This is a genomic window from Planococcus beigongshangi, assembly GCF_016820495.1.
GTDB lineage: Bacteria > Bacillota > Bacilli > Bacillales_A > Planococcaceae > Planococcus > Planococcus beigongshangi.
The window spans coordinates 402,065-517,407 of the sequence record NZ_JADHDU010000002.1 but is presented as its reverse complement, the minus strand read 5'-3'; the positions used below and the strand labels follow the sequence as shown (position 1 = coordinate 517,407).

Genomic DNA, 115,343 nt, shown 5'->3' with positions numbered 1-115,343 from the left:
GTGAAGTTGCCGGCAAAATGTCTACACAAATTGGTGCACAGTTCCTGGAGAAAATCCACGGCGGCGGCGGAATCCTGCTAGGCGGCATCCCGGGCGTCTCCCGCGGGAATGTGACTGTTATCGGCGGCGGTGTAGCGGGTACCAATGCTGCGAAAGTGGCAATCGGAATGGGCGCAAATGTAACGATCCTTGATTTGAACCCGGATCGTCTTCGCCAACTGGATGATCTCTTTGGCCATCAGGTCCAGACACTCATCTCAAATCCGTTGAACATTGCCCAATCAGTCGAGAAATCCGATCTTGTCGTAGGTGCTGTATTGATTCCTGGCGCCAAAGCTCCGAAACTTGTGACTGAAGACATGATCAAGTCGATGAAACCGGGCTCGGTTGTTGTCGACATAGCGATCGACCAAGGAGGCATCTTTGAAACAAGCGACCGGATCACGACCCATGATCAGCCGACTTACATCAAACACGGTGTTGTGCACTATGCGGTAGCGAATATGCCGGGTGCAGTGCCGCGCACGTCGACGATCGGTTTGACGAATGTGACGGTGCCATATGCTGTACAGATCGCGAACAAAGGATATAAGAAAGCGATTCTTGATAATGAGGCGCTGAAAAAAGGTGTTAATACGCTGGAAGGCTACATCACTTATAAAGCGGTGGCAGATGATCAGGGAGCCGAGTACAAATCGGTCGACGAATTATTGGCATAAGCCATTCAACAGAAAAGCTGCGCCGGGCATTTTGCCTGGTGCAGCTTTTTTTTATTCAATTATTTATTATCTGCAGTTCTTTCGGATATTTCGTCAGAATTTCAACGCCGTCTTCAGTCACGGCCAAATCGTCTTCTATGCGTACACCGACTTTGCCTGGCACATAAATCCCGGGTTCAATCGTGAATACCATGCCTGCTTCCATCTTCATATCGTTCGAGCCGTGCAGTGAAGGGAATTCATGCACCGAGATGCCCAGGCCGTGCCCAAGGCGGTGAGTGAAATATTCTCCGTACCCGGCTTCCGTAATGACGTTGCGGGCGATGCCGTCGAGTTCCGCTGCTGTTACGCCTGGTTTGACGGCATTGACCGCAGCCATTTCCGCTTCCAGTACGATATTATAAACTTTCTTCTGTTCTTCGCCGGGCTCACCAAGTGCAAGGGTGCGGGTGATATCTGAACAATAGCCCCTATGTACAACGCCAAGGTCGAACAGGACCAAATCGCCTTTCTGCAATTTGCGGTCACCGGTTTTACCGTGTGGTGATGCCGCGTGGTCGCCTGTGAGTACCGTAGTATCGAATGACATATGGGTGACGCCGCGTCGTTTAAGGGAGAGTTCAATCTCCGTCATCACCTCGATTTCAGTGATGCCTTCCCTGATGGTTTTCGCTGCGACTTCGATGGCATAGTCTGCCAGGGCTGCTGCTTCGCGCAGGATCTCCAGTTCGGAGCCATCCTTGATGACGCGCATGGCATTCACTTTCTCGTCGATGCCGACAATTTTCGGCGTACCGAAAAATTCATTGATCGCGTCGTAGCGTTCCACGATCATATGCGTTTTTTCAATTGCCAGCGTTTGGATCTGCGCCATTTTTTCCTGTGCCGCATCAAAAAGTATTTCCATCGCATTTTCGGTATCTGTATGTCCGATGACCTGTCCTTTCCAACCTGCTGCTTCGGCATCCGGAATTTCCATCTGCGGACAGATCAAAAACGGTTCCGCGCCACTGAAGATCATGACACCGAGGAGCCTTTCGTGGGGATTGCTTTTGAAACCTGTGAAATAAAAGACGTTATCCGGATTCGTGATGAATGCTGCGTCCACACTGTTTTCCTTTAAATGATCCTGCAGTTTGCCGATTTTATTCATATAAGAATTCCTCCTCTATATGTGTAGCATATCAAAGATAAGGGTATATGACAGCTAGAACTTGCACGTTATAAATGGAGGGATAACATGAAGATTTCGTATCATGGACATTCAGTCGTAAAAATAATGACGGGAGGAAAGACGATCCTGATCGATCCGTTCATCAACGGCAATAGCCTGACGGACCTGAAAGTGGAGGAAGAGAAACCGGATGCGATCCTTCTGACACATGCACATAACGATCATGTGGGAGATACAGTGGAACTGGCTAAGGCGAATAATTCACAGGTGGTGGCCCCTGTCGAACTGGCCAATTACCTGGGGACTTTAGGCGTCGATGCAGCCGGCATGAATCTGGGCGGTTCGAGTGATTTCGATTTTGGCACCGTCAAATACACGAAAGCATTCCACAGCTCCTCTTATATGGCAGAGAACGGGGAAGTGATTTACGGCGGCATGCCGGCGGGAATCATCTTCAAAGCGGAAGGCAAAACCATTTACCATGCCGGCGACACGGACTTGTTCGGGGACATGGAATTGATCGGCAAGCGAAATGACATTGATGTGGCATTCCTGCCGATCGGCGATTTCTTCACCATGGGTCCGGAAGATGCAGCGTACGCAGCTGAACTGTTAAAGGCGAAAACGGTAGTCCCGATCCATTACGATACCTTCCCGCCGATCAAACAGGATCCGGAAGAATTTAAAAAGATGGTGACCGGTTCTGATGTGAAAATCCTGAAAGCCGGCGATGAATTAGCTATTTAATCCATGAACCCCCTGAAGAGGCGACCCTCTTCAGGGGGTTTCTGCATTAGGAAATATGGTACACTAAAAGCATCAGGAAAGCAGAAAGAATGGGTGACAAAATGGCGACGAAACATGAACAGATACTTGATTATATAGAAACCCTGGAAGTCGGTGAGAAGATTTCCGTGCGGCGGATTGCAAAAGAGCTCCGGGTCAGCGAAGGGACAGCATACCGCGCGATAAAGGAAGCTGAAAATCAACGGCTTGTTTCGACGATTGAACGGGTAGGCACCATCCGGATCGAACGGAAAAAGAAAGAGAACATCGAGCGCCTGACCTATGCAGAAATCGTGAACATCGTTGACGGCCAGGTGCTCGGCGGAAGATCCGGCCTGCATAAATCGCTGACCAAATTCGTCATAGGCGCTATGCAGCTGGAAGACATGATGCGCTATACAGAAGCAGGGAACCTGCTGATTGTCGGAAACCGCTTCAAAGCCCATGAATATGCGCTGAAAGCTGGGGCAGCGGTATTGGTGACCGGTGGCTTTGATGCCTCCGACGCTGTGAAAAAACTTGCCGATGAATATGAATTGCCGGTCATTTCTACCAGCTACGACACATTTACGGTAGCGACGATGATCAACCGGGCAATCTATGACCAATTGATCAAAAAAGAGATTTTATTGATAGAAGATATCTTGATCCCTTTGGAGAACACCCATTTTCTCCATTACCAGGATCCCATCAGCCGTTATCGACAACTGAATGAAGAGACGGCGCACGGCGGCTTCCCGGTGGTTGACGATGGAGGGAAAATCACCGGGATCCTCACTTCACGCGATATCATCGGCTTTTCCGATGACGACAGCGTTGAAAAAGCCATGACCAAAGATCCGATTACGGTTACTTTGCACACGAGTGTGGCTTCAGCGGGACACCGGATGATCTGGGAAGGAATCGACCTGCTTCCGGCAATCGATGATCACGGGAAACTTTGCGGTGTCATCAGCAGGCAGGACGTGCTGAAAGCCATCCAGACGGCCCAGCGCCAGCCGCAGCAAGGCGAAACGATCGACGACATCATCAAAAGCCAATTGCAGATGAAGCCGAATGAAAAGCTGTCGCTTGAATTCAAAGTGACTCCCCAAATGACGAATGCCTACGGTTCGATTTCTTACGGAGCTTATACGACAGTCCTGGCGGAAGCGGCCATCAGTGCTTTGAAAACAAAGAACCGGAAAGACAGCGTCCTCGAGAACATGTCTGTCTATTTCTTGAAACCAGTTCAACTCGATTCGGTGATCTTCATCAAACCGGTGATCCTGGATATCAGCCGGAAATCGGCAAAAGTGGACATCGAAGTTTTGTTTGAAAACGAGATTGTCGGCAAGGCTTTGCTGACGTTCCAGCTGCTGGACCGGTAATAAAAATCCCCCTCCGAATATGGAGGGGGAAATCTTATTGGTTCAAGCGCGTCTCTTCAGCTACGAATTTATGGTAATGTCTGGCCGCTTTATAATTATGGATGACCAGCGCCAGACCCAGGATGATGAAGATGCCTGAAATGATGTACGTCACTATACCGGTGAATACCATCAGCTGGTTGATCCCGAAGAACAGGATGAAACTGCCGAGGAATAAGGATGCAGTAGCTGCATACCATTTTTTTCGTATAGGCAGTGTTGCGCGGAATTGCTTTGTTTTATAATAGAAATAAAACACGGCGGATATGACGATTAAAAAGATAAAAATTAGCATAAGGACCTCCTGTATTCAAAAACTCTTCTTCATTAAGTATATTGTACTTAGAAATGAGCCTGAATGCGAACGGATTTCCTTGAAAACGGAGGAACACCCTAATGAACAGTCAAATCATCGACACAATTAACCAATTCGAAACGATCATTATCCATCGCCATGTAAGGCCTGACCCCGATGCATACGGCTCACAGCTGGGATTGAAATACATACTGCAGCATAATTTTCCGGAAAAGCGCATTCTTGCAGCAGGCGAGCATGACTTGACGATGGATTTTCTAGGTGTGCCGGACGAAGTCAAAGATGAAGACTTCGACGGGGCATTGGTGATCGTAACGGATACAGCCAATACCGAACGCGTCGATGATCAGCGCTATAGCGGCGGTGCCAAAATCATCAAGATCGACCATCACCCGAATGACGATGCCTACGGAGACATTATACTCGTGGATACAGACGCGAGTTCTTCATCGGAGATGATTTATGAATTATTCGCAGCCGGCCAGGCACAGCATGGCTGGGAACTTCCAGCATCTGCTGCGCGACAGCTGTATGCCGGCATTATCGGAGATACCGGTCGCTTCCTGTTTCCGAGCACTACCCAAAAGACGTTCAAAATTGCCGGTGAATTGATCAAAAGCGATTTTGACCGCAATGCGCTCCATAACGGCATGTACGAAATGGAACGGAAACTATTGCACCTTCAAGGTTTTATTTACCAGAACTTCAAAATGGATGAAAATGGCGCAGCCTTTGTAAAAATTACGCTGGATATTCTGAAGGAATTTGACGTGACTGCCACTGAAACATCCTTGCTGGTCAGTTCACTTGGAAACGTCAAAGGCATGAAGGCATGGGTCATCTTCATAGAAGAAGAGGATGAGATCCGCGTCCGTCTGCGTTCGAAAGGGCCTGTCATCAACGGATTGGCAAAAGAATTCAACGGCGGCGGCCATCCGATGGCTTCGGGTGCCACAGCTTATTCCTGGGCAGAAGCGGAACAGGTGATTGGCAGACTGAAGGAAATCTGTGCAGCTGCAGAATGATAAGGAGGGATTATTTTGTCAATGGTTTATCCACACATTAGCACGTCAGCAGACCTGCTGAAGAGTACGGTGCGCCTTGATGAACTATTCCCTTTTCTGAAAGAACAGGGGACAGTTGCTGTCGCCATCGTCAACTCTAAATTATATGGCATCCTCCCTTTCTGGGAAGCATGTCATTCGGCCGGCATCCATGGGGTGATCGGCTTTTCGGCTTTCATCGAATTTGAAGGCCAGCATTATCCAGTCGTGCTGTATGCCAAAAACAATAAAGGCTACGGCAACCTGTTGAAAATTTCCAGTGCGCTTGCGACACGCAAAAGGGAAGCGATACCCGAGCAATGGCTGAACGCTTATAAAGACGGTTTGATCTGTGTGATTCCGGACTCGCTGGAGTGGACGCTGACGGACCGCCGGGCAGCCTTCGATTATATTTTCACTGCTTTTGGCGGGCATACTTACGGCAGCGTGCAGCGCCCGGGAGGAAGAACATCCGGCAGTGAGCAGATTTTCCTGGAAGCCTGTGAACGCCTCGACATCCCGGTCATCGCAACACAGGACGTCCGCTACCTGAAAAAGGACAATGCCTTTGCCTATGAAGTGGCTTCCGCAATCGGGCAGGGATTGAAGTTATCGGACGATCAAAGAAAGCGCCCTGATCATGACGATGCTTATGCACCGACAGCAGAAGAAATGAAGATTTGGTTTCAGGATCATCCTGAATGGCTGATGAGGGCCAGTGACATGCTGATGAGCTGCCAAGTGAGCATCCAGACCCATCGCCAGCTGCTTCCGGTATTTCCTTTAGCGGCAGAAATCGATAAAGCGGAATACATAAGAAAGTTATGCATGGATGGACTGGAAGGCAGGCTAGGCCACAGCAAGATTACAAGGGCATATATGGAGCGTCTGGACTATGAACTGGGTGTCATCGGAACGATGGGCTATATCGATTATTTTCTGATCGTCTCGGATTTCATGAAGTATGCACGGAATGAAGGGATCATGACCGGTCCTGGACGCGGATCTTCCGCCAGCTCACTTGTTGCCTTTTCACTCCATATCACCGATGTGGATCCGCTGGCACACGGCCTCTTATTCGAGCGGTTCCTGAATCCCGAGCGGATAACATTGCCTGATATCGATATCGATTTTGCGGATCACCGAAGACAGGAAGTCGTCGATTATGTCGCCAGAAAATACGGTCAGGCAAGAACCGCCCAGATCATTACGTTCGGTACGCTGTCAGCCAAAGCTGTGGCAAGGGACACTGCGCGCGTTTTCGGTTTTGAAAATGAAGACCTGGAGGCGATTTCCAAGTTTATTCCTTCCCGGCCCGGTACGACACTCCGTTCAGCCCTAAAAGGGAATGCCGCTTTCAATGACTGGATCATCGAAAAGGAAGAACGCAAGCACTGGTTCAAAACGGCAATCCAATTGGAAGGATTGCCGCGGCATGCTTCAACACATGCAGCCGGTGTCATTTTAAGTCCGACTTCTTTGGTTGACTATGTTCCGATTGAAGAAGGCAATGAAGGGATTTACCTGACGCAATGGCCGATGGGGGATCTTGAAGCGATCGGTTTGCTAAAAATGGATTTCCTGGGTCTGCGCAATTTGACGATATTGGAACAGATTCGCCGTTTGCTCGCAAAAGGGACCGGTAAAACGATCGATTACCGGAAACTGCCGCTGGACGATGCCAAAACGTATAAATTACTGGCTGCCGGTGACAGTTCCGGCGTCTTTCAATTGGAATCGGACGGCATGAGAGGGGCTCTGAGACAGATACAGCCTACGGGATTCGGTGACATCGTCGCGGTCAACGCATTGTTCAGACCCGGTCCGATGGAATTCATCCCGTTATATGCCAAAAGAAAACATAAAAAAGAAGCCGTCCATTATGTGCATCCGATTCTTGAACCGATTCTTAAGGAAACATATGGCGTAATCGTCTATCAGGAACAGATTATGCAGATCGCCGCTCAAATGGCCGGTTTTACGCTGGGGCAGGCTGATATCCTAAGGCGCGCAGTCAGCAAAAAGAACCGGGTGATATTGGATCAGGAACGAACGCATTTCGTTCAAGGGGCGAGAAGGAAGAATTTTACGGAGCGTGAAGCGACAGAGGTCTATGATCTGATCGTCCGTTTTGCCGATTATGGTTTTCCGAAAAGCCATGCGGTGGCCTATAGCATGATTTCCTACCAGCTCGCCTACATGAAAGCTAATTACCCTGTTTATTTTTATGCTGCGATGCTCAGCAATTCCGCCGGCAACACTGAAAAGACAAAACAGCTGCTGCAGGAAATAAAAGAAAAGAATATCGCCATTTTGCCTCCATCTGTGCAGCAAAGCGGCCATTCATTTTCAATAGAAGAAGGTAAATTGCGGATTGGCCTCAATGCGGTAAAAGGCGTACCTGGTACTGCGATCAAGGCTTTATTGGAGACCCGCACCCAACATGGGCCGTTCACCAGCCTGTTCAATATTGCGGAACGGATTTCGGCGATCCATTTTACAAGAAAAGCATTTGAACCCTTGATCAAAGCGGGTGCCCTGGATGGTTTCGGGTATGACCGCGGAGTGCTGCTCGCTTCACTCGACAGCGCAGTCAAGCATGCGGAACTTGTGAAACCGGACGACGAACCCGGATTGTTCGATGATATGGGCGCAAGCTTCATGAAGCCGAAATATACAAAAGCATCTCCGATCCCTGAAAATCTGAAATTGGATTTTGAAATGGAAGTACTCGGTTTCTATCTTTCCACCCATCCGGTTGAACGGGAGAAAGAACAGCGCCAGAAGAAATTTGACGCTGTAAAATCGTTGAAGTTTAAACGGGATAAGGAACGGGTGTCCTTGCTTGGCATGGTCGAAGAGATCAAAAGGATCCGGACGAAAAAAGGGGATGCCATGGCTTTCGTCACCCTGCAGGACGATACAGGCCCTGCATCACTTACGCTTTTTCCGGAAGAATATGCCAAATATAATGCGCTGCTGAACGAACACGCGATCATCGAAGTGCAGGGAACCATCGAAAACCGGAATAACCGCACCTCGGTTATTTGTAAAACTATTAACTTGTGATAGGCGATATAGAAAACCGATATTGCACAAAACAGCTTCGAAGATCCGGCCGACGCCTGCGAGGCCGGATCTTTGCGACGAAGTGCGCAGCACTGGTGGAGCACGGTTCTTGAAGCTGTGCTTTTTCAAAGAGATTAGTCTCGCTGTTTTGCTCCATATCTCAGTTTGCTTTCTATAAAGGAACATGTGTTTAAGTTCTTTTAGAGTGAGATTCTATTTTCCTTTTTGTAGCGCACTAGAATGAAGAGGAAGGCGGCGACTCCTGCGGGAAAAAGAGCGTGTCCTGAGACCCCTCAGGGAGCGCAGCGACTGAGGAAGCTTAGGCCGCTCCCCGCGGAAAGCGTCCGCCTAAAGCGCAATGATTAGCGAAATTGATATAATCTCAGCAATACAAAACTGCTTTTCCAACCGGAAAAGCAGTTTTTGCTTTACGTGGGCAGAATTTTTTTGTATTGTTAGAACATAAGTGGTCAGACCACTTTCAAAAAAATGGGAACAGAGGTCAGTTATGAATCAACCAAAACGATATTTGGACATAGTCCTGGACATACGAAAAATGATCAACCAGGAGAATATCAGGCCTGGTGACAGGATTCCTTCCGAACGGGAACTGGCTGAACGTTTGAAAGTCGGCCGGTCGACAATCAGGGAAGCCCTTCGCAGTCTAGAATTGCTTGGATTGATAGAAACCCGGCGCGGAGAAGGCACATTTCTGTCAGATCATCGTAACCATCAATTGGTGGAAGTGCTGTCGACATTCATCCTCCAGGATAATCAGTCACAGGAGGATGTCCAGGAGACACGCAAGATTCATGAGCTTTCCGCGATCCGCTCGATTTGCCAAAATGATGCCACCAGCCAACTGTCCGTGTGGGACAGTTTTTCCAAGTGTCTCACTGACGAAGAAGGATTTCTCCGTTCAGACTTCATCCGGGAGCTGATGGTGTTATCCGGCAACCGTTTATCCCTTAAAATCTGGATTCTGCTGGAACAATACAGCGGGCACCCCTATAAAGGAAGAATTTCTTCAGATGAAACGATGATGATCAAAAATATACTGGCTGCAATCAGGCAGCAGGACGCTGACAAAGCCGCTGCCGCTTTAACTGGCTGGATTGATTGGCTGCAAAAGGAGAATGAGGAAAATGACCATAATTCGTGATATATTCAAACGCAACAGAGAACGGAATGACCCGACGATCCCTTCAAAGGAAGCGAAAGATGTACCTGAAGGCCTGATGTGCAAATGCCCGGAATGCAAAACCATCGTCTTGACCAAAGAAATGGCCAAGCTCCAGAAAGTCTGTCCGAAATGTGACCATCACTGCAAAATGACTGCACATGAGCGCGTCGACAGTTTAATGGATGAAGGTTCATTCGAATCGATCGATGATCATTTGAAAAGTTCAAATCCGCTCGGCTTCCCGGGATATACCGAAAAAGTCGAAGCTGACAGTGAAAAGACAGGTCTGAATGAAGCTGTATTGACAGGCAAAGGAACAATCAATGGGCAGGCTGTTGTAGCCGCCATCATGGATTCGCATTTCAGGATGGGATCGATGGGTTCTGTAGTCGGTGAGAAGATCACCCGTGCTGTAGAAAAAGCGACAGCCGAAAAACTGCCGTTCATCATCTTCACTGCGAGTGGAGGGGCGCGTATGCAGGAAGGTGTCTTATCCTTGATGCAAATGGCTAAGACAAGTGTGGCATTGAAGCGCCACAGCAATGAAGGGCTATTATTCATCTCGATCCTGACTCATCCTACGACCGGAGGAGTTTCGGCAAGTTTTGCGTCGGTCGGGGATATCAATATCGCGGAGCCGAAAGCGCTGATCGGTTTTGCAGGACGCCGTGTCATCGAGCAGACTGTGCGCGAAAAATTGCCGGAAGATTTCCAGACTGCAGAATTTCTATTGGCACATGGACAGCTGGATGCGGTAGTGCATCGCCATAAGATGCGCGACACCTTATCAACATTGATCAAGCTGCATACGAAAGGAGCTGTCGCACGTGGCTAAAAAAGTGCAGAAGACGATGCCGTTCGAAGAACCGCTGATTCAGCTCCGCAAGAAAATCGGAGAGTTAAGAGAATACACGGAGAACGCAGAAGTGGATTTGAGTGCTGAGATTTCCAGCCTGGAATCACGGCTTGAAAAACTGGAAACTGATATTTATGAAGACATGAAACCCTGGGATCGTGTGCAGGTGGCGCGCCATCCAAACCGTCCGACGACGCTGGATTATATTCCTCTTCTATTCGAGGATTTCATCGAATTGCATGGCGACCGGCTCTACGGCGATGATGAAGCCATTGTCGGCGGCATCGCCATGTTCAACGGACAGCCTGTGACCGTGATCGGACATCAGCGCGGCAAGGATACGAAAGAAAATGTGCGGCGCAATTTCGGCATGCCGCATCCTGAAGGCTACCGAAAATCATTGCGTCTTATGAAACAGGCGGAAAAATTCAATCGTCCGATCATCTGCCTGATCGATACGAAAGGTGCCTATCCGGGGAAAGCGGCAGAAGAGCGCGGACAAAGCGAAGCGATTGCCCGTAATCTGGTGGAGATGGCCGGCCTGGAAGTTCCCGTTATTTCAATCGTCATCGGTGAAGGCGGAAGCGGCGGAGCCTTGGCTCTTGGAGTCGGCAACCATATCCTGATGCTGGAGAACTCGACATTTTCGGTGATCTCTCCGGAAGGGGCAGCTTCCATCCTTTGGAAAGATGCTGCACTGGCCCAAACGGCTGCTGAAGCGATGAAAATCACTGCGCCGGATCTATTGGAAATGGGCATCATCGAGCGCATCATTCCGGAAATCCGCGGCGGAGCTCATCACGATCCAGTAAAGCAGGCTGAATTCCTGTCTTCTGCAATCTCACAGTCGCTGGATGAATTGAATCCGATGAGTGGGGAATCATTGATCGATCAGCGATATGATAAATTCAAGGGCATTGGCGTATTTACAGAATAGAACCGCTTCGGCGGTTTTTTCTGTTTGCTGAATAAATTGCAGTGAAGAGTCCCCGAATCAGGGGAAGCGAACTGACAGCAAAGCCGTTATCGTGGTAAAGTGATTAAAGTATCAGTAAGGCAGGAGGCAGGATTTATGAAGCGAATTGGAGTCTTGACAAGTGGCGGTGACTCGCCTGGCATGAACGCGGCAGTTCGGGCGGTCGTGCGGAAAGCGATCTTTCAGGGAGTAGAAGTTTACGGCATCTATTACGGATACCAAGGTTTATTGGCAGGGAATATCGAAAAGCTTGAAGCCGGTGATGTGGGTGACATTATTCAGCGGGGCGGCACTAAATTGTATTCAGCCAGATGCGCTGAGTTCAAAACGGAGGAAGGCCAGGAAAAAGCCATTAAACAATTAAAAGAGCATGGCATCGAAGGTCTGGTTGTAATTGGCGGAGATGGCTCCTATCAGGGAGCGATGGCGCTGACGAAAAAAGGATTCCCTTGTGTGGGTGTGCCGGGGACGATCGACAATGATATTCCGGGTACGGATTATACGATCGGCTTTGATACGGCATTGAACACAATTATAGAAGCGATCGATAAAATCCGTGATACTGCAACAAGCCATGAGCGGACGTTCATCATCGAAGTGATGGGCCGTGATGCAGGCGACCTCGCCTTATGGGCAGGACTCGCCGGCGGTGCAGAAACCATCCTGATCCCGGAAGTGGATTTTGATATGGAAGATATGATCGACCGTTTGCAAAAAGGGAAAAAGCGCGGTAAGAAGCATAGTATCATCATCGTAGCCGAAGGTGTCATGAGCGCCAATGAACTTGCTGGAAAAATCGAAGGCAAAATCGATCTGGAAACGAGAGTATCAGTGCTCGGCCACATCCAACGAGGCGGGACGCCGACTGGCCGCGACCGGGTGCTCGGAAGTTTGTTCGGCGCACGTGCCGTGGAAGTCCTTCTGGATGGACCAGGCGGGCGGGCTATTGGCATGAGAAATCATCAAGTGGTAGACTATGATATGACAAAAGCATTTACGGACGAACATATCACCGATATGAGTTTGTACTCTTTATCAAAAGAATTATCAATTTAAAAGTTAAATGGAGTGAGTCAATTGAGAAAAACCAAGATCGTTTGTACCATAGGACCGGCGAGTGAATCACCGGAATTACTTGAATCCCTTATTGAAGCGGGCATGAATGTGGCACGCCTGAATTTTTCGCACGGCAACCATGAGGAACATGCCTTACGCATCAAGCGTATCCGGGAAGCTTCTGAAAAAACCGGCAAAATAGTAGGAATCCTTTTGGATACAAAAGGCCCTGAAATCAGAACACACCAAATGGAAAATGATGCAATTGAATTGGTTACAAACCAAAAGATTGCCATTTCAATGACAGAAGTGCTGGGTACAGCCGAAAAATTCTCAATTACTTACGAACAGCTGATTGAAGATGTCCAGGAAGGTTCAATCATTCTTCTGGATGACGGCTTGATTGAATTGCGTGTGGAATCTCTTGATAAAGAAAATGGCCTGATCCATACAGTTGTTGAAAACGCCGGCACGCTGAAAAGCAAAAAAGGCGTCAACGTCCCTGGTGTATCTGTTCAATTGCCGGGCATCACTGAAAAGGATGCTGCTGATATCCTGTTCGGAATCAGCCAAGGTGTTGACTTTGTTGCGGCTTCTTTCGTCAGAAGATCGTCGGATGTTATGGAAATCCGTGAACTTCTCGAAAAGAATGGCGGCTCACATATCCAGATCATCCCTAAAATCGAAAATCAGGAAGGCGTCGATAACATTGATGAAATCATCACAGTATCGGACGGCCTGATGGTCGCGCGGGGAGATCTGGGTGTGGAAATTCCGGCAGAAGAAGTTCCGCTTGTTCAAAAATCCCTTATCGAGAAATGCAACAGCGCAGGAAAACCGGTCATTACGGCGACACAAATGCTGGATTCGATGCAGCGTAATCCGCGTCCGACACGTGCTGAAGCAAGTGACGTGGCAAATGCGATTTTTGACGGTACAGATGCGATCATGCTGTCAGGTGAAACGGCTGCAGGGATCTATCCTGTCGAGTCAGTCGAAACGATGCACCGTATAGCCTTAACGACGGAATCTGCCCTGAATTATAAACAGATTGTTTCCCATAGAAGAAAAGATAAAGAGGCCAATATGACTGAAGCGATCGGACAGGCAGTCGTTTATACGGCTATTAACCTGAAAGTGAAAGCGATCATCGCCCCGACTGAAAGCGGCACAACTGCTAAGATGATTTCTAAATACCGTCCGGAGTCCCCGGTCATTGCAGTGACTTCATCTGAATATGCAGCGAAAAAATTGACGCTTGTATGGGGAGTTCAGCCGATTGTCGGCGCGCCGGTTCATTCAACGGATGAAGTATTTGCAACAGCAGTGGAAGAAAGCTTGAAACATGAGTATGTCGACCACGGTGATTTGGTTGTCATTACTGCCGGGGTTCCTGTCGGCAAGGCAGGCACGACGAACCTGATGAAAGTCCATGTCATCGGTGATATCGCTGCCAAAGGGCAAGGGATCGGCAAGATGGTCGCTTACGGAGAATCGCTTGTCGTTAAGACTGCTGCGGAAGCGAACGCTGTCGATACCGAAGGCAAAATCATCGTAACGATCGGATCGGACCGCGAAATGATGCCGGCTATCGAAAAATGCGCCGGACTGATCACGGAAGAAGGCGGACTGACAAGCCATGCGGCTGTTGTCGGATTGAGCCTCGGAATTCCGGTGATCGTCGGTGTCGAAAACGCCACAAGCCTTATCAAGAATAATGAAGACGTAACAATCGATGCAGAAACAGGCGTCGTTTATCATGGCCATGCAAGTGTTCTCTAAGATCCAAGCAGGGGGTGACGTATCCATATGAAATGGCTGATTTTAATCTTGATCGCGGTGCCGGCTCTGGAACTTGCTTTGCTGATCTGGGCTGCCAATAATATCGGCGTCCTCCTAACAGTGGGGATGATCATAGCTACCGGTGTGCTCGGCGCTTTCCTTGCCAAAAAACAGGGAATGAGGGCGATCGGCGATATCCAGAAAGCAATGGCGAATTTTGAGCCGCCGGGTGAAAATCTGCTGAATGCCGCATTTGTCCTGGTGGGCGGCGTTTTGCTGCTGACGCCAGGTTTTATCTCCGATGCAGTCGGTTTCAGCATGTTGTTTACACCGACGCAAAAGATTTACAAGCCACTTGTCCATCGATTTATACACAAAAAAATGAAAAATACTCGGGTAATTGTTAGTTAACCCGAGTATTTTTATTGATTTTTACAGTTAAGTTACAAAAAACAAGCGTTTTCATTCACAAACCCGTCATTATTGATTATAATGGACAGGGTAAGAAACTTATCAGAGTTTCATAAATGCAGATGAGACATCATTCTGCCTTTTTTTGTGGGATGATGAATTATACTGAAAGAAGGAGCGAATTTAATGACATCGTCAAAAGGTTTAGAAGGTGTAGTAGCTACACAATCCGCCATCAGTTCTATTATTGATGACACGCTTACATACGTTGGCTACAATATCGATGATCTGGCGGACAACGCCAGCTTTGAAGAAGTGATTTACCTATTGTGGCATCAACGTTTGCCGAAAGCTGACGAACTTGCTGAATTGAAACAGCAATTGGCAGAAAACATGTCAGTTCCTCAAGCTGTTTTGGAGCACTTCAAAACATATGACATCAAAAACGTCCATCCGATGGCTGCTCTACGCACAGCAGTTTCCATGCTTGGCCTGTTCGATGAAGAAGCTGAAGAGATGAACCCTGAAGCAAACTATCGCAAAGCGATCCGCCTGCAGGCTAAAATTTCGACTTTGGTAACGGCATTTGCTCGCGTTCGCAACGGTCAAGAACCGGTTGAACCGAAAAAAGATTTGAGCTTTGCTGCTAACTTCCTTTATATGCTGTCTGGTGAAATGCCTGCAGATATCGAAGAAGAAGCATTCAACAAAGCATTGGTCCTTCACGCTGACCACGAATTGAACGCATCAACATTCACTGCACGTGTTGCTGTTGCAACTCTTTCTGATGTTTATTCAGGTATTACTGCTGCGATCGGTGCCCTTAAAGGTCCATTGCACGGTGGAGCCAATGAACAGGTTATGAAGATGCTGACAGAAATCGGTTCAGTGGATAATGTAGAGAGCGTCATCACTGAAAAACTTGCAAACAAAGAAAAAATCATGGGCTTCGGCCACCGTGTATACCGTCAAGGAGATCCTCGTGCGAAGCACTTGCGCGAAATGTCACAGAAATTGACGAAGATCCGCGGCGAAGAAAAATGGTATGAAATGTCGATCAAGATCGATGAAATCGTAACTGGACAGAAAAACCTTCCACCGAACGTGGATTTCTATTCTGCTTCCGTTTACCATTCGCTCAACATCGAACATGACCTGTTCACTCCGATTTTTGCAGTTTCCCGTACTTCCGGCTGGTTGGCTCACATCCTTGAGCAGTATTCAAACAACCGCCTGATCCGTCCGCGTGCTGAATACATCGGACCTGGAATGCAGACTTATGTTCCAGTGAATGAGCGTTAATTAAGAAAAGCGGGACCTATTATATAGAAGCAAAAAAACATAAAGTCGATAGGGCTCACTTCACGTGCAGCCCTATGACTTTGACTACAGGAGGAAATTTAACATGGCTAACGGCGAAAAAATTTCAGTAGAAAACGGCGTATTGAACGTTCCTAACAATGCAGTAATCCCTTTCATCATCGGTGATGGAACTGGACCGGATATCTGGAATGCGGCTTCACGCGTTCTTGAACAAGCGGTAACAAAAGCTTATAACGGCGAAAAATCAATCGTATGGAAAGAAGTTCTTGCTGGTCAAAAAGCATTTGACGAAACTGGCGAATGGCTTCCGGAAGAAACGCTTGAAGTGATCCGTGAGTACTTGATCGCGATCAAAGGACCTCTTACTACACCGATCGGCGGCGGTATCCGTTCACTTAACGTGGCACTTCGCCAGGAATTGGATCTTTACACTTGTCTGCGTCCTGTACGTTATTTCGAAGGTGTACCTTCACCTGTTAAACGCCCTGAAGATACAGACATGGTCATCTTCCGTGAAAACACTGAAGATATCTACGCTGGTATCGAGTACTCAAACGGTTCTGACGAAGTCAAAAAATTGATTTCATTCCTTACTGAAGAAATGGGCGTTAAAAACATCCGTTTCCCTGAATCATCAGGTATCGGGATCAAACCTATTTCTGAAGAAGGAACTAAACGTCTGGTTCGCGCTTCGATCAACTATGCAATCACTGAAGGCCGCAAATCTTTGACACTTGTCCACAAAGGGAACATCATGAAGTTCACTGAAGGAGCTTTCAAAAACTGGGGCTACGAAGTTGCTGAGCAGGAGTTCGGCGATAAAGTCTTCACATGGAACCAGTATGATGCGATCAAAGATGAGCAAGGCACTGAAGCTGCTGACAAAGCGCAAAAAGAAGCTCTTGATTCAGGGAAAATCCTTGTCAAAGATTCAATCGCTGACATCTTCCTTCAGCAGATCCTTACACGTCCAAGCGAGTTCGATGTTGTTGCAACAATGAACTTGAACGGCGACTATATCTCTGATGCACTTGCTGCTCAAGTAGGTGGAATCGGTATCGCTCCTGGAGCGAACATCAACTACGATACTGGACATGCGATCTTCGAAGCGACTCACGGTACAGCTCCGAAATATGCTGGCCTTGATAAAGTGAACCCTTCATCAGTCATCCTTTCAGGCGTCTTGATGCTTGAGCACCTTGGCTGGAACGAAGCGGCGAAATTGATCACGAACTCTATGGAGAAAACAATCGCTTCTAAAGTTGTAACTTACGACTTTGCCCGTCTGATGGACGGCGCTACAGAAGTGAAATGCTCTGAGTTTGCTGACGAATTAATCAAAAATATGTAATTCTAAACAGAGAGGGGATTTTCCCCTCTCTTTTTTTATTTTGCCATTCATCCGGTGCGCCATTGTTTGGGATCGGACCATTAAGGAAATTGTAAACTTGTAAAGGTTCTTTCTATATAGAAGTACAATTATTCAAAAAGGAGAGATTCCATGCTATTCAAACGCAAAAAGATTTCAGTGATCGGTTCCGGTTTTACAGGGGCGACGGCCGCCTTTTTATTGGCGGAAAAAGAATTGGGGGATGTCGTACTGGTCGATATTCCGCAAATGGAAGATCCGGCAAAAGGGAAAGCGCTCGACATGGCGGAAGCTGGACCTGTGCTGGGCTATGATGCGCGCATAACCGGGACAGCGGATTATTCCGATACAAAAGACTCGGATCTCATCATCATTACTGCAGGCATCGCGCGGAAACCTGGGATGAGCAGGGACGACCTCGTTCAGACCAATCAGAAGATCATGAAATCCGTTACGGCAGAAATCGTGGAATATTCACCGGATTCGACGATCCTTGTTTTGACAAATCCGGTTGATGCGATGACTTATACGGTCTATAAAGCATCCGGATTCCCGAAAGAACGGGTTATCGGTCAATCGGGTGTATTGGATTCGGCGCGGTTCCGCACGTTCATTGCCCAGGAATTGAATATCTCTGTAAAAGACATCAGCGGATTCGTCCTCGGCGGGCATGGGGACGACATGGTGCCGCTTGTCCGTTATTCCTATGCTGGCGGAATTCCGCTGAACACGCTGATATCCAAGGAGCGGCTGGAGGAAATTGTGGAACGCACACGTAAAGGGGGAGCCGAAATCGTCAATCTTCTCGGGAACGGGTCCGCATATTATGCCCCGGCGGCTTCGCTTGTGGAGATGGCCGAAGCGGTCATCAAAGATCAGCGGCGCATCCTGCCGGCAATCGCCTATCTTGAAGGCGAATACGGGATGAACGGTATCTATCTGGGTGTCCCGACAATTCTGGGAGCTGGCGGCATCGAAAAAATCATTGAAATTGAATTGAATGAAGAAGAGAAGGCGCTGCTCGACCAGTCAGCCGCATCCGTAAAAGCTGTCATGAAAGTTTTGACTTGATAAAAGATCACAGCCGGACAGTGTGGCTGTCCGGCATACATATTCAGCGGCTTTGCTTTTCATTGCTTAATTGATATGATTGAATCATTAAGACCACAGGGGGGAAATTGATGCTACTCGGAAAGAAACGTAAATTGGGGCGGAAGATCGAGGATATGGCCGTCGGGGAAAAACTGAAGCTGACAGAAAATATCGAGGATAAAGATCTTCTTTTGTATCTAGGCTTGACGAATGACGGCAATCCTTTGTATATTCAACATGATTTCGCTTCACAGACCAAATTCGAAAAACCTGTTGTGCCGACAGCGATGCTGACGGGGATCATTACATCAGCAGTATCAAAATATCTGCCTGGCCCGGGTTCCTATATTACTGAACAGCATCTGAAATTCAAAAAACCCGTTTATCATTACGCGACAATCGAATTTCTTCTCGAAGTCACCGACATCAATCTGTCATCCAATGAAGTGACTGTCCGTGTAGAAGCGGCAGATGAATCGGGTGACCTGGTGCTTGAAGGCGAATTGGTCGCCAATCCGCCGCAAGTGCTGAACAGGCTTACCACGGAAGCAATGGATAATTTCTGATTGGTTTGAAATGGGGGTTTCAAACTGAATGTGGAGGCTGTTAAATGCAGAAGAAAATACTAATCATAGAAGATGAACAATCCATCGCAACTTTATTGTCCTATAATCTGACGCAAGCCGGATATGAAACGGTCATTGCCAATGACGGCAAGGAAGGCTACGAGCTCGCACTCAGCGAAAAGCCGTCCCTTATCGTACTTGATCTCATGCTGCCTTCAATGGACGGGGTGGAGATCTGCAAAGAATTGCGCATACAAAAAGTCAGCACGCCAATCATCATGCTGACAGCCAAAGACGACGAGTTCGACAAAGTACTGGGCCTGGAGCTCGGAGCGGATGACTACATGACGAAACCGTTCAGTCCGCGGGAAGTAGTAGCCCGGATCAAAGCCGTTCTCAGAAGGTCGGAAGGGACGCGGGTGAACAAGGACGACCCGGCATCATCCGAGATCAAATCGGGTGAATTGAAAGTCTATCCAGATCGTTATGAAGCCTTCATGCGGGATGAACAACTGGAATTCACACCGAAAGAATTCGAACTGCTTGTCTATTTGATGGAAAATAAAAATCGAGTGCTGACACGCGACCAATTATTGAGTGCCGTGTGGAAATACGATTTTGCAGGGGACACGAGGATTGTGGATGTCCATATCAGCCATTTACGGGAAAAAATTGAAGAAAACAGCCGAAAACCTGTTTTCATTAAAACAATCCGTGGGCTGGGATATAAATTCGAGGAGCCCAAAGCGGTATGAGACCATTCCGGCAGCGGCTGCTGAGCAATTTTTTTATTTGGCTGGCAACTCTCCTGGTCGGACTGTATATCATTGTGACGCAATTATTCCCCCTTTATCAGAGTTCAGCTGATCTGGTTGAATTTTGGGTGATGACGGCGATCGCTTTTTTGGTGGTATTCTTCATTGCAGCGGCAATCGGTTACCGGATCATCAAAGTCCACCTCGCGCCGATCGATAACATAACCGAAACGGCGCAGGAACTCGTGAAAGGCAATTACCGGGCCCGGGCGTATGAAGAATCTGCAGAAGGTTCAGTGCCGCTCAGTTCAACGATCAATGTCCTGGCGCGCAGCCTTCAGGAAGTGACTGCTGTCCGTGAGATGGAAGAAGAACGCTTGAAAACACTGATCGAAACAATGGGCAGCGGCTTGATCATGATAGACCGGCAAGGCAAGATTTCTTTATCCAATAAATATTTTCAGGATGAATTTGAATTGAGGAGCGAAGAACTGATCGGCAAGTTTTACGGTTTGCTGCCGATTCCGGATACTTTGGCCAGTTTCATCGAGAAGGTTTTCATGACGGAGACGCCTGCGAGGGAACAACTGCATTATCAGGTGGGCATCAATTCCCGTTCACTGGAAGTTTACGGTGCGCCTGTCATCGGGAAGCATGATGCCTGGCTTGGAATCGTCATCGTCCTTCATGATATTACGGAGCTGAAACGCCTCGAGCAGATCAGAAAAGATTTCGTCGCAAACGTGTCGCATGAACTGCGGACCCCTGTGACATCCTTGAAAGGATTTTCCGAGACGCTGATCGATGGAGCGTATAAAGATGAATCCACCTTACTTTCTTTTCTTGAAATCATCCTGACGGAAACCAACCGCTTGGAGAGGCTGATCGAAGAGCTTCTGGAATTATCGAGGGTTGAACAAAGCGGATTCGAAGTGGATGCGCAGCCTTCGGACATGAAGGCGGTAATAGAATATGCGATCGAATTGGTCCAGCCGGGCATCGAGGAAAAGAACATGCAGCTGCAAACATTTTTGGAGCCCTTGACGGTAAAAGGTGACGCCAATCGTCTTGTTCAGATCCTGATGAACCTGCTGAGCAATGCCATCGCCTATTCAGCTGCAGAAAAAACGATCACGATCTCCCTTTATCAGAAAAAGAATTATGCAGTCATTGATGTGGCGGATGAAGGCATCGGCATCGGACCCAATGAGTTGAATCGCCTTTTCGAGCGTTTTTACCGTGTCGACAAGGCACGCAGCCGAAATTCAGGCGGGACGGGGCTTGGCCTTTCGATCGTGAAGCATCTGGTGGAAGCACATCACGGCAAAATCGAAGTGAAGAGCACTCCGGGAGCCGGCAGCGTCTTCACCATCTATCTGCCGCTCGCTGATTAATTTTCAATGGATTTCAAAAATTTACATCAGTTTAATACTGGCTTTACATAAGGGTGGTATCTTTTAATGGAACCCCCTTTCAACACCCAAGAAAAAGGACCCTCCACGAGGTCCTTTTTCTTTTTTAGTGAAACCATTTATGTAATCAACCGTATAAATATTATACATAAGATAGGGGGAAAGAATATGTCAACCAAAAAAGTGCTGTCCATCATCGGACTGTCGGTAGCGGGGATTCTGGTGCTCATCGCTGTGTTCACATCCTGGTATACCGTAGATGAATCGGAACAGGCCGTAATCGTGACATTCGGTGTGGCGAATGAAACCGTTGCTGAATCAGGGCTTCATTTCAAATTGCCTTGGCCGATCCAGCGAGCTGAAAAATTATCGAAAGAGACATACAGTCTGCAATTCGGATATAACCAGGATGAATCAGGGGAAATCGTTTCTTTCGATAAGGAAACGAAAATGATCACCGGGGATGAATACATTGTCCTGACGGATCTGGTCGTCCAGTGGAAGATCACGGATCCGAAAAAATATCTATTCAATGCAGAAGATCCTAAAGGCATCCTGCACGATGCGACTTCAGCCTCGATTCGGTCCATCATCGGAAGCTCGCTGATCGATGATGCCCTGACTTCCGGTAAAGCGGAAATCGAAGCAGATACACGCGATCTGCTCGCCTCATTGATCGAGAAATACGATATCGGCATTACTGTCCTCGCGGTGAAATTGCAGGACGTGGAACTGCCGAACGAAGAAGTCCGCGCGGCATTCACTAATGTTACGGATGCGCGGGAAACGATGAATACGAAGATCAACGAAGCACGGAAATATGAAAATCAGAAACGTAATGAAGCATTGGGTGAAAAAGCGGCGATCAATTCCCGTGCAGAAGGCCAGAAAGTGGCGAGGGTGGAACAGGCTCTCGGGGATGTTGCCGTGTTTGATGAATTATATGCCGAATACCAAGGAAACCCTGAGATTACCAGGCAGCGTCTGATTCTGGAAACATTGGAGAAAGTCCTGCCGAATGCGAAATTGTATATTATGAATGACGATGGCGGCACACTGAAATACCTGCCGCTGGGTGACAGCCAGACTTTACTTCCGCCGGCTGCAGAACCTGAGACGGGAGGCGACAATGATGGAAACGAATAAACCGCAAAACGAAACGAGTAAATTTGGTGATTACAAACCTGCTAAACCGAAAAAGCAGCCGAAAGATCCGGTGAATTTCAAGAAGTACTGGAAACTGGTGATCGGATTGACTTCAGTCTTTGTCCTCTTCATCATCCTTTTGGCAAACGTCTATATCGTAAAAGAAAGTGAATACCGCATTGTGCGCCAGTTCGGGGAAGTCGTCGCAATCAAAGATCAACCGGGGCTGCACATGAAAATCCCCTTCATCCAGAGTGTGACTACACTGCCGAAGTATCAAATGATTTATGAAGTCTCGGAAGCGGAAATCAATACGCGCGATAAAAAACGGATCATCATTGATAATTATGCCGTATGGCACGTGGTGGATCCGCGTGATCTGATCACGAATGCGGGAACGATCATCAATGCCGAGTCAAGAATGGAAGAATTTGTATATTCTGTCATCCGGACTGAACTTGGCCAATTGAATTATGAAGAAATCATCAATGATGAAAATACATCCAGAGGCAGTCTGAGTGAGAATGTCACTGCCAAAGTCAATGAGCTGCTTGAGAAAGATGAGTACGGAATCCGCGTAAGCGACGTTCGGATGAAACGGACAGATCTGCCGGAAGAAAACGAACAATCGGTTTACGTCCGGATGATTTCCGAGCGGGATTCGACAGCTCAGGATTATTTATCGCAAGGAGATGCCAAAAAGCGTGAAATCGAAGCGCAGGCTGACCGGGAAGCCCAGGAAGTGATTGCGACAGCCCAGAAAGAAGCCTCATTGATCCAGGCGGAAGGTGAAGCCGAAGCTGCGAAGATCTATAATGATTCATTCTCGAAAGATCCGGATTTCTATCAATTGTATCGGTCGCTCCAATCCTATTCGAAAACGATCGGTGAAGACACCGTCATCATCCTCCCATCTGATTCACCATATGCCAGCGTTTTGTCAGGCATAATGGAATAACAGCAACTGCCGTCATTTCTCTTCTATTTACCCTCGTGGTAAAATAAAGGGAATGACGGTCTTTTATTGAAAGGGGTAATTTTGTGGCTAAGAAAATACTATTACTGGACGGCAATAGCTTGGCGTATCGCGCGTTTTTTGCACTGCCTTTATTGACGAATGAAAACGGTATCCATACGAACGCCGTATACGGGTTCACGATGATGCTCCAGCGGATATTGGAGGAAGAGAAGCCGACGCATATCATGGTGGCATTCGATGCGGGAAAAACGACGTTTCGCCATGAAACGTTCAGCGAATATAAAGGCGGACGCCAAAAAACGCCGCCGGAATTATCCGAGCAGTTTCCCTATCTGCGCAAGCTGATCGACGCTTATCGCATCAAACAATATGAATTGCCGAATTATGAGGCGGATGACATCATCGGCACGCTGAGCCTTGAAGCGGAACAGCAGGGGGACGAAGTCATCGTCATTTCAGGAGATAAGGATATGACGCAATTGGCTTCGCCGTCGACGACCGTCTATATCACCCGGAAAGGAATCACCGATATCGAAAAATACACGGTCGATCATATCAAAGAGAAGTACGGGCTGACACCGCTGCAGATCATTGATATGAAAGGGCTGATGGGCGATGCTTCCGATAATATCCCAGGCGTTCCGGGTGTCGGGGAAAAAACGGCGCTCAAACTTCTGGCAGCACACGGGTCTGTCGAAGGCGTGTACGAAGCCATAGACCAGCAAAAAGGCAAAATGAAAGAAAAACTGGTGGCCAATGAAGATCTGGCCTATATCAGCAAGAAACTTGCCACGATCGAAAGGCAGGCTCCGATTGAAGTGAAGATCGACGACCTGGGCTATGAGGGTCCGGACCAGGATGAACTTGTGCAGATCTGGACCGAACTCGCCTTTAAGTCGCTATTGGCGAAAATGGATTATACAGCAGAAGAAACCGTTAAGGAAGAATTGAAATTTACGGTAGTGACAGAAGTGGATTCGCCGATGCTGAAAGATGAAATGGCCGTCCACCTGGAAATGTATGATGAACATTACCACACGTGCGATCTGCTCGGTGTTGCATTGGCAGATGCGGATGAAACATTTGTCATCCCGATGGAAGTGGCGAAAGGATCGGAAGCATTCAAGGCATGGCTCGCAGATCCTGCGAAGAAGAAATTCATGTCGGATTCAAAGGCTTCCACTGCCGCTTTCCTCCGGAGTGAAATCGAACTCGATGGCGTCGATTTCGATTTGATGCTCGGGGCATATATCGTCAATCCGTCCCTTACTTATACGGACATGTCCAATATCGTACTGGAATACGGCTATACCGATGTCTCGACGAACGAACAGGTTTACGGAAAAGGCGCGAAAAAGCGGGTGCCTGAAGATGACGTGCTGAACGAGCATAATGCCAGAAAAGCGCTCGCCATCTGGAATGTCCGCGGAACCATCATCAAGAAGCTGGAAGACAATCAACAATTCGACCTCTACGATAAACTCGAACTGCCGCTTGCTACAGTGCTTGGTAAAATGGAATCGCTCGGCGTCAAAGTCGACCGGGATCAATTGAGTGCCATGGGAGAAGAGTTATCAGCCAAACTTGAAAAGATCGAAGGCGAAATCCACAGTCTCGCAGGACAGGAATTCAATATCAATTCACCCAAGCAATTGGGTGTGATCCTTTTCGAGAAACTGGGTTTGCCGGCTTTGAAGAAAACGAAGACGGGCTATTCCACGGCAGCGGATGTCCTTGAGAAGTTGGAAGGGCAGCACGAAATCATTGCACATATTCTTCTTTATCGTCAGCTGGGCAAATTATTGTCCACTTATATAGAAGGTTTATTGAAGGAAATTCACGGCGACGGCAAGATCCATACCCGTTTCCAGCAGGCTCTGACGACGACTGGACGCCTGAGCTCGACCAATCCGAACCTGCAGAACATACCGGTTCGCCTGGAAGAAGGCCGGAAAATCAGAAAAGCTTTCATTCCTTCCCAACCGGGCTGGGTCATGGTGGCAGCGGATTATTCACAGATCGAATTGCGCGTGCTTGCGCATATGTCGAATGATGAACGGCTTGTCCAGGCGTTCAAGGACGATCAGGATATCCATACAGCAACGGCAGCCGACGTCTTCCATGTCTCACTTGAAAACGTGACGGGCGATATGCGGCGTGCTGCGAAAGCGGTCAACTTCGGTATCGTCTATGGTATCAGTGATTATGGCTTGTCCCAAAGTTTGAATATCCCTCGGAAGGAAGCGGCTGAATTTATCGACCGTTATCTGAAAAGCTTCCCAGGTGTGCAGCAGTACATGACTGACATCGTGTCGTCCGCCAAAAAAGACGGTTTTGTTACGACGTTGATGAATCGTCGCCGTTACCTGCCGGATATCACCAGTTCGAATTTCAACCTGCGGAGTTTCGCGGAGCGCACCGCGATGAATACCCCGATACAGGGAAGTGCTGCAGACATCATCAAAAAAGCGATGATCGATATGGACGAAGCACTTGAACGTGAAGGATTGCAGGCGAATATGCTGCTTCAGGTTCATGATGAATTGATCTTTGAAGCACCGAAAGAAGAACTCGCCCGCTTGATGGAGCTGGTGCCTAAAGTGATGGAGTCGGCAATGCCGTTGAATGTTCCCTTGAAAGTGGATATCGCTTCAGGCGATACCTGGTATGAAACCAAATAAATGATGGGAGGCCGTTAATATGCCTGAGCTTCCAGAAGTGGAAGGCGTGGTCCGGCAGATTCGGCCGGTCGCCATCGGCAAAAGAGTCGAAAAGGTATTTGTTTCCGATACGATCCGGGTTTCCAAAACCGCCGGCAAGGAAGCCATATTGAAACGGATCGGCGCCGACAGTTTTATCGAAAAAGTGACAGGTGCCCAAATCGTCGGCGTGGAGCGGCGAAGTAAATATATCTATTTTAGCTTGCGGAAAGAAGAACCGTTTCTGCTCGTCAATCATCTCGGGATGTCAGGTGCCTGGTTTTACACGGACAGCCTGCTGTCGATTCCTGAAGAGAAATTCCGGAAGCATGTCCACGTCGTACTGACATTGAATGACGGCAATGTGCTGGCATATTCGGATATACGCCGTTTCGGTGAAATGCGGGTGCTCGGGGAAGAAGGCGAGTATCCGCCGCTTTTACTGATGGCGCCTGAACCTTTTGAAGAACTCGCGCTGCAGCATTTCCTGGACATGTCTGAAAGCACCAAATACCGCAATAAACCGATCAAAGAAGTGATCATGGACGGCCAGGTGATTTCCGGGGCGGGGAATATTTATGCGACGGAAGCGCTGTTCCGGATGAAAATCCATCCGAACAGGATGGCCCACAGGATCAGCAGAAAACGGAAAGTGGAATTATTCCAGGCAATTGTTGCGATTCTACTGGAAAGCATCGAAGCGGGAGGCAGCACGATTTCCGATTACCGCAATATAAACGGTGAGTCGGGCGGCATGCAGAACCGGTTCGCCATTTACGGAAAAAAACAATGCATGGCCTGCGGCAGAGCGACAAAATCCCTGAAAATCGGGGGACGCACGTCTGTTTATTGCCCGTCATGCCAAAAATGAGGGCTGAATATGATCATTGGACTGACTGGAAGCATCGCAAGCGGCAAAAGCACCGTTTCGAAAATGCTTGAACAAAAAGGCTATCCGATTGTGGATGCAGATATAGTAGCCCGGCAAGTCGTTGAACCGGGGACGGACACCTTGAAAGAAATTGAAAAATTATTCGGCTCCGAAGTGATCAAAGCGGATGGCTCCATGGACCGGGAAAAAGTAGCTGCACTTATTTTTACGGATCCGGCACAGCGTAAAAGATTGAATGACATCATCCACCCGGCCATCCGGACGGAGATGCTGCGCCAGAAGAATGAATTTATCAAAGCCGGCCATAAAACGGTCATCATGGATATCCCTTTGCTTTTCGAAAGCAAGCTGCAGCATTTCGTCGACAAAATCCTGGTCGTCAGTGTGACGGAAGAAAATCAGCTGGCGAGGCTGATGGAAAGAAACGGGCTGAATGAAAAGGATGCCCGGTCCCGGATCGCCTCCCAGCTGCCGATGTTCGTCAAAGAAGAGGGAGCGGATGCGGTCATTTATAACAACGGTTCAGTCGATGAAGCTGCCCGCCAGCTGGACAAAATTTTGAAGCTATGGAAAGTAAGTTCATAATATAGCGATATATTGAAATTAAAGAAATCATATTTATATACCGCTTCGGCGCTTTGGACCAGGTTCCCACAATAAGCCGAGAAGAGCACTCGTCTTATTGCTCCACCCAGTCCTGAGCCGCGCCTTTGCTCAGGTCGGAAGTGAAGCAGTAAAGATTCTCTTTAGTCTCAGCATAGCGTTGGGCAACCACTTGGACGTAGGACCAAGTTAGCATCAGGAAATCATCTCAGTAATATTAGTTTTTTTATAATAAAGAGTATGACAGTGAAGATTTCTAAATGATTAAGCTCAATACAGGCGACCGGGAAAGCAGAGCTGTTTTGCGGAATATTGATAATGAGAGGTTCATTATTTTAATATATATGGATTAATTTCTTTCTGAGGTTCTCGAATAAGGATAATGTGTTATACTATATAACGAAATAAAAATATAAGTATAACTTAATTAATGGAGGACTTTTAAATGACAGTTTCTATTGCGATTAATGGATTTGGCCGTATTGGCCGCATGGTGTTCAGACAGGCAATCTTAATGGACGACGTAACGATTTCAGCAGTTAATGCCAGTTATCCTGCTGAAACTCTGGCTCATTTGATAAAGTATGACACAAATCACGGCACCTTCGACGGAGAAGTAAAGGCTGAAGAAGGCGCTTTAATTGTAAATGGAAAACGGGTACAACTGGTGAGCGAACGCGATCCGCTGAAACTTCCCTGGAAAGAGATGGGGATCGATATCGTCATCGAAGCTACAGGGAAATTCAATTCACGTGATAAAGCGGCACTTCACCTTGAAGCCGGCGCTAAAAAAGTTATCCTTACGGCACCTGGTAAAAACGAAGACATCATGATCGTCATGGGTGTCAACGAAGATAAATTGGATATTGCGAAGCACGATGTCATTTCCAATGCCAGCTGTACAACAAACTGCCTTGCGCCTGTTGCAAAAGTCCTTCATGATTCGTTCGGAATCGACAATGGTCTGATGACAACTGTACACGCTTACACGAATGACCAGAAAAACCTGGACAATCCGCATAAGGATCTTCGCCGTGCACGCGCATGTGCACAGTCGATCATTCCGACATCTACCGGAGCTGCGAAAGCATTGTCGAAAGTATTGCCTGATCTGGAAGGCAAACTGCACGGCATGGCATTGCGCGTTCCGACGCCGAACGTTTCACTTGTCGACCTGGTAGTCGATCTCAACAAAGATGTAACAATCGAAGAAGTCAATGAAGCATTCAAAAACGCAGCGAACGGCCCGATGAATGGCATCTTGAACTTCACGACAGAACCGCTTGTTTCCATCGATTTCAATACGACGACCGATTCTGCAATCATCGATGGTCTATCGACGATGGTCATGGGCAAACGTAAAGTCAAAGTCCTTGCATGGTATGACAACGAATGGGGTTATTCAGCCCGCGTCATCGATTTGACTAAGCGCGTAGCTTCCGCAATGAATGCATTTTGACAATAATGCCGCTTTTCCGGTGTAATCCGGAAAGCGGCATTAAATTTGCCGTAAAAAACTATAAAGAAAATGATATTTTTATTAGTTTAAAATATTGCTTTTCTATTCGATACAATCTATACTATGAAACGTAGCTGAAAAAAAAGGCTATTTTCTTCCGCCTGATTCCAAAGCTCAATGAGGAGTCTCTATAGGAAGAAATCTTTATTCACATGACTGCTTAAAGGGTTAGGACCTCTTTGGACTAACTTTCCCCCGTGGTAGTCAACTTTGAAAATTTTGAGCACGAAACAAAATGATATCAAAGGGGGAAACGAACCATGGAAACAATGGGACGTCACGTAATTGCAGAACTTTGGCAGTGTGATTTTGACAAATTAAACGATATGGATTATATCGAACAAACTTTTGTTGATGCAGCACTCAAATCAGGAGCGGAAATCCGCGAGGTCGCTTTTCACAAATTTGCACCACAGGGTGTAAGCGGCGTAGTGATCATTTCTGAATCGCATTTGACTATCCACAGCTTTCCTGAACACGGCTACGCAAGTGTAGATGTTTACACATGCGGCGATCTTGATCCGACGATTGCAGCGAATTATATCGCTGAAGCGCTTGGCTCACAAACGAGCGAAGTCACGGAATTGCCACGTGGAATGGGTCCGGTCGGTGCTGGACAAACCAAAGTTACAGTAACTGCATAATCCATTTAAAACCGCAAACATCAAGCAGGGGATCCGATCCCCTGCTTTTTTATATGTCTTTACGTAATAATGAAAGATATTTTTTAGAAACAGATATTCCGCAAAACAGCTTCGCTTTCCAAAACCCGTGCTCCTGCATCGCTGCGCTGCTTCGTCGCAAAGACTTGCCCTCGCAAGCTTCGGACAATGTCTTGGCTACCGCCCAATCCTCCTCGTCCGCTGCGCTCCCTGCGGTGTATCGGTCGTGTCGCTAAGCCACAGGAGTCTCGCTGTTTTGCTCCATATCTTCGGGAAGTTCATAAGATGAAACAGCGGAAACTAGGAAAAGTATGGACCGGCTTCTGCATCGCTGCGCAGATTTGGCGCATTTCTTACTCGGACAATCGTCCGAGTTGATTTTAATACTATGCCAGCTCTTAAAGCAATATTTCTTGCTTTATTGAGTCTTGAAGCCGACGCAAGCGAAGGAGTACCACAGGACGGAGCGGAGCAATAAGACGAGTGTTCTTCTCGGCTTATTGCGGGAGCTTAGTCCAGAGCGACGAAGCGTTATATATAAGATAGCCAATGCTCTTTTGTTCAGATTCCAAAATCAAATATTATAAACGCTGAAATTTTGTTATACTTAACGTAATAGAAAGAGAATTTGGGGAGATGTCGAAATGAAATGTCCGGCTTGCCAGCATAATGGGACGCGTGTCGTGGACTCGCGGCCAGTAGATGAATTGAAATCCATCAGGAGAAGAAGGGAATGCGAAGAATGCGGCTACCGCTTCACCACTTTTGAGAAAGTGGAGGAGATGCCGCTGATCGTCGTGAAAAAAGATGGCTCCCGAGAAGAGTTCAGCCGTGAAAAAGTCCTGCGCGGATTGATCCGTGCCTGCGAAAAACGGCCGGTGCCACTGGAAATGCTTGAAGAACTGGTGTTCACCATCGAAAAAGACCTGCGCAGAATCGGCAACGCCGAAGTGAAGTCCGAACAGGTGGGTGAAATGGTCATGGACCGCCTCGCTTCGATCGATGAAGTGGCTTACGTCCGTTTTGCATCCGTTTACCGCCAGTTTAAAGACATAAACGTATTTATTGACGAGCTGAAGGATTTATTGAATAAGAATCCGGATGACAAGAAATCCGAGTAAGGCGGTGAAGTATGACTGCATTCTATAAGGAATTACAGCCGGCCGATGCCTTTAAGATCCGCCTGCCGTATCCATTTTCCGATTATGACCGCCAATTGCTGACCCTGCTTTATCAGCCGATGGTCGGCTCTGAAGCCATATCGCTTTACCTGACGCTTTGGGCCGAAGGGGGCGCGGTGCGGGCGGAGACGCCGCATTATTCCCTGATGAATACGCTCGGCATGCCGATTTCAAAAATCTTTGAATCACGCCTTCAGCTTGAAGCGATCGGATTATTGAAGACGTTCAAAAAAGGGAACGAGACCCGCACATTCCTGTATGAATTATGCCCGCCGCTCGACCCGCGTGATTTTTTCAGCGATCCCCTGCTGTCGATGTTTTTATTCAGTAAGATTGGCGACATCGCTTATCGCCGTGTGCGGGACCGTTTTATCATACCGGCGGAAGAGATGGATGGATTTGAGGAAATTTCCCGCACGTTCACGGATATTTTCAAGCCGGTCCACGCTAAAGCCGGTTATCCGAATGATTCCCAGAATCTGCAGCAGCGCAGCCGAAAAGGCTATAAAGCGGAATATGATTTCGATTTCAGCCTGCTCCATCAGGGACTGTCCGAACAGCTTGTCCCGAAGCGCGTGCTGACTGCACCGATCAAGGAATGCATCTGCACGCTGGCTTTCCTGTATGGCTGGGGGCCGCTTGAAATGCAAAAAGTGATCTTGCTGGCGATTGACGATGATTATCGCCTTACTATAGAAGGAATAAAAAAAGCGGCATCCGATTATTACAAGATGACCGTTTCTACAACCGCTCCTAAACTGGAGCCGGTCCTGGTGAAAGCACCTGAACAGAGCGGTGAGCCGAAGACCCGGCAGGATGAATTGATCCTGTACCTGGAATCAGCAGCGCCCATCGAGGTGCTGAGAGACATCGCAGGGGGCAAGGAACCTTTGCCTGCGGATGTCCAGCTTGCCAATAACCTGGTGTTGCAACACGGTATGGAGCCTCCTGTCGTGAACGTCCTGCTTCAGTATGTGCTGCTCCGGACGGACATGAAGCTGACCAAAAGCTATGTGGAAAAAATTGCATCGCATTGGATCCGCAAAAATGTGACGACTGTCTCTGAAGCGATGGAACTTGCGCGGACGGAACATGCCCAGTATGTGAAGTGGAAAGCGGAAGGTTCTCCGGCATCCGCTTCAAGATCTTCTGTACGTTCAGGCGGAAAGCCGGTCCGTGAAGAAAAACTGCCGGAATGGTTCTATACGAAAGATCAGCCACAACCTGCGGCACCTCAGAAAAACGAAAGCCTGGAAATCGAAAAGCAGAAAATCCTGGCTGAACTTGCTTTGGAAATAAGGAAGGGTGATTAAATGGAACCGATTCGGGAAACTTTAAAACGGGTGGTCAATGCACCGGCTTTTTCAGAGCGTTATGATGATATGCGCAAGGAAGTGCTTGAGAATCCCGGCGTCCAGAAATTTCTGGAAGAACATTCTGACGAAGTCGATAAAAGTGTAGTCGACCGCGGCATGCATAAGCTGTATGAATATATCGACCAGTCCCATGACTGTAATAAATGCCCCAGCCTGGAAGGATGCATCAACCACCTGAAAGGCTTCGAGCCGAATCTGGTGCTGGAGCGCAATACGATCGGCATCGCATATACACCTTGTAAATCTAAAAATGCCTATGACAATAAACGCCGCGCAAGCTCCCTTATCCACAGCATGTATATGCCGAAGGAAGTCATGCAGGCGACTTTGGACGGCTTTGAAGCGGACGACAGCCGCATGGAAGCGTTCCGGGCTGTCGGAGCGTTTATGAAACAAGCTACCGGCCCTGATAATATGCCGGAAAAAGGCTTCTATTTCTACGGGAAGTTCGGTGTCGGGAAATCCTATTTATTGAGTGCGGTGGCCAATGCCCTGGCTGAGCGTAATGTCAAATCCGTCCTTGTATTCGTGCCGGAATTCATGCGTGAAATGAAACAGGCGATCGGCGACCAGACGCTGCAGGAAAAAGTGGATTACGTGAAAAAGGCGCCTGTATTGATGTTGGATGATATCGGAGCGGAGGCCATGTCGAGCTGGACGCGCGATGAAGTGCTCGGCACCATCCTCCATTACCGGATGGCTGAAAAGCTGCCGACTTTCCTGACGTCGAATTTCAGTTATTCGGAACTGGAACATCACCTCACGTATTCGCAGCGAGGCGAAAAGGAAGATCTGAAAGCGGCCCGTGTGATGGAGCGGATCCGCGCCTTGACGGTGCCGGTGAAGCTGGATGGCCACAACCGCCGCAATTAAACTGGAAGGCTATTGCATTTTGAATGTTTTCAGTTTATAGTGAAATGAATCGATATAGATTTTAAATGCAACGACGAGGACAATAGTGGATGGTACGACTTCCAGAGAGAGAAGCCTAGGCTGAAAGCTTCTTAAGAAACGGCCATCCGCTTACCGCCTCCGAGCAGCAGCTGTGAACTTTTTAGTAGCAGCTGCCGGCAACCGGCCCGTTAGCCGATGCAGAGCTTCGTTCCGGCCAGTTTACTGGTCGGGGCTGAAGAAGGGTGGAACCACGAGCTTAAGCTTCGTCCCTTTGGGATGGGGCTTTTTTGCGTTGAAAAGCGGAAAGAGCCGTTCTGCTTCGACAGGCATAAGACGATTTGGCGAAGCGGCATGTTTTCAGCCGCACAGCCGAAGTGGCTTATGTCCCGAGAAGCAGGCTCTTGGAGCTGGATCTAAAAAAGAGCGCCAGTTCAGACCCTGTGAAACTGGTAAACTAGTAAAACATCAAAAGGAGAGGTCACTATGTCAAACATGATCAATTTGAAATTCCCGGACGGGGCAGTAAAGGAATTCGAGCAGGGCACAACTACTGAAGACGTGGCACAGTCCATCAGCCCGGGTCTTCGCAAAAAAGCGTTAGCAGGAAAAATCGGCGATCAGCTCGTCGACTTGAAAGCGCCGTTGAAACAGGACGGCGACATCGCCATCATTACTGCAGAATCGGACGAAGCGTTGGAAATCCTTCGCCACAGTACTGCGCATTTATTGGCACAGGCGGTTAAACGCCTCTATCCGGATGCAAAACTCGGCGTCGGCCCGGTCATTGAAAATGGTTTCTACTATGACATCGATACGGAGTCGGCAATCACTTCCGAGGACCTTCCGAAAATCGAGAAGGAAATGAAGAAGATCATCGGCGAGAATCTTGAAATCGTTCGTGTCGATGTGTCCCGTGCAGAAGCTCAGGAACGTTTCGCAGCGATCGAAGATCCGTATAAACTGGAACTTCTTGAAGCGATTCCGGAAGATGAGCAGGTGTCGATTTATGAACAGGGCGAATTCTTCGACCTGTGCCGCGGCATCCATGTACCAGCGACAGGCAAATTGAAGGAATTCAAATTGCTCAGCGTGGCGGGAGCCTACTGGAGAGGCGACAGCGACAATAAAATGCTGCAGCGCATCTACGGTACTGCGTTCTTCAAGAAAGAAGACCTGAAAGCGCATCTTGAAATGCTGGAAGAAGCGAAAGAGCGCGACCACCGTAAAATAGGTAAAGAATTAAATCTGTTCATGAACTCGCAGAAAGTCGGACAGGGATTGCCGATGTGGCTTCCGAAAGGCGCGACGATCCGCCGCATCATCGAGCGTTATATCGTAGATAAGGAAGAACGCCTAGGCTACGACCACGTTTATACTCCGGTTCTCGGCAGTGTCGACCTTTACAAGACAAGCGGCCACTGGGACCATTACCAGGACGATATGTTCCCGGTCATGAGCATGGACAACGAAGATCTTGTGCTTCGTCCGATGAACTGCCCGCACCATATGATGATTTTCAAGCAAGGCATCCATTCCTATCGCCAGATGCCGGTCCGCATTGCGGAACTTGGCACAATGCACCGCTATGAAATGTCAGGCGCTCTCTCCGGTCTGCAACGTGTACGCGGCATGACTTTGAATGATGCACATTTATTTGTTCGTCCGGATCAGATCAAGGAAGAATTTATCCGCGTTGTGAATCTGGTAATCGAAGTTTATAAGGATTTCAATATCAACGATTATTCATTCCGCGTGTCATACCGCGACCCTGCGGATAAAGAGAAATACTTTGATGACGACGCCATGTGGGAGCGTGCACAATCCATGCTGAAAGAAGCGATGGACGATATGGGCTTGGATTATGTGGAAGCTGAAGGTGAAGCGGCATTCTATGGTCCGAAACTTGATGTCCAGGTGAAAACTGCACTTGGCAAAGAAGAAACGCTTTCCACTGTTCAGCTTGATTTTCTTCTGCCTGAGCGTTTCGAACTGTCGTATATCGGAGAAGACGGCAAACAGCACCGCCCGGTTGTCATCCACCGAGGAGTCGTGTCGACAATGGAACGTTTTGTCGCATTCCTGATCGAAGAATACAAAGGCGCATTCCCGACTTGGCTGGCACCGGTTCAGGTCGAAATCATCCCGGTATCGCTTGATGTCCACAGTGACTATGCCAATGAATTACAGGAAAAACTGCAGAATCATAAATTGCGTGTAGATATCGACGGCCGCGATGAAAAGCTCGGCTATAAGATCCGTGAAGCGCAAATGCAGAAAGTCCCTTATATGCTTGTACTCGGCGACAAGGAGATGGAAGACGGCTCGGTCAACGTCCGTAAATACGGGGAACAGAAATCCGAAAGCATGCCGTTCGAAGACTTCCTGGCGATGATTCAAGGGGAACTTCGATAAAATGAAGCAGGAAAACTATGTATAACGCTTCGGCGCTATGGACAGTGCAAAGATTATGCTCCACCGCTGCGCTCGTCGCAAAGGAGGCGCCGCAAGTTCATGGCGCACCTTGGCTCCCGCAATAAGCCGAGAAAACCACTCGTCTTATTGCTCCGCTCGGCCTTCGCCTGCTCCTGAGCTGCGTCTTCGCTTTGAGGTCCACCTCTGGAAAGAAAGTAATTCAGATTAATAATTGAAATGCCGCTCCGTCGCTTAGGACCACCTTCCCACAATAAGCCGAGAAGGGCACTCGTCTTATTGCTCCAGCTGGTCCAGAGTCGCTCCACCGCTGGGGATGACTTCTGTAGAGAACGTGAAGGACCAGTTGCCTACTCAAATTTTAATGTCATCTTGAGCACCAACTCGGACGATGATTCGTCCGAGTTCGCATTTAGAAACCACTTCAAAATGAGAAGAGTTTCACAGATATGGAGCAAAACAGCGAAGACTCCCAAGGGATTAGAAACGGAGTTGGTTTTCCAACTCCGTTTCGAGCGAAGTGTTGAGATCCACTCGGGCGAAGTGGAACAAGACCGAGTTAGCTCAGCGCGAGCCCCCAGGAAGTTATTTTGTGAAATATCGGTTACTTTAGTTTATTACTTCGACTTATATAGAGAAGTTGGTTGACACCTTCACCTGTGCGTGATATTATAGTTAAGGTTATAGAATACTTATATGTGCAAGCAGGAGCACCCGCTTCTCACCTGATCGACCATTTGTTGGCAGGTAGACACGATTTGACTTTTTCACGCTGCGGCGTGCTGTCATAAATTGCGGGTGGGCCGAACGAGGCCCATCCGCTTTTTCTTTGGATCGGAACCTGTATGCCGACATGGTCGGTTACGCATTTTAAGCTATTCGCAACACTATCCGGAGGTGGATTATTATTAGCAAAGACATTAATGTAAACGAAGGCATTCGTGCACGGGAATTGCGGGTTATTGATCAGAACGGTGAACAGCTCGGCATAAAAACGCGCAACGAAGCGCTAGAAATTGCAGGCCGTGTCAACTTGGATCTGGTTCTTGTGGCTCCTCAAGCTAAGCCGCCGGTTGCCCGCATCATGGACCATGGTAAATTCAAGTTTGAACAGCAGAAGAAGGAACGTGAGATTCGCAAGAATCAAAAAGTCATCGTAGTGAAAGAGGTTCGTTTGAGCCCTGGAATCGATGATCATGATTTTGAAACGAAACTTCGCAACGCGATCAAGTTCCTTGAAAAAGGCGACAAAGTCAAAGCTTCAATCCGTTTTAAAGGCCGTGCGATTACGCACAAGGAAATCGGACAGCGCGTACTTGAACGCTTCGCAGAAGCATGCAAAGACGTGGCGACGGTTGAACAGCGCCCTAAAATGGACGGACGCAGCATGTTCTTGATGCTTGCTCCAGTCAACGAAAAAGAATAACAGTATATTTGTTTAGGAGGAACTCGAAATGCCGAAAATGAAAAGCCATAGCGGTGCGTCAAAACGTTTCAAGAAAACTGGAACTGGTAAAGTCAGACGCTTCAGCTCACACACTAGCCACTTATTTGCAAACAAATCGACTAAGCAAAAACGCAAGCTCCGTAAAGGGAAACTTGTATCATCAGGCGATTTGAAACGCATTAAATCACTTATCTATAACATGAAGTAAGAAAAGCGCCAGCGAGAGACAGCAGCGATGCAGGAGCAGCCTTTATTTCCCGAAAGGGCCGGGCAGCTGGAGCCTCGACAATAGCAATACCGAACAAAAAATCGAATTTTTTTATATTCAAGCAGGAGGTAATGTATTATGCCACGCGTAAAAGGTGGAACAGTGACGCGCCAGCGTCGTAAAAAGGTCATTAAATTAGCAAAAGGTTATTATGGTGCAAAGCACATCCTTTTCAAAGTAGCAAACCAACAGGTGATGAAGTCAGGTAACTATGCTTACCGTGACCGTCGCAACAAAAAACGTGACTTCCGCAGACTGTGGATCACTCGTATCAACGCAGCAGCTCGTTTGAACGACATCTCTTACAGCCGTCTAATGAACGGTTTGAAAGTTGCCGGCATCGACATCAACCGCAAAATGCTTGCAGAAATCGCTGTATCTGATGCAGTAGCTTTCACAGCACTTGCTGACCAAGCTAAAAAAGCGTTAAACAAATAAGATAAGACAAAAAAGACTGGCGACCATTCGCCAGTCTTTTTTTATGGAGGAGATTAAAGATGTTTTTAGTGGTTTCAGCCTATATCATGATCCTGTCCGTCATGGCGCTCGCAATGATGAAAATGGACAAACGCCAGGCACAGCAGCGCGGCCGGAGGATACCGGAGAAAAATCTATGGCGTGTAGCCATATTCGGCGGAGCCATCGGAGCCTATATCGGCATGATGGCATTCCGGCACAAGACAAAACATACCAATTTCCGCATCGGCTTCCTGATGCTGGCCATTCTCCAGGCGGCGCTCCTTGTCTGGGTTTACAGGGAAACAGGTTTGCGCTAATTGATCGCCTAACGCTTCATTAACTGTTCGATCGGATTTTTCCAGTTGATGTCAGCATTCGGATAGTTCATCCCGATTTCCTTCTCGAGAAAAAGGAAGTCCTCTTTGGTGAAGCCCTGCAGGCTGTCGGGATTTTCCGCCCAAACGAATATGGAGACGACTTCGAATGCGTCGTCTGTGGTCCCAAGATATTTTTCCCCTTCAAAAACGACGCCGCGCAATGTGATGAAAAAGTTTTTCCGGACATTCTGTACATCATCATAGAAATAATAGGATTTGCTTTCAACTGCAGCATCAAATTTCCGTTTCGGATCGAATACATAGCGAAGTAAGCGGTAAAACAGATAAATGATCAGTGCAATTACAAGGAAACGGATAATGATGGCCATGCTTAAATACCCCCTATGGAAAGTGGTCGTCATGTATAATACGGACATGAAGATATATGGTTTCAAGATTTATTGAAATAAAGGAGGATTTCCATGAATTTAACGGAGTTATTCAAAATGCAGAAAGAACTGGATCATTTCATCCAAACAAATAATGGGGTGGAAGGTGATCTGTTCGAGAAAAAAGGATTGGCGCTGATCGTGGAACTGGCAGAGCTTGCGAATGAAACGCGGGCATTCAAATTCTGGAGCTCAAAAGGGCCGTCGGAACGGGAGATCCTTCTGGAAGAATATGTCGACTCGATTCATTTTCTGTTGTCACTCGGGATCGAAAAGGATTTGGATAGTTTGGAAGAGTGGCCGGAACCTGCAATCGGCAATGATCTGACCGCTTTATTCCTTAAGACGGGCAAAGCCATCCATGAATTTATGGACCGCGCATCCGCATCAAACTATCTGGAAATCTGGAGCTGCTATGGTGCGATTGCACAAGTGCTCGGCTTCAGCTACGACGAGGTGCTCGAAGCCTATCTGGCAAAGAATCAAAAAAATTATGACCGACAGAAAAATGGCTATTAATTTTCGGAAAGAATATTTTGAAAATGGGCGACTGTTCATTTATAATGGAAAAGTGAGACTATTTAGGAGGTCGAAATAAATGGTAAAATTGGATGAAACGCTACAGATGTTAAAAGACTTGACCGATGCAAACGGAATTCCCGGCAATGAACGCCAATCGCGCGAGGTCATGAAGAAATACATAGAGCCTTTTGCAGATTCAGTGGAAACGGACGGACTGGGCAGCCTGATCGCGAAAAAAGAAGGGTTGGCTGACGGACCGAAAATCATGGTTGCAGGCCACTTGGATGAAGTCGGATTCATGATTTCCCAGATCGACGACAAAGGATTCCTGAAATTCCAACCGGTCGGCGGCTGGTGGAACCAGGTCATGCTGGCACAGCGCGTAACGATCACAACTCGCTCAGGCAAAGAGATCACAGGGGTCATCGGTTCCAAACCGCCGCATATCCTGTCACCTGAAGCACGGAAAAAACCGGTTGAAATCAAAGATATGTTCATCGATATTGGCGCATCTTCACGCGACGAAGTGAAAGAATGGGGCATTACACCGGGCGATATGGTAACGCCTTACTTCGAATTCCAGGCTATGACGAATGAAAAATTCCTATTGGCAAAAGCTTGGGATAACCGTATCGGCTGTGCAATCGCAATCGATGTATTGAAAGGCCTCCAAGGCCAGGATCACCCGAACATCGTGTACGGCGTCGGAACGGTCCAGGAAGAAGTCGGACTTCGCGGCGCGAAAACAGCGACAGCGAAAATCCAGCCGGACATCGGATTTGCAGTGGACGTGGGCATCGCCGGCGACACTCCGGGAATCACGGCCCAGGAATCCAACTCTAAAATGGGCGACGGACCACAGATTCTGTTATTCGACGCATCGATGGTTTCCCACCGTGGCTTGCGCGAACTAGTCCTTGATACAGCGGACGAAGCGGGCATCCCGTACCAGTTCGAAACGATTGCAGGCGGCGGAACGGACGCCGGCTCGATCCACTTGACGGCAAACGGCGTCCCGGCACTCGCGATCGGCGTAGCAACCCGCTACATCCACTCGCACGCAGGCATCCTGCACCGCGACGACTACGAGAACGCAGTCAAACTCATCATCGAAGTCATCAAGAAACTCGACAAAGACACAGTAGCCCGCATTACATTCGAATAAAACATGGAGACCCTCTCGCTGCGGCGAGGGGGTTTTGTTTTGTGTCGGGTTTTGTGCGGCGAGTGCTTATAGAATCCGCTGAGTGATCATAGAATCGTTGTNTGGAGACCCTCTCGCTGCGGCGAGGGGGTTTTGTTTTGTGTCGGGTTTTGTGCGGCGAGTGCTTATAGAATCCGCTGAGTGATCATAGAATCGTTGTGAGTGATCATAGAACTGTTTGAATGATCATAGAACTGTTTGAATGATCATAGAACCGTTTGAGTGATCATAGAATCCTGCGAGTGATCATAGAATCCTGCGAGTGATCATAGTATCCTGCAAGTGATCATAGAATCCGCTGAATGATCATAGAATCGTTTGAGTGATCATAGAACGCCAAAAAGTGCTCATAGAAAATAAATCAAGCCTCCCTAGTCGCTTTTCGCCTGCGAAAAGCATCCATTACAGGTTTTTTGAATTTGAGAGGATCAATTGAAATGGAGAAAAGAGCGGAAAGTAGACTTAAACATAGTATTATCATCAAAAAACCTGATTCCCAATCAAAAGGCACCGCACAAATTGTCCAAAAATATATATAGGATAAATAAATCAACTATTCTGACAATCGAATGCTATAATCCATTTAAACAGAAAGGGGAGAACCGAAATTCTAACTAAAGTGGATATGTTACAAAGAACCATTCGGCGCATGAAGGTGAATACGGCGGAACGGGATTTATTGGAGAGGGAATTATTCCTTGTAGAAGCCGGGATCCGGGGAGAGCGGCGGCTTCAAAAAAAGTTTATCGAATTTTATTCGTCTGAACCCTTTGAAATTCTTTGGAATACAAGCCTTACTCTCGGGAACTGGCCAGTCCAGATCGACGGATTGCTCCTGACGTCAAAAGTTGCCGTTATTCTTGAGTCGAAAAACATCAGCGGTGAGCTGCACTTTGAAAATAAGACAGATGAGTTTTTCCGTTATGATGCAAATGGCGTGAAAACAATCATGGACAATCCGGCAGTTCAAGTCGAAAAACATATACGCTTTATAAGAATGTGGTTCGCTGAAAATAAGATTCGCCTCCCCGTAGATGGCTTGCTCGTCTTTACAGCTTTGAAAGCTGAACTTTGTTCGCTGCCGAAAAATATACGCACCTGCCGACATCACCATATGGTCGAACTACTTTTTAAAACCATCGAAGAGTATCCATCCAGCCCCCAACAAAATAGGCATGTCCTAAAAAAATATATGAAAATTCTTGAAAAACAACTGACCCCTTATACTCAAAAGCCGATTGCCGTACAATATTCCCTGGATCCGCGCCTGTTTGAGCAAGGAATTTATTGCGACGCCTGCCAAACTTTTAATGTTTCCCGCCAGCGACGCCGCTGGCAATGCGATGCTTGTGGAAAAACTTCTGTAAATGCTGGCGAAGAAGCGGTGTTGGACTACTTCGCCATATTCGGTTTTCAGGCAAACAATGAAAAACTCAGGAAGTTCCTGAACGTGGATGACCGGCATTTAGTGAAGCGGCTGCTGTCGCAAGAAATTTTGACGAAAGACGGCAGCAGGAGACACAGCAAATACTCAATGAATAAAACGGGAAATTTGAGTGAATGATCATAGAACTGTTTGAGTGATCATAGAATCATTTGAATGCTCATAGAATCCGCTGAGTGATCATAGAATCCCCTGAGTGATCATAGAATCCCCTGAGTGATCATAGAATCCCCTGAGTGATCATAGAATCCCCTGAGTGATCATAGAACGCCGAAAAGTGCTCATAGAAAATGAAACTCGCCGCCCGTCCCGCTTTTCGCCCGAGAAAAGCATCCATTCAGCGGTTTCGAACTTTGAAAAAGCCGCCGAACTCAATAGATCAAGCAAGAAGAGGCTAAAAAACTCGGATCTAACCTCAAAACGAGTGAATAACGTCCAAAATCCAAACCCAAAGGCACGCGCAAACCTCGCGCGTGCCTTTTTAACTTGCCCGGACCGCTTCCAGCGATCCCAAAAAGAATAAGTTAATAATACTTTACTTAATGTTAAGTTTAATGTACATTATGTTATAAGAAGCGAACATCTTTACGGAAAGGGTGAAGCTAATGCTGAAGAATCGGGTGAAGGAAATGCGCGCGCGGCACAGCTTTACGCAAAGTGATTTGGGCAAGCGGGTCGATGTCACACGGCAGACTATTGCATTTATTGAAAAAGGGGAATTTTCACCGTCAATCACACTGGCGTTGAAGCTGGCGAAGGCGCTGAAGATTGAAGTCAACGAATTATTCTGGCTGGAAGGGGAGAAGGAAGATGAAAAATGATTTCCGAGCGAGCTATCCGTTGTGGATGATGGCGTTTATCGTGGTGTTGGGCATATTAGCGTTCGGCTTGAATTCACCGATTGCTGAATTTGTAAATACGGAAACTGAAACGAGCCTTACGATCCGATTGGAAGCACTGGAAGGTTTTATTGTCTTTCTTTCCATCATCCTTTACTTTGGGTTAATGGCCGTTTATCTTATGAGACTCAAAAAACATAACAAAGAAAATCCGACGCAAAAGATTTCGCCACTTGCTATCCGGCCTCCTGAATATCTCGAACAGGATGAAGGCATGACGTTCATCACCCGGAAAGCGGTTCAGAAAGTTTACAGCTTCATCACGCTGGCATTGCCGACGCTGGCTGTTCTGGCCATTGTGCTGCCGGTGCCCAGGCTTATGATCATTTACGGCATTCTCGCAATCGCTTTTATCCAATACCTGATTTATTATCTGGAAATCCGCAAACACTTCAAGGGGGCAGAAGAATGATCTATGAGTATTTCCTCGTTTTTCTCGGCGCGGCGATTCCGTGGCTTGAAATTGCGCTCGTTATCCCGCTCGGCATCGTCTGGGGCCTGTCGCCGTTTTGGGTGATGGTGCTGGCATTCGTCGGCAATATGGTGACCGTGCTCGCGCTGATCGTCGGTTTTGACCGTTTCAAGGACTGGTACAATAAACGGCAGGAAGCGAAAGGCAATACGCAGAATAAAAAAAGCGAGCGCGCCAAACGCATCTGGAATAAATATGGCTTGCCGGGACTTGCTCTGCTTGGACCGATCCTGATCGGCACGCACATCGCAGCATTCATCGGCATGACGCTGGGCTCCACGAAAAAGAACACGACCATTTGGCTGACCATTTCCATTGCCGTCTGGACACTGGCGTTCGGCGTCTTGACGGCACTGGGCTTTGATTTCTTCACAAGTGAGCTGTAGAAGGGGTCCGATATGCTATACTGAAGCTATTCTGATTTAAAGGCGTGAAGAAAATGAAACGAATCGAATCTCTGCAAAACTCATTGGTGAAACATTGGAAGAAACTCACCACCACACGGAAAGAACGCGATAAATTCGCGGAATTCCTCGTCGAAGGATTCCATTTGACGGAAGAATCCTTGAAAAAGAAAGATCTGGTGAAATCGTTGATCGTCCGTGAAGGCGTCGACATTCCGGCAGATTGGGACGTTGAAGGTGTGCCGCTCTATTCGGTGACGGCTGCCGTGGCGAAAGAAATTTCGGAGACGGAACATTCGCAGGGGATTTTCGCCCACTGTGCCCAACCGGAATTTACGGCGGACGAACAGGCGGAATGGTCGCGTCTCCTGTTGATCGATGCAGTCCAGGATCCCGGCAATATTGGCACGATGATCCGCACCGCTTCGGCTGCCGGCATCGATGCCGTCGTTCTCGGCCGTGGCTGCGCAGATCCGTTCAATCCAAAAACGGTCCGCTCGGCGCAAGGGTCGCATTTTCAGATTCCTGTCGTCCGCGGTGAACTGCCGGATTGGCTGGAACAGCTGAAAAGCGAAGGCATCCCAGTGTTCGGCACATCGCTGCAGCGAGCGATTCCTGTCCATGAAGCGGAAACGCACGACCGTTTCGGGCTCATCGTCGGCAATGAAGGAAGCGGCGTGTCACCGGAGCTTCTGCAACAGACGGACCAGAATTTGGTCGTGCCGCTTTATGGCGACGCTGAATCGCTGAACGTTGCCGTTGCGACCGGGATTTTATTGTATAGCCTGGTTCCGAAAGTATCCGGTTGATAAAGCTCCCGAACTTTCGTATAATTGATTAGAATTCAAATAATAAAAGCATTGACCGGGAAAAGTACGGAATCCATCTGCATCCCAAGGAAGTTCGCGCCATGACTGAAAGCGCGGATATGCAGAAGTTTCGGAAGTTCACCCCGCGAGCTGCCGCCGGGACCAGCATTTGCTGTAAAGGTGGGCCGGTGAAGAGCCGTTACGTAAATGAGTGATTGCCTCCGGGCATTAACTAGGGTGGTACCGCGAATAATGCCTCGTCCCTTTTCTGGGACGGGGCTTTTTACTGTTTATTAGGAGGAGAAAAAATGGAAACTCAATTGAATGAACTGAAATCACAGGCACTTGAACAGATTGCCGCTGCTACGAACGTCAAAGAATTGAACGCTGTCCGTGTCGCTTATCTCGGGAAAAAAGGGCCGATCACGGATCTCTTGAAAGGCATGGGCAAATTGCCGGCCGAGGAACGTCCGAAAATGGGCGCGCTGGTCAACGTCGTGCGCGAAGAAGTCACGACGCGTCTGGAAGAACGCATGGCGATCCTGGAAGAACAGGCCATCAATGAAAAACTGCAGAGTGAAACGATCGATATCACATTGCCGGGGCGTCCTGTAAAAACCGGGAACGCACATCCGCTGACACGTGTCATTGAAGAAATAGAAGATCTTTTCATTTCCATGGGCTATGAAGTGGAAGAAGGTCCGGAAGTGGAAAAGGATTATTATAATTTCGAAGCCTTGAACTTGCCGAAAGGCCATCCGGCGCGCGATATGCAGGATACGTTCTATATCTCGGAAGAAATTTTGCTGCGCACGCACACTTCACCGGTGCAGGCGCGGACGATGGAAGCGAAAGGCGGAGAGCCGATCAAAATCATCTGCCCTGGGAAAGTTTACCGCCGCGATAACGATGACGCGACGCATTCCCACCAGTTCACGCAGATCGAAGGATTGGTCATCGGAGAAGATATCCGCATGAGCGACCTGAAAGGGACGTTATCGGTATTCGCCAAGAAGATGTTCGGCGACGACCGCGAAATCCGCCTGCGCCCGAGTTTCTTCCCGTTCACTGAGCCATCGGTCGAAATGGATATTTCATGCTTCAAATGCGGCGGCGATGGCTGCAACGTCTGCAAGAAAACCGGCTGGATCGAAATTCTTGGAGCGGGTATGGTGCATCCGAACGTGCTTGAAATGGCAGGCTACGATTCGAAGCGCCTGACTGGTTTTGCATTCGGAATGGGGCCGGAACGCATTGCGATGCTGAAATACGGAATCGAAGACATCCGTCATTTCTACACGAACGACGTCCGCTTTTTATCCCAATTCGAACGCACGGAAGTTTAAGGAGGAAATCACATGTTAGTATCGATAAAATGGTTGAAGGATTATGTAAATACACAGGATTTGGCACCTGCTGAACTCGGCGAGAAAATTACGCGTGCCGGCATTGAAGTGGACGCGGTGATCGATCGTTCGGAAGGCCTTTCGAATATCGTCGTCGGTTACGTGGAATCATGCGAAAAACATCCGGAAGCGGATAAACTGTCGATCTGCCAGGTCAACGTCGGTGAATCGGTCGACCAGATCATCTGCGGCGCGCCGAATATTGCAGCTGGCCAAAAAGTCATTGTGGCCCGTCCCGGCGCAAGGCTGCCAGGCGGCATGAAAATCAAGAAAGCGAAACTCCGCGGCGAAGTGTCGAACGGCATGATCTGTTCCCTGCAGGAGCTTGGCATTGAAGGGAAACTTGTCCCGAAAGCGTATGCGGAAGGCATTTATGTCCTGCCTGAAAACGCCGAAATCGGATCGGATGTCATCACTAATTTCGATCTGGATGATACCGTCCTGGAACTGGATCTCACGCCAAACCGTGCAGATGCGATGAGCATGCTCGGCGTCGCTTATGAAGTGGCTGCGATTCTGGAAGAAGAAGTCCAGCTCCCTGAAATCACATACACTGAAGCGGAAGATGAAGCATCATCCATGCTGACTTTGAACGTTGATTCGCCGGAAGCCAATCCGTTATACGCAGCGAAAGTTATCCGCAACATCGAGGTGAAGGAATCACCGATGTGGCTCCAGCAGCGTCTGATGGCAGCGGGTGTCCGTCCGCATAATAACGTGGTGGATATTACGAATTATGTGCTGATGGAATACGGCCAGCCGCTTCATGCGTTCGACTATGATCTGCTCGAAACAGGAAATATTACGGTTCGCCATGCCAAAACGGACGAAATGATTACAACCCTTGATGGCAATGAACGCAAGCTTTCCTTGAACAATCTGGTGATCACAAATGGTGAGAAACCCGTTGCTCTTGCTGGTGTCATGGGTGGGGAGAATTCGGAAGTCAGCGAAAATACAACAACAGTCGTCATCGAATCCGCTTATTTCCAGTCAGCTTCTATCCGCTCAACATCCAAAGAACACGGCTTGCGCAGTGACGCGAGCTCACGCTACGAAAAAGGCGTTGATCCGAACCGGGTCATCCCGGCTGCAGAACGCGCTGCTCAATTGCTTGCGGAACTTGCAGGCGGGGAAGTGCTGAAAGGCACGGTTCTCTTCGATGAATTGAAACGCGAAGAAAAAGTGGTTACCGTATCACCGGATTTCATCAACAGCCGTCTCGGCATGAAAATCCGCTTCGAAGACATGCTGGATATTTTGAACCGTCTTCAATTCAAAACAGAAGCGATCAACAACCAATTGATCATTTCTGTGCCGACCCGCCGCCAGGACATCCAGATTGAAGAAGACGTCGTTGAGGAAATTGCACGTCTCTACGGCTACGACGAAATTCCGTCGACTCTGCCGGAAACTGCAACGACTCCAGGCGGCTTGTCCCCTTATCAATTAAAACGCCGTGTGGTGCGCCATTACCTGGAAGGCGTTGGTTTATTGCAGGCCACAACCTACTCACTGACCGCTGAGAAATCGGCAACGCATTTTGCGCTGAAACCGACAGAATTGACGAAGCTCCTGATGCCGATGAGCGAAGAGCGCAGCACGCTGCGCCAGAGCCTGCTTCCGCATTTATTGGAATCCGTAACTTATAACACGGCGCGCCGTATGGATTCTGTCGCATTGTATGAAACAGGATCCGTGTTTCTGAAAGGGCAGGATGAACTATTGAATGAAGAAGAGCATCTGGCAATTGCCATGACTGGCCTATGGGTCGACAATAGCTGGCAGGGCGAGAAAAAAGCTGTTGATTTCTTTGTTCTGAAAGGAATCATCGAAGGGCTTGCGTCGAAATTGGGCGTGGAAATTGAATTCGAACGCGGGGAAATGGATGGTCTGCATCCAGGCAGAACCGCTTATCTGATGCTTGACGGTCGCCGCATCGGTGTCATCGGCCAATTGCATCCGACTGAGCAGAAAGCACGAGATCTGAAAACGACCATCGTCATGGAACTCAGCCTGGCTGAATTGTTCGCGGAAGCGACAGACGCACTGCTCTACACACAAGTGCCGCGTTATCCATCAATCACGCGCGATGTGGCATTGGTACTGTCTAAGATCGTCGAAGCCGGATCGATCGAAAAACTGATCCGTTCGGCCGGCGGTAAACTCTTAAAAGATGTCCGCGTATTCGACTTGTACGAAGGCGACAACCTCGAAGCCGGCAAGAAGTCAGTGGCATTCTCACTGACATATTTCGATCCGGAGAAAACACTGACAGACGAAGAAGTGACTGCTGTGCATGAGAATGTAGTGGCTGCGCTTGTTGAATCGGGTGCGGAGTTGCGGAGTTAATATTATATTTGGTTTAGGAAAGCGGAGTCCAATGTGAATTGGGCTCTTTTTTATATTTCACTAGATTACATAATAAAAATATCTTAATTATTGAAGAGTGATTTAAGTCATATATCAGCAAGAAATTTAAAATTAATTATTTGTGAACACTATAAATTAACTAGTAATCTAAATTGCCTGTGGTAAAATTAATCTAAAATAGCCGTAATTATGTAAAAATGTGCTAAATAAGCATTCGAAGCCGGGAAGGAAGTTCTAAATTGAAAATCCCAAATTTTAAATTAAAAAAGGATGAAAGAGGCTTGTCATTATTAGAAGTTGTCGCTTCTATCGTTATACTGACTTTATTATTGACTTCCTTTTTAGGCCTGCTTTTATCTGCCACAAAGTCAACTAAACAAGCTAGAGAAGTTATTGATTATACATTTATAGCGCAAAGGACTATGGAGTCAATTTATCAGAATTCGAAAAAATATAATCTTGAAGATTTAGATAAGATGATGTTAGAAGAACCATTTACTCTTGCCACAAAAGATGCAGAAAAAAAATTTACATTAAATGATATAGATGCTAACAATGAAAGTTACACCATTAAAGTTACTTTTATTGATTATGAACCACCAGAAAAAGATGTGTTTGAAAGTTTGTCTTCGACTCTCAATAGAGTATTAATAGAGGTTATTCCAGAAGGAAAGACCAAACCATATGCAAAAATAGAAAATCTCATAGAATGGGGAGGTTCATAACTTGTATAAACAAAAAGGTATGACCCTCCTAGAGGTATTAGCAGCTCTAGTTTTAGTTTCAATTGTCATGACATTACTTATAGGAATCATTATTAACTCCCAGAATAATTTTAATCGTCAGGAAGCAACTAACCTCAATACCGTGGATATTACGTTGCTCTTAAACAAAATAACTTCAGAAATAAGAAAAAATCCGGATGCAGTTTTAGCTACTACTCATGAACTGAAAATAGCTACAGAGACTGCATCACCAATAATATACACTTTTGATAAAGAAAATAATATTTTGTTGCGTAATGGACTAACTATAGCAAGTGAGTTATCTGATTTTAAAATAGATCCTGAAGAACTTGAAGATGATATATTAAATTTGGCAATTACAGATTCAAAATTAAAAGTTTGGGAGATTAAGGTTGTTCTAAGGAGGGGTACAGAGTGAGATTGAAAGAGACTATTAGAAACCAAAATGGATATGCTTTATTAATTACTTTATTAACATTAATGCTTCTCACAGTTCTTGGTTTAAGTCTTATGGCGATGGCAATGAATACTTCTAAAATTACTAAAAGTGAAAGAGATAGTCAGTCTTCCTATTATATTGCTGAAGCCGGCCTTGTAGAAAAAAGAGCACAGATAAATGAAATTGCTAGACAAGTGTACAGTACTCTTAGAGGTGACTATATTTCGATGGATCCTTTGCTTAAGAAAAATTTTGAGTTCGAAAAAGAGTTTAATTCAAGAGTACAAAAAAGCGTTCTAGATGCTCTGGATCTGGAAGAAGACCGAACTTATTCAGAGCAATATGCAGCATCGCCTACGTCAACCGTTACTGTAGTAAATCCAGATGCAGCACAACCATTAAAATACTTAATAACATCAGTTGGCAGAGTTCCATCAAATAATGGAAGCATTAAAGAAAAGACGGTTTCACAAACTGTAGAAGTAAAAGTTCCTGCTGCCACTTCGACAGAGAAGATTGAGATTCCAGGGGAGAATACAGTTCATAAGTTTAATGCATGTTATGCGATTAAAACTAGTCAAGATATTGTTATAAACAATGGAACAATTAAAGGAGATATCTATACTGACAAAAACTTTATTGTTCCATCTGGTAATCCCATCCTGGAAGGTAATATAATCGCAAAAGGAAATGCAACCTTGTCTGGAGGAAAACCAGAAAAAGATATTATCAGCTATAATGATACGACTATAGATGCTTGGATAAATATAGGAGGAAATATAGTTGCTCGAAATAATATTATTATAAAGAAAGGTCCTCATAATCTAAGCAAAAACGGAAAATTCATTTATGGTAGAAATATTGCTTTTGAGAAAGGACATAATGCACAGAATAATAAACAAGAGAAAATCGAAAAAAGAAATGACATGGATTTATTCTTAGCAAACTATTCCGCAACTGGAGGAAATAGATGTATTGAAAATATACCTGCTTTGCCTAACGAAAGTTTGTCGTTCCCTACCAGTAGATTACCTCTTCCAGATAATCAAACTATAGTTTATACGAAACCAAAAGAAACACATGAGCATATATATGAAGTTTTAAAAAATGGAATATTGAATATTGACAACTGGATTGTCAGGGACTCCAATTACAAATTAATTTTGAATGAAGATGTTTATTTTAAAGAAATTAACATTGATTTAAATGAATATCCTTTAAAAATCGATTTGCAAAATCAAAATCGAAAAATTTATGTTGATAAATTTAATAATGTGCAAGGGCATATTGAACTGATAAATCCCGGTTCACTTGAAATCATAGTAAAAGATTCTTTTTATTCAAAAGGAAAATTGAACATTGGTGATAAAGCCCAAACGTCTAATTTTACAGTTCGTTATGCTGGATCTGAAGGAATTCATCTTACAGGTGAATCGGGGATTAATGGCTCATTCTATATTAAAAATGCTCCATATTTAAATATAGATCATATCAGTCAATCAGGAATCAAAGGAGATTTAGTTATCTTTGGAGAAACTGCAGTTAAATTCGGGGGCGGAGCTTCAGTGACAGAAAATTTAATTTTAGCTCCTAATTCCTCAATTACTTTAGAGAAGGGAGCTGCAATCCATGGTAACGTCATCTCCAAAACATTTGCTATCGATGGTAATGGTTCAGTTACCCCTCCAAAGCAAAATTCTGGAGAATGGCAAATTCCAGGTTCTGCACCAGAAATAATTGAAGTACCTTCTTACGATGAAGAAACCACTTTCTTAATTACAGATCCTTTAATACAAAAATAGAATGAAGAATTTATTATTTAGCAGAGATTGGATGGCAGAAATTCCATCCAATCTCTGCTTTTAAATTTGATTATTTACTTTCTATTTTGTCTCGAAGCCAAACTTCTAGCCTTCCCCATATTTGCAAAATGCCTCTTAGTAACCCTCCCCAAATACTCCTCCCCATACTTCAAAATTATCCTCGCCGCCACCTCATCCACAATCTTCCCGGCACCTTTCGGCAGCGTCATTCCGACTTCCGCGCTCATTCTGTCCATTTCCTCGAGAAAGGCAACCCGTGCAATAATCGAAGCGCAGGCAACAGAAACATGCAGACCTTCCGCTTTCGTCGAGAACAGGACATTCTCGCGGATTATCTCTTTTTCATCTTTAATGTGCTTATAATAGATGCCGCGTTCGGCAAATTGGTCGATCAGGATAGCATCCGGTTTTACCGGATCCATTTTCCGCAGCACATGCTTCAGCGCCTGGTTATGGAGCAGCGCTTTTATTTTCCCCTGCGACCAGCCCTGTGCCTGGACTTTATTGTATTTTTCATTTTTCAAAGTGAGGACGCTATGTTCGAAAGCCGAGCGGAGATCCGGCGCAATCGTACGCATATAATCGTCGTTCAGCAGTTTCGAATCTTTGACGCCGAGTTCGTGGGCGAGCGTCACTCCATCGGCAGGCACGTAACAGGCGGCGACAGTAATTGGGCCGAAAAAGTCGCCGGTGCCGGTTTCGTCCGATCCCAACACAGATAGTTTCGCAAAATTATCCGGCAGGGTGTCGCCTTTAGCGCCGGAGACTTTTGCAGCAGCCGAAGCTTCTCCCCATTTTCCGGCTTCCCGTTCAGCGCCGGCACCTTGGAACATGACTTTTCCGGAATTGTAAACGGTGATGACGGTGTCCGTCAGTTTCGCGGTGAAGCGGACATATTGCGCTTTCGCGGGTGTTTTTTTATTGCCATAATGGCTGATGATCTGGAGGAGGCTTTCCTCTGGTAGTTTCAATACGACGTTCGACATGGAAAGGCTCCTTTCAAATGATTCACAAGCGGCTTGTGTTCATGGTATGATTATGTATAGTAATAAATCCGTGCTGGAAGCAAACTTTCGGCGCTATTATGCCCTGGCATAAACGATTGGGGGATGGAACATTGTCGGATCAGCAAAGAATTCGCACATCAGTTGAGATCTACGGCCATACATATAAGATGGTAGGCACTGAAACCTCTGGCCACATGCGTTTGGTGGCGTCTGCAGTGGACGAGAAGATGCGTGAGATTCATGCGATGAATCCATCTCTCGACAGTTCCCGTCTGGCGGTTTTGACTGCTGTGAATGCGGTACATGATAATCTTAAACTGAAAGAACGTATAGAACAATTGGAAATTGAATTGAATAAACTGAAGGGCTGAAGTTGATGCTAGATATAATCTTATTCGTATTACTTATTGCCGGCATCATTGTCGGCGCGAAACGGGGCCTGGTGGTCCAATTATTACATATGGTCGGCTTCATCGTCGCGCTTGTCGTGGCTTACCGCTATTATAAACCGTTATCCGAATACTTTGTCCTTTGGATCCCGTATCCGGCCGTGACGGATGAGTCGAGGTTCACGATGGCGATCGGCCAATTGGATCTCGATCAGACCTTCTACCAGCTATTCGCTTTCGCACTTATTTTCTTTGCGGTCAAATTTGGATTGCAGCTTCTTGCATCCATGTTCGACTTCCTGAAATACTTGCCGGTACTCGGATTCCTCAGTAAAATCCTGGGAGCGGTACTCGGATTCATCGAAATATACGTATTGCTATTCTTCTTCCTCTACGTGTTCGCCTTGTTGCCGGTCGATTTTATCCAAACCCATCTCGAAAACTCGGGCATTGCCAAGTCGATCCTCGAGAACACACCCTATTTCTCTGAGAAAGTGAAAGAATGGTGGTATATTTATATGTAAGCCCAAACTTCTCCTTTGCGGGAGAAGTTTTTTTGGAGTTATGAATTACATTTAAATTAAAGCTTAATAACCGATATTCCACAAAACAGTTTCGCTTTCCAGCGGGCTCCCGCCCAATCCTCCTCGTCGCCGCAAAAACCGATGCTCCACCAGCGCTCTGCGCTTCGTCGCAAAGGTTTGGCCGAATGAAGTTCGACCAAACCTTCCCTGCGGTGTATCGGTCGTGTCGCTAAGCAGCCGGAGTCTTCACTGTTTTGCTCCATATCTAAGAAATCCTTCTCGTGCTGAAGTGGTTTCCAGAAACAAACTCGGACCTTCGTCCGAGTGGGTGCTCAATGCTACGCTGAGACTGTAGGAGTCTTTGCTCCTCCACTTCAACTCCAGGAATGGACCTAAGCGAAGGCGCGGCTCAGGACTGGGTGGAGCAATAAGACGAGTGTTCTGCTCGGCTTATTGTGGGAACCTGGTCCATAGCGCCGAAGCGAAATCTAAATTCGTCTCTTTAATTTATATAGTATGGAAGTTCTAATAAAGTATGAAGCACAAAATTATCTGCAGCGAAATGATTAGTAAGAGTAAGTGATTTTTAATATTAGGAGGTCTCCCGATGAATAAAAAAGTCATCATCAGAACACTTGAAAAGATTGCTTTATATATGGAATTGAAAGGCGAAAACCCGTTTAAAGTGTCGGCTTTCAGAAAAGCGGCACAGGCACTTGAACTGGATCAGCGCTCGCTTTCCGAGATAGAAGATGTGACGAAGCTGAAAGGCATCGGCAAAGGCACGGGAGATGTCATCACTGAATTGCTGGAAAACGGCAAGTCTAGCGTGCTCGAAGAATTGCAGGAAGAAGTGCCGAAAGGGCTCCTGCCATTGATGAAATTGCCTGGCCTCGGCGGCAAGAAAATCGCCAAATTATATAAAGAGCTCGGCATCGATTCCGCTGAAGCTTTAAAACAGGCGTGCATCGATCACACCATCCAGAAACTGCCAGGCTTCGGCCCCAAATCCGAAGACAAGATTCTGAAAGAGTTAATGGAATTCGATTCGAAGCCTGGCCGTCATCCAATCTGGAAAACGGAAGAAGCCGTGGCTGCCATCAATGACATTCTGGGGAATATCAAAGAAGTCAGCGAGTTTTCGGTGGCTGGCAGTTACCGCCGCACGAAAGAAACGAGCAAGGACCTGGATTTCATCGTGGCGACCGGTGAGCCTGCGAGAGTAAAAGAGCAATTGCTGGCGGCGCTGCCGATCCAGGATACGATTGCGTCAGGCGATACGAAAGTTTCGGTGACCGTCGATTTCCAGGATCCGATCGATATCGATTTCCGTCTTGTGGCACCGGAGGAATTCATCACTGCGCTGCATCATTTCACCGGATCGAAAGACCATAATGTGAAGATGCGCCAACTGGCAAAATCCCAGAACAAGAAAATCAGCGAATACGGCGTCGAGCAGGAAGATGGTTCGATCCGGACATTCCAATCAGAAGAAGAATTTTTTGCTCATTTCGGCCTGCCGTTCATTCCGCCATCCGTCCGCGAAGACGGCCGGGAAACGGACCGCACAGAGGAATTGCCGGAACTTGTGTCGATCGAATACATCAAAGGCGATCTTCACATGCACACGACCTGGTCGGACGGAGCGCATTCCCTGTCTGAAATGATCGATGCCTGCCGCGCCCGCAATTACGAGTATATGGTGATCACGGACCATTCCCATTACCTCAAAGTGGCGAATGGTTTGACGCCTGAGCGTTTATTGGAACAGAATGGTGAGATCCGTGAATTGAATAGACAATATGACGATATCGAAGTGTTTTCCGGCACCGAAATGGATATCCTGCCGGATGGTTCACTCGATTTCGATGATGAATTATTGGAGAAGCTCGATTTCGTTATCGCGAGCATCCACTCCAGTTTCCAGCAGCCCCAGGAGCAGATCATGGAACGGCTCCTGACGGCAATGAAAAATCCGCATGTGCATATGATTGCGCATCCGACCGGCCGCATCGTCGGCCAGCGGAGCGGCTACGATCCGGATGTTGAACAGCTGTTGGACTGGGCAGCCGAATACGGGAAAATCGTCGAACTGAATGCAAGTCCGTACCGGCTAGACCTGGCCGTCGAGTTTCTTGAAATGGCTCAGGAAAAAGGGGTGCCCGTCGCCATCAACACCGATGCCCATGCCATCGAAGGACTGGAAGTGATGGAAATCGGTGTCCGCCATGCGCAAAAAGCGTGGCTGAAACGGGACAACGTGGTCAATACATGGCCGCTCGAGAAGTTGAAAGCATACCTGAAGAAATAGGAGGTGTCGCATTTGATCGCTGAACGCGCATTGAAGACACTTGAATTTTATAAAATCCGCGATGAAGTGTCACGTTACTGCACTTCATCACTCGGAAAAAATCATATCGATAAATTGGTTCCTTCCATTGAAATAACGGAAGTTGAACAATTGCTTGCTGAAATGGATGAAGCGGCGCAAGTCCTGCGTGTTAAGAATAATGTCCCGATGGGCGGCATTTTCGATGTCCGGATGCATGCACGCCGTGCGCAGATCGGGGGAGCGCTGAGCCCGGTGGAATTGATGGAAGTCGCTTCCACGATCCGCGCCAGCCGCATCCTTCGCCAATTCTTTGAAGCGATCCGTGAAGAAGGCGACATCCAGATACCGCTGCTCCTTGAAAAAAAAGAATCGATGCCGATCCTGACCCAGCTTGAACACGACATCAATGCCTGCATCGATGACAACGGAGGCGTCCTGGATTCTGCAAGTCCGGCGCTCCGCACCATCCGCCAGCAGCTCCGCTCTCAGGAGAGCCGTGTCCGCGAACGGCTGGAAAGCCTGGTGCGCGGGAAGAATGCATCGAAAATGCTGTCGGATTCGATTGTCACGATCCGCAATGACCGGTTCGTCATTCCCGTCAAACAGGAATACCGCAGCCATTACGGCGGCATCGTCCATGATCAGTCATCTTCCGGTCAGACTTTATTCATCGAACCGGATGCTGTCGTACAGGCCAACAACGAAGTGCGCCGGCTGAAGATGAAAGAAAAAGAGGAGATCGACCGGATCCTTCAAATGCTGTCGGCACAGGTGCAGGAAGTCGCACATGATATTTTTGTCATGGTCGAAGTGCTCGGTGAAGTCGATATGATCTTTGCCAAAGCAAAATACGGCTCTGCCAATAGATGCTCGAAACCCCAGATGAACACAGAAGGTTACATCAATCTGAAAAAAGCGCGCCACCCTTTGATTCCGAAGGATGAAGTGGTGGCGAATGACATCGAATTCGGCCGCGACATTACGGCGATCGTCATTACGGGACCGAATACGGGAGGCAAGACAGTGACGCTGAAAACGGTCGGCCTCTGCACCCTGATGGCGCAGGCAGGTCTGCCCGTTCCGGCACTGGACGGTTCGGAACTTGCTGTTTTCGATCAGATTTTTGCCGATATCGGCGATGAGCAGTCGATTGAACAAAGCCTGAGTACGTTTTCTTCCCATATGGTCAATATTGTCGATATCCTGACGAAATTCGATGAAAACTCGCTGGTCATTTTCGATGAGCTGGGTGCAGGAACGGATCCGCAGGAAGGTGCGGCCCTTGCGATTTCATTATTGGATGAAGTTCACGGACGGGGAGCGCGCGTCATTGCGACGACCCATTATCCGGAACTGAAGGCATATGGCTATAACCGGCCGGGAGTGGCGAATGCCAGCGTCGAATTCAACGTTGAAACGCTGAGCCCCACCTATAAGCTGCTGATCGGGGTGCCGGGACGGAGCAACGCGTTCGAGATTTCGAAACGCCTCGGCCTTCCGGAACACATCATCACGCACGCGCAGAGTTTCACAGGCACGGACAGCCGCCAGGTCGATTCCATGATTGCGTCTCTCGAGAAGAGCCGCCGGGAATCGGAACGGGATGCAGAGCGTTCGAACGAAGTGCTGAAAGAATCGGAAAGACTGAAAGAGCAATTGGCTGCCGAATTAAAACAGTACGAGCAGAAAAAAGAGCAGCTTGAGGAGAAGGCACGCGAGAAGGCACGTAAAATTGTCGAAGGGGCACGCACAGAAGCGGAAGCGGTCATTTCCGAATTGCGCCAGATGCAGCTCAACCAGCCAGGCACGATCAAAGAGCATCAATTGATCGAAGCGAAAAAAAGGCTGGAAGGTGCCGCTCCGGAAAACCGCATACTGAAAAAAGCTGCCAAGGACAAACAGCGTGAAGTGAAACTGAAACCGAATGACGAAGTCAAAGTGATTTCGTTCGGCCAGAAAGGGACACTTGTCGAAAAAGTTTCCGATAAGGAATGGATCGTCCAGATCGGCATCCTGAAGATGAAGCTTCCGGAGAGCGATCTGTCCTATACGAAACCTGAAAAAGAAAAGGAAACTCGCACGATGGCAACCCTGAAAGACCGCGACAGCCATGTGAAACTGGAGCTCGACCTGAGAGGCGAGCGATATGAAGATGCGCTGGCCCGTGTTGAAAAATACATCGATGATGCGCTATTATCTAATTACCACCAAGTTTCCATCATTCATGGAAAAGGCACGGGAGCCCTTCGTCAGGGCGTCCAGCAATATCTGAAGAAACATCCGCGCGTGAAGAGCTATCGCTTCGGCGAGGCTGGCGAAGGCGGTTCCGGTGTTACAGTTGCTGAGTTGAAGTAGAGGTATAGGGGAGAATGAGCAATGGGAGAGAATGGTTTTTGGGCACATCCGCTAGTGGAGACGGCAGGTTACTTCAGCGTCGTCGTATTATGTTTGATCGTCTCGATGGTGATTTTCGAACTGGTCACCAAGTATAAGAACTGGGAAGAAATCAAAAAAGGGAATCTGTCGGTGGCAATGGCTACGGGCGGAAAAATCTTCGGAGTCACCAATATTTTCCGCTATTCGATCGAGCAGCATAACTCGATGGTGGAAATGGTCGGCTGGGGAATATTCGGCTTCACCCTTTTGATATTCGCTTATATCCTGTTCGAGTTCCTGACGCCGAAATTCAAGGTGGATGAAGAAATCGAGAAGGACAACCGTTCTGTCGGTTTCATCTCGCTGATTATTTCAGTCGGGTTATCATTTGTCATCGGGGCCAGTATTTCTTAGGAGTTGTAAAATTTGGAGAATCTCATCAAAATCCTGTTCGTGTGCTGTGCATTGTTCATGGTCGTAGGGATCATATTTCTGTTCATGATTTAAGGAGGACCGCCGGCGGATGCGCTGGCGGTTTTTATATTTTTTGAACTAAAGTCTAGGTAACCGATATTCCGCAGAACAGCTTCGCTTTCCATAAACCGGTGCTCCTGTCTCTGCATCGCTAACGCTAGCTTCGAGACATGGTGGGGCGTTGCATCGCTGCGCTAGCTTCGTCGCAAAGGTTTAGCCGAATGAAGTTCGGCCAAACCTTCCCTGCGGTGTATCGGTCGTGTCGCTAAGCCGCAGGAGCCTCAGCTGTCCTGCTCCATATCTTCAGAAAATACTCTGTAAATGTCGTCAGTTTATAAAAACCAGTGTGACAGACTTTGCTTACTCGGGCATTCGCCCGAGTAGATTACAGCGTGACACTTATTTTAAAGTCCATTTTATTCCTCTCCTATATAGAAGTGGATCCCAGCGACGAAGCGACCTAATTACTAAAAATATTTTATTGAATTAATTTATGCTCAAAAAATAAAGTTTGTAAGCGCTGACAATTTTCTCTATAATTAAAAATAGGAATATTCACACGATTCATAAAATACAAAGGAGGAAAAAAGAATGACAGAAAAACCCTGGTTAGCCCATTATCCGCCGGAAATCCCGCCCACACTGGACTATGAAAGCAAACCGGTGCAGGATTACCTCACGCATACGTATGAGGAATCTCCTGAAAAAACGGCCATCCACTTCATGGGCAAAGATGTCAGCTACAAAGAGTTGTACGAGTCATCGATGAAGTTCGCCAATTACCTGCAGGAGCTGGGCATCAAAAAAGGTGACCGTGTCGCAATCATGCTGCCGAACTCACCGCAGGCTGTCATCGGTTTTTATGGTATCCTGTATGCAGGCGGCATTGTCGTAATGACGAATCCGCTGTATACGGAACGGGAAATTGCTTACCAGATGAAAAACTCCGGTGCCAAAGTGATTCTCGCCATGGATATCCTCTATCCCCGAATTTCGAAAGTGATCAAGGATACGGAGCTGGAAAATGTCATCATCACCGGCATCAAGGAATATCTTCCGTTCCCGAAAAACATGATCTACCCGTTCATCCAGAAAAAACAGTATGGCATTTCGGTCAAAGTTGAACACCGCGGCACGAACCATCTGTTTTCTGAAATCATGAAAATCGCTTCAACAAACGTCAAAGAAACGGAATTCGATTTTGAAAATGATCTGGCACTCCTTCAATATACGGGAGGAACGACCGGATCTCCGAAAGGCGTTATGCTGTCGCATAAAAACCTCATTTCCAATGCGACGATGTGTGATAAATGGCTTTATAAAACGAAAAATGGGGAAGAGACCGTTCTCGGCATCATTCCTTTATTCCACGTATATGGCCTGACTACAGTATTGATCCTGTCAGTCATGCAGGGCAATAAGATGGTGCTTCTGCCGAAATTCGATCCTGAAACGGCATTGAAAACGATCAATAAGCAGAAACCGACTTTATTCCCGGGGGCACCGACGCTTTATATCGGTCTCATGAATCATCCTGACATTTCCAAATACGATCTTTCTTCCATCACTGCCTGCCTGAGCGGATCTGCGCCGCTGCCGGTGGATGTCCAGGAGAAATTCGAAAAAATCACTGGTGGCCGTCTGGTCGAAGGCTATGGTTTGACGGAAACATCTCCGGTGACCCATTCGAATCTCGTATGGGGCGAACGTACGAAAGGATCGATCGGCCTTCCATATCCGGATACGGACTGCAAAGTATTCCAGCCGGGCACTACGGATACTGTGCCGCCAGGTGAAATCGGTGAAATCGGCATTAAAGGGCCACAGGTCATGCAGGGGTATTGGAATAATCCTGAAGCCACTGCTGCAACGATCGTTGACGGCTGGCTGATGACAGGCGATCTGGGATATATGGATGAACACGGCCATTTCTTCGTAGTGGACCGGAAGAAAGATATGATCATCGCTGGTGGATTCAATATTTATCCGCGTGAAATCGAAGAGATCCTCTATGAAAATGATGCCATCCAGGAATGTGTGGTTGCCGGTATCCCTGATCCGTACCGCGGAGAAACGGTGAAGGCCTACATTGTCCTGAAAGAAGGGAAAACATTGACGGAATCGGAACTCGATGCCTATTGCCGTGAACACCTGGCAGCATTCAAAGTTCCACGCATCTATGAATTCCGGACAGAACTCCCGAAAACGGCAGTCGGCAAGATTCTCCGCCGTTCGTTGATCGATGAAGAAAAGCAAAAGATGAGTGAAGCGGTTCCTTCGTAAAAGCTTGACAGTACAGGCATTAAACTTTAATATGGAAATATGAATGAATCGCCATTCATATTTCCATATTTTTTTTGGGTGGTGAGGAATTGGTAAAAAAGGATAAACCGAAATATAAACAGATAATTGATGCGGCGGTCATCGTGATAGCGGAAAATGGCTATCATCAGGCGCAAGTTTCCAAAATTGCCAAACAGGCCGGTGTCGCAGATGGTACAATTTATTTGTATTTTAAAAACAAAGAAGACATTCTTATTTCTGTCTTTCAGGAAAAGATGGCCGTCTTTGTCAGCAAGCTGGAACAGATCCTCACGAAGAACTCTTCAGCATCTGAAAAGCTGAAGTTGATGATCGAGAGCCATTTTACATTGCTGGCAGGGGATCTTCACCTGGCCATCGTCACCCAGCTCGAACTCAGACAGTCCAATACGGACATCCGGCTGAAGATCAACAACGTGCTGCGTGAATATCTTCTGCTGCTGGACCAGATCTTGGTCACCGGTATGGAAAACGGTGAGTTCGACAAAGACATGGACATCCGTCTCGCAAGGCAGATGGTCTTTGGTACGATGGATGAAACCATCACGACCTGGGTCATGAATGAACATAAATACGATCTTGTCGAATTAGCGCCGAAAGTGCATCATTTATTGATGAAGGGTATGCGTTCTTAAAAGAGAGGGGTTTACCACAATGGAATTTATCAGTTATCGTGTAGAAGACGGAGTGGCGATCGCTGCGATCAACCGTCCACCGGCTAACGCTCTGTCACGCGGGTTAATCATGGAAGTGGACGAGTTGCTGAATGAAGTCGAGAACAATGACGAAGTCCGGGTCATCGTCCTGCACGGCGAAGGAAGATTCTTCTCAGCCGGAGCAGACATTAAGGAATTCACGCAAGTGAGTTCAGGAGAGGAATTCTCTAAACTTGCGGCAAGCGGACAAAAAGTTTTCGAGCGGGTGGAGACTTTCCACAAGCCGGTTATCGCGGCCATTCACGGCGCGGCACTTGGCGGCGGCTTGGAACTTGCCATGAGCTGCCAAATGCGTTTTGTTACGGAAAATGCTAAACTTGGATTGCCTGAACTTCAATTGGGCCTGATTCCCGGATTTGCCGGAACCCAGCGCCTGCCGAGATATGTGGGTGTAGCGAAAGCGGCTGAAATGCTGCTGACTTCAGATCCGATCAGCGGAACCGAAGCTGCGCAACTGGGCTTGGCGAACAGAGCATACACGGAAGAAGACCTTCTTCCGAAAACGCTTACAATTGCCAAGAAGATTGCGAAGAAGAGTCCGGTTTCCGTGAAAGCGGCAATCGAGATGCTTCAATACTCTAAACATGAAGGCTACCATAAAGGCGTTGAAGCGGAAGCCGCTTCATTCGGCACGGTTTTTGTATCTGAAGACGCCAAAGAGGGAATTCAGGCTTTTCTTGAGAAAAGGGAAGCACATTTCAGAGGGAAATAATACTTGGGAGGTAAACGTTAATGAATATTTATGTATTGGTTAAACGAACATTCGACACAGAAGAAAAATTAGTCATCTCAGGTGGTAAGATCCAGGAAGATGGCGCTGAATTCATCATCAACCCATACGATGAGTATGCGATTGAGGAAGCGATCAAAGTCCGTGACGAGCATGGCGGAGAAGTGACTGTCATCACTATCGGCGGAGAAGATGCTGAGAAGCAGCTGCGTACCGCGCTTGCAATGGGTGCTGATAAAGCAGTCCTTATCAATACAGAAGACGATGTAGAAGAATTGGACCAATTCACTTCAGCTTACATCCTTGCTGAATACCTGAAAGACAAAGAAGCTGACCTGATCCTTGCCGGTAACGTGGCAATCGACGGCGGCTCTGGACAAGTCGGCCCGCGTGTCGCTGATTTGCTTGATATCAACTATGTAACGACTATCACAAGCCTGACAATCGAAGGCGAAAAAGTGACGATCGTCCGCGATATCGAAGGTGACGCTGAAGAACTTGAAACTTCATTGCCATTATTGGTAACAGCGCAGCAAGGCTTGAACGAGCCTCGTTATCCTTCACTTCCAGGAATCATGAAAGCGAAGAAAAAGCCGCTTGAAGAACTTGAACTGGATGACCTTGATATCGATGAAGACGACGTTGAAGCGAAAACAGAAACGATCGAAATCTTCATGCCGCCTGCTAAAGCTGCAGGACGCGTATTGGAAGGCGACATCTCTGCACAGGTTACTGAACTTGTCGGTCTGTTGAAGAACGAAGCGAAAGTGATATAAGACCTAAAAAGCTGAATTGGCCGAAGCGAAAGCCGGCCGCAGACTTTTGAAATAGCATGGATTTCAATTTGAGCTTTACATCTACTTAGGAGGTTAACGGACTATGTCGAAAAAAGTATTGGTATTGGGCGAGACGCGTGAAGGTTCTTTGCGCAACGTCTCATTTGAAGCAATTGCCGCAGCTAAGAAAATCTCCGGCGGCGGAGAAGTCGTAAGTGTTTTACTTGGTGATTCAGTGGCAGATTTCGGCGCTGAACTTATAAACTACGGGGCTGACCGTGTCATCACGGTTGAACACCCGCATTTGAAATCATATACATCTGATGGTTACAGCCAGGCGATGATGGCAGTGATCGATCAGGAGCAGCCGCAAGCGCTGGTTTTCGGGCACACTGCTGTCGGTAAAGATCTGTCTCCAAAAATCGCTTCAAAATTACAGACGGGTTTGATCTCTGACGTAACGGATATTGAAGGCGAAGGCGACGACGCTGTTTACATCCGTCCGATTTATTCCGGCAAGGCATTTGAAAAAGTGAAGAACAAAGGCGACATCGACTTCATCACGATCCGCCCGAACAACATCGCACCGCTTGAAAAACAGGAGCGTTCAGGAGATGTCAGCTCATTGTCAGTGGACATCACGAACCTGCGCACCATCATCCAGAACGTTGTACGCAAATCGGCTGAAGGTGTCGACCTGTCGGAAGCGAAAGTTGTCATCGCAGGCGGACGCGGCGTGAAGAGTGCGGAAGGTTTCGCACCGCTTCAGGAACTGGCTGACCTTCTTGGCGGAGCAGTCGGCGCATCCCGCGGAGCATGTGACGCGGATTACGTGGATTACTCCCTTCAAATCGGCCAAACGGGTAAAGTTGTTACTCCTGACCTTTACATCGCAGCAGGCATTTCCGGCGCAATCCAGCATTTAGCAGGTATGTCCAACTCGAAAGTGATCGTTGCGATCAATAAAGATCCGGAAGCGAACATCTTTAAAGTGGCGGATTACGGTATCGTCGGCGACTTGTTCGAAGTCATCCCGATGTTGACGGAAGAATTTAAGAAAGTAATGTAATAAATGTTGAACGCCCGCCCCATACCTTGGGGCGGGCGTTTTATTTTGCCGAGAAACTGTTAACTTCTCTAGTTATTCTGCTCTAGGGGGATGCATTCTAAATACTTTCTTACTTTATAGAAAGTGAAATGAGATATGGAGCAAAAAAGTGAGACTCCTGCGACGAAGCTGTTTTGCGGAATATCGGTTTTTATTTCTTATGCCCACCGATCAATCGCGTTCTCGCAATGGCGGTGCCGGCTTCAGTGCCGGAGACAGCGCGGTAGATGGAGGCGTAGCCGTATTTGCGGCGGATCTGGTCCATCGCTGCGCCGAGTCGGCGTTTCTCCCACTTCCGTGCTTCGAACAGGCTTAATTGCATCGATGATTCCTCTTCCAGGCTGCCGATTGAGATCGAAATCCGGCGGACCGCCCTGTGCTGGAAATGCTCCCGGAAAATGTGTTGGCATACTTTATAGATCTGAAGGGTTTCGTTGGTGGCTTCTTCGAGGGAGCAGGACCGGGAAAAGCCGCCGCCATAAACGGATTTGCTGTAACCGACGCTGAGATGGATTGTGCGGCCAGCACGTCTCGCGAGCCGGGTGCGCATGGCGATATCTTCGCACATTTCCAGAATGATGGTCATGATGTCTTCCACTTCTATGTAATCGCGGTAAAGGATCTGGCCTTTGCCGTAACTGACCTGGCCTGCGACAAGAGGGGAGCCGATGTCCGACAGGTCGATGCCGTTTGCATGCTGGTAGAGCTGGTGGCCGAGGATGCCAAAACGTTCTTCCAGCACGGCGAGATCCGTGCAGGCAAGATCGCCCACGGAAAAAATGCCCATACTGTTGAGGGTCTGTTCGGTTCGGGAACCGATTCCCCACATCTTGTTGAGCGGTGTGAGCGGCCATAATTTTTGGGGGACATCATCATACGTCCATCTGGCGTAACCGGAATTCTTGGCATCCAGATCGAGTGCGAGTTTGGCCAGCAGCATATTGGGGCCGACGCCGACTGCTGACGGCAGGCCGAACTGCCGCACCAGGGCATCCTGGACATGTTTCACGAGAATATCGGTATCGCCCCATAATGAGTCGGCGTGGGTGAAGTCGATGAAGCTTTCGTCGACGCTGTAGACATGGACGGCATCTTTCGGGACGAATTCTTTGAGCAGGTCGGTGATCGCCATTGAAACTTGAAGGAAAAATTCCATTTTCGGCTGGAGCAGCCGGATGCGCGGATCGTCCGGAATTTCGAACAGCCGTGTACCGGTGCGGACGCCGAAATCTTTTTTCATCAGGGGTGATGCCGCGAGTACGACGCTGCCTTTCCGTTCCTGATTGCCGACAACGGCAATGTGCGCTTCGAGCGGATCGAGGCCTTCGCTGATAGCGGCGCAGCTGGCATAAAAACCGCGCATATCCAAACAAGCGATCGTCCGGTCCGGCAAGTTCTGTATTTCCATCTCGGCACCTCCTCAGGTTAAGAACATTTGTTCTTATTCTATACCTCGCCGCGGGGAGCGGCAATCCTCTTTAGTGCAAATAAATCATTTGCCATCAAATAATGGGAGGAATGCGTGATTTGTATCATGGAACGGGAAGTATTTTTTCCGTTTACCAGCTGCACAAACGGGTAAACCCGGAATAGGCATATAAATAGCTAGCGAAAAATGCGCATGCTATAATCGGTTTATAGTTTGGTAAAACTAAGGAGGAATTATTCATGGCAATTGTACACGGAACAGATCAGAACTTTTCACAGGAAATCTCAGAAGGATTGGTGCTGGTTGATTTTTGGGCAACTTGGTGCGGACCTTGTAAAATGATTGCTCCTGTATTGGAAGAGCTTGACGCTGAAATGAGCGATAAAGTGAAAATCGTAAAAGTGGACGTTGATGAAAACCAGGAAACTGCAAGCCAATACGGCATCATGTCGATTCCGACTCTTCTCTTGATGAAAGACGGAGAAACAGTTGATAAGGTTGTCGGCTTCAGACCGAAGGAAGCTTTGGCTGAATTGGTTAACCAACACGCATAATTCTTAACCGGGTCCTGGATGGCCCGGTTTTTTAATAGGGTGAGAAAATGGCAAATACAATGATCCAACACAAATTGGCGGTGCTCCCTGATCAGCCCGGCTGCTATCTGATGAAGGACCGGCAGGAAACGGTCATCTATGTCGGCAAGGCGAAGGTGCTGAAAAATCGGGTGCGTTCGTATTTTACAGGCAGCCACGACGCCAAAACACAGCGGCTGGTCAATGAAATCGAGGATTTCGAATACATCGTCACGACTTCTGAAAAAGAAGCGCTGATCCTGGAATTGAACCTCATCAAAAAGCATGATCCGAAATACAATATCATGCTGAAAGACGATAAATCCTATCCTTACCTCAAGATCACGGCAGAACGCCATCCAAAGCTGATCATTACGCGGCAGGTCAAAAAAGATAAAGGCAAATATTTCGGGCCATATCCGAACGGCTATTCGGCAAGTGCCACGAAAAAGCTGCTCGACCGTCTTTACCCATTGCGGAAATGCCATCAGATGCCGGACCGGGCCTGCCTTTATTATCATATGGGGCAATGCCTGGCACCTTGCATCAAGCCGGTGGAAAAAGAGACCTATACGGAAATGATCGATGAGATCACCAGATTCCTGAATGGCGGGTTCCGCGAGGTCAAAGAGGATCTCGTGGAGAAAATGTCCGAAGCCTCGGAGAACCTTGAGTTTGAACGGGCCAAAGAATACCGGGACCAGATCAGCCACATTGAAAACGTCATGGAAAAACAGAAAATGGCGATGAATGATTTCACCAACCGCGATGTTTTCGGCTATGCCGTCGACAAAGGCTGGATGTGTGTGCAGGTCTTTTTCGTGCGCCAGGGCAAACTGATCGAACGGGATGTCTCCTTATTCCCGCTCTACCGCGATCCGCAGGAAGAATTCATGACGTATCTCGGCCAGTTTTACGAGAAGTCGAATCATGTGAAACCGAATGAGATCCTATTGCCGGAGGGCGTAGATGCAGAGCTGGTGAAAGAATGGCTCGGCGTCCGCACACTTGTGCCGCAGCGCGGTAAGAAGAAAGACCTTGTCCTGCTGGCGAAGAAGAATGCTGAAATCTCCATTAAAGAGAAATTCCAGCTGCTGGAGCGCCAGGAAGAACGGACGATCGGGGCATGCCAGGAACTCGGCGAAGCAATGAACATCGAAACGCCTCTGCGTATCGAAGCGTTCGACAACTCGCATATCCAAGGCGCAGATGCGGTATCTGCGATGATTACGTTCATCGACGGCAAACCCTCGAAAAAAGATTACCGTAAGTATAAAACGCGCACGGGATCGAAGCCCGATGATTACGCAGCGATGCGGGAAGTCATCCGGCGCCGCTATTCGCGTGTGCTGAAAGACGGATTGCCGCTTCCCGATTTGATTGTCATTGACGGAGGGAAAGGCCAGATGTCATCGGCCCGTGAGATTTTGGAAGATGAACTTGGTTTATCGATCCCGATTGCAGGGCTGGCGAAAGATGCCAAACACCAGACGTCGCAATTATTATACGGCGATCCGGTCGAAGTCGTACCGTTGAAACGGACGAGCGAAGCGTTCTACCTGATGCAGCGCATCCAGGATGAAGTCCACCGGTTCGTCATCACATTCCACCGCCAATTACGAGGCAAGAATTCGATCGTCTCGGCGCTGGACGGACTGGAAGGCGTGGGCCCGAAACGCAAACAGCAGCTGCTCAAGCATTTTGGATCCGTCAAACGAATCAAAGAAGCGGACACAGCTCAATTGAAGGAAGCGGGCATGCCGCAAAAGATAGCGGAATCAATCCAGCAATATTTTGCGGAAGAGACGTTGTCATCGGATTGAGTTCGTGTTATCGTAGTACCATAATTGAATCACTTTAAAAAGTGGTGATAGAGGCGCGGACGTCAAGAGTAGCCATCCGGAGATTTGCAGAATCTGTGAAGGATGGGGAAAGGGACGGTCGCCGAAGTGTGTGAAGGCTGCAGCCGAACATGCTGGTTCTGCATTTAAGAGATGCAGGGCTGTCAGAGTCGTACTCTGGAGGGCTATCTCACATGGACGTAATATTTCGTACATGATGAAAGAGGTAGTTTGCCGGTTCACCGGCGGGCTGCCTTTTTTTGTGTCTGGTTCCGGCGTCCGGCCCCTCGGGGCTGAATGGACGCCGGCACTTTTCACAGTGAGGGCCACATTATATGTGGGAGTGAAGAATGGATGAAAACGGTAGTAATGAAATTTGGCGGTACGTCTGTAGCAACACCGGAGAAAATCATGGAAGTGGCAAAAAAGGCGATTGCTGAAAAAGAACAGGGTAAACGGGTGGTCATCGTTGTCTCGGCGATGGGCAAAACGACCGACACACTGCTCGGGCTTGCATCGGAAATTTCAGCCGAGCCGCCGAAGCGCGAGATGGATATGCTGCTCGCGACCGGCGAACAAGTGACGATTTCGCTGCTCGCAATGGCTTTCAAGCAGCTGGGGCATGAAGCTGTATCGTTCACGGGCTGGCAGGCAGGCATCGAGACGGAATCGGTGCCGCGCAACGCCCGCATCGAACAGATCCATACAGGCCGTCTCGAAGCTGTTCTGGCCAATGGCTTTTTCGCGGTCGTTGCCGGATTCCAGGGCGTCGACCGGATCGGCAACATTACAACACTTGGCCGCGGAGGATCTGATACGACAGCCGTTGCGCTGGCGGCGGCACTCAGCGCCGAGAAATGCGATATCTACACAGACGTTGACGGCGTCTATACATCAGACCCGCGCTTCGTACGGGGCGCCCGCAAGCTGGAGCAGATCTCCTATGACGAAATGCTTGAGCTCGCCAATCTGGGTGCCGGCGTGCTGCATCCCCGTGCTGTTGAATTTGCAAAGAACAATAATGTCCCGTTAACCGTCCGGTCGAGCATGTCAGACGAACCGGGAACTATCATACAAGAGGTGATAACTGTGGAAAAAAATCTGATCGTCCGGGGCGTCGCATTCGAGCCCGGAATCGCCCGTGTAACCGTTACATACAATAAACCCTTCAACGGTTCACTCGCGAACATCTTCATGACATTGGCGGGGAACCATATCGACGTCGATATCATTGTCCAAAGTATTTCGGAGGAATTCCCGCCTTCCGTTTCATTTTCAATAAAAGAGGAAAGTCTTGAAGAAGCGCGCCGCGTACTTGAAGACAATAAAGAAGCGATCGGCTTCAAATCGAGCGAGTTTGAAGTCGGGCTTTCGAAAGTTTCCATCGTCGGATCCGGCATGGTCTCGAATCCGGGTGTCGCTGCCCGCATGTTCGATATTCTGCGCACGTCCGGGACACCGGTGAAGATGGTCAGCACATCGGAGATCAAAGTCTCCGTGGTGGTGCCTGAATCGGATATGGAAAAAGCCGCAAATACGCTGCACGAGGCGTATGGCTTGGGGTAAAGGAAGGAGGGGGAGTTTCCCTTTCTTTTTTTGTGCGTGGTGGGAAGTGTGTTTGCACTCAGACTTACACCGCGTGGAAATTGATGAAATAAATAAAAACTGAATGGCAATTATGGTAGACTCGGCGATTCGATCGCCGGGTCTTTTCATATTTATTATGGAAGGAAAAAGATGAAGCTTATTATCACCCCCATCTAAGTCAAACGCGGAGCATCATTATTACTCATACCCAAAGCAAAAGACGGAACCCCTTAGTACCTGAAATCGGGCGGGGCGCACCCCGCCCACTGGGCAGTCCGCAGCCGCGGACTGCTTTCAAATCAGGGCTTGAATTTTATATCGGAAAGAAGCAGAAGTTGTCATCTTTCTCCTGTACAGTAGTGCTATAATTCAGTTAACTTAACGGAGAGGAAGCGATGGGGATCGGGGAGAAAAGCTTAAAAATGTGGGAAGGTGTTAACCTTTTGTTGGACCGCTTGCCGGAAAGGCATCCGGAACAAGACTATTTGAAAAAGGAGTTTTACCGTTACGAAGCAGGCTGGCAAGGGGAGAAGAGGCTGGTTTCGAAGATGATTGAATTTCATTGGCCCGAACCTTATGAATTATTATGGGATGTCGGACTGCAGTTCGGTAATTGGAAGGTGCAGCTCGATGGCCTGCTGGTGACTCCACGCTGTATCATCATCATCGAGTCGAAGAATATCAGCGGCAGAATCCATTTTGATGAAGTGACTTCCGAATTTTATAGATTCAACACTGAGGGGGAGAAAGGCGTGTTTGAGGATCCCTTGGTGCAGCTGTCCAAGCATGAACGGTTTTTGGAAGTATGGCTGAACAAAAAGAAAATCGGGCATCCCCCGATCACCGGAATGGTCGCATTCACATCCAGGCACTGTGAATTTATTGCCAAGCCGGCCGGCAAGCACATCTGCAAAACGTATCAGGTGATTGAGGAACTTTACAGGATTCTTGAGATGCATGAACCTTTGGCCGACTCCCCTAGGCCGATCAAAACCCGCCGTCTCATCGAATCAAATCTGTGCCCCTACGAGCGGCCGCCTTTATGTGAATATTACCGGATTGACCCGCGTGAGTTGAAGACGGGCGTGAAATGCAGCGAGTGCGGACAGATAGCGGTGGAGCGTCTTTATAAAATTTGGAGATGTAATATGTGTGGAGGCCAAAGCACAAATGCTCATGAGTTGGCTCTGCAGGAGTATTTCACTTTGGTCAGTAAAGAAATCGACAGCAGAGAATTTCGGCGTTTTACCGGTATTAAGTCGAGGCATGCAGCTTTCCGTATTCTTTCAGCTGCCAACCTGATGACGATAGGCAGCAAGAGAAACCGCAAATATCTTTCGGAAAAATAATTCATCCAATAAAAACACCTTCTTAATGAGGGTGTTTTATTTTATTGGAATGAGAGATTATTACTAAGTTGAGCACAAACGAGGTTCTCTCGCGCATAAAAAGTCGTTTCCCGCGCACAAACACCATTCTCCCGCGCACAACGATAGCTCTCCCGCGCACAAATCCGGCTCACCGCCCACAACCTCAAAAATCCCCGCAAAAAAAACCGCCCCACACCCGTGAGACGGCCAGATCGACTTCATATTCCATTCAAAAGAGTTCGCGCACGTCTGTTTTTAAGGTGATTCGGACAATTTTCTTCCGCGGCAGCACTTCTTCATATGCTTCCGTCAAGAAACCGTCGATTTTCTGCTTTTGCTCCGCCAAAAAGCCGGCCTCCAACTTGAAGCAGCGGTTTTCCACCTTTAGAGGGTGCAGAACGAAGGTCGTTTCGCCTTTTCCGGATTTTTCGAGCACCAATTTGCCGAATCCGGCTTCGGCAAAGAATCCGGCCGCCTCGTCCAATGAAAAAAGAGGGAATTTGCGGGCGAGTGATTTGCCGGCCCAATAGAGGAGGTCGCTTTCGTGTTTGCCCAGAATATCTGATAATACATAATCGCGAATAATTTCATAACCGAAATGATCGGTGATTTCAGGTTCTTTAACAGTCATCGTAAACCAACTTTCAATATGTAGAAACCCCGAAGGGAATCTTCTGAATAAAGGCAAGTTGCCTTGACGCTCCTAATTGAGCGGAGTACAATAAATATGTCATATTATTGTATCATGATGATTTATGCAGTCAATGGATGCTTTCGTAAAATATCGATTGCTCTGTTTGCTGCCTTATTAATGTTTTGAGGAGGGTAAAAGTTTTGGAAAATCGTGAATTTTTATTGCGCAGGTTGCATTCATTGCTCGGAATCATTCCTATCGGTATATTCCTTACACAGCATTTAATCGTCAACCACTTCGCAACACAAGGTGTTGAGGCATTTAACAACGCATCCCACTTCATGGCGAACCTTCCGTTCGTAATCTTCCTGGAGATTTTCGTTATTTATCTGCCGATTATGTATCATGCTTTCTACGGTGTATACATAGCTTTCACTGCAAAGAACAATCCGGGACATTACAGCTATATGCGCAATATCCTGTTTACTGCCCAGCGTTATACGGGAGTATTCCTTGTGGTCTTCATCGCATGGCACGTATTTGAAACGCGCTTCCAGGTGGCAATCGGTGCCGCTGAAGCCGATTTCAACATGATGGCCAATATTTTAGGCAACCCTTGGATGTTCGCATTCTATGTTGTCGGTGTAATCACAGCGGTATTCCACTTGGCGAACGGCCTGTGGTCATTCCTGGTTACTTGGGGAATTACTCAATCCGAGAAAGCTCAGCGTTATTCGACTTACTTCACACTTCTGGTGTTTGTAGTATTGTCTGTAATCGGTGTCCGCGCTTTATTGGCATTCGTTTAATAACGAATCGATCATTGGTTAATTAAAAGAGGAGTGAATACCAAAATGGCGAAAGGCAAACTTATAATTGTCGGTGGCGGGCTTGCCGGTTTAATGGCGGCTGTTAAAGGCGCAGAGGCTGGCGCGTCAATCGATTTATTTTCCATCGTTCCGGTTAAAAGATCCCACTCAGTGTGTGCACAGGGCGGCATCAACGGAGCGGTAAATACAAAAGGTGAAGGCGATTCACCGGATATCCACTTTGACGACACGGTATACGGCGGGGATTTCCTTGCCAACCAGCGTCCAGTCAAAGCGATGACAGATGCGGCACCAGCGATTATCCGCCTGCTTGACCGCATGGGCGTCATGTTTAACCGTACGCCTGAAGGCTTGCTCGATTTCCGCCGCTTCGGTGGAACGATGCACCACAGAACGGCATTTGCCGGTGCGACGACTGGCCAGCAATTGCTTTATGCACTTGATGAGCAGGTGCGCCGCCACGAAGTAAGCGGTCTTGTACAGAAATACGAAGGATGGGAATTCCTTGGACTTGTTCTGGATGAAAACGGCGTCAGCCGCGGAATCACTGCACAGAACATGACGACAATGGAAATCAAAGCGTTCCGCGGCGATGCTGTCATCATGGCTACCGGCGGACCTGGAATCATCTTCGGAAAATCGACGAACTCTGTGATCAACACAGGTTCAGCGGCTTCTATCGTTTATCAGCAAGGCGCTTATTATGCAAATGGTGAATTTATCCAGATTCACCCGACTGCGATTCCGGGAGACGACAAACTTCGTTTGATGTCTGAATCGGCACGCGGTGAAGGTGGACGTATCTGGACATATAAAGACGGAAAACCTTGGTATTTCCTCGAAGAAAAATATCCGGCCTACGGTAACTTGGTTCCCCGTGATATCGCGACCCGCGAAATCTTCGATGTCTGCGTTAACCAAAAGCTTGGCATCAACGGTGAAAACATGGTTTACCTGGATCTGTCACACAAAGATCCGAAAGAATTAGATATCAAACTTGGCGGAATCATCGAGATCTATGAGAAATTCACAGGCGATGACCCACGGAAAGTTCCGATGAAAATCTTCCCGGCAGTCCATTATTCAATGGGCGGATTATGGGTTGATGACCATCAGATGACTAGCATTCCAGGCGTTTTGGCTGCCGGCGAATGTGATTATTCTCAGCACGGTGCAAACCGTCTGGGCGCAAACTCGCTTCTTTCCGCAATTTACGGCGGAATGGTTGCTGGACCAAATGCGCTTGATTACATCAAAGGCCTTGAAGTGCTTGCTGAAGATATGCCGGAAGACATCTTTGATGCTGCGGTTGCTGAAGAGCAGCGCAAATGGGATGAGATCCTGTCATTGAATGGTACGGAAAACGCTTATGTCCTTCACAAGGAACTTGGTGAGTGGATGACGGATAACGTTACAGTTGTACGCTACAACGATCGTCTTCAGAAAACGGACGAGAAAATCCAGGAATTGCTTGAGCGTTTCAATAATATCAACATCACAGATACACAACTCTGGAGCAATCAAGGCGCAATGTTCACACGTCAGCTGAAAAATATGCTACATTTAGCACGAGTGATCACACTTGGAGCGTTGAACCGCAATGAGAGCCGCGGAGCTCACTACAAACCTGATTTCCCGGAACGTAACGATGAAGAATTCTTGAAAACGACTATGGCGAAATTCAATGGCTACGATGCGCCAATCTTCCATTATGAAGATGTGGATACTTCACTGATTCCGCCGCGCAAGCGTGATTATTCAGCCAAAGCATAAGTTTTGAGTCAAAGAAGGGAGATAAAATTACTATGGGTGAAGCAGCAAAAACGGTAATATTCGAAATCGAACGCCGTGATTCAACTGATAAAGAGTCCTATTTCGAGAAATTCGAATTGCCTTACCGTCCGAACATGAACGTCATTTCGGCATTGATGGAAATCCGCCGCAACCCTGTCAATATGGAAGGGAAGAAAACGACACCTGTAAACTGGGACATGAACTGCCTTGAGGAAGTTTGTGGAGCTTGTTCAATGGTCATCAATGGTAAAGCACGCCAGTCGTGTACAGCTCTTGTCGACCAATTGGAACAGCCGATCCGTTTACAGCCGATGAAAACATTCCCTGTTGTCCGCGACTTGATCGTTGACCGCAGCCGCATGTTCGATTCATTGAAAAAAGTCAAAGCTTGGGTTCCGATCGATGGAACGCATGATCTTGGCGAAGGTCCACGTATGCCTGAGCGTAAACGCCAATGGGCTTACGAACTTTCAAAATGTATGACTTGCGGTGTTTGCCTTGAGGCATGCCCGAACGTCAACGAAAAATCCGATTTCATCGGAGCTGCGCCACTTTCACAAGTTCGCTTGATGAACGCGCATCCGACTGGCGCCATGAACCGTGACGAGCGTCTGAACGCTATCATGGGCGAAGGCGGCCTTGCAAGCTGCGGTAACTCACAAAACTGTGTTGAATCTTGCCCTAAAGGTATTCCTTTGACAACTTCAATCGCAGCGTTGAACCGTGAAACGACTGTTCAAATGTTCCGCAACTTCTTCGGAAGCGACCATGCAGTCTGATCGATCAGCCAGAACCTCCACATTTGTGGAGGTTTTTTTATTGCCAGTGGAATGGGGGCAGATAATTATCAATATCATAGCTTCGAAAAATGAAAATGAGAGCCTGCCAGTGCTGTTTTTGTTATACTGATAAAATAGTATCTGAAATTTAACTGGAGGCAAGGGTATGAAAGCCAATTACATTACCGATTTTGACCAATGGAAAAAAGAATTCAACTTTTCAGCACCAGTGCAAGTGCGATTTTCAGAGACGGATATGTTCGGTCACGTCAACAATACGGTGCCGATCACGTATTTTGAATTTGCGCGCATTGAATATATGAAGGAACTCGGCCTCATGCAGAGATGGCTGAAAGGGAACGGTGATTTATTCCCGGTCATAGCCGACATGCAAGTCGATTACACACAGCAGGTCTATTTTGATGAAATGCTGGATGTCTACGTGAAAATCGCTTCCATCGGCAGGTCGTCGATCGATGTCCATTATTGGGTTGTCAACGCAAAAGGGGAGACTTGCTTTACCGGAAGAGGTGCTATGGTGCAGATTTCAAAAGCTACAGGCAAAGGCCATCCGTGGACACTGGAAGAAAAAGAGCTGTTTGAAAACAAGCAGATGATTTCCGCGGAAATTTAAGTCTCTTCTTGCTAAATAAATCAAAAACCTTCACTATATAAAATAATAGTTGTATTCAAGGAGTGGACATGGATTATGAATGAAAACACAAATGGCATCCCGCATGACCAAGAACGCGTTGCATTCATGGAAAAGGAACTGCGCTATATTTCCGGCATCATCAAGCAGAAAGGACGGGAAATCCTGAATTCCTACACCATTACGCCGCCTCAGTTCATCGCGTTGCAATGGCTTTTCGAACATGGCGACATGACGATCGGCGATCTGTCGAACAAAATGTATCTGGCATTCAGCACGACGACCGATCTGGTGGACCGCATGGAAAAGAATGAACTTGTTGTGCGCATCCGCGAAGAACAGGATCGCCGAGTCGTACGCATCAAATTATTGAAAGAAGGCGAGCGGATCATCGAAGAAGTGATCCAGAAACGCCGGGACTACCTGCAGAATGTATTGACTGAATTCAGCGAAGACGAAGTGGAGCAATTTTCATTCCTGTTGGAGAAATTGCACACGAACATGAAATAGAGGCGGAATCATGCAAGCAAATGCGCCAATCGGAGTGATCGATTCAGGTGTCGGAGGACTGACGGTGGCAAAAGAGATCATGCGTCTCCTGCCGCATGAAAAGCTGATCTACATCGGGGATAATGCCCGATGTCCATATGGACCCCGGCCCCAGGCGGAAGTAAGGAAATATACATGGCAAATGGCGCGTGCTTTAATGGGGAAGAATATCAAACTGCTCGTCATTGCATGCAACACGGCAACTGCGGCCACGCTCGACAGCCTGCAGAAGCAATTGCCGATTCCGGTGATCGGCGTCATCTTTCCGGGAGCCCGTGCAGCGATGAAGGCATCGCATGACAGCCAGATTGCGGTTCTGGGCACGGAGGGCACAGTGAAGAGCGGAGCATATGAACATGCTTTGAAGTCGTTGAAATCATCCTGCCAGATTACGCAATTGGCCTGCCCGAAATTCGTCCCTCTCGTTGAAAGTGATGAATATGAAGGGGAGTTTGCGCGGAATATGGTCAGGGAGACGCTGGCGCCTTTGAAAGCTGAAGCGTTTGATACGGTCATTCTCGGCTGTACGCATTATCCGCTGCTTCAGCGCTTCATCGAAAAGGAAGTCGGTCCGTCGGTGACTGTCCTGTCCTCTGCCGCCGAGACGGCAAAAGATGTCGAAAATCATCTGCGCTTCCAGCATATGCTGGCTGAAACCGGCCATAAGCCTGTGCATAAATTTTACACGTCAGGTTCCATGGCGATTTTCCGGTCCATCATAGAGAAATGGCTTGCGATCGAACATCCGGATGTCCGCCAAATAAAATTCCTTTAAACCTGATGGCCTGGTCATCGGGTTTTTTGTCGCCCATAAAAAAATATGGTACGCTATTCGAGTAAATATAAGGAGGATATCCATGACAAGAACAGACGAACGAAATCCGGGCGAGCTCCGTCCCATCCATATTGAAGCAGATTATTTGATTCATCCTGAAGGGTCTGTGCTGATTACGGTCGGCCAGACGAAAGTGATCTGTACCGCTACCATCGAAGAAAAGGTCCCCGGGTTCCTGAGAGGCCAGGGCAAAGGCTGGATCACCGCGGAGTATTCGATGCTGCCGCGTGCGACGGGCAGCCGTAATCGCCGAGAGGCATCGGCAGGTAAAATCGGGGGCCGTACGATGGAAATCCAGCGTCTGATCGGACGTGCGCTCCGTGCAGTGGTCGACCTGGATAAGCTGGGCGAACGTACACTGTGGCTGGACTGTGATGTAATCCAGGCGGACGGCGGCACACGTACAGCGTCAATCACCGGCGCGTATGTCGCCATGGTGATGGCCATCAGCAAATTGGAGTTGCCGGCATTCCCGGTTACCGATTTCCTGGCAGCGACAAGTGTCGGCATCACAAAAGACAACGGCGCAATTCTGGATCTGGATTATATCGAGGATTCAACAGCTGAAGTCGATATGAACCTGGTGATGACAGGCAAAGGCAATTTTGTTGAATTGCAGGGGACGGGTGAGGAATCGACGTTCACACGCGCGCAATTGAATGAATTATTGGATCTTGGAGAACAAGGAATCCAGCGTCTGATAGAAATCCAAAAAGAGGTTTTAGGTGACATGGCACTGAGAATCGGAGAAGAAACGAGGTCGGAACTATGAAAGAGATCATCATCGCCACAAAAAATAAAGGCAAAGCGAAAGATTTTGAAGCATTGCTCGAGCCGATGGGCTATAAAGTGCTAACATTGCATGACGTCGCTCCGCATATGGACGTCGAAGAAACAGGCGTAACATTCGAAGAAAACGCGATCCTGAAAGCTGTTGCGATTGCTGAAGAACTACAGGCAACCGTCATTGCAGACGACAGCGGCCTTGAAATCGATGCGCTTGGAGGCGAACCGGGCGTCTATTCTGCACGCTATTCGGGTGAACAGAAGAACGACAGCTCCAATATCGACAAAGTCCTTCAAAAAATGGTGCAGATCCCGGAAGAGGAGCGGACAGCCCGTTTCCGCTGTGTATTGGCACTGGCAGCACCTGGAGAGAAGACGCAGCTCTTCGAAGGTGTCTGTGAAGGATTGATCGCCACTGAACGCGAAGGCGATAACGGCTTTGGCTATGATCCGATTTTTTATGTGCCATCTTTGGATAAAACGATGGGGCAAATGAAACCAGAGGAAAAAGCCTCTATTTCGCATCGTGGAAATGCTATTCGTGAACTAGGGAAAGCGATGCCTGGCCTAAGCAATAACTAAGCTACAAGTGATTTTATATAAATTATAATGTTTTTTTAAAATAGCGTTGACATTTCAGAGAAACATTTCTATAATTAAAATTGTCTTTCGAAATAGAATGCATCAGCCGCTGCCAAGCAGTGAGAAAATGCATTTCATTTCAAAGCAATGTCCCAGTAGCTCAGCTGGATAGAGCAACGCCCTTCTAAGGCGTCGGTCGGGCGTTCGAATCGCTCCTGGGACGTAAAAACGCGAGAAAGCCTCCCTGCCATTTATTGGCAGGGAGGTTTTTCTTTGAGCATTTTGTGAACCCCTTGAAAAACGGAATTCTATTTCCGTGAAATCCATTCATTAATGCCCTCTATTTTGCTAAACTGTAGATGGCCTGATCGGAGAATATGCGGATTTCGGCAGGACCCATGAAATAAAAAAGGATGAACAACCGGCAATGATGAAACTTCCACTTAAGATAGCATTGGCCACCTTGGTTTTATTGATAGGATTCAGCGGCAATGCCGCTTACGATATTTGGACATATGCAGAGACGAACGAACTGGTGCATGCGGACGCTGCGATCGTCCTCGGCACCGCGGTATGGGGAGATGAACCGTCGCCTGTGTTCCGCGAACGCATCAACCATTCGATCTGGCTGTATGAAAATGATTATGTAGAAAAAATCATCTTCACTGGCGGCAAAACGAACGGCTCGGAACTCGCCGAATCGGTCGTAGCAAAAACCTACGCAATGGCCCACGGCATTCCGGAAGAAGATATCTACATAGAAGACCGCTCGCTCGTGACGATCGAAAACTTCCGCTATGTGGAAGAGCTGGCCAATATCAACGGCCTGATGAATTTCCTGGTCGTCAGTGATCCGCTCCATATGAAGCGGGCGATACAAATGGCTGAGGATACCGGCTTCGATGTATTTGCTTCGCCGACCCAGACGTCGGAATATAATTCATTGAAAACGATCGTGCCTTTTTTCTTCCGTGAAATCGGGGCATACGTCGCGTACTCGTTTTCGATCGGTGATTGATGCATTAAAAACTCTTTCTTCTGAAAGGGTTTTTTCTTTATTTTTGCATTGAAATCATTTTAGGAGTGGTATAGTAAAATAAACCGGACAAGCAGACAAGGGCAACGGCTGGCGCACTTGAGGACAGGTTTAAAAATTTTTTATTTAGGCAATGCTGTAGAGGTAAGGAGCATTGTGCGAGGGAGGTGAGTTGCATGCGTAAAAAATACAGGGATCTGAAAAGGAAAGGCAATGTGGTGGTGTTCCCGACAACGATCAGCCGGCTGCTGACCGAAGGCATGACGCTTTTGAAGCAGGAGCGGTATGAAGAGGCAAGGGACGGGCTCTACCAGGTGCTGACTTATGAACCGGAGCATCCGGCGGCGCTTGGCGCTTATTCCTATTGCCTCTATGAGCTGGGGGATTATGAGGAGGCGCTCGAAGTCTGCAGGGAGCTGTTGAATGTCGGACCGATCCATTACCTGGAAACGATGGAGCTATACATAAGCATTTTAATGCAGGTGCGTGAGTTTGAAGAAGCTGAGAGCGTGATCGAAGCGTTGATCGAGGAAAATGTGCTGCCGGCGGAACGGCTGGAACAATTTCACTTGCTGCGGGATCTGAATGAACGGATCGCTTCCAAATCAATTGAAAAGATCGATGCAGACCAATTCTCGACGGAAAAGTTCCTGAAGCTGAAACCTTATGAACAGGAACGGAAAGTGATGGAGCTTCCGCATTCCTCATTCAAAGCGCTGACAGCGAAAATGATAGCGCTTGTCGAACATCCGGATATTGATTATTTGACCAAGACATACATACTGTTCATCCTTCATCAGGAAAAGATCCACGCAAAAGCGAACATACATAAATATCACTGGAATCAGGAATTCAGCATCGCAAATCTGCCGGATCCGAAAAACAGTCCGCGGGTAAGAGGCATAAAGGAGATTTTCGCTGAGCAGCTGGTAAAAGATCCGACACGTCTCCAAATGGTCAATGAACTGTTCGAACGCCATGTCTATCTGTTCTATCCATTCCTGATGGATGATTACGATGAAAAAGAAGTGGCGGAAGCGTATCTTTCCTATCTGGAAGGATTGTTCACCGGACAAGGGAATTTAACAGGCGCCGAAGACTTGCATCAGCTGATCGTCCAGGCCGAAATGTGGTTTGAAATGCGCAATGAATAGAAATAGTTGAACCTCGTATCAGGTATGATATAATATTGAAGTTGTCTAAATTCGTATAAACGAGAGAATGACTTTGTAAAAAATGTTTGGAGGGCTTATATATGTCAGCAAAATGGGAAAAGCAAGAAGGTAACACAGGAACACTTACAGTCGAAGTTCCAGCCGAGGAAGTAAACGCAGGACTTGACAAAGCGTTCAAGAAAGTCGTTAAGGAAATCAACGTACCAGGATTCCGTAAAGGGAAAATGCCGCGTCAAATGTTCGAAAAACGTTTTGGTGTAGAATCTTTGTACCAGGATGCGATTGACTTCATCTTGCCGGATGCTTACGCAAACGCTGTAGAAGAAGCGGGGATCAACCCGGTTGACCGCCCTGAAATCGACATCGAAACAATCGAAAAAGGCCAGCCGCTTGTATTCACTGCTAAAGTGACTGTTAAACCGGAAGTTCAGCTTGGCGAATATAAAGGCCTAGAAGTGACTAAACCGGCTACTGAAGTGACTGACGAAGAAATCGAAGGCAAATTGAAAGAGAACCAAGAGCGTTTCGCTGAACTTGCTGTCAAAGAAGACGAAGCGATCGTCGAAGGCGATACAGCTGTCATCGATTTCGAAGGATTTGTAGACGGAGAAGCGTTTGAAGGCGGAGCAGGCACTGACTACTCGCTTGAAATCGGTTCTAACTCGTTCATCCCAGGCTTCGAAGAGCAATTGGTAGGCGTTAAAGCAGGCGAGGAAAAAGATGTGGAAGTGACTTTCCCTGAAGAATACCACGCTGCTGAACTTGCAGGAAAAGCTGCAACGTTCAAAGTGAAAGTTAACGAAGTGAAAGCAAAAGAACTTCCTGAATTGAACGATGACTTCGCAAAAGAAATCGATGCTGAAGTTTCAGGTCTTGACGAACTCCGCACGAAAATGAAAGAAGCAGCTGCAGCTGATAAAGCCGCTAATGCCGATGCCGTTTTACGTGACGAATTGGTTCAAAAAGCAGCTGAAAACGCAACAATCGATATTCCGCAGGCAATGATCGATTCAGAAATGGACCGCATGATGCAGGACTTCGAACAACGGTTGACTCAGCAAGGCATGAACCTTGAATTGTACTTCCAGTTCTCTGGACAGGACGAAGCGGCTCTTCGTGAGCAGATGAAAGGCGACGCAGAAACGCGCGTACGTGTTTCATTGACGTTGGAAGCAATTGCTGCAGCTGAAAACATGGAAGTGACTTCTGAAGATATCGATAAAGAGCTTGAGAAGATGGCTGGCCAGTTCAATATGGATATCGAGCAGATCAAAGCTGCACTTGGCGGCACTGAAATGCTTGAAAACGATATTCGCATGCAGAACACAGTTGAATTCCTTGTTGAAAATGCGAACATCACTACTGAAGTGGAAAACGCTGAAAGCGCAGAATAAATTATTCATAGCAAAAAAATAGGACAAGGCGCGGAGACGTGCCTTGTTTTCTCTACATAGAAGACCATTGATAACACATAAGTTTTAAAGCGCGGCATTGAAGCTAATTAGTTGCTCTACGCATTGGAATCTTGTAAGATTATGGCTTGAATAGGGGTGAATACATTGTTCAAATTTAATGACGAAAAAGACCATCTGAAATGTTCTTTCTGTGGCAAACCTCAAGAACAGGTTCGAAAACTGGTTGCAGGACCAGGTGTATATATATGTGACGAATGTATCGAGCTCTGCACGGAAATCGTGGAAGAAGAGCTGGGTACCGAAGAAGCGGTTGAGTTCAAGGAAGTTCCAAAACCGAAAGAGATCATGGATATCCTTGGGAACTATGTAATCGGCCAGGATAAAGCGAAAAAATCGCTGGCAGTAGCCGTTTACAACCATTACAAACGCGTCAATTCCCAAAGCAAGATCGACGATGTTGAACTTTCGAAATCGAATATCGTTTTGATCGGACCGACAGGAAGCGGGAAAACGCTATTGGCGCAAACACTGGCACGCATTTTGAACGTGCCGTTCGCCATAGCGGATGCGACATCCCTCACGGAAGCCGGCTATGTCGGTGAAGACGTCGAGAACATCCTGCTTAAACTGATCCAGGCTGCAGACTATGATGTTGAACGCGCTGAAAAAGGCATCATCTATATCGACGAGATCGATAAAGTGGCCCGTAAATCAGAGAACCCGTCAATCACGCGTGATGTATCGGGTGAAGGTGTTCAGCAGGCATTGCTGAAAATTCTTGAAGGCACGACTGCAAGCGTTCCACCGCAAGGCGGCCGCAAGCATCCGCATCAGGAATTCATCCAGATCGATACGACGAACGTATTGTTCATCGTGGGCGGTGCTTTTGACGGAGTAGATCAGATCATCAAACGCCGTCTGGGCAATAAAGTCATCGGTTTCGGTGCAGATCCGAACAAAGAGGAAGTCGACGAGAAATCATTGCTCAGCCAATTGATTCCGGAAGATCTGCTCAAATTCGGCCTGATTCCAGAATTCATCGGACGTTTGCCGGTCTTGGCAAGCCTCGAGCAATTGGATGAAAATGCCCTGGTGCAGATTCTGACAGAACCGAAAAACGCATTGATCAAGCAATATCAGAAAATGATGGAACTTGACGGTGTCGAATTGACGTTTGAAGACGAAGCGCTTGTGGAAATCGCGAAACTGGCGATCGAACGCAAAACAGGTGCCCGCGGTCTTCGCTCAATCATCGAGAATGTCATGCTTGATGTGATGTTCGACTTGCCTTCGCGTGAAGATATCGTGGAATGCATCATCACAAAAGAGACAATCACTGAAAAAGTTCAGCCAAAACTCATGTTGGAAGATGGCACTGAATACATTGCAGATAATAATGAGAAAACATCCGCGCGGTCTGGGCCAGTCCATTTTTTTGGTTTTTATATTCTTATATTCAGTTAATAACCGGTATTACGCAAAACAGAGTGATTCATAAACCGTGCTCCTGTTTTGCTTCATATCTAATTGAATCTTCTATAAATGAATGAACGGAAGAAGGCGGCTCCTGCAGGACTAGCTCCCTGCGGAAAGCGTCCTTCTGAAGTGAATTCATTAGACCCACTTACTTAGAAATATATTTATAGACACACACTCCCGGAGGTGGCTTACAGATGGCTAAGAAGAAAGTTACAAGACAGGTGCCTTTATTGCCGCTGCGTGGACTTCTTGTTTTCCCGACAATGGTTTTGCATATCGATGTCGGACGCGAGCGTTCAGTGGCTGCATTGGAACAGGCTTTACTTGAAGACAATATTATTTTCCTTGCGACCCAAAAGGATATCAATCTGGAACAGCCGGCGAAAGAGGATCTGCAACGCATCGGTACGCTTGCCTATGTCAAACAGATGCTGAAATTGCCGAACGGCACCATCCGTGTACTGGTTGAAGGACTTGAGCGCGGCCAGTGGAAATCGTATGAAGAGGGCGAAAAGTTCTCGATGGTGGAAGTGACTTCATTCCCCGATGAAACTGAAAAGGATGCCGAGCAGGATGCATTGATGCGTTTATTGCTTGAGCATTTTGAAAAATATTCCAAAGCATCGAAAAAGGTTACAAACGAAACATTCAAGACAGTGGAAGATATCGAAGAACCGGGACGGCTGGCTGATATGGTGGCATCGCACCTGCCTTTGAAGATGGCAGGCAAGCAAGAAATACTGGAAACTTTTGACATCAGCAAGCGTCTGGAGATGCTGATCGGCCGTCTGCATAATGAACACGAAGTCCTCGATTTGGAGAAACGCATCAATCAGCGCGTCAAAAAAGCGATGGAACAGACGCAAAAAGAATTCTATCTGCGGGAGCAGATGAAAGCGATCCAGACGGAACTTGGCGATAAAGACGGCAAAACAGGCGAAGTATCCGATTTGAAAAAACGGATCGACGCAGCCGGTATGCCGGAGTCGACGAAGAAGACCGCGTTGAAAGAGCTTGATCGCTACGAGAAATTGCCTTCTGCGGCAGCGGAAAGCGGCATTATCCGCAATTATATCGAGTGGTTAGTCACCATTCCATGGTCTGAAAAGACCGAAGACCGCCTCGATATCAAATACGCGGAAGAAGTTTTGAACCGTGATCATGATGGGCTTGAGACAGTAAAAGAACGGGTACTTGAGTACCTGGCTGTCCAGCAGATGACTCAATCACTGCGCGGACCGATCCTTTGCCTCGTCGGGCCTCCGGGCGTCGGTAAAACGTCGCTTGCAAAATCCATTGCCGAATCACTCGACCGCAAATTCGTCCGGATCTCCCTGGGCGGCGTACGTGACGAATCGGAAATCCGCGGCCACCGCCGCACATATGTCGGCGCCATGCCGGGCCGGATTATTCAGGGAATGAAACGAGCGGGTACGGTGAATCCGGTATTCCTTTTGGATGAAATCGAGAAAATGTCGAATGACTTCAGAGGAGATCCATCTGCAGCGATGCTGGAGGTATTGGACCCAGAACAGAATAATTCATTCAGCGATCATTATATAGAAGAAACTTATGATCTTTCGAACGTGCTTTTCATTGCCACAGCGAATGATCTCAGCACGATTCCAGGACCGCTGCGCGACCGGATGGAAGTCATTTCGATTGCAGGGTATACCGAAGCGGAAAAAATGGAAATCGCTAAGAATCATTTGGCGCCGAAACAAATTGCCGAACACGGTCTGACACCTGATCAGCTGCAATTTACAGATGATGCTTTCCTTGCGATTGTCCGTTACCACACGAGAGAAGCGGGCGTCCGCGGACTTGAGCGTCAGCTGGCATCGATTTGCCGTAAAGTGACGAAAGAAATCGTGTCAAAGGATAAGACGTCCGTCAAAGTGACGGAGTCGGAAGTCGAAGAATATCTGGGCAAACGCAAATTCCGTTACGGCATGGCTGAAACCGAAAATCAGGTCGGCGTTGCGACGGGCCTTGCCTACACGAGTGTGGGCGGCGACACGCTGCAGATCGAAGTGGCCCTGTCACCGGGCAAAGGAAAACTGCAATTGACCGGTAAACTTGGCGATGTCATGAAGGAATCAGCGCAGACGGCCTTGTCGTTCGTGCGTTCGAAAGCCGAGTCGCTTGGCCTGGATCCGAATTTCCACGAATCCCATGATATTCACATCCACGTTCCGGAAGGCGCTGTTCCAAAAGATGGCCCATCAGCCGGGATTACGATTGCGACTGCATTGGTATCCGCCTTGTCGAAACGTCCGATTCGCCGCGAAGTCGGCATGACGGGTGAAATCACCTTGCGTGGCCGTGTCCTGCCAATCGGCGGCGTAAAAGAAAAAACATTGAGTGCACACCGTGCAGGGCTTACGACAATCATCCTGCCGATGGAGAATGAACGCGACATCGAAGATATTCCGGATACCGTCCGTGAACAATTGACGTTCAAGTTTGTCTCCGAAGCAGACGAAGCGCTCGAAATCGCTTTAGAAGGAGAAAATAAATGAAAGTTCATAATGTAGAACTAGTAATAAGTGCCGTGCGTCCAGACCAGTATCCGGAAGACGGCCTGCCGGAATTTGCACTGGCAGGACGCTCAAATGTAGGAAAATCTTCCTTCATCAATAAAATGATCGGCCGCAAGAGCATGGCGCGCACTTCATCAAAACCGGGCAAGACGCAAACACTGAACTTCTATAAGATAGAAGAAAAGCTTTTCTATGTGGATGTTCCCGGCTATGGCTATGCCAAAGTTTCGAAAAGCGAGCGCGAAGCATGGGGCAAGATGATCGAGCGTTATATCACAGACCGTGAACCGCTGCGGGCAGTGATCCAGATTGTCGACCTGCGCCATCCGCCGAGCAATGATGATGTGGCCATGTATGATTTCATGAAGCATTATGATATCCCGTGCATCATCATCGCGACGAAAGCGGATAAGATTCCAAAAGGCAAATGGGACAAGCATAAGAAAATTGTCCGCGAAACCTTGGAAATGGATAAAAGAGATCCGTTGATCATCTTCTCATCCGAAACCGGACTCGGTTTCGACGAAGCCTGGAAAGAAATCGAAAAAAGAATGTAAGCGATGAAGCGCAGCCCAGGCTGCGCTTTTTTTGTGGAAAAGATGGCTGGTCAAGGGACCGGGCGGGGCTGACCCCGCCCACTGGGCAGTCCGCGGATGCGGACTGCTTTCAAATCTGTGGTTTTTCATTAGATGAAGATGTTTGAGTCGGCAATATCGGTTGAGCCGATCAATTTTTTGAGCCGAGTGATCATAGAACTGTTTGAATGATCATAGAATCGTGTGAGTGATCATAGAATCGTGTGAGTGATCATAGAATCGTTTGAGTGATCATAGAACCGTTTGAATGATCATAGAACCCGCGAACCCGCCCCCGCCTGTCCAAAAACTCGCTCCACGCCCCATTTCAGCCGCCAAGTTAACTGACAAATTCGAATAAGAGCTTAATCCTTGTCCCGCAATATGACCAATGCTAGAATTAGTTTATAATCATTCTAAATAAACATACTTCATTGCTTGTTCACAATTCCGGAGGCTTAGAATGCCCCGATAGTGGTATACTTATTTATATGAAATATGGAACGTGAAAGGTGTTTTGAACCCATGCATACACTAGTAGTCGGGGTGAATTACCGATCTGCACCTGTTGAGATCCGCGAGAAATTGTCATTTATCGAAAACGAACTTCCGCAGGCGATGCAGGCCTTAAACAAACAGAAAAGCGTATTGGAGAACGTCATCGTGTCTACGTGCAACCGCACGGAGATCTACGCTGTGGTCGACCAGCTCCATACTGGAAAATATTATGTGAAGCAGTTCCTGGCGGATTATTTCAATATTCCGCAGGAGGCGTTTTCGCAGTATTTATTTGTCCACGAAAAAGATGAAGCAGTCGAGCACCTTTTCCGCGTAACAGCAGGGATCGATTCGATGGTCCTTGGTGAAACGCAGATTCTTGGACAAGTGAGAGGCAGTTTCCTTGCCGGCCAGGAAATCGGGACGACAGGAACGGTCTTCAACCAATTATTCAAGCAAGCAGTTACGCTTGCGAAAAAAGCGCATACGGAAACAGCGATCGGTGAAAATGCCGTATCGGTGTCGTATGCAGCTGTGGAACTCGGTAAAAAGATCTTCGGTACATTGAAGAATAAACATGTTGTCATCCTCGGGGCCGGTAAAATGGGCGAGCTGGCGATTAAGAATCTTCAGGGCAGCGGAGCGGACCGCATCACGGTCATCAACCGGACATTCGAAAAAGCGGTCGGGCTGGCCGATAAATTCGGCGGCAGTGCAAAACCGTTGAATGAATTGCAATGTGCGCTGTTGGAAGCGGATATCCTGATTTCCTCTACAGGTGCCCAGGATTTCGTCATCGACCTTGAGTTGATGCAATTCGTGGAGAAATTGCGTAAAGGCAAGCCTTTATTCCTTGTGGATATTGCCGTGCCGCGTGATATGGATCCGCGTATCGGCGATTTGCCGAATGTGTTCCTATACGATATCGATGATATGCAGGGCATCGTCAACGCCAACCTCGCTGAGCGTGAACGCGCGGCTACGGAAATCGTGACGATGATCGACAAGGAAGCCGAACAGTTCAATGACTGGCTGACGACTCTTGGCGTAGTGCCTGTGATTTCAGCTTTGCGTGAGAAAGCGCTAGGCATCCAGGCGGAAACGATGGCGAGCATCGAGAACAAGATGCCGGACCTGACAGACCGCGAGAAGAAAATCCTGAACAAACATACGAAATCGATTATCAACCAATTATTGAAAGAGCCGATCCTTCAGGCGAAGGAAATGGGCGGCTCACCGAAATCGCGTGAGCAGCTGGAATTGTTCCAGAAGATTTTCGGTATAGAAGATGAAGTCGAAGTACAGATTGAAAAGCAGTCGCTCGCTGCCATGGCTAAATCTAAAAAAGCGGCGGAAGACAAGCAAAAGCAAAAACAGGAACAACCCGGATATTCATTCTAATCGGTTAGAGAGAGGCGTTTTCGGATCTATATGTTAAAATGTAGATACGAAGCGCCTTTAACTATGGAAATGAAGGGGAATGGGATGGCTGATATAACAATGGCAAGGCTGCACGAAGCTATGGTTATTCTATATGCTGTCAGCCTTGTTTTTTATTTTTTGGATTATATATATAAAGAGAAAAGGGCGGCTCGGATCGCGATGTCGCTGCTTGGCGTCGTATGGCTGATGCAGACGGTTTTTCTGGTGTTTTATATCATCGAGACGCAGCGTTTCCCGATTTTATCGTTGTTTGAAGGCATTTATTTCTATGCCTGGCTGCTGGTCACGTTATCACTGGTATTGAGGATTTTTTACCGTTTTGATTTTGCAGTATTCCTGCTGAATATCATTGGTTTCATCTTCATGACCATCCATACATTCGCACCGGTGCAGATCGACCGTTCGCCGGTTGGGGAGGCGCTGATCTCTGAACTGCTGTTTATCCACATCAGTTTTGCGATCCTGTCATATGCTGCATTTTCACTGTCGTTCGTTTTTTCCCTGCTCCATGTATTGCAATACCGCATGCTGAAGAAGAAGAAATGGACGAAACAATGGGGAAGCCTGCCATCACTCGGGCAGACGGAAAAAGGCATGACGATTTCGATCGGCGTCGGCATTTCGCTGCTGTTTGTGTCACTTGTGCTCGGATTCCAGTGGGCGTACATAGCGCTTGTCGATTTTTCGATTTTCGATTTGAAAATCGTCGGTTCGTTTATCCTGTTGGTCGTCTACAGCTTCGTTTTATGGCGCCACCGGAAAGGCACGCTGAACGGCTTTGCCTATTCAATGGCTCATATATATGCATTTTTAGTGCTGCTGATTAATTTCTTCCTCGGCAGCCGATTATCGGAATTCCATTTTTGGTATTAGGAAAGGTTGGATTGAATTGAGAAAAATTATCGTAGGATCTAGAAGAAGTAAGCTCGCGTTGACGCAGACGAACCAGTTCATCGAAAAAATGAAGGCTGCAGGAGCGCCTTTCGAATTTGAAATCAAGGAAATCATAACCAAAGGCGACCGCATCCTTGACGTGACATTGTCAAAAGTTGGCGGTAAAGGCCTTTTCGTAAAAGAAATCGAGCAGGCCCTTTTCAATAAGGAAATCGACTTTGCTGTCCACAGCATGAAAGATATGCCGTCAGTGCTGCCGGAAGGCTTCGTTATCGGCTGTGTGCCGCCGCGTGAAGATCCGCGGGATGCCTTCATCGCCAATGACCATATAAAATTCATGGATCTGCCGGTTGGGGCAAAAGTTGGAACGAGCAGCCTCCGCCGCAGTTCACAATTGCTTTTACTGCGTCCGGACCTTGATATCCAGTGGATCCGCGGCAATATCGATACACGTCTTGAAAAGTTAAGGTCAGGAGAGTTCGATGCCATTCTTTTAGCGGCAGCCGGTTTGAAGCGGATGGGCTGGAAAGATGACATCGTCACTGAATTCCTGAGTATCGAAGACTGCCTGCCGGCTATCGGCCAAGGCGCACTTGGGATCGAATGCCGTGGAGATGATACGGAATTACTTGCAGAACTTGCCAAAGTCAATGATGAAGATACAATGCTTGCAGTGAATGCAGAGCGTAAATTCCTGAAAGACATGAACGGCAGCTGCCAGGTTCCGATTGCAGGATACGCGACGGTTGAGAATGGTGAAATCACATTCACCGGGTTGATTGCTTCACCGGAAGCGGACCAGGTCTATAAAGAGACGGCAACGGATAAAGATCCGGTTGAAGCGGGACGTATCGTTGCAGAGAAAATCAGCGGACAGGGCGGCTATGACCTGATCCAGCGCGTCATCGCTGAGAGCAATGTGTAAGAGCGAAAAGCCGCTCGAAGGCACAACGATCGTTTTCACCGGTTCGACCTTGCCGGCTGAGGCTGCAGCACGCGTCGAAGAGTTCGGCGGGGAAGCAGTCTATCTGCCGTTGATCGAGACATCGATCCGCGCTGCGGAAAAGCCGGATTTCTCCGAATACGACTGGCTCATTTTCACCAGCCGCACAAGTGCTGCCGCGTTTTGCCAGTTGCGGGCGGCGGTTGACTTTAAAATCGCTGCTGTCGGCGAAAAGACGGCTGAGGTCCTTTCAGCAAACGGCTATCAGGTGGATTTCATCCCGACCGTCTACAGCGCCGACTGGTTCGTGAAAGAATTTCCGGAAATCGCAGACGGACAGAAATGTTTATTCATAAAAGGGGCGCTTGCGAAGAATACAATCGCAGCGATGCCGCTGCCGGTCGATGAATGGACGATTTACGACACCAGCCTGAAGCTGGAAAACGCACAGCAATTGAAGAACATGAAACATCAAACGATTATCTTTGCCAGCCCTTCGGCAGTTTCCGCTTACCGGAAAGCCGGAGGGGATTGGAAGGATATAGAGATAGCGGCGATCGGCCATGTAACTGAAAAGGCGATCCTCGATGAAGGCGGCCATGTCGACTTTGTACCCGCTGATTATACGTATATGAATATCGTCAACGAAATAGCGAAAGGAAGAGGCAAAGCATGAAAGATTTGAAATTCAACCGTCACCGCAGATTGCGCGGATCCGAAAACATTCGCGCGATGGTGCGTGAAACAAGACTTCACAAAGAAGATTTCATCTACCCGATTTTCGTCGTTGAAGGCGAAAATATCAAAGAGGAGATTTCATCGATGCCTGGTGTATTCCATTTTTCAATGGACCGCCTGGGTGAAGAATTGGATGAAGTCGTAGATCTTGGAATTCCTTCTGTCATCCTGTTCGGCGTGCCGAATGATAAAGATGCAGTCGGTTCTGAAGCATATCACGATCATGCGATCACACAGGAAGCGATCCGTTTTGCAAAAGAGCGCCATCCGGAACTACTGGTCATCGCTGATACGTGCCTGTGCCAATATACCGACCACGGGCACTGCGGCGTGATCGAAAACGGTATCGTCCTGAACGACGAATCGCTCGATCTTCTTGCCCGGACAGCTGTATCCCAGGCGAAAGCCGGTGCTGACATCATCGCTCCGTCGAACATGATGGACGGTTTCGTGGCAGCAATCCGCTATGGTCTGGATGAAGCAGGATTCCAGCATATCCCGATCATGAGCTATGCAGTGAAATATGCTTCCGCCTATTACGGTCCATTCCGTGAAGCCGCGCATTCAACACCGCAGTTCGGTGACCGCAAAACCTATCAGATGGATCCGGCAAACCGCCTCGAAGCCCTGCGCGAAGCAGCTTCAGATGTTGAAGAAGGCGCCGATTACCTGATGGTGAAACCGGCACTGTCCTATTTGGACGTTATCCGCGAAGTGCGTGATAATTTCGATTTGCCGATCGTTGCCTATAACGTGTCAGGCGAATATGCGATGGTCAAAGCAGCTGCGTTGAATGGCTGGGTCGATGAAGAGAAAATCGTTCTTGAAACTTTGCTCAGTATGAAACGCGCTGGAGCGGATATCATTATGACGTACCACGCGAAAGATGCGGTACGCTGGCTGGAGGGGAAATAAATGGCATACGAAAAATCAATAGCAGCATTCGATGAAGCGAAGAAATTGATGCCAGGCGGGGTCAACTCACCCGTACGCGCATTTAAATCCGTCAATATGGATCCGATTTTCATGGCATCCGGAAATGGCGCTACGATCACTGATATCGACGGCAATACCTATATCGATTACGTTCTTTCCTGGGGGCCGCTGATTTTGGGGCATGCCCATCCTGAAGTCGTAAAAGCGATCCAGGAAACGGCAGAACTCGGCACTTCATTCGGAGCGCCGACTGTTCTTGAAAATGACATGGCGAATATTGTGATGGAACGTGTTCCTTCCATTGAAATGGTGCGCATGGTTTCTTCCGGTACGGAAGCGACGATGAGTGCGCTTCGTGTAGCCCGCGGTTATACAGGACGCAATAAAATCCTGAAATTCGAAGGCTGCTACCACGGACACGGCGACAGCCTCCTGATCAAAGCGGGTTCAGGTGTTGCGACACTTGGCCTGCCGGATTCACCGGGCGTTCCGGAGTCGATCGCACAAAACACGATCACGGTTCCATACAACGATCTGGAAAGCGTCCGCGAAGCGTTCCGCCAATTCGGCGATGACCTTGCCGCTGTAATCGTTGAACCGGTTGCCGGCAATATGGGCGTCGTTCCACCGAATGAAGGTTTCCTTCAGGAGCTCCGCAACCTGACGACTGAAAACGGCACGATCCTCATCTTTGATGAAGTCATGACCGGATTCCGGGTCGGCTTTAATTGCGCGCAGGGCTATTACGGCGTAACACCTGATTTGACTTGCCTCGGCAAAGTGATCGGGGGCGGGCTTCCGGTCGGCGCATTCGGCGGCCGCCGTGAAATCATGCAGCAGGTTGCACCGAGCGGTTCGATTTACCAGGCAGGGACCCTGTCCGGAAATCCACTGGCGATGCGTGCAGGATTCGAAACCCTGTCACGCCTCAGCGAAGACAGCTACACGACGTTCATCGAACGCGGGGATCAGCTGGAAGCCGGCTTCCGTGCAGCGGCTGAGAAATACAATATTCCACACACCGTAAACCGTGCGGGCTCGATGATCGGCTTCTTCTTCACAAACGAACAGGTCGTCGATTTTGAAACAGCCAAAACATCCGATCTGGAGTTGTTTGCGGATTACTATAAACTGATGGCTGACGAAGGCATCTTCCTTCCGCCGTCCCAGTTCGAAGGCATGTTCCTGTCAACAGCGCATACCGAAGAACACATCGCCAAAACTGTTGAAGCGTTCCATACTGTCTTCGCAAAACTGGCACGTTAATAAAGAGGAGAGACAGCCGGGAGAATTTTTTCCGGCTGTTTTTTGATGGGGTAAGAATTGATAGTCGATATTCCGCAAAACAGCTTCGCTTTCCAAAACTCGTGCTCGTTCCACTTCGCCCGAGTGGATCTCAGCACTTCGCTAGAAAGGGAGTTGGCTTTCAAACTCCCTTTCTAATCCCTTGGGAGTCTGCGCTGTTTTGCTCCATATGTTTGGTTATTTTTCATTTTGATAGGAGTATTATTTTTTTGTACTTTTAAATAATGAGTAGAATCAGAATACTGGTAGTATAGGAGTTAAATCTCGGTCTTGTCGCTTTTCGCCTGCGAAAAGCATGCAATCGGGGTTTTCAATGTAAGAAAAGAGCCGATTACAGGACTTCGTCCGAAAGTGCGGAGAGGAGGGAGCAGCCGGTGGGTCCGGCTGCTCTTTTTTTATGAATGACGGGGGAAAAGTAGCGAGTGCTCATAGAATCGTTTGAGTGATCATAGAATCCGCTGAATTATCATAGAATCGCCTGAGTGATCATAGAATCATCTGAGTGCTCATAGAATCGTTTGAGTGCTCATAGAATCATCTGAATGATCATAGAATCGCCTGAGTGATCATAGAATCATCTGAGTGCTCATAGAATCGTTTGAGTGCTCATAGAATCATCTGAATGATCATAGAATCATCTGAGTGATCATAGAATCCGCTGAGTGCTCATAGAATCGTTTGAGTGCTCATAGAATCATCTGAGTGATCATAGAATCATCTGAATGATCATAGAATCATCTGAATGATCATAGAACTCCAAAAACCACTCATAAAATATCCCAAAGCCACTTTTAAGTCCGCACTTTCGCTTTTCGCCTGCGAAAAGCATGCAATCGGGGTTTTTAACTGCGGGTGAAGGGGAGATGAGGTTGCTCTTGGGAAGACAATGATGGATATGCAGCCGAAACAGCCCGGCTGCACGTTTAAAAACTTTGGAAATGGACGAAGGACGTCCATTTCCGCTGGCTTTGCAGTTGAAAGGAAGCACATTATTGAGAGTTTCGATTTATACACAGCTTTGGGATGGATATGCTAATTTGTTAAAGTGCATCTTTCAAAGCCGACCCAGCGCACATTTTCTGATACGATAGATTACATAGATTCATATGAGAAGAAAGTTGGGACCATTTTGAAATTATTACGCACTGCGCTGGTCGCAATCGCGGCCGGCTTTCTATTTCAGCAAATCGGCATGTTCCTACCGTGGCTGCTTGGGCCGATGCTGGCACTTTTATTGCTGAGGCAGTTTACGAAAATGGAATTTTACTGGCCGCGGATTTTCCGCACCATCGGCCTCATCCTGCTGGGTGTCATGATCGGTGCCTCGTTTACGCGTGAGTCGGTGCTGCTGATATGGGTGGATTTGCCATATATGCTCTTTATGACGGTATCCGTGATTATTGCCGCATTATTATTCGGCCTCTTATTCAGCAAGATGGCAAACGAATCGCTCCAGACGAGTCTGCTGGGCTCGATGCCTGGCGGATTGTCTCAAATGGTTCTCATCTCGGAAGAAGTGAATAACGCGAACGTCACGGTCGTTTCGGTGATGCAGACGTTCCGGATTTTCCTTGTCGTAACGATTGTGCCGCTGCTCACGACTTTTCTCGCAGGTAGGGAAGCGTCAGAAATCGCTGTGCCTGCGGTCTACTATTTTTCCCCGATGGCATTTCTCGCAGCGGTCCTCTTGGGCGTTCTGGCTTATCTGCTGATGAAGCGTTTTTCATTTCCGGCAAAAGAATTATTGGCGCCGGTGCTGGTCATGGCGATCGTCCAGTCATTCACCGGCGACGTTCTGATTGAGATGCCGCCGCTGCTCACCATCCTTGCACAGCTCCTCGTCGGCGCACATCTCGGCCTGCAAATGGAGAAGCTACGGGAAAATATGAATATGCGTCTGGCATTCGCCATCGTCGTAAACAATGTACTGCTGATTGCGTTCACCGTTTTGATTGCTTATATCCTGTCCGCGCTTCTCCCGGAATATCTGTTCCTCGATTTCTTCCTGAGTGCAGCTCCCGGCGGCATGGCTGAAATGGGTATCACGGCGCTTGCAGCGGGGGCGGATGTGGCGCTCATCACGAGCTTCCATCTGTTCCGCCTGTTCTTTATTTTATTGCTGGCGGCGCCTGCCGTTGCTTATTTCCTAAAAAAACTTGACGCTAAAAGAGCAAGTTGAGTACAATAGGTGTAATCAGATATTGATGCGTTGAAGAGGATAGTAGAATGTGCGTGCATTGCAGAGAGGAAGCCGAACGGTGAAAGGTTTCCATGGACCAGCATTTGAATGTCACCTCCGAGCAGTTTCCGTGAACATGAGTAGCGGAATCCGGATGCGAATCCGTTATCGAACTTGAGAGCCAGGCTTTTTTCCGCCTGTGTATAAAGGTGGTACCGCGAAAACTCCTTCGTCCTTTAAGTAGAGACGACAGGAGTTTTTTTGTACCCTTTTTTAAGCTCAAGATCAAAACCTAGCGCTAAGGAATAAACCCACAGCGACTGAACAAGGAGGAATCATTATGACAGAAACCATGTCGACCAAGTATGATCCGCAATCGATTGAAAAAGGCCGTTACGAATGGTGGATCCAGAACAAGTATTTTGAAGCGAAGCCGGAAAGCGGCAAAACACCGTACACCATCGTGATTCCGCCGCCGAACGTAACAGGCAAGCTGCATCTGGGCCATGCCTGGGACACGACTTTGCAGGATATCATGACGCGCATGAAACGCATGCAGGGCTTTGACGCGCTGTGGCTGCCGGGGATGGACCACGCCGGCATCGCGACACAGGCGAAAGTTGAAGGCAAGCTGAGAGAAGAAGGCAAGTCGCGCTATGACCTCGGCCGGGAAGCTTTCCTCGAGGAATCGTGGAAATGGAAAGAGGAATACGCAGGGCACATCCGCCAGCAATGGTCGAAGCTCGGTCTTGGACTGGATTATTCACGCGAACGCTTTACATTGGACGATGGCTTGTCAAAAGCGGTTCGCGAGGTATTCGTCAAACTTTACGAGAAGAAACTGATCTACCGCGGCAAGTACATCATCAACTGGGATCCGGCGACGAAGACAGCCATTTCAGATATCGAAGTTATCTATAAAGACGTACAGGGTGCGTTCTACCATATGCGTTATCCGCTGACAGACGGCAGCGGCCACATCGAAATCGCGACGACACGTCCGGAGACGATGCTGGGCGATACAGCGGTTGCGGTGCACCCGAAAGATGAGCGCTACAAGCACCTGATCGGCAAAACTGTGACGCTTCCAATCATCGGACGTGAAATGCAGATTGTTGCCGACGATTACGTGGATATGGAATTCGGAAGCGGGGCTGTGAAAATCACACCGGCACATGATCCGAACGATTTTGAAATCGGCAATCGCCACAACCTGGAACGCGTATTGGTCATGCATGAAGACGGCACGATGAATGAAAACGCCGGAAAATACGAAGGCATGGACCGCTTCGAATGCCGCAAGCAGATCGTCAAAGATTTGCAGGAAATGGATGTTTTATTCAAGATTGAAGAGCATCTGCATTCCGTCGGCCATTCGGAACGCAGCGGTGCAGTGGTTGAGCCTTACCTGTCGACACAATGGTTCGTAGACATGAAGCCGCTCGCGCAAAAATCAGTGGATCTGCAGAAAGGTGAAGACGGCGTCAATTTCGTGCCGGAACGTTTCGAGAAAACGTATCTTCATTGGATGGAGAACATCCGTGACTGGTGTATTTCCCGTCAATTATGGTGGGGCCATCAGATTCCTGCCTGGTATCACAATGAAACCGGCGAAATCTATGTAGGGCACGAGGCGCCGGAAGATGCAGAAAACTGGACCCAGGATGAAGACGTTCTGGATACGTGGTTCTCGTCAGCGCTGTGGCCGTTCTCGACGCTCGGCTGGCCGGAAGAGAACGATGAGCTGAAACGTTATTACCCGACAGATGTGCTTGTAACTGGTTATGATATCATCAACTTCTGGGTATCGCGCATGATTTTCCAGGCACTGGAATTCACGGAAGAAAAACCGTTTGACGACGTGCTGATCCACGGACTTGTCCGCGACGCGGAAGGGCGCAAGATGTCGAAATCACTCGGCAACGGCGTTGACCCGATGGATGTCATCGAACAATACGGCGCTGATTCGCTTCGTTATTTCCTGGCAACAGCTTCATCACCAGGTCAGGACCTGCGCTTCTCGATGGAGAAAGTGGAGAGCGTTTGGAACTTTGCCAATAAAATCTGGAATGCTTCCCGTTTTGCCTTGATGAACATGGAAGGCATGACATATGAAGAAATCGATCTTTCAGGCAAAAAATCAGTAGCTGATTCGTGGATCCTGACGCGCCTTAACGAAACGATTGAACAAGTGACGTCACTTGCTGAACGTTATGAATTCGGTGAAGTGGGACGTCTCCTTTACAACTTCATCTGGGATGATTTCTGTGACTGGTACATCGAAATGGCGAAACTGCCATTATACGGCGAAGACGAAGACGCGAAGCGCATGACGCGTTCAGTGTTGGCGTATGTGCTTGATAATACGATGCGTTTATTGCATCCGTTGATGCCGTTCATCACGGAAGAAATCTGGCAGAACCTGCCGACGCAAGGCGAATCGATCACGATTGCCGAGTGGCCGAAAGTGGACGAGTCATTGTCTGACCAAAGCCAGTCGTCGAGCATGAAGCTGTTGGTGGATGTAATCAAATCGGTGCGGACGATCCGCGCGGAAGTTCAGTCGCCGATGAGCAAGAAAGTGCCGTTGACGATTTCTGCGAAAGACGCGGAAACGCATGCGGTGCTGGAAGCGAACTCGGCGTATATCGAGCGATTCTGCAACCCGGAAACGCTGACGATCGGCCAAAACATCCAGGCTCCTGAAAAATCCATGTCGGCTGTCGTATCCGGCGCGGAATTATTCATGCCGCTGGAAGGACTGATCGACGTGGATGCAGAACTGGCACGCTTGAATAAAGAGCTGGAGAAATGGGCCAAAGAAGTGAAACTTGTTCAAGGCAAATTGTCGAATGAGCGCTTCGTGTCGAAAGCGCCGGAAGCGGTAGTTGCAGAGGAACGCGCGAAAGAAGCGGATTACCTCGAGAAGCACGCGACGGTTGAGAAGCGTATAGTTGAATTGCAGAATCTTTAAAATGATTTCGTAATAAAAATAACCCCGAATCACTTCTAATTCAGAAGCGGTTCGGGGTTTTCGTTTTGTAGCAATTATTTATCTTCAAATTTCTTCTCCACATGCCGCACCAGCAATTCCGCAATATTCTTCTCATGCGTCCGGTAGAACGAGCGCGCGCCGACCGGATCTTCGATTTCATTGAAGAGGTGGCGTCCATCACCCAGCAGCAGGAAATCGACGCCGATATAATCAGCTTTGATGGCACGGGCGATTTTCAAAACTTCTTGTTCCTGGATCCGGTCCAGCGTGAACCGTTCAATATCTGCACCAAGCGAGAAATTTTTCTTAAATGATTTTTCGGAGCTGCGCTTCACTGCACCGACAACTTCATCGCCGATCACATAAGCGCGGACGTCGGCTATGTGGGGAACAACTGGCTGAAAAATCACTTCCTTTTTGAATTTCTTCCAGGAATCTTCATTTTCAATGATTTCCACTTCATTGCCGCCGTGGCCATCAACAGTTTTCGTAACACACGGAAATTCCGAAGGTTCGCGAAACGTCGGGATCGCCGGCACGCCGAGCATCAGAAATAATTGATAGCTCAGCCACTTATCATTGGCGATGCGGTTGACTTCCGCGCGGTTTACGAGCCGGACGCCGTGGTCTTCCAGGTACCGTGCGGCAGCTGATCGGCGGCAGCGAAAAATGACTGTCTGGCCGCTTAACTTTTCACCCAGATTCTTAACTCCGTCACCACTCCACTCATCCCAGCAAACAAGCTCGAATTCCGCAAAACGCTGCAATTCAGCGATAAATGCCCGGTTCCGCTCAGCATCGGCCGTTTCATATAACAGGATCATCGGATATCCTCCATTATATAGGCGATCATGGCGTCCGCCACATTGATGCCGGTGACGTTCAGGATATTGCGGATATGTGCAGCGGCATTGACTTCACAGACCAGCGGCTGTTCATCAGCATCAAACAGGAGGTCGACACCGGCGAAAATAGCGCCGGTTGCACGTGCTGCTGCCAACGCCATTGTTTTCTGTTCTTCCGTGAGGTCGATCGGGAAAGCTTCGCCGCCATTCGTGATATTGGCACGGAAATCCGTTTTTGATTCGCGGTACATTGCTGCGACAATCTCGTTTCCGACGATATTGACCCGGATATCCCGTCCCCGGCTGGATTCGATGAATTCCTGGAAGACGAAATCGATGCCGCGGAGAGAATCCACTTTTTCGTAAAATTGTTCTTCGGTTTCGATCAAATAGACTTTCATGCCGAACGATCCATGGCCTTCCTTGATGATCATCGGCAGACCGAGACGTCCAAGGACACGTTCGAAATAACCCGATTCACGGATGGAGAAGGAAGGATAGACTTTCGGCGCGATGATGGTCGCCGGCATCGGCAGGCCGGCAGAAGCCAAAGCAATATACTGCTTCGCTTTATTGTCACACAGATCGATGATGGCAGGGTCATTGTAGACAGGGACACCGCGGCTCTTCAGAAAATAGCCGAGCAGGATATCCTTGTCGAGCATCACTGCAAAATCAGGCAGTTCCATATCGGCGGACAGGTCCATGAGAGCCTCATTATTCTTCATGACGCGGGTTTCGACACCGGCACGTTCAGCTGCTTCCGCCACTAATTGCGCCTGGTCGATAAACTTTTCGGAAGTCAGGCTCCCGTTGTAAATAATCCAGCATAACGCCATATACATTCCACCTTCATGCTATACTTATAAAAAAATTGTATCATGTTTGGATTCAGAAAAGAGGTTTTTAATGATTACAGGACTCGATCATTATAAAGAGAAGTGGAATATCCCCTCGGATACAGGGATTAAACCGGGCCTGGACGCAATCGGACAAGCCCTTGCGGAACTGGGCAATCCTCATCATGGCCAGAAATTCATCCACATTGCCGGGACGAACGGCAAAGGCTCAACGGCTGCTTTCATCGCCTCCATCCTGATGGCACATGGCAATAAAGTCGGCAATTTCTTCTCTCCGGCCATCGTGGATGTTCACGACCAGATCCAGTTCGACCGGGAACCGGCAACTGAAGGGGATTTGGACTGGGCAATGGAGCGGCTGGGGGCGATACGGACGCCGCTGACGGATTTCGAGTTGCTGACTGCAGCTGCTTTCCTTCTATTTAATAAGAAGAAACCGGATTTCATCATTTTGGAAGCAGGGATGGGCGGCAGGTTCGACAGCACAAATGTCATCGATCCGCTGATTTCAGTTATTCCGAGCATCGCGCTGGAACACACGAATTTCCTGGGTGGCACAATAGAACAAATCACCTGGCATAAAGCGGGCATCATCAAACAAGGCATACCGGTTGCCATCGGAAAACTGCCGGCTGCAGCAGAAAAGGTCATCCGTGACACAGCGGGAACTTTAGAGTCAAAAATGATTGAAACTAATGGACCATATTCCGGTGAATTAAAATTGAAAGGCGTTCATCAAAAAATGAATGCAAGACTTGCCTGGCTCGCTTCAGAATATATCCTCGCTAACCAATTTAAAGAACATCTGGCAATAAAAGGATTGTCAGAAACGACCATCCCATACCGGTTTGAAGAGGTCCTGCCGGATGTCATTTTCGACGGGGCGCATAATGCAGCAAGTATAGATGCTTTAGTTAGAACGATAAAAGAAACCTATCCACACCGCGAAATCCATGTCGTCATGGGCTTGCTCCGGGATAAAGACCATGAAAAAATCCTGCGGAAATTAGAGACCGTCAGCCAGCATTTCACGTTTATAGAATTTGAGAATGAGCGGGCATTGCCGGCAGAAACTTTATTCGATAAAAGTTTAAGTAAAATAAAGACAATTCAAAACCATTATGATATATTACCTGTAACAAACAGGAACGAAGTGACAATAGTCACGGGTTCACTTTATCTTTTGGCAAGCCTGAGAAAAGATCAGTTTTCGATGTTTGAGCAGTACAAACCCGGTAAATGAAAATTTTCAGCGGCAGATAAAGAGAACCGGGCAGGGGAGAAGTGGTAATGGCTAATATTAAGAAAAGAAAAGTGATTCTATGGACCCTTTGGGCGCTTATCGTTCCTCCAGGATTCTATTTGATCTTTCAATATTTTCCGCCGCCGGAAATTTCGTTCAATGAAGCGGCAGCGTACCTGATATTTTTCATACTCGCATGTCTGCTGCCGATGAACATCAATGGCGTGCCGACGTACCTTGTCCAGTGGCTGACAATAGCGGTTTTCCTGAAATTCGGTTTATTCGCCGAAGTCGTCCTTTCGCAAATCACCATGATCATCGTGATTTTGAGGATCCGCACATTTGAAAGCCTGAGTGTCCGAATCCCTTTCAACTCCATGATGTTCTTTGCGATATCCGTACTGGCGGGGCTGATTTTCAAACTTGCAGGCGGGCAGATCGGTTCGTTGGACCTTTGGCATATCCTGATATTCGGCCTTCTTTTCCAGACGGTTTCGGTAGTAGCGAACCAGATGATCCTATACATATATGTCCGGATCCTCGGGGAGCACAAGGATTTCTTTTCGGCCGATACCATCTGGGATTTCTGCATCGCCTATCTGGTGTTCCCGCTGGCGATCATCCTCTACATTTCAGAAACCTACATCGGTATGGCGGCCCTTGTGCTGCTGGGAATCCCATTCTTTACATTGACCGCCATCATGCGCATGTATAATAACTCCGAAAAAGTGAACAGTGACCTGAAGAAAGCAGGCGAAATCGGCCATCAGCTGGCAGCCCGCCTTTCAGCTGATGAAGTGCTGGATCAATTTGTCACACAGGTTGCCGATCTGTTCCAGGTGGATTATGCGTATGTAATCGATTATCGGGACGGCAAACTCCTGATGCTGCGCAGATATGAAGACAAGGAATTCCTGTCGATCGACGTTGAACCTTCGAAATACAATGAAGGCGTAGCAGGAAATGCGATTGTCAATAACACTTCCTATATATTCGATAACCAGTCGCAATGGAAAGCGATCACAGCCGGCTATGTCCGGCCTGATACCGAAAGCCTGATGGCGATGCCAATTTCCCGGAATAATAAAATCGAGGGAGTCCTCGTTCTGGGATCGCGGAGCCAGCATGCATTCGTCCATCATCAATTGCAGATCCTGGACATTCTCAGTACGTATTTCGCCGTATCGTTAGAAAAGGCCGGCCTGATCCAAAAAGCGATTGCAAAAAGTGAACGCTGCGGCCTGACGAAACTCTATAATTACCGCTATCTCGATGAAGCGCTCGAAAAATGCATGGCGCAGGTCAATAACGGGGAACTGGAAAGCCTATCACTGATCATGATGGACATCGACCGTTTCAAAGGCATCAACGATAAATACGGTCACCAGAGCGGCAACGAGATTTTGGTCGCACTGGCAGGGCTCCTGAAAGACATCGTCGGTGAGGAAGGGACCGTTGCCCGTTACGGCGGTGAAGAATTCGTAGTCCTGCTGCCTAATTACAGCAAGGACCTGGCCATGCTGCTGGCTGAAAACATCCGCAAGCAAATTGAAAAACATGAATTCCTGATCCACAACGATCTCGAAGAGGAACGCAATACCCTTTTGATCAACATCACCATGAGCATCGGCGTGTCTTCCGCACCGGACGACAGTGACGACGGCATGGCAATGATCCGCAACGCTGACCGCGCTCTTTATATTGGCGCGAAGCAGGCGGGGCGTAATAAAGTCGCAGCCTACACAAAATAAAGACTGTAAACCGGAAAAGAGATTCTCCGGTTTGCAGTCTTTTTTACTAGTTAAATATGGCAAATAATAAATATTTAGTAACTTTTGCAGAAAAACCTGTAAAAAACTAGTGCAGAATTAAAATTTAAATGTAATAATGATAGTAATTGAGGTTTAAACCAAAAGGAAGACTTTAATTCCAATAAATAGAAATTTTAAAGAAGAACTACAGGAGGCTGGGGAATGAACAAACGCTTGAGCGGCAATGAAAAAGGATTAACTTTGGTCGAAGTATTGGCAGCAATGGTGATTCTTGGGATTCTGTTCATTGGCATCATGACGATTTTCCCACAAATGACGCTTTTCAATGAAAAGACGCAGGCAAAGCTCGACACGATGAATCTGGCGAGGCAGGAAATGGCGGCTATTACCGCACCAGCTAAATGGGAAAAAATGATTTTTCTCAATCCGGTGGATCCATTGACCAACCTACCGGATTATCTGGATGAAGCCAAAATAATTTCAAACATGACGGCTTCAGACCTTGGATATAGCGTCAGTCTGGCACCCGCAGATGAAGGGATTGTCCGTTTCAATAAAACCGATGACTACTTCTATGAAGTGGATATATACAAAGAATGCGAACCTTTTTTGAATCAGGCCGAATCAGCGGCAAGCTGTGAAGAGACGGAACGCAATAAATTATACAAAGTTCATGTGAAGATTTTTAATGAGGATATTAAGGGGAGCGGCAATTATTCGCTGAGCAGCGAAACCTACTCTTATCTGACTTACAGGGCTGTAAATGAGCCTCCATCAACTGATGGGGGTAATTGATATGAACATGAACCAAAAAGGGATGACTCTGGTAGAACTGGTAGCCGGTCTGGCGCTGGTAGCAATCGTTGCGACGATTGCATGGACGACATTAATGATCGGGATGCAGCATGGAACCGCTGAAACCAGTAAAACCATTATGCAGCAGGAAGCGAACCTGATGGTCAGCAGTCTCATGGCTGTCCACCGCGGAAGTGAGAAATACAGCATCATTTTTGATGACAATCAATTGAAGCTGGATTATTGCGATAAATCCGGAGTTTGCGGGGTACGCAATATCGCAGGAAAATATGATTTTACAGGGACGAAGATCAATGATGAACCTGTAGATATATCTGCAGTGGGCCCGGTGGTCTTTGCCGATTTGGAACCCGAGAAAAGCCATACGAAAATCATACTGAAAATTACGGACCTGAAAAATCCGAAAAGAACTTTGACGATCAACACGACACTGTCAAGACTATTGACAGACCGGAACTGAAAGGAGAAATGACGATGAAGCAATTTAAGGACGAGCAGGGTTATGCGCTTCTTGTTGTATTGTTGATGGTTGTTCTCTTTTTGGGGTTGTCGGCGGTTTTCATGGCAGGGTCCATGAGCAATGCAAAGCAGGAAACGACAGTGGATACGTCGAATCTGGCGGTGGCTGCAGCTGAGATGGGTGTTTTATATCACACTACCAGTTTCGAGAAAGAATTGGTGGAAGTTAATAAAGCTGTAGCTTCGAAATCAAAAGAAATGTTAGATAATTTTAAGTCTTGTGTTCGATCTGAAAAGAGAATTGGATGTAACACTGCAATAGAAAGAGATTTGATGGAAGATGATATAAACGAGGCATTGAAAGCTTATTACTTAGAGCAGATAGAGATAAAAGCTATTCGATATAGAGAGAATCATCTTCACAAAAAAGAACTTTTTTCTGGAATAGCATATTTATTAGAAGATGTAAAAGTAAAAGGAATTACTGATCCAAACATTATTCAAATTGAGTTAATGATTCAGGGAATAAAAGAAGATGTAATAAAAGATTTACGTACTACTTTAAAAGTAGGAGTACCAGAAAATTTTATTGTAAAAAGTGATATTCAACATGAACCTATCATTATTGAACAAGTTAATAATGCAGTGAAGTATGAAGATATTTTTAAAGTTCAAAAACCACAACTGTCCTGTAAAAATCTTATGAGTCTTATAAACACGTCGACCTCTACTACTTCAGGAGCATGTTATGCAGAACTTGATGAATCAATGAGAAATTTCAGCGATTTTATCATTTCCAAAGGATTAAATCCTAAAGACTTTACAGTTTACACTGAAGACTTTATAACGAATTTTTGTAAGGAAAAGAATAATGATAATCATTGTCGTGATATCGATTTGAAAAAATTAAATATAATAACACCTTCAACTAGTATTGCCGTTAATAATCATATGAGATATTTCAGTAATTTTATTTTAACAGTAAATGGTAAATTAGAAACAGGGAACCATTTTGAAATGGTAGGCTTGGTAGGTGGAAGACAGACGATTATTTTAAAGGAAATGCATGTAGGAAATCATCTTAATGAAATAGAAAATACAAATTTATTGATTTTAGGTAATGCATCGGGATCAGATGCAGAGTTGTATATAAAAGGGAAAGTAGAAATCGGTCAAAATTCTAATTTTTGTCTCGATATTGATAGGATTAATCAAAAACAATGGAAAGCAATTGCGGAAAAAGTTGTTTTTTTAGGCAACGGTTCATTATCTTATTATACAAAAGATCCCAATAAAAGATTTCCACTACAAGGGGAACATATATTTAGAGCGCCATCATATGAATCATTTCTTGAATCTTGTGGAGTAGTAATGAGTACTACAGAGAGTGTCAATGTTCCAGTTCCGGTAATGCTGGACACCGATTTTGATTTTATTGTTAATTACTAAACCAGAAATAATGCACGATTCAAAAGGGGAGTTTTACTATGATTCAACTATTAATAACCGTCATGTTGGCAGCGATTATCGTGCCGCTTGCCTACTTTCAATTTAAGGCGATTCCGCTTCCTAAAAAGATGGTGGTTGCCGGAACGATTATTGCCGCTGCTCTGATTGCCGCGCTGCTTCAATTTTTGGAACTGGCATTTTACGTTCCTTTTTTGGCTATCGTTGCAGTCTCCATGGCCGGGGCCATCGCCTATGCCAAAATCGATGAAAATGAAAAAGCTGAAAAGCGCCGTATTTCCGAAGAGCGGAAACAAAAGCGCCAGAAGTCGGTGGTCGCAGATGCTTCTTCTATAGAAGAAACACAGCCAGCTGCCCAAGAAACATCCCTGTACGATGAACCAGAGGAAGAGGAAAAATCATTCGCCATGCAGACCATTGGCGCAAATGGAGAGGAGCGTTAACTTGGACAATCAAATTTTCGGTAAAAGCTTATTGACGATCGCCTCTTCAGCGCTGCTTGTTTTCGGTGTGGCTAATGCCGGTTCATTGGCTGCGGATAAATGGCTGTTCCCTGCAGAGGAATTTGGCAGCAATACCTATATCGGCACCACGGACGTTTCCAATATGGAATTGTCTGAAGCGCGTCTCTTGTTTGCAGGAAAAGTCGATTCATGGCGTTCAACGGCAGAACTCCAGGTCACTTATCAGGATGTCACAGCCTCGTACCCCTTAGATAATGCAGAAATCTTGCTGGATGAAACCGTAGCAAACGCAGAAACCGGCACACAGAATAACTACATTTTTAAATTATCGGAAGATACCACACGCACTTTCCTAAGTCGCCAGTTTCCGGTCGCTGATTTTTCACCAGAAGATATAACGGCGATCAACCAGAAACTGGAGCTTGCTTTACAATCGGGCCAGGCATTGAGCCGTGTCTCCATCAGTGATGACACACTTGGCGTCAGCTATGAAACGGTAGCGGAAACGACCTGGAACCATTCTTTCAACAGTGCCGGGGCGACAGATATTGTAAACGCGCTCAGCAATTACAAACTTGAAGCCGGTGCGCAATTTTCATTCCTTGATTTTATCAATGAAATGCAGCCGGCCGATGTAACGGATGAGGATTTATCTCAAATCGCATCGAGTCTATATGCTTCTGTTTTGAAAACGAATTTCCTGGTTGACGAACGCAGTATCGGTTCAGCGATTCCCACTACTGTTCCACTGGGACAGGAAGCGACGATCAACCGCAAACTTGGCATCGATTTCGTGTTCACGAACATCAATGCGAGTTCGTTCAATTTGCAGATGTCGGTGGAAGGACCCCAGCTGATCTCGAAAATTGCAGGAATGCCTTTTGTCCATACTTATGAAATCATGACAGGCGGAGAGCAGGAATTGGAGCCGCGCCTGATCAGGCAGTTCAGTGCGTTTGTTGCTTCGGGCAGAGTGGTCGAGGAACAAGGGAGCGATGGCGTGATTGTCGAAGTGACGCGTTCGATCAGAAGCGATGATTTTGAGCTGGAAGTGGAATCTGTGTCGACAGATTTCTATCCGCCTGTTCACCGTGTCGAAGTGTATCCGCTGGCAAAACCGGAAGCGGCGACCGGGACGACGAATCCGGATGGCACGATTACAAATCCCGACGGCACGATCACCAATCCGGATGGAACCGTGAAAAACCCGGACGGCACAATAACGAAACCCGACGGCACCGTGACGACGCCGGTCCAACCACCGGTTACACCTCCAAATTCAACACCGACCGACCCGGACGATCAGACTCCGGTGATTGACTCAGACTTGGACGGCATTCCGGATAATGAAGAGAAAAAACCTGTGTATGATAAAGGTGGCAAAAACATTGATGCTTGACCGTAATAGAGGGGGAAGCAATATGGTTATAGAAAGAAAGAAACTGGGGGACCTGTTGATAGAGCAAGGATTCCTGACTGAAGCCGAATTGCAGCGGGTGCTTGCCGTTAAACAGAAAGATCAAAAGCTTGGAGATTTGCTTCTATTGAAAGGAATCATCACCGAGCAGCAATTGATCGAGACACTTGAAGTTCAGCTGGGCATCCCGCATGTGACACTTTACCGTTATCCATTCGACCCGAAATTATTCAATATGGTGCCAAAAGAAGTGGCCAAGCGCAAGATGCTGGTGCCGCTGAAACGCGAAAACGATAAATTATATATTGCCATGACCGACCCGATGGATATCATCACGATCGATGACCTGCGCCTGACGACCGGCTTCAATATTGAACCGGCCATTGCGTCGAAAGAAGATATCATGAGAACCATCGCCAAATATTATGACGAGGAATCCTATGACGACCTTCTCGAAGAATTGCCGCAGGTGACAAAAGAGCAGCAGGAAGAACTGAATGATATTGATGCGCCGATCGTCCGGCTGGTCAATCAGATCCTGTCGAATGCCGTATCGCAAAAAGCGAGTGACGTGCACTTCGATCCCCAGGAAGAAAAAGTGCTCGTCCGCTACCGGATCGATGGATCGCTCCGGACCGAGCGGACCTTGCCGAAAACGATGCAGCAGATGATCACCGCGCGTATTAAAATCATGGCCAACCTCGATATTACCGAAAACCGCATCCCGCAGGATGGACGGATCAAGACGAATGTCGATTTCCGTCCCATCGATCTCCGGGTGTCTTCATTGCCGACCGTATTCGGTGAAAAGATCGTTATGCGGATCCTGGATCTGAGCGCGAACCTGACAGATATTACAAGTCTCGGATTCAACGACATCAATATGTCCCGGTTTATGAAAGAGATCGAAAAGCCGAACGGCATCGTCCTGATTTCAGGGCCGACGGGTTCCGGTAAATCGTCCACGCTTTATGCGGCGCTGAATAAGCTCAACAGCGAAGAAGTCAATATCATCACGGTAGAAGATCCGGTTGAATATCAGCTGGAAGGCATCAATCAGATCCAGGTGAATTCGAATGTCGGCTTGACGTTCGCGGCCGGTCTGCGTTCCATTCTTCGCCAGGATCCCGATATCGTCATGGTCGGGGAAATCCGCGATAAGGAAACGGCTGATATTTCCATTCGTGCCTCGCTTACCGGTCACCTTGTTTTAAGCACGATCCACACGAATGATTCGATCGCATCCATCACCCGTCTTATGGATATGGGCATCGAACCATTCCTGGTCACCGCTTCGCTGAATGCAGTCGTGGCCCAGCGGCTGATCCGGAAAGTCTGCCGTGACTGCCGCACTGAGCAGCCGGCGACGCTTCGTGAGAAGGAAATCTTCGAAAAGCGGGCTCTGACGATTGATACCGTAACGCGCGGCAAAGGATGTCCGCAATGCAATATGACCGGCTACCGGGGGCGCATGGCGATCCATGAAGTCCTGATCGTTGATGAAGAGATTAAAAACATCATCAACCAAAACGGCACAGCGGCACAGATCCGTGAAATTGCGGTAAGAAATAAAACCATCTTCCTGATCGATGACGGATTATTAAAAGTGAAGGAGGGCATGACCACCACGGAGGAAGTTCTCCGCGTTGCGATTGCAGAATGATCTATGCAACCATCTACTGATACAAGTTTTATCGATAAAGTATTGTCTGCCGCAAAAGAATTGAAAGTGTCCGATATCCATCTGACGACGGGCATTCCGCCAGTTTTTCGGATGCACGGCACATTGCGCCGTTTTGGCGAAGAGAAGATGACGCCGCTCCATTCGAAGGAAATTGCGCAGGCGATCATGCCGGAAATCTTATGGGACACTTTCCTCGAAAAAGGGGAGATGGATTATTCCTATTCCATCGAGGGAGTCGGACGTTACCGCGTCAATTCATTCCATCAGCGCGGATCCATTTCGCATGCATTCCGGGCTATTCCGACAGTGGTGCCGACGGTCGATGATCTGAAAATGCCGCAGATCTTGAAGAAACTGGCTGAAACCCATCAGGGACTGATTCTCGTGACAGGTCCCACGGGTTCGGGGAAATCAACGACGCTCGCGGCCATGATCCGCCATATCAATGAAACGATGACGAAACATATCATCACACTGGAAGATCCGATCGAGTATCTGCATAAACATGGCAGTTCCGTCATTGACCAGCGTGAAGTCGGGTTTGATACAAAATCCTTCGCAAACGGCTTGCGTGCTGCACTGCGTCAGGATCCCGACGTGATTCTGGTCGGTGAGATGCGTGACCTTGAAACAATCATGACCGCCATCACTGCCGCTGAAACAGGGCATTTGGTCATGGGGACGCTGCATACTTCAAGCGCCGCAACAACGATCGAACGGATCATCGATGTGTTTCCGCCCGAACAGCAATCACAGATCCGGACACAGCTCGGCGGTATTTTAAAAGCGGTCGTTGCACAGCGCCTGCTTCCGACAGCTGACGGCAAAGGCCGGGTGGCGGCTACGGAAATCCTGATTTCCAATCCGGCCATCGCCAACCTGATCCGCACCGAGAAAGTGCACCAGATCCCGAACGTCATCCTGACGAACCGGACTGCCGGCATGCACATGATGTCGACATCCGTGAAGGAATTAGTGAACCAAGGGAAAATTTCCAGACAGACCGCCCAGCCTTTCCTGGAAGGTGAGGAATAAGATGGCGCGATTTAAATATGAAGGAAGAGACCGTAAACGGGTGCGTGCCGGAGTCGTCGTTGCCGGCAACCGGCGTGAAGCGGTCGAGAAATTACGCGATGAAGGCATCCGGGTCATCGATATTCGGGAAGTCGCCGAAACGACGCTTCAAAAAGATATCACACTTGGCAATCCGGTAAAGCGGGATCAGTTCATCATGTTCCTGCGCCAGTTCTCTACGCTGATGCGGGCCGGTGTCACTATCGTCGATTCGGTGAGGATCCTGTCGCAGCAAGTGGAGTCAAAACCCCTGCGCAAGACCTTGACCAGCATCGATGAAGATCTGCGGAAAGGTAATTCCCTTTCCGATTCACTCGGCAAGCATCCGAAGATCTTCGAACCGCTGACAGTCAACCTGATCAAAGCGGGCGAGCTGTCCGGTAATATCGACGAATCGCTTGATCGCCTGGCCACTTATTACGATAAGGCGTATCAGACCCGGCAGAAAGTGAAATCGGCGATGTCGTATCCCTTGGTCGTCGGCGTGCTGGCTATCGGCGTCGTCATTTTTCTCCTGTCATCGATTGTGCCGATGTTTGCAGATATGTTCATGGGCTTTGGCGGCGAGCTGCCGATGCTCACGCAAATCGTCATGATGGCGAGTGACCTTGTGCTGCAGTTCTGGTATCTGCTCGTCTTGGCGGGACTTGGATTTGCGCTCGGCATCTGGATGATGAAACGCAATGAACAGGGCCGCATGATACTCGACACTTTGATGCTGCGTATGCCCGTTTTCGGCCGTATGCTGAAGAAATCTGCATTGGCGAGGATGACAAGAACCTTGAGTTCATTATTCTCCAGTTCCGTGCCTATTCTCCAAGCTTTGACCATGGTCGAAAAAGTCGTCGGCAATGAAGTGATGTCGAAAGTGATTCTGGCTTCCCGTGACAGTCTGGAACGTGGCGGATCATTGACCGAACCCATGAAAAACCACTGGGCCTTTCCGCCGTTGATCCCGCACATGATCCAGATCGGGGAACAGACCGGATCGCTCGATCATATGCTGGATAAAGTCGCTGATTTCTATGAGAAAGAAGTGGAAGCGGAGACCGACCGGTTGAAAGCGTTAATAGAACCGTTAATGATTGTCGTGCTTGCAGGGCTGGTCGGGACTATAGTCATGTCCATTATGTTGCCTATGTTTGAAATGTTTCAAAATATTGACAATATGTAGTCTGTATGTGATTATTTTGTTGAAAAAAATTGTAAATTTATCGGAAAAAATACTTGCATATTCAAATAGACTTGCTATACTAAAGGAGTACTCATAAAGTACTAAAAATAAGGTTATCGGGAGGAAATGAAATGAAGAAATTCATGCAAAAACGTTTAAAGAATGAAAAGGGTATGACGCTGATCGAGCTATTGGCTGTTATCGTTATTATCGCGATTATCGCAGCGATTGCAATTCCAGCGATATCTAATATCATTGAGAATAGTAGAGTAGGTGCCGCAAAATCAGATGCTCTATCTGCATTTGCAGCAGCTGAATTATATTTAGCTGAAAATGGTGATGCCTTTACTGCTGCTGGTGTTGGTGATATTACTACAGCAGAACTTACTGGAGGCGGTTATTTAGATGATTTAGGAAGTTTTGAATTGGTCGATGCAAACGGAGCTGTCGGCCCTTCATTTACTTCCAATGCTGATGGTGATTTATTGTTAAGTGGTACAGCGATTAATGGAGGAGTTAAAGTAGAATTTGCACTTACTTCTGAAGATGCTGTGCAAGCTTTAGCTAATGGTGATGATTCGGCTGCAACAGGCGATGACGCACCGCCAGCTACAATTACTGTAACTAGATAATTTATATTTTTTAACCTAGGAGCTGAAAAAATGGCCTTATCGTTTTTATCGAGAAAAACGCGTGTTGCGACGATTATAATAGAAGAAGATGCAATTCGCCACGTCGATTTGAAATCGGTCGATCCGCTTCAAGTGAGTATTGCCGAGGAGTTAGCGCTCCCGGCAGGCATCCTGGAAGACGGCAAGATCACCGATTTTGAAGCGCTGGGCTCGATACTCGATAAGGCTGTCAATCAGTGGGGTCTCTCCAAGAAGTCAGTCCGATTCCTCGCCCCTGACGAATTTGTTATTATCCGCAAAGTGCCTTACCCCGACGATGTTGAGACGGACGAACTGAAGGGCCATTTCTTTATTGAAATCGGCTCTACTCTTTATCTGCCGTTTGAAGATCCCGTTTTCGATGTGGTGCCTTACCAATTGGATTCGGAAAAACCGGAAGCGATCATCATCGCTTCCAAGGAATCGATCGTCCAGGATTTTGAACGTGCCTTCAAAGATTCGAAACTGGATCCGGTCGTTGCCGATATCACGCCGCTCGCGCTCTACCGGCTTGCTTATCTGCAGCATGACATTGACCTGACAGAACACATCATGCTCGTGGATCTGCAGGGCTCCAAAATGACCGTGTCGATCTTCCATGAACATTTCCCGTTATTTATGCGGCCCGTCGATCTGTCGGAATTCACCCAGTTTGCCGATGATTCATCGGCTCTCATGGACGTCATCATTGCCGAGACGGAAAAGCTGGCGAATTTTTACCGCTATAATATGAATGAAGGCGAGATCGGCATCACGAAGATTTTATTCAACGGCGAATTTGATGAATGGTATACCCTGCAGGCACGCATCGAAGGGCGATTCGCCATTCCGATCATGCCGCTGGTTTTAAAACCTATCACTACCGACTACGGCGATCTCGTCCATGGACGTTTTAACCGTGCCATCGGTCTTGCGCTGAAAGAGGTGTGACGATGTTAGTTGATATTAACTTATTGCCGCAGAAGGAGCGGGAACGTCCCGCCTTCCTCATTGCGGCGCTTTCTATTTTACTGCTCGGAATCATCATATTCGCAATTCTTTTCTTCCTGGCTCAAGGGGAGACAGCAGAAAGTGGGTCCCTGTCTGAGCAAAGTGCAGAACTCACGCTCCAGCAGGAACAATTGCGTGCGCAGCTGGAAGCGACAACCGGCTTGAATGAAGAGCAGCAATTGAAAGTCACCGTCGACTGGGCGGAAAGCTATCAATACGATACGATTCCGCTGCTCGAAGAATTGGCTGGCTTATTGCCGGAACGCGGCTTTTTCGACCAAATCACATTTGGTGCCCCGAATACCGCGACTCTGGTGGTCCAATTCGATGCCACGCGTGACGCCGCCTATTATCTGGCGCAGCTGAAAAGTTCGCCGCTTCTGGATTATGCTTCGCTCGATTCAGTCCAAAGTGAGGCGAGCATGCTGGCTGATGAAGAAGAGGAAGAGCAGGAAACTGCTCAGGATTCGACTATTGAAATGCCGAGATATCTCGCTACATATACGTTGATATTCGTGGATGACCGTCTTCCTGTATTGGATGAAGAAGGCAATATCATAGAAGAAGCTCCGGAAGAAGAAACGACGGATACGGAAACGGATGTCGATGTGGACGTTGATGTCAATACAGAAACAGATACAGATACAGAGATAGAAACAGAGACCACTCCAACAGATGCGGAGGGGGATACGAATGAGTAGTTTGACGAAGAAGCAAAAGGAAACGGCGTTGATCGTGCTTGCTGTTTTATTTCTTATCATGATTTCCGCATACGCTTATTTCATGGTATATACGCCGGCGAAAGAAAGCCGGGAAATGTCGGAACAGCTGTTCAAATCGGAACGTGAAGTGCTGATGGCGCTGCAGGAACAGCTGAAGGCTCTGCCGGAAGAAGAGCGCGTGTCAACAAGCGAACTTCAGCAGCGGGTATCGGTGGAACCGTTGTCCGAACTGATCGTTCTGCAGGTGGAACAGGCGGAATTACTGTCGGAATCACAGGTGCAGACGATTGATATCGCCGAGTCACCGCTCGAATTATTGTACCCGGTCGAAGGCATTGAAAATGTCCAGAAAATCCAGACGACCGTGACATTTGAAACGGCAGATTACGCGGGCATCACCCGCTTCATCCGGGAAATCGAAGCGATGAAACGCATCTTGATCATCGATTCGATCGATTTCCAGTCCAATGGTGAAGTGACGAGTACGGAGCAGGAAGACGCTATCCTGGAAGTCACATTGAGTTTCTCGGCGTTTTACCGCCCGGACCTGATCGCATTAGCTGATACATTGCCGAAAGTCGACGCACCTCCGCCAGCCAATAAAGTCGATCCGTTACCGAAAAATGACGGGGTCGATTTGGCGGACCGTGATGAATCCGATGAACCAGCGGACGTGGAAGTTGATGTGGATGTAACCGTCGACGGAGAAGCGGCAGCCGCAGTTCCGAATGCGAATGTTGCCGGAGCACAAACGGCTTTATTCCATAAAGTGGTTCCTGGAGATACGCTGTATTCCATTTCGGTTAAATATTACGGTGGGGGCGAAGGCGTGGATCTCATACGCGACGCCAATAACATGACGGATTATACAGTGAAAGCCGGGTCGACCTTGACCATTCCTGAAAAACCTTAAAAGAGGAAATCATTGAGATTTCCTCTTTTTTCTCTACTATAAAATAGAAATAATTTTAATAAAAATTGAATTAAAGAAACGATATTTAAATTTCGCTTCGGCGCTATGGACCAAGCTCCCACAATAAGCCGAGAAGAACACTCGTCTTATTGCTCCGCTCAGTCCGGAGCCGCGCCTTTGCTTAGGTCCACTTCTAGAGTCAAAGTAAAGCACTGAAGACTCCTCATATTCTAAGTGAAGCGCTGAGCACTCACTCGGACGAAGGTCCGAGTTCGATTTGGGAACCACCTCAGCATGAGAAGGGTTCCTAAGATATGGAGCAAAACAGTGAGACTCCTGCGACGAAGCGCAGAGCGCTGGTGGAGCATCGGTTTTTGCGGCGACGAGGAGGATTGGGCGGGAGCCAAGACATTGGCCGAGGCTCGCGAGGGCAAGTCTTTGCGACGAAGCTAGCGCAGCGATGCA

Annotated in this window: 102 protein-coding genes, 1 tRNA gene, 1 riboswitch and 2 other annotated features (1 of these 106 cut by a window edge); of the genes, 95 read left to right on the top strand and 8 right to left on the bottom strand. The window is 47.7% G+C overall.

Features of this window, described 5'->3' with window-relative positions; genetic code table 11:
* A protein-coding gene (gene ald, locus IQ294_RS06655) for an alanine dehydrogenase (RefSeq protein WP_203333218.1) crosses the window boundary here: on the top strand, window positions 1–719 show its 3' portion. Its footprint begins 397 nt before the window's first position; only the last 719 of its 1,116 coding nucleotides appear in the window; its start codon lies off the left edge, out of view; its stop codon occupies window positions 717–719.
* A gap of 55 nt (window positions 720–774) precedes the next feature.
* Here ald and IQ294_RS06650 read toward each other — a convergent pair whose 3' ends face one another.
* Window positions 775–1,872 carry a M24 family metallopeptidase gene (locus IQ294_RS06650; RefSeq protein WP_203333217.1) on the bottom strand — a complete coding sequence of 366 codons (1,098 nt, stop codon included), beginning with the start codon at window positions 1,870–1,872 and terminating at the stop codon, window positions 775–777.
* Window positions 1,873–1,959: 87 nt separating this feature from the next.
* Here IQ294_RS06650 and IQ294_RS06645 point away from each other — a divergent pair, with 87 nt between their 5' ends.
* Window positions 1,960–2,640, top strand: coding sequence for a metal-dependent hydrolase (locus IQ294_RS06645; RefSeq protein WP_203333216.1), 681 nt, complete (start codon window positions 1,960–1,962; stop codon window positions 2,638–2,640).
* A gap of 101 nt (window positions 2,641–2,741) precedes the next feature.
* Entirely contained in the window at window positions 2,742–4,049 is a 1,308-nt protein-coding gene (locus tag IQ294_RS06640) for a DRTGG domain-containing protein (protein WP_203333337.1), read from the top strand.
* 34 nt (window positions 4,050–4,083) lie between these two features.
* Here the strand turns inward: IQ294_RS06640 and IQ294_RS06635 are convergent, their stop codons facing one another.
* Window positions 4,084–4,383, bottom strand: coding sequence for a YtpI family protein (locus IQ294_RS06635; RefSeq protein WP_203333215.1), 300 nt, complete (start codon window positions 4,381–4,383; stop codon window positions 4,084–4,086).
* 101 nt (window positions 4,384–4,484) lie between these two features.
* Here IQ294_RS06635 and IQ294_RS06630 point away from each other — a divergent pair, with 101 nt between their 5' ends.
* From IQ294_RS06630 to IQ294_RS06490, 29 genes are all read left to right on the top strand, one after another.
* Window positions 4,485–5,429, top strand: a complete 945-nt coding sequence (locus tag IQ294_RS06630) for a DHH family phosphoesterase (RefSeq protein ID WP_203333214.1) — start codon at window positions 4,485–4,487, stop codon at window positions 5,427–5,429.
* Between the two features lie 21 nt (window positions 5,430–5,450).
* Window positions 5,451–8,516: a DNA polymerase III subunit alpha gene (gene dnaE, locus IQ294_RS06625; protein ID WP_238942703.1), complete on the top strand. Its 3,066-nt coding sequence runs from the start codon at window positions 5,451–5,453 to the stop codon at window positions 8,514–8,516.
* Window positions 8,517–9,024: 508 nt separating this feature from the next.
* A complete protein-coding gene (locus IQ294_RS06620; RefSeq protein WP_203333212.1) occupies window positions 9,025–9,678 on the top strand; it encodes a FadR/GntR family transcriptional regulator in 654 nt (217 codons plus the stop codon).
* Window positions 9,662–10,534 carry an acetyl-CoA carboxylase, carboxyltransferase subunit beta gene (accD, locus tag IQ294_RS06615; protein WP_203333211.1) on the top strand — a complete coding sequence of 291 codons (873 nt, stop codon included), beginning with the start codon at window positions 9,662–9,664 and terminating at the stop codon, window positions 10,532–10,534. The genes IQ294_RS06620 and accD overlap by 17 nt, the downstream gene beginning before the upstream one ends.
* Before the next feature lie 4 nt (window positions 10,535–10,538).
* Complete coding sequence (locus IQ294_RS06610; protein ID WP_203333336.1) at window positions 10,539–11,492, top strand: acetyl-CoA carboxylase carboxyltransferase subunit alpha; 954 nt, start codon at window positions 10,539–10,541, stop codon at window positions 11,490–11,492.
* Window positions 11,493–11,627: 135 nt separating this feature from the next.
* Window positions 11,628–12,587 (top strand): 6-phosphofructokinase, encoded by a 960-nt coding sequence (gene pfkA, locus IQ294_RS06605; RefSeq protein ID WP_203333210.1) that lies wholly within the window; start codon window positions 11,628–11,630, stop codon window positions 12,585–12,587.
* 21 nt (window positions 12,588–12,608) lie between these two features.
* The gene (gene pyk, locus IQ294_RS06600; protein ID WP_203333209.1) at window positions 12,609–14,369 is read left to right on the top strand and encodes a pyruvate kinase; all 1,761 of its coding nucleotides are present in this window, start codon (window positions 12,609–12,611) and stop codon (window positions 14,367–14,369) included.
* 27 nt (window positions 14,370–14,396) lie between these two features.
* Complete coding sequence (locus IQ294_RS06595) at window positions 14,397–14,780, top strand: FxsA family protein (protein ID WP_203333208.1); 384 nt, start codon at window positions 14,397–14,399, stop codon at window positions 14,778–14,780.
* A gap of 186 nt (window positions 14,781–14,966) precedes the next feature.
* Entirely contained in the window at window positions 14,967–16,082 is a 1,116-nt protein-coding gene (citZ, locus tag IQ294_RS06590; protein WP_203333207.1) for a citrate synthase, read from the top strand.
* Window positions 16,083–16,185: 103 nt separating this feature from the next.
* Window positions 16,186–17,454: an NADP-dependent isocitrate dehydrogenase gene (icd, locus tag IQ294_RS06585; RefSeq protein WP_203333206.1), complete on the top strand. Its 1,269-nt coding sequence runs from the start codon at window positions 16,186–16,188 to the stop codon at window positions 17,452–17,454.
* A 150-nt stretch (window positions 17,455–17,604) separates the two neighbouring features.
* Window positions 17,605–18,543: a malate dehydrogenase gene (mdh, locus tag IQ294_RS06580; protein WP_203333205.1), complete on the top strand. Its 939-nt coding sequence runs from the start codon at window positions 17,605–17,607 to the stop codon at window positions 18,541–18,543.
* A gap of 110 nt (window positions 18,544–18,653) precedes the next feature.
* Entirely contained in the window at window positions 18,654–19,130 is a 477-nt protein-coding gene (locus tag IQ294_RS06575; RefSeq protein WP_203333204.1) for a MaoC/PaaZ C-terminal domain-containing protein, read from the top strand.
* A 44-nt stretch (window positions 19,131–19,174) separates the two neighbouring features.
* Window positions 19,175–19,885: a response regulator transcription factor gene (locus IQ294_RS06570; protein WP_203333203.1), complete on the top strand. Its 711-nt coding sequence runs from the start codon at window positions 19,175–19,177 to the stop codon at window positions 19,883–19,885.
* The gene (gene pnpS / locus IQ294_RS06565; protein WP_203333202.1) at window positions 19,882–21,279 is read left to right on the top strand and encodes a two-component system histidine kinase PnpS; all 1,398 of its coding nucleotides are present in this window, start codon (window positions 19,882–19,884) and stop codon (window positions 21,277–21,279) included. The genes IQ294_RS06570 and pnpS overlap by 4 nt, the downstream gene beginning before the upstream one ends.
* Window positions 21,280–21,465: 186 nt before the next feature.
* Window positions 21,466–22,443 (top strand): FtsH protease activity modulator HflK, encoded by a 978-nt coding sequence (gene hflK, locus IQ294_RS06560; protein WP_203333201.1) that lies wholly within the window; start codon window positions 21,466–21,468, stop codon window positions 22,441–22,443.
* On the top strand, window positions 22,430–23,401 hold the full coding sequence (hflC, locus tag IQ294_RS06555; protein ID WP_203333200.1) for a protease modulator HflC: 972 nt from the start codon (window positions 22,430–22,432) through the stop codon (window positions 23,399–23,401). Before hflK ends, hflC begins: the two co-directional genes overlap by 14 nt.
* 83 nt (window positions 23,402–23,484) lie before the next feature.
* On the top strand, window positions 23,485–26,103 hold the full coding sequence (gene polA, locus IQ294_RS06550) for a DNA polymerase I (RefSeq protein WP_203333199.1): 2,619 nt from the start codon (window positions 23,485–23,487) through the stop codon (window positions 26,101–26,103).
* A 19-nt stretch (window positions 26,104–26,122) separates the two neighbouring features.
* Entirely contained in the window at window positions 26,123–26,992 is an 870-nt protein-coding gene (gene mutM / locus IQ294_RS06545; RefSeq protein ID WP_203333198.1) for a bifunctional DNA-formamidopyrimidine glycosylase/DNA-(apurinic or apyrimidinic site) lyase, read from the top strand.
* Between the two features lie 9 nt (window positions 26,993–27,001).
* A complete protein-coding gene (gene coaE / locus IQ294_RS06540; RefSeq protein ID WP_284699723.1) occupies window positions 27,002–27,598 on the top strand; it encodes a dephospho-CoA kinase in 597 nt (198 codons plus the stop codon).
* Window positions 27,599–28,061: 463 nt separating this feature from the next.
* Window positions 28,062–29,075 carry a glyceraldehyde-3-phosphate dehydrogenase gene (locus IQ294_RS06535; RefSeq protein ID WP_203333197.1) on the top strand — a complete coding sequence of 338 codons (1,014 nt, stop codon included), beginning with the start codon at window positions 28,062–28,064 and terminating at the stop codon, window positions 29,073–29,075.
* Between the two features lie 320 nt (window positions 29,076–29,395).
* A complete protein-coding gene (gene speD, locus IQ294_RS06530) occupies window positions 29,396–29,779 on the top strand; it encodes an adenosylmethionine decarboxylase (RefSeq protein ID WP_203333196.1) in 384 nt (127 codons plus the stop codon).
* Between the two features lie 662 nt (window positions 29,780–30,441).
* Complete coding sequence (nrdR, locus tag IQ294_RS06525) at window positions 30,442–30,918, top strand: transcriptional regulator NrdR (RefSeq protein ID WP_203333195.1); 477 nt, start codon at window positions 30,442–30,444, stop codon at window positions 30,916–30,918.
* An 11-nt stretch (window positions 30,919–30,929) separates the two neighbouring features.
* Complete coding sequence (locus tag IQ294_RS06520; protein ID WP_203333194.1) at window positions 30,930–32,291, top strand: replication initiation and membrane attachment family protein; 1,362 nt, start codon at window positions 30,930–30,932, stop codon at window positions 32,289–32,291.
* On the top strand, window positions 32,292–33,227 hold the full coding sequence (dnaI, locus tag IQ294_RS06515) for a primosomal protein DnaI (RefSeq protein WP_203333193.1): 936 nt from the start codon (window positions 32,292–32,294) through the stop codon (window positions 33,225–33,227).
* A 504-nt stretch (window positions 33,228–33,731) separates the two neighbouring features.
* Window positions 33,732–35,660 carry a threonine--tRNA ligase gene (thrS, locus tag IQ294_RS06510; RefSeq protein WP_203333192.1) on the top strand — a complete coding sequence of 643 codons (1,929 nt, stop codon included), beginning with the start codon at window positions 33,732–33,734 and terminating at the stop codon, window positions 35,658–35,660.
* 922 nt (window positions 35,661–36,582) lie between these two features.
* A complete protein-coding gene (gene infC, locus IQ294_RS06505) occupies window positions 36,583–37,104 on the top strand; it encodes a translation initiation factor IF-3 (protein WP_349291331.1) in 522 nt (173 codons plus the stop codon).
* Between the two features lie 28 nt (window positions 37,105–37,132).
* A complete protein-coding gene (rpmI, locus tag IQ294_RS06500) occupies window positions 37,133–37,333 on the top strand; it encodes a 50S ribosomal protein L35 (RefSeq protein ID WP_203333191.1) in 201 nt (66 codons plus the stop codon).
* 138 nt (window positions 37,334–37,471) lie between these two features.
* Window positions 37,472–37,831: a 50S ribosomal protein L20 gene (rplT, locus tag IQ294_RS06495; protein WP_144838869.1), complete on the top strand. Its 360-nt coding sequence runs from the start codon at window positions 37,472–37,474 to the stop codon at window positions 37,829–37,831.
* 59 nt (window positions 37,832–37,890) lie between these two features.
* Window positions 37,891–38,169, top strand: coding sequence for a DUF1294 domain-containing protein (locus IQ294_RS06490; protein ID WP_203333190.1), 279 nt, complete (start codon window positions 37,891–37,893; stop codon window positions 38,167–38,169).
* 8 nt (window positions 38,170–38,177) lie between these two features.
* Here the strand turns inward: IQ294_RS06490 and IQ294_RS06485 are convergent, their stop codons facing one another.
* Complete coding sequence (locus IQ294_RS06485) at window positions 38,178–38,558, bottom strand: sigma-w pathway protein ysdB (RefSeq protein WP_203333189.1); 381 nt, start codon at window positions 38,556–38,558, stop codon at window positions 38,178–38,180.
* 93 nt (window positions 38,559–38,651) lie between these two features.
* Between IQ294_RS06485 and IQ294_RS06480 the strand changes: the two genes are divergently transcribed.
* The 12 genes from IQ294_RS06480 to IQ294_RS06425 all read left to right on the top strand — a co-directional run bounded on the left by IQ294_RS06480 (window position 38,652) and on the right by IQ294_RS06425 (window position 51,138).
* Window positions 38,652–39,137 carry a dUTP diphosphatase gene (locus tag IQ294_RS06480; protein ID WP_203333188.1) on the top strand — a complete coding sequence of 162 codons (486 nt, stop codon included), beginning with the start codon at window positions 38,652–38,654 and terminating at the stop codon, window positions 39,135–39,137.
* Window positions 39,138–39,216: 79 nt separating this feature from the next.
* On the top strand, window positions 39,217–40,305 hold the full coding sequence (locus IQ294_RS06475) for a M42 family metallopeptidase (RefSeq protein ID WP_203333187.1): 1,089 nt from the start codon (window positions 39,217–39,219) through the stop codon (window positions 40,303–40,305).
* A 664-nt stretch (window positions 40,306–40,969) separates the two neighbouring features.
* Entirely contained in the window at window positions 40,970–41,908 is a 939-nt protein-coding gene (locus tag IQ294_RS06470; protein WP_203333186.1) for an NERD domain-containing protein, read from the top strand.
* 485 nt (window positions 41,909–42,393) lie between these two features.
* Window positions 42,394–42,609 carry a helix-turn-helix transcriptional regulator gene (locus tag IQ294_RS06465; protein ID WP_203333185.1) on the top strand — a complete coding sequence of 72 codons (216 nt, stop codon included), beginning with the start codon at window positions 42,394–42,396 and terminating at the stop codon, window positions 42,607–42,609.
* Window positions 42,599–43,099 (top strand): hypothetical protein, encoded by a 501-nt coding sequence (locus tag IQ294_RS06460; RefSeq protein ID WP_203333184.1) that lies wholly within the window; start codon window positions 42,599–42,601, stop codon window positions 43,097–43,099. Before IQ294_RS06465 ends, IQ294_RS06460 begins: the two co-directional genes overlap by 11 nt.
* On the top strand, window positions 43,096–43,545 hold the full coding sequence (locus tag IQ294_RS06455) for a small multi-drug export protein (RefSeq protein ID WP_203333183.1): 450 nt from the start codon (window positions 43,096–43,098) through the stop codon (window positions 43,543–43,545). Before IQ294_RS06460 ends, IQ294_RS06455 begins: the two co-directional genes overlap by 4 nt.
* A gap of 53 nt (window positions 43,546–43,598) precedes the next feature.
* Entirely contained in the window at window positions 43,599–44,372 is a 774-nt protein-coding gene (locus IQ294_RS06450) for a TrmH family RNA methyltransferase (RefSeq protein ID WP_203333182.1), read from the top strand.
* A gap of 42 nt (window positions 44,373–44,414) precedes the next feature.
* Window positions 44,415–44,640: a binding site (T-box leader), on the top strand.
* A 40-nt stretch (window positions 44,641–44,680) separates the two neighbouring features.
* Window positions 44,681–45,718 carry a phenylalanine--tRNA ligase subunit alpha gene (pheS, locus tag IQ294_RS06445; protein WP_203333181.1) on the top strand — a complete coding sequence of 346 codons (1,038 nt, stop codon included), beginning with the start codon at window positions 44,681–44,683 and terminating at the stop codon, window positions 45,716–45,718.
* 12 nt (window positions 45,719–45,730) lie between these two features.
* Window positions 45,731–48,130 (top strand): phenylalanine--tRNA ligase subunit beta, encoded by a 2,400-nt coding sequence (gene pheT / locus IQ294_RS06440; RefSeq protein WP_203333180.1) that lies wholly within the window; start codon window positions 45,731–45,733, stop codon window positions 48,128–48,130.
* A gap of 260 nt (window positions 48,131–48,390) precedes the next feature.
* The gene (locus IQ294_RS06435; RefSeq protein WP_203333179.1) at window positions 48,391–48,876 is read left to right on the top strand and encodes a hypothetical protein; all 486 of its coding nucleotides are present in this window, start codon (window positions 48,391–48,393) and stop codon (window positions 48,874–48,876) included.
* 1 nt (window position 48,877) lies between these two features.
* Complete coding sequence (locus IQ294_RS06430; protein ID WP_203333178.1) at window positions 48,878–49,315, top strand: prepilin-type N-terminal cleavage/methylation domain-containing protein; 438 nt, start codon at window positions 48,878–48,880, stop codon at window positions 49,313–49,315.
* A complete protein-coding gene (locus IQ294_RS06425; RefSeq protein WP_203333177.1) occupies window positions 49,312–51,138 on the top strand; it encodes a hypothetical protein in 1,827 nt (608 codons plus the stop codon). Before IQ294_RS06430 ends, IQ294_RS06425 begins: the two co-directional genes overlap by 4 nt.
* Window positions 51,139–51,212: 74 nt before the next feature.
* On the opposite strand, the gene rnhC is transcribed toward IQ294_RS06425, so the two are convergent.
* Complete coding sequence (gene rnhC / locus IQ294_RS06420; RefSeq protein ID WP_203333176.1) at window positions 51,213–52,145, bottom strand: ribonuclease HIII; 933 nt, start codon at window positions 52,143–52,145, stop codon at window positions 51,213–51,215.
* 98 nt (window positions 52,146–52,243) lie between these two features.
* On the opposite strand from rnhC, the gene zapA reads away from it, so the two are divergent.
* From zapA to IQ294_RS06370, 10 genes are all read left to right on the top strand, one after another.
* Window positions 52,244–52,537, top strand: a complete 294-nt coding sequence (gene zapA, locus IQ294_RS06415) for a cell division protein ZapA (protein WP_432419948.1) — start codon at window positions 52,244–52,246, stop codon at window positions 52,535–52,537.
* Window positions 52,538–52,542: 5 nt separating this feature from the next.
* On the top strand, window positions 52,543–53,079 hold the full coding sequence (locus IQ294_RS06410) for a CvpA family protein (protein ID WP_203333174.1): 537 nt from the start codon (window positions 52,543–52,545) through the stop codon (window positions 53,077–53,079).
* 607 nt (window positions 53,080–53,686) lie between these two features.
* A complete protein-coding gene (gene polX, locus IQ294_RS06405) occupies window positions 53,687–55,390 on the top strand; it encodes a DNA polymerase/3'-5' exonuclease PolX (protein WP_203333173.1) in 1,704 nt (567 codons plus the stop codon).
* A gap of 12 nt (window positions 55,391–55,402) precedes the next feature.
* Window positions 55,403–57,766, top strand: a complete 2,364-nt coding sequence (locus IQ294_RS06400; protein WP_203333172.1) for an endonuclease MutS2 — start codon at window positions 55,403–55,405, stop codon at window positions 57,764–57,766.
* Between the two features lie 21 nt (window positions 57,767–57,787).
* Window positions 57,788–58,201, top strand: coding sequence for a DUF350 domain-containing protein (locus tag IQ294_RS06395; protein WP_203333171.1), 414 nt, complete (start codon window positions 57,788–57,790; stop codon window positions 58,199–58,201).
* A 651-nt stretch (window positions 58,202–58,852) separates the two neighbouring features.
* Window positions 58,853–60,544: a long-chain-fatty-acid--CoA ligase gene (locus tag IQ294_RS06390; RefSeq protein ID WP_203333170.1), complete on the top strand. Its 1,692-nt coding sequence runs from the start codon at window positions 58,853–58,855 to the stop codon at window positions 60,542–60,544.
* A gap of 89 nt (window positions 60,545–60,633) precedes the next feature.
* Entirely contained in the window at window positions 60,634–61,218 is a 585-nt protein-coding gene (gene fadR, locus IQ294_RS06385; protein WP_203333169.1) for a fatty acid metabolism transcriptional regulator FadR, read from the top strand.
* A 19-nt stretch (window positions 61,219–61,237) separates the two neighbouring features.
* Window positions 61,238–62,011 carry an enoyl-CoA hydratase gene (locus IQ294_RS06380; protein ID WP_203333168.1) on the top strand — a complete coding sequence of 258 codons (774 nt, stop codon included), beginning with the start codon at window positions 61,238–61,240 and terminating at the stop codon, window positions 62,009–62,011.
* 20 nt (window positions 62,012–62,031) lie between these two features.
* A complete protein-coding gene (locus IQ294_RS06375; RefSeq protein WP_203333167.1) occupies window positions 62,032–62,805 on the top strand; it encodes an electron transfer flavoprotein subunit beta/FixA family protein in 774 nt (257 codons plus the stop codon).
* Between the two features lie 103 nt (window positions 62,806–62,908).
* Window positions 62,909–63,874, top strand: coding sequence for an electron transfer flavoprotein subunit alpha/FixB family protein (locus IQ294_RS06370; RefSeq protein ID WP_203333166.1), 966 nt, complete (start codon window positions 62,909–62,911; stop codon window positions 63,872–63,874).
* A 190-nt stretch (window positions 63,875–64,064) separates the two neighbouring features.
* Here IQ294_RS06370 and IQ294_RS06365 read toward each other — a convergent pair whose 3' ends face one another.
* Window positions 64,065–65,321 carry a Y-family DNA polymerase gene (locus IQ294_RS06365; RefSeq protein WP_203333165.1) on the bottom strand — a complete coding sequence of 419 codons (1,257 nt, stop codon included), beginning with the start codon at window positions 65,319–65,321 and terminating at the stop codon, window positions 64,065–64,067.
* A 260-nt stretch (window positions 65,322–65,581) separates the two neighbouring features.
* On the opposite strand from IQ294_RS06365, the gene trxA reads away from it, so the two are divergent.
* From trxA to IQ294_RS06345, 4 genes are all read left to right on the top strand, one after another.
* Window positions 65,582–65,896: a thioredoxin gene (gene trxA, locus IQ294_RS06360; RefSeq protein ID WP_203333164.1), complete on the top strand. Its 315-nt coding sequence runs from the start codon at window positions 65,582–65,584 to the stop codon at window positions 65,894–65,896.
* A 47-nt stretch (window positions 65,897–65,943) separates the two neighbouring features.
* Window positions 65,944–67,737: an excinuclease ABC subunit UvrC gene (uvrC, locus tag IQ294_RS06355; protein WP_203333163.1), complete on the top strand. Its 1,794-nt coding sequence runs from the start codon at window positions 65,944–65,946 to the stop codon at window positions 67,735–67,737.
* 40 nt (window positions 67,738–67,777) lie between these two features.
* A riboswitch (Lysine riboswitch) is annotated at window positions 67,778–67,951 on the top strand.
* A 158-nt stretch (window positions 67,952–68,109) separates the two neighbouring features.
* Window positions 68,110–69,321, top strand: coding sequence for an aspartate kinase (locus IQ294_RS06350; RefSeq protein ID WP_203333162.1), 1,212 nt, complete (start codon window positions 68,110–68,112; stop codon window positions 69,319–69,321).
* Between the two features lie 416 nt (window positions 69,322–69,737).
* The gene (locus IQ294_RS06345; protein WP_203333161.1) at window positions 69,738–70,691 is read left to right on the top strand and encodes a nuclease-related domain-containing protein; all 954 of its coding nucleotides are present in this window, start codon (window positions 69,738–69,740) and stop codon (window positions 70,689–70,691) included.
* A gap of 250 nt (window positions 70,692–70,941) precedes the next feature.
* Here the strand turns inward: IQ294_RS06345 and IQ294_RS06340 are convergent, their stop codons facing one another.
* On the bottom strand, window positions 70,942–71,343 hold the full coding sequence (locus tag IQ294_RS06340) for a YslB family protein (protein WP_203333160.1): 402 nt from the start codon (window positions 71,341–71,343) through the stop codon (window positions 70,942–70,944).
* Window positions 71,344–71,546: 203 nt separating this feature from the next.
* Here IQ294_RS06340 and IQ294_RS06335 point away from each other — a divergent pair, with 203 nt between their 5' ends.
* The 23 genes from IQ294_RS06335 (at window position 71,547) to IQ294_RS06225 (ending at window position 98,286) form a co-directional block, all read left to right on the top strand.
* Entirely contained in the window at window positions 71,547–72,155 is a 609-nt protein-coding gene (locus IQ294_RS06335) for a succinate dehydrogenase cytochrome b558 subunit (RefSeq protein WP_203333159.1), read from the top strand.
* Between the two features lie 45 nt (window positions 72,156–72,200).
* On the top strand, window positions 72,201–73,949 hold the full coding sequence (gene sdhA / locus IQ294_RS06330) for a succinate dehydrogenase flavoprotein subunit (RefSeq protein ID WP_203333158.1): 1,749 nt from the start codon (window positions 72,201–72,203) through the stop codon (window positions 73,947–73,949).
* A 32-nt stretch (window positions 73,950–73,981) separates the two neighbouring features.
* Window positions 73,982–74,749 (top strand): succinate dehydrogenase iron-sulfur subunit, encoded by a 768-nt coding sequence (gene sdhB, locus IQ294_RS06325; RefSeq protein ID WP_203333157.1) that lies wholly within the window; start codon window positions 73,982–73,984, stop codon window positions 74,747–74,749.
* A gap of 166 nt (window positions 74,750–74,915) precedes the next feature.
* The gene (locus IQ294_RS06320) at window positions 74,916–75,383 is read left to right on the top strand and encodes an acyl-CoA thioesterase (RefSeq protein WP_203333156.1); all 468 of its coding nucleotides are present in this window, start codon (window positions 74,916–74,918) and stop codon (window positions 75,381–75,383) included.
* A 75-nt stretch (window positions 75,384–75,458) separates the two neighbouring features.
* The gene (locus IQ294_RS06315; protein ID WP_203333155.1) at window positions 75,459–75,911 is read left to right on the top strand and encodes a MarR family winged helix-turn-helix transcriptional regulator; all 453 of its coding nucleotides are present in this window, start codon (window positions 75,459–75,461) and stop codon (window positions 75,909–75,911) included.
* Between the two features lie 10 nt (window positions 75,912–75,921).
* On the top strand, window positions 75,922–76,725 hold the full coding sequence (gene racE / locus IQ294_RS06310; RefSeq protein ID WP_203333154.1) for a glutamate racemase: 804 nt from the start codon (window positions 75,922–75,924) through the stop codon (window positions 76,723–76,725).
* Window positions 76,726–76,807: 82 nt separating this feature from the next.
* Window positions 76,808–77,557, top strand: a complete 750-nt coding sequence (gene rph, locus IQ294_RS06305) for a ribonuclease PH (protein WP_203333153.1) — start codon at window positions 76,808–76,810, stop codon at window positions 77,555–77,557.
* The gene (locus IQ294_RS06300) at window positions 77,554–78,153 is read left to right on the top strand and encodes an XTP/dITP diphosphatase (protein ID WP_203333152.1); all 600 of its coding nucleotides are present in this window, start codon (window positions 77,554–77,556) and stop codon (window positions 78,151–78,153) included. Before rph ends, IQ294_RS06300 begins: the two co-directional genes overlap by 4 nt.
* Window positions 78,154–78,302: 149 nt before the next feature.
* A tRNA-Arg gene (locus IQ294_RS06295) sits at window positions 78,303–78,376 on the top strand.
* A gap of 204 nt (window positions 78,377–78,580) precedes the next feature.
* Entirely contained in the window at window positions 78,581–79,171 is a 591-nt protein-coding gene (locus tag IQ294_RS06290; protein WP_203333151.1) for a YdcF family protein, read from the top strand.
* Between the two features lie 194 nt (window positions 79,172–79,365).
* A complete protein-coding gene (locus IQ294_RS06285; RefSeq protein WP_203333150.1) occupies window positions 79,366–80,343 on the top strand; it encodes a tetratricopeptide repeat protein in 978 nt (325 codons plus the stop codon).
* 101 nt (window positions 80,344–80,444) lie between these two features.
* On the top strand, window positions 80,445–81,758 hold the full coding sequence (gene tig / locus IQ294_RS06280; RefSeq protein ID WP_203333149.1) for a trigger factor: 1,314 nt from the start codon (window positions 80,445–80,447) through the stop codon (window positions 81,756–81,758).
* Window positions 81,759–81,923: 165 nt separating this feature from the next.
* Window positions 81,924–83,243, top strand: a complete 1,320-nt coding sequence (gene clpX, locus IQ294_RS06275) for an ATP-dependent protease ATP-binding subunit ClpX (protein ID WP_203333148.1) — start codon at window positions 81,924–81,926, stop codon at window positions 83,241–83,243.
* Between the two features lie 209 nt (window positions 83,244–83,452).
* Window positions 83,453–85,780, top strand: a complete 2,328-nt coding sequence (gene lon, locus IQ294_RS06270) for an endopeptidase La (RefSeq protein WP_203333147.1) — start codon at window positions 83,453–83,455, stop codon at window positions 85,778–85,780.
* Window positions 85,777–86,358 carry a ribosome biogenesis GTP-binding protein YihA/YsxC gene (yihA, locus tag IQ294_RS06265; RefSeq protein WP_203333146.1) on the top strand — a complete coding sequence of 194 codons (582 nt, stop codon included), beginning with the start codon at window positions 85,777–85,779 and terminating at the stop codon, window positions 86,356–86,358. The genes lon and yihA overlap by 4 nt, the downstream gene beginning before the upstream one ends.
* Window positions 86,359–86,901: 543 nt before the next feature.
* Window positions 86,902–88,275, top strand: coding sequence for a glutamyl-tRNA reductase (gene hemA / locus IQ294_RS06260; protein WP_203333145.1), 1,374 nt, complete (start codon window positions 86,902–86,904; stop codon window positions 88,273–88,275).
* An 84-nt stretch (window positions 88,276–88,359) separates the two neighbouring features.
* Window positions 88,360–89,190 (top strand): cytochrome C assembly family protein, encoded by an 831-nt coding sequence (locus IQ294_RS06255; RefSeq protein WP_203333144.1) that lies wholly within the window; start codon window positions 88,360–88,362, stop codon window positions 89,188–89,190.
* A 16-nt stretch (window positions 89,191–89,206) separates the two neighbouring features.
* Complete coding sequence (gene hemC, locus IQ294_RS06250) at window positions 89,207–90,136, top strand: hydroxymethylbilane synthase (RefSeq protein WP_203333143.1); 930 nt, start codon at window positions 89,207–89,209, stop codon at window positions 90,134–90,136.
* The gene (locus IQ294_RS06245; RefSeq protein ID WP_203333142.1) at window positions 90,129–90,830 is read left to right on the top strand and encodes a uroporphyrinogen-III synthase; all 702 of its coding nucleotides are present in this window, start codon (window positions 90,129–90,131) and stop codon (window positions 90,828–90,830) included. Before hemC ends, IQ294_RS06245 begins: the two co-directional genes overlap by 8 nt.
* A complete protein-coding gene (hemB, locus tag IQ294_RS06240) occupies window positions 90,827–91,807 on the top strand; it encodes a porphobilinogen synthase (RefSeq protein WP_203333141.1) in 981 nt (326 codons plus the stop codon). The genes IQ294_RS06245 and hemB overlap by 4 nt, the downstream gene beginning before the upstream one ends.
* Window positions 91,808–93,094 (top strand): glutamate-1-semialdehyde 2,1-aminomutase, encoded by a 1,287-nt coding sequence (hemL, locus tag IQ294_RS06235; protein WP_203333140.1) that lies wholly within the window; start codon window positions 91,808–91,810, stop codon window positions 93,092–93,094.
* 1,168 nt (window positions 93,095–94,262) lie between these two features.
* Window positions 94,263–95,312 carry an AbrB family transcriptional regulator gene (locus IQ294_RS06230; RefSeq protein WP_238942677.1) on the top strand — a complete coding sequence of 350 codons (1,050 nt, stop codon included), beginning with the start codon at window positions 94,263–94,265 and terminating at the stop codon, window positions 95,310–95,312.
* Between the two features lie 21 nt (window positions 95,313–95,333).
* Window positions 95,334–95,552, top strand: a binding site (T-box leader).
* 100 nt (window positions 95,553–95,652) lie between these two features.
* Window positions 95,653–98,286: a valine--tRNA ligase gene (locus tag IQ294_RS06225; RefSeq protein ID WP_203333139.1), complete on the top strand. Its 2,634-nt coding sequence runs from the start codon at window positions 95,653–95,655 to the stop codon at window positions 98,284–98,286.
* A 74-nt stretch (window positions 98,287–98,360) separates the two neighbouring features.
* Here the strand turns inward: IQ294_RS06225 and IQ294_RS06220 are convergent, their stop codons facing one another.
* Both IQ294_RS06220 and IQ294_RS06215 read right to left on the bottom strand, forming a co-directional pair.
* Entirely contained in the window at window positions 98,361–99,131 is a 771-nt protein-coding gene (locus IQ294_RS06220; RefSeq protein WP_203333138.1) for an ATP-grasp domain-containing protein, read from the bottom strand.
* Window positions 99,128–99,991 carry an ATP-grasp domain-containing protein gene (locus IQ294_RS06215; RefSeq protein WP_203333137.1) on the bottom strand — a complete coding sequence of 288 codons (864 nt, stop codon included), beginning with the start codon at window positions 99,989–99,991 and terminating at the stop codon, window positions 99,128–99,130. Before IQ294_RS06215 ends, IQ294_RS06220 begins: the two co-directional genes overlap by 4 nt.
* Before the next feature lie 70 nt (window positions 99,992–100,061).
* Here IQ294_RS06215 and IQ294_RS06210 point away from each other — a divergent pair, with 70 nt between their 5' ends.
* The 14 genes from IQ294_RS06210 to IQ294_RS06145 all read left to right on the top strand — a co-directional run bounded on the left by IQ294_RS06210 (window position 100,062) and on the right by IQ294_RS06145 (window position 114,878).
* Window positions 100,062–101,255, top strand: a complete 1,194-nt coding sequence (locus IQ294_RS06210; RefSeq protein WP_203333136.1) for a bifunctional folylpolyglutamate synthase/dihydrofolate synthase — start codon at window positions 100,062–100,064, stop codon at window positions 101,253–101,255.
* A gap of 47 nt (window positions 101,256–101,302) precedes the next feature.
* A complete protein-coding gene (locus tag IQ294_RS06205) occupies window positions 101,303–103,006 on the top strand; it encodes a sensor domain-containing diguanylate cyclase (protein WP_203333135.1) in 1,704 nt (567 codons plus the stop codon).
* A 222-nt stretch (window positions 103,007–103,228) separates the two neighbouring features.
* Window positions 103,229–103,822 carry a PulJ/GspJ family protein gene (locus tag IQ294_RS06200; RefSeq protein WP_203333134.1) on the top strand — a complete coding sequence of 198 codons (594 nt, stop codon included), beginning with the start codon at window positions 103,229–103,231 and terminating at the stop codon, window positions 103,820–103,822.
* Between the two features lies 1 nt (window position 103,823).
* On the top strand, window positions 103,824–104,303 hold the full coding sequence (locus tag IQ294_RS06195) for a pilus assembly FimT family protein (RefSeq protein WP_203333133.1): 480 nt from the start codon (window positions 103,824–103,826) through the stop codon (window positions 104,301–104,303).
* Window positions 104,304–104,317: 14 nt separating this feature from the next.
* Window positions 104,318–105,751 carry a hypothetical protein gene (locus IQ294_RS06190; RefSeq protein WP_203333132.1) on the top strand — a complete coding sequence of 478 codons (1,434 nt, stop codon included), beginning with the start codon at window positions 104,318–104,320 and terminating at the stop codon, window positions 105,749–105,751.
* 38 nt (window positions 105,752–105,789) lie between these two features.
* Window positions 105,790–106,212: a hypothetical protein gene (locus tag IQ294_RS06185; RefSeq protein ID WP_203333131.1), complete on the top strand. Its 423-nt coding sequence runs from the start codon at window positions 105,790–105,792 to the stop codon at window positions 106,210–106,212.
* 1 nt (window position 106,213) lies between these two features.
* Entirely contained in the window at window positions 106,214–107,632 is a 1,419-nt protein-coding gene (locus IQ294_RS06180) for a VanW family protein (RefSeq protein ID WP_203333130.1), read from the top strand.
* A 22-nt stretch (window positions 107,633–107,654) separates the two neighbouring features.
* Window positions 107,655–109,313 (top strand): GspE/PulE family protein, encoded by a 1,659-nt coding sequence (locus IQ294_RS06175; protein WP_203333129.1) that lies wholly within the window; start codon window positions 107,655–107,657, stop codon window positions 109,311–109,313.
* A 3-nt stretch (window positions 109,314–109,316) separates the two neighbouring features.
* Entirely contained in the window at window positions 109,317–110,369 is a 1,053-nt protein-coding gene (locus IQ294_RS06170) for a type IV pilus twitching motility protein PilT (RefSeq protein WP_203333128.1), read from the top strand.
* Between the two features lies 1 nt (window position 110,370).
* The gene (locus tag IQ294_RS06165) at window positions 110,371–111,582 is read left to right on the top strand and encodes a type II secretion system F family protein (RefSeq protein WP_203333127.1); all 1,212 of its coding nucleotides are present in this window, start codon (window positions 110,371–110,373) and stop codon (window positions 111,580–111,582) included.
* 131 nt (window positions 111,583–111,713) lie between these two features.
* Entirely contained in the window at window positions 111,714–112,214 is a 501-nt protein-coding gene (locus IQ294_RS06160) for a prepilin-type N-terminal cleavage/methylation domain-containing protein (RefSeq protein WP_203333126.1), read from the top strand.
* A 30-nt stretch (window positions 112,215–112,244) separates the two neighbouring features.
* Window positions 112,245–113,183 carry a type IV pilus biogenesis protein PilM gene (gene pilM / locus IQ294_RS06155; RefSeq protein ID WP_203333125.1) on the top strand — a complete coding sequence of 313 codons (939 nt, stop codon included), beginning with the start codon at window positions 112,245–112,247 and terminating at the stop codon, window positions 113,181–113,183.
* A 2-nt stretch (window positions 113,184–113,185) separates the two neighbouring features.
* On the top strand, window positions 113,186–113,944 hold the full coding sequence (locus IQ294_RS06150) for a fimbrial assembly protein (RefSeq protein ID WP_203333124.1): 759 nt from the start codon (window positions 113,186–113,188) through the stop codon (window positions 113,942–113,944).
* Window positions 113,937–114,878 (top strand): LysM peptidoglycan-binding domain-containing protein, encoded by a 942-nt coding sequence (locus tag IQ294_RS06145; RefSeq protein ID WP_203333123.1) that lies wholly within the window; start codon window positions 113,937–113,939, stop codon window positions 114,876–114,878. Before IQ294_RS06150 ends, IQ294_RS06145 begins: the two co-directional genes overlap by 8 nt.
* Window positions 114,879–115,343 lie beyond the last annotated feature (465 nt).

Excerpts from the sequence above, each read along its gene's own strand:
- IQ294_RS06650 (WP_203333217.1), bottom strand. The coding sequence starts at position 1,872 with ATGAATAAAATCGGCAAACTGCAGGATCATTTAAAGGAAAACAGTGTG.
- IQ294_RS06645 (WP_203333216.1), top strand. The coding sequence starts at position 1,960 with ATGAAGATTTCGTATCATGGACATTCAGTCGTAAAAATAATGACGGGA.
- IQ294_RS06640 (WP_203333337.1), top strand. The coding sequence starts at position 2,742 with ATGGCGACGAAACATGAACAGATACTTGATTATATAGAAACCCTGGAA.
- IQ294_RS06635 (WP_203333215.1), bottom strand. The coding sequence starts at position 4,383 with ATGCTAATTTTTATCTTTTTAATCGTCATATCCGCCGTGTTTTATTTC.
- IQ294_RS06630 (WP_203333214.1), top strand. The coding sequence starts at position 4,485 with ATGAACAGTCAAATCATCGACACAATTAACCAATTCGAAACGATCATT.
- dnaE (WP_238942703.1), top strand. The coding sequence starts at position 5,451 with ATGGTTTATCCACACATTAGCACGTCAGCAGACCTGCTGAAGAGTACG.
- IQ294_RS06620 (WP_203333212.1), top strand. The coding sequence starts at position 9,025 with ATGAATCAACCAAAACGATATTTGGACATAGTCCTGGACATACGAAAA.
- accD (WP_203333211.1), top strand. The coding sequence starts at position 9,662 with ATGACCATAATTCGTGATATATTCAAACGCAACAGAGAACGGAATGAC.
- pfkA (WP_203333210.1), top strand. The coding sequence starts at position 11,628 with ATGAAGCGAATTGGAGTCTTGACAAGTGGCGGTGACTCGCCTGGCATG.
- IQ294_RS06595 (WP_203333208.1), top strand. The coding sequence starts at position 14,397 with ATGAAATGGCTGATTTTAATCTTGATCGCGGTGCCGGCTCTGGAACTT.
- citZ (WP_203333207.1), top strand. The coding sequence starts at position 14,967 with ATGACATCGTCAAAAGGTTTAGAAGGTGTAGTAGCTACACAATCCGCC.
- icd (WP_203333206.1), top strand. The coding sequence starts at position 16,186 with ATGGCTAACGGCGAAAAAATTTCAGTAGAAAACGGCGTATTGAACGTT.
- mdh (WP_203333205.1), top strand. The coding sequence starts at position 17,605 with ATGCTATTCAAACGCAAAAAGATTTCAGTGATCGGTTCCGGTTTTACA.
- IQ294_RS06575 (WP_203333204.1), top strand. The coding sequence starts at position 18,654 with ATGCTACTCGGAAAGAAACGTAAATTGGGGCGGAAGATCGAGGATATG.
- IQ294_RS06570 (WP_203333203.1), top strand. The coding sequence starts at position 19,175 with ATGCAGAAGAAAATACTAATCATAGAAGATGAACAATCCATCGCAACT.
- pnpS (WP_203333202.1), top strand. The coding sequence starts at position 19,882 with ATGAGACCATTCCGGCAGCGGCTGCTGAGCAATTTTTTTATTTGGCTG.
- hflK (WP_203333201.1), top strand. The coding sequence starts at position 21,466 with ATGTCAACCAAAAAAGTGCTGTCCATCATCGGACTGTCGGTAGCGGGG.
- hflC (WP_203333200.1), top strand. The coding sequence starts at position 22,430 with ATGGAAACGAATAAACCGCAAAACGAAACGAGTAAATTTGGTGATTAC.
- mutM (WP_203333198.1), top strand. The coding sequence starts at position 26,123 with ATGCCTGAGCTTCCAGAAGTGGAAGGCGTGGTCCGGCAGATTCGGCCG.
- coaE (WP_284699723.1), top strand. The coding sequence starts at position 27,002 with ATGATCATTGGACTGACTGGAAGCATCGCAAGCGGCAAAAGCACCGTT.
- IQ294_RS06535 (WP_203333197.1), top strand. The coding sequence starts at position 28,062 with ATGACAGTTTCTATTGCGATTAATGGATTTGGCCGTATTGGCCGCATG.
- speD (WP_203333196.1), top strand. The coding sequence starts at position 29,396 with ATGGAAACAATGGGACGTCACGTAATTGCAGAACTTTGGCAGTGTGAT.
- nrdR (WP_203333195.1), top strand. The coding sequence starts at position 30,442 with ATGAAATGTCCGGCTTGCCAGCATAATGGGACGCGTGTCGTGGACTCG.
- IQ294_RS06520 (WP_203333194.1), top strand. The coding sequence starts at position 30,930 with ATGACTGCATTCTATAAGGAATTACAGCCGGCCGATGCCTTTAAGATC.
- dnaI (WP_203333193.1), top strand. The coding sequence starts at position 32,292 with ATGGAACCGATTCGGGAAACTTTAAAACGGGTGGTCAATGCACCGGCT.
- thrS (WP_203333192.1), top strand. The coding sequence starts at position 33,732 with ATGTCAAACATGATCAATTTGAAATTCCCGGACGGGGCAGTAAAGGAA.
- rpmI (WP_203333191.1), top strand. The coding sequence starts at position 37,133 with ATGCCGAAAATGAAAAGCCATAGCGGTGCGTCAAAACGTTTCAAGAAA.
- rplT (WP_144838869.1), top strand. The coding sequence starts at position 37,472 with ATGCCACGCGTAAAAGGTGGAACAGTGACGCGCCAGCGTCGTAAAAAG.
- IQ294_RS06490 (WP_203333190.1), top strand. The coding sequence starts at position 37,891 with ATGTTTTTAGTGGTTTCAGCCTATATCATGATCCTGTCCGTCATGGCG.
- IQ294_RS06485 (WP_203333189.1), bottom strand. The coding sequence starts at position 38,558 with ATGGCCATCATTATCCGTTTCCTTGTAATTGCACTGATCATTTATCTG.
- IQ294_RS06480 (WP_203333188.1), top strand. The coding sequence starts at position 38,652 with ATGAATTTAACGGAGTTATTCAAAATGCAGAAAGAACTGGATCATTTC.
- IQ294_RS06475 (WP_203333187.1), top strand. The coding sequence starts at position 39,217 with ATGGTAAAATTGGATGAAACGCTACAGATGTTAAAAGACTTGACCGAT.
- IQ294_RS06470 (WP_203333186.1), top strand. The coding sequence starts at position 40,970 with ATGTTACAAAGAACCATTCGGCGCATGAAGGTGAATACGGCGGAACGG.
- IQ294_RS06465 (WP_203333185.1), top strand. The coding sequence starts at position 42,394 with ATGCTGAAGAATCGGGTGAAGGAAATGCGCGCGCGGCACAGCTTTACG.
- IQ294_RS06460 (WP_203333184.1), top strand. The coding sequence starts at position 42,599 with ATGAAAAATGATTTCCGAGCGAGCTATCCGTTGTGGATGATGGCGTTT.
- IQ294_RS06455 (WP_203333183.1), top strand. The coding sequence starts at position 43,096 with ATGATCTATGAGTATTTCCTCGTTTTTCTCGGCGCGGCGATTCCGTGG.
- IQ294_RS06450 (WP_203333182.1), top strand. The coding sequence starts at position 43,599 with ATGAAACGAATCGAATCTCTGCAAAACTCATTGGTGAAACATTGGAAG.
- pheS (WP_203333181.1), top strand. The coding sequence starts at position 44,681 with ATGGAAACTCAATTGAATGAACTGAAATCACAGGCACTTGAACAGATT.
- pheT (WP_203333180.1), top strand. The coding sequence starts at position 45,731 with ATGTTAGTATCGATAAAATGGTTGAAGGATTATGTAAATACACAGGAT.
- rnhC (WP_203333176.1), bottom strand. The coding sequence starts at position 52,145 with ATGTCGAACGTCGTATTGAAACTACCAGAGGAAAGCCTCCTCCAGATC.
- zapA (WP_432419948.1), top strand. The coding sequence starts at position 52,244 with ATGCCCTGGCATAAACGATTGGGGGATGGAACATTGTCGGATCAGCAA.
- IQ294_RS06410 (WP_203333174.1), top strand. The coding sequence starts at position 52,543 with ATGCTAGATATAATCTTATTCGTATTACTTATTGCCGGCATCATTGTC.
- polX (WP_203333173.1), top strand. The coding sequence starts at position 53,687 with ATGAATAAAAAAGTCATCATCAGAACACTTGAAAAGATTGCTTTATAT.
- IQ294_RS06395 (WP_203333171.1), top strand. The coding sequence starts at position 57,788 with ATGGGAGAGAATGGTTTTTGGGCACATCCGCTAGTGGAGACGGCAGGT.
- IQ294_RS06390 (WP_203333170.1), top strand. The coding sequence starts at position 58,853 with ATGACAGAAAAACCCTGGTTAGCCCATTATCCGCCGGAAATCCCGCCC.
- IQ294_RS06380 (WP_203333168.1), top strand. The coding sequence starts at position 61,238 with ATGGAATTTATCAGTTATCGTGTAGAAGACGGAGTGGCGATCGCTGCG.
- IQ294_RS06375 (WP_203333167.1), top strand. The coding sequence starts at position 62,032 with ATGAATATTTATGTATTGGTTAAACGAACATTCGACACAGAAGAAAAA.
- IQ294_RS06370 (WP_203333166.1), top strand. The coding sequence starts at position 62,909 with ATGTCGAAAAAAGTATTGGTATTGGGCGAGACGCGTGAAGGTTCTTTG.
- IQ294_RS06365 (WP_203333165.1), bottom strand. The coding sequence starts at position 65,321 with ATGGAAATACAGAACTTGCCGGACCGGACGATCGCTTGTTTGGATATG.
- trxA (WP_203333164.1), top strand. The coding sequence starts at position 65,582 with ATGGCAATTGTACACGGAACAGATCAGAACTTTTCACAGGAAATCTCA.
- uvrC (WP_203333163.1), top strand. The coding sequence starts at position 65,944 with ATGGCAAATACAATGATCCAACACAAATTGGCGGTGCTCCCTGATCAG.
- IQ294_RS06350 (WP_203333162.1), top strand. The coding sequence starts at position 68,110 with ATGAAAACGGTAGTAATGAAATTTGGCGGTACGTCTGTAGCAACACCG.
- IQ294_RS06345 (WP_203333161.1), top strand. The coding sequence starts at position 69,738 with ATGGGGATCGGGGAGAAAAGCTTAAAAATGTGGGAAGGTGTTAACCTT.
- IQ294_RS06340 (WP_203333160.1), bottom strand. The coding sequence starts at position 71,343 with ATGACTGTTAAAGAACCTGAAATCACCGATCATTTCGGTTATGAAATT.
- sdhA (WP_203333158.1), top strand. The coding sequence starts at position 72,201 with ATGGCGAAAGGCAAACTTATAATTGTCGGTGGCGGGCTTGCCGGTTTA.
- sdhB (WP_203333157.1), top strand. The coding sequence starts at position 73,982 with ATGGGTGAAGCAGCAAAAACGGTAATATTCGAAATCGAACGCCGTGAT.
- IQ294_RS06320 (WP_203333156.1), top strand. The coding sequence starts at position 74,916 with ATGAAAGCCAATTACATTACCGATTTTGACCAATGGAAAAAAGAATTC.
- IQ294_RS06315 (WP_203333155.1), top strand. The coding sequence starts at position 75,459 with ATGAATGAAAACACAAATGGCATCCCGCATGACCAAGAACGCGTTGCA.
- racE (WP_203333154.1), top strand. The coding sequence starts at position 75,922 with ATGCAAGCAAATGCGCCAATCGGAGTGATCGATTCAGGTGTCGGAGGA.
- rph (WP_203333153.1), top strand. The coding sequence starts at position 76,808 with ATGACAAGAACAGACGAACGAAATCCGGGCGAGCTCCGTCCCATCCAT.
- IQ294_RS06300 (WP_203333152.1), top strand. The coding sequence starts at position 77,554 with ATGAAAGAGATCATCATCGCCACAAAAAATAAAGGCAAAGCGAAAGAT.
- IQ294_RS06290 (WP_203333151.1), top strand. The coding sequence starts at position 78,581 with ATGATGAAACTTCCACTTAAGATAGCATTGGCCACCTTGGTTTTATTG.
- IQ294_RS06285 (WP_203333150.1), top strand. The coding sequence starts at position 79,366 with ATGCGTAAAAAATACAGGGATCTGAAAAGGAAAGGCAATGTGGTGGTG.
- tig (WP_203333149.1), top strand. The coding sequence starts at position 80,445 with ATGTCAGCAAAATGGGAAAAGCAAGAAGGTAACACAGGAACACTTACA.
- lon (WP_203333147.1), top strand. The coding sequence starts at position 83,453 with ATGGCTAAGAAGAAAGTTACAAGACAGGTGCCTTTATTGCCGCTGCGT.
- yihA (WP_203333146.1), top strand. The coding sequence starts at position 85,777 with ATGAAAGTTCATAATGTAGAACTAGTAATAAGTGCCGTGCGTCCAGAC.
- hemA (WP_203333145.1), top strand. The coding sequence starts at position 86,902 with ATGCATACACTAGTAGTCGGGGTGAATTACCGATCTGCACCTGTTGAG.
- IQ294_RS06255 (WP_203333144.1), top strand. The coding sequence starts at position 88,360 with ATGGCTGATATAACAATGGCAAGGCTGCACGAAGCTATGGTTATTCTA.
- IQ294_RS06245 (WP_203333142.1), top strand. The coding sequence starts at position 90,129 with ATGTGTAAGAGCGAAAAGCCGCTCGAAGGCACAACGATCGTTTTCACC.
- hemB (WP_203333141.1), top strand. The coding sequence starts at position 90,827 with ATGAAAGATTTGAAATTCAACCGTCACCGCAGATTGCGCGGATCCGAA.
- hemL (WP_203333140.1), top strand. The coding sequence starts at position 91,808 with ATGGCATACGAAAAATCAATAGCAGCATTCGATGAAGCGAAGAAATTG.
- IQ294_RS06225 (WP_203333139.1), top strand. The coding sequence starts at position 95,653 with ATGACAGAAACCATGTCGACCAAGTATGATCCGCAATCGATTGAAAAA.
- IQ294_RS06220 (WP_203333138.1), bottom strand. The coding sequence starts at position 99,131 with ATGATCCTGTTATATGAAACGGCCGATGCTGAGCGGAACCGGGCATTT.
- IQ294_RS06215 (WP_203333137.1), bottom strand. The coding sequence starts at position 99,991 with ATGGCGTTATGCTGGATTATTTACAACGGGAGCCTGACTTCCGAAAAG.
- IQ294_RS06210 (WP_203333136.1), top strand. The coding sequence starts at position 100,062 with ATGATTACAGGACTCGATCATTATAAAGAGAAGTGGAATATCCCCTCG.
- IQ294_RS06205 (WP_203333135.1), top strand. The coding sequence starts at position 101,303 with ATGGCTAATATTAAGAAAAGAAAAGTGATTCTATGGACCCTTTGGGCG.
- IQ294_RS06200 (WP_203333134.1), top strand. The coding sequence starts at position 103,229 with ATGAACAAACGCTTGAGCGGCAATGAAAAAGGATTAACTTTGGTCGAA.
- IQ294_RS06195 (WP_203333133.1), top strand. The coding sequence starts at position 103,824 with ATGAACATGAACCAAAAAGGGATGACTCTGGTAGAACTGGTAGCCGGT.
- IQ294_RS06190 (WP_203333132.1), top strand. The coding sequence starts at position 104,318 with ATGAAGCAATTTAAGGACGAGCAGGGTTATGCGCTTCTTGTTGTATTG.
- IQ294_RS06185 (WP_203333131.1), top strand. The coding sequence starts at position 105,790 with ATGATTCAACTATTAATAACCGTCATGTTGGCAGCGATTATCGTGCCG.
- IQ294_RS06175 (WP_203333129.1), top strand. The coding sequence starts at position 107,655 with ATGGTTATAGAAAGAAAGAAACTGGGGGACCTGTTGATAGAGCAAGGA.
- IQ294_RS06170 (WP_203333128.1), top strand. The coding sequence starts at position 109,317 with ATGCAACCATCTACTGATACAAGTTTTATCGATAAAGTATTGTCTGCC.
- IQ294_RS06165 (WP_203333127.1), top strand. The coding sequence starts at position 110,371 with ATGGCGCGATTTAAATATGAAGGAAGAGACCGTAAACGGGTGCGTGCC.
- IQ294_RS06160 (WP_203333126.1), top strand. The coding sequence starts at position 111,714 with ATGAAGAAATTCATGCAAAAACGTTTAAAGAATGAAAAGGGTATGACG.
- pilM (WP_203333125.1), top strand. The coding sequence starts at position 112,245 with ATGGCCTTATCGTTTTTATCGAGAAAAACGCGTGTTGCGACGATTATA.
- IQ294_RS06150 (WP_203333124.1), top strand. The coding sequence starts at position 113,186 with ATGTTAGTTGATATTAACTTATTGCCGCAGAAGGAGCGGGAACGTCCC.
- IQ294_RS06145 (WP_203333123.1), top strand. The coding sequence starts at position 113,937 with ATGAGTAGTTTGACGAAGAAGCAAAAGGAAACGGCGTTGATCGTGCTT.